Source organism: Marinoscillum luteum (assembly GCF_044005705.1).
GTDB classification, from domain to species: Bacteria; Bacteroidota; Bacteroidia; order Cytophagales; family Cyclobacteriaceae; genus Marinoscillum; species Marinoscillum luteum.
In genome coordinates, this window is the sequence record NZ_JBIPKE010000015.1 from 1 (window position 1) to 115,343 (window position 115,343).

Genomic DNA, 115,343 nt, shown 5'->3' on the forward strand with positions numbered 1-115,343 from the left:
GTCATGAGAACTACAAACACCTTCGGAGTTCAGTTCATCACAAGAACGAACAAGGCCAAAGATGGCCTACTCCCAATCTATGCCAGGGTCACCGTTGATGGCCGCAGAGTTGAAATATCATTGAAGCGCTGGATCAAACCAGGCGACTGGAATGGTAGCAAAGGCATGGCCAAGGGCAGTCGGGAAGAAATCAAATCACTTAATCATTATTTGGATGAAGTCCGGACCCGTATCATGGAATGCTACCAGGAGATGCAAGTGCAAAAGCGATTGATCACTGCAGATGCCATCAAAAGCATGTTCCTGGGTACAGATCAAAAAGACTTCACCTTATGCAAGCTGGTGGATTATCACAACCAGGCTATGAGGGATACACTGGCTTGGGGTACGATGAAAAACTACTTCACCACTCAGAAATACATCCACAGATTTTTGAAAGAGCGGTTCGGTACTACCGACATGTTTCTATCCGAGCTCTCCTATAAGTTCATCACCGATTTTGAATTCTACCTCCGCAATTATAAACCCAAAGACCACCAGAAACCACTTGGCAATAACGGAGTGATGAAGCACTTGGAACGTTTCCGGAAAATGGTGACCATGGCTGTAAAAATGGAATGGGTGAGCCGGGATCCATTTGATAAGTACCAGCTCAAATTTCACCGAGTGGATAGGGATTTCCTCAATCACGAAGAGTTGGAGGCAGTAGAAAACAAAGACTTCCAAATTGTGCGTTTGCAGTGGGTAAGGGATCTGTTTGTATTCAGCTGCTATACCGGACTGGCCTACATTGATGCCATGAACCTGACACCATCCAATATTACGATTGGCGTTGATGGGGAATACTGGCTTTCCACCTGCAGGCAAAAGACTGACCAGCCAGTAAGGGTTCCTATCCTTCCCAAAGCCTGGGACATAATAGAGAAATACAAGACCCATCCAAGGGCATTGCAGAAAGGATCGGTATTTCCAATGATTTCTAACCAAAAGCTGAACTCCTACTTGAAAGAAATTGCCGACCTGTGCGGAATTGAAAAGAACCTGACCTTTCACTTGGCCAGACACACATTTGCCACCACCGTAACTCTTTGTAATGGCGTACCTTTGGAGACGGTGAGTAAAATGCTCGGCCATTCAAAGATCACCACTACACAGGTTTATGCCAAGGTGGTAGAGAAAAAAGTAAGCGAGGATATGCAAGCTCTCCGAGAAAAGTTGGTAGCACCAAAATTGATGAGAAGGGCAAAGTAGTCCTTTTTCTATTTAAGTAAATACTTAAACATTATTTTCTTACCTTCGTTATTTAAGTAGTTGCTTAAATAAATAGAAGCATGGGTAAATCGTGTATCAGGGTTTTTGCAGATGCCGAGCAGATCAAACAGTGCAAAGAAGATATTAACAAAGTAGCACCATCCATGGCTACTATAGCTAAGACATTGAGCCTGTCGGGCAATGAAGTCCGCTTAAAAATTCTCTACCTACTCGGCAAGGAAACTTCTACGAATGTGAAAATTGCCACCAAGTGCTGAAACCCAAACAAGGGGATTGCTGTGTGTATTGTAGTTTTGGTGCTAAGAAGTGTCCACCGGTGCAAAATGGGATCTGTAACTGTTAGAACATGCTCGAACAAAAACTAGAAAATAGAGACATCAAGCCAACAGCTATGCGGTTGTTGGTGCTCAGAAAGCTCGTAGAATCAGGAGCAGCAATAAGTCTCAGTGACCTAGAAACAAAATTTGAACGGGCAGATAAAGCTACGCTTTACAGAACCCTCAAAACCTTTGAAGACAAGAAGCTCATTCACAGTATTGATGATGGAACCGGTGCGGTAAAATATGCGCTTTGTGAAGAAGGCTGTGAATGCGAACCACAAGATCAACACATTCACTTTCATTGTATGGGATGTGGCGAAACTTATTGCCTAACTCAGTCTAAAATCCCTCAAACAAACATTCCATCGGGATTCAAGGCAGCCAGTGCCAGCATGGTCTACAGAGGCACTTGCGCGAACTGCTCCTAAAACAATGCAAACAGGTTGCACTCCTTTTTCGTTATTGTTGCATAGTGAAATCTTTCGCATTCATATTATCACTATTTCTGCTAGGGCTATCGGTAGCACCTTGCGCGGATGAAACCACAGCGGATAGCATAGAGGTTTCCTACCAAGAATCAGGGTCTGATCACGACCACAATGAATCCGAAGATTTGTGTTCTCCTTTATGTGTTTGTCATTGCTGCCATTCACATCTTGTCGTTCAGCAAAATTTTATAAGTGAGTTAGGTATCCTTACATTTCCTCTCCAGAGAAGTACCTACACAGATCCTATAACATCAGGGTTTGTCGGCTCAATACTGCAGCCACCACAGGTTTAATATCAGTTTTATAAGGACAATTCCGTCCAATCGATCGGACTCCACGATCGAAACAGAATCATTTTAACTGATACTAAATCATATCATACATGATCAATAAAATCATATCGTTCTCGATAAAGAACAAATTCATTGTGGGTTTACTCACACTTGCACTCATAGGTGTGGGGATCTATTCTATGTCCACGGTCAATCTGGGTTCTGTCCCGGATATCACCAATAACCAGGTACAGGTGATGACTGTATCACCCAATCTGGCTACTGAGGATATCGAGCAGTTCGTCACCTATCCGGTGGAGCTGGCCATGGGTAACCTTCCGGGAGTAGATGAGATTCGTTCCATTTCTCGGTTTGGACTATCGGTGGTGACCATCGTTTTTGAAGATGACATGGGCACCTATCTGCCACGGCAGCTGGTGCAGGAAAAGCTCAACGTATTGCAAGAGACCATACCTAAAAAATTCGGCAGCCCGTCTATGGGACCTATTTCCACGGGCTTGGGGCAGATTTACGAATACACCATCCAACCTCAGGAGGGTTTTGAAACAAAATACTCACCAAGAGACCTGCGAACTATCCAGGACTGGATTGTAAAACGACAGCTCACACTACTAGATGGAGTAGTTGAAGTCAACTCCTTTGGAGGTTACATCAAGCAGTATGAGGTAGCCATCAATCCCGACAAGCTGAACGCCATGGATGTGAGTATTTCACAGGTTTACGAGGCATTGGCGAGAAATAATGTCAATACCGGGGGGGCTTATATTGAGAAGAATAGAATGTCCAACTTCATAAGAGGAGAAGGATTGATTCGGTCATTGGACGACATTCGAAAGATTGTGGTCAAAACCGAAAATGGCATTCCTGTAACAATTGGTGATGTAGCTTCTAATGTCCATTTTGGACACCAGGTACGCTATGGTGCATTCACGCAGGATGGTAAAGAAGCTGTTGGAGGCATCATTATGATGCTCAAAGGTTCCAACCCCAATGCAGTCATACAGAATGTAAAAGAACGTATGGAGGAAGTTGAGAAATCGCTTCCTGAAGGATTGGAAATCAATACCATCATAGACAGAAGTGATCTTATTTCCAGAACTACCAGTACTGTACAAACCAATCTGATCGAAGGAGCACTCATCGTCATATTCGCGCTCGTTATCCTGTTGGGAAGTCTGCGAGGCGGTCTTGTCACAGCCACAACGATTCCACTTTCATTGCTGTTTGCCTTCATTCTGATGAAGCAATTCAATGTGTGGGCCAATCTGATGAGCTTAGGAGCCATTGACTTTGGAATCATCATCGATGGAGCGGTGATCATCATTGAAGGCACGGTCTATGAAATCCAAAAAAGAATCAGAGCTGGCAAGGTGGGTTTCAATCAGAAAGTAATGGATGAGGTGGCTTATGAGTCCGGAAGCACCATGATGGGTTCCGCCTTTTTTGGTCAGATTATCATTCTAATCGTTTTCGCTCCTATTCTGTTTCTCACAGGTGTTGAAGGCAAGATGTTCCAACCAATGGCCTACACCTTTGGTTTTGCCATGATTGGAGCAATTGTACTTTGCCTGACTTACGTACCCATGATGTCAGCGCTCCTTATGAAGCCTGTTCAGAACAAAAAGAATTGGTTTGGTCGCTTTGAAAGATCATTGGAAAAAGTCAGTGATAAACTCATTGGAGGACTTCAACGAGTTTACCTTCCTGTTTTGAAAAGCGCTTTGCGCTTTAAGGCCATGGTGATCATGGTAGCCGTTTTACTTCTGGCAATTGCAGGTTTTACTTTTTCCCGTATGGGTGGGGAATTTGTTCCTCAGTTAGATGAAGGTGACATTGCGATGCAAGCATTGATCAGGCCGGGGAGTTCGCTCACAGAGTCTAAAGAAGTCTCCATTAAAATTGAAAAGCTCCTGCTTGAAAATTTCCCGGAGATCAAAACGGTCACAGCCAGAATCGGGGTTGCCGATATTCCGACAGATCCCATGCCAATGGACATTGCGGATATGTACCTCATTCTGGAAAAGGACAAAGACAAGTGGGTTTCTGCAGTGACAAAAGACGAACTCATTGATAAGATCAAGGACAAACTCAATGAACACCTGGTTGGTGTTAACCTCGTATTCACACAGCCTGTAGAGCTGCGCTTCAATGAGTTACTCGAGGGAGTGCGAGAAGATATTGCAGTAAAACTATACGGTGAAGATTTGGAGGTTTTGGCTACCAAGGTTCAGGAGATGGCGGATATCATATCAACCGTACCGGGTGCAGGAGATGTCAATGCAGAGCGCACCTCTGGACTTCCTCAAATGACTGTGAGGTACAACCGAAATAAGGTTGCCCAGTATGGACTGGATATTCAAAAATTGAACGAGTATGTCAGCTCTGCTTTTGCTGGTGGAGTTGCCGGGGTGGTCTTTGAAGGTGAGAAGCGATTTGATCTGGTCATTCGCTTTGACAATGCACATCGTCAAAGTATCGATGACTTGCGGACACTATATATCGATCTACCAGACGGCACAAAGGTTCCGATCAAGGAAGTAGCTGACATAAGCTATGTGCCAGGACCGATGCAGATCTCTAGGGACAACACCTACCGCAGAACGTATGTAGGCGTAAACACACGAGGCAGGGATGTGGAGTCTGTAGTGAAAGACATCCAGCAAAAATTAGATGCTGAGCTTGACTTACCGGCTGGTTATTACATCACCTACGGTGGAGAGTTTGAAAATCTGGAGCGGGCAAAGAGCCGATTGTCTATTGTCGTACCAATAGCTCTTTTCCTCATTTTCGTTTTACTCTACTTCGCTTTGGGTTCATTCACTCAATCCATCATGATTTATATCGCCATTCCGCTTGCGGCCATCGGAGGCGTGTTTGCCCTATGGGTGAGAGACATGCCATTTAGTATTTCGGCAGGTGTCGGATTCATTGTTCTGTTCGGTGTTGCCGTGCTTAATGGACTGGTACTGATCAACCGTTTCAATTCATTGAAGGAGGAAGGGGTGACGAGTGTCAGAGAAAGAATTCTAACAGGAACAAAAGAACGAATCAGACCTATTATGCTTACAGCAACTACAGACATTTTCGGATTTCTGCCGATGGCATTTTCATCATCTGCAGGAGCAGAAGTTCAACGGCCATTGGCTACCGTGGTGATTGGAGGAATGTTGACAGCTACTTTGCTGACACTTGTAGTTCTTCCGGTGCTCTACACATTTGTAGAGGGAAGAGGTGAGCGAAGATTAAAATCTCCAAACGCCAATGTGATCATCACATTGATCGTTTTCGGAGGTCTCTTTGCAATGCCTGCTTTTGCAGACGCTCAAGAGAATAGGAATGACAACCTTCCAAACATCACGCTTGAGGAAGCCAGAAAAAGGGCGATTGAAAACTACCCTAAAATACAGTCAGCACGATTGGAAATTGAAAGTCAGGAGGCGCTGAAGAAAACGGCCTGGGATTTTGGAAACACACAGGTATTCACAGGAAAAGAGGAAGTTGGCAATGGCTCAGAAGGTGTTCATACGCAGATTGGTATTCAGCAACAGCAGATTGACATTTTTGGAATTGCCCCCAAGCTGAATCTGCAAAAAGAACGGGTTGCACTGGCTGAATACGCTTTAGACCTCACAGTTATTGAACTAGAACGTGAAGTAAGCAAAGCCTGGGCGAAAGTCTATGCCACTAAAAACACCTACTTGGTCTATGAGCAGCTAGACTCCATTTTCACGGATATAGAAAGGGCTGCAAGGATCAGATTGGAAACAGAGGAAACATCCAGACTGGAATACCTGGCCACCTCCAATCAGGCCAGTCAGGTTCAGATACAGAAAGAACAAGCATATCGAGATTATCTGAGCGCACTACAACAACTCAACGTATGGTTTGTCAGTGATTCGCTTTTTACGGTTCCTGACATACCGGCAAATGATTTGGATCAGCCACTTGTCTTCACATCTGATTCACTGGGAAGGCATCCGCTATTAGATGTGTCTCAGCAGCAATTAGGAGTTGCCGATGCTTTGGTCAAAGAAAAGCGATCGCAATTTCTTCCACAGTTGCAGGGTCAGTACGGCAGACAGCAAATTGCCGGACAGTCCGGGTTCTATCAATATCAAATTGGCATTCGAATTCCGCTCCTGTTTGGACCGGAACTCGGTAGAACACAGGCGGCAAAAATTCAACGGGATATAGCGAATCAGAACTTTCTCCAAACACAATTGGAGCTCAATGCAGCATATCTGAATGCAAGAGAGCAGTATCTGAAATGGGAAAATTCCTGGAATTATTACCAGAATACGGCTCTACCTCTTGCAGAGGAACAACGCTCAGGAGCTATCACGGCTTACCGGGAAGGAGCCATTGATTATGTATCCTTTTTGCAAAACATCCGGGATGCAATAAGAATGGAAGTGGATGCGTGGAAGGCTTTTGGCAACTACCTGGATAGCCGCTATCAATTGGAGTATTTCTTAAAAAAATCAAACTAAAATATACGGATCAATGATCCTTGAAAATATAAAGACAATGAAAAATCAAATCATATACATCTTGACACTAGCGGTGCTGGTTGCAGCATTTACAGGTTGCGGTAGTAAAAGCACTAACCCGAACAGTGATGAAAAAGCAGAAGAAGGACATGCTGAAGAATCAGTAGGTGCTGTTCACTTGTCACAGCTGAAATTCAATAGCCTGGAGTTTAAAATTGACACGCTTCCATTGAGAGCTCTTTCCGGAATAGTAGAAGCCAACGGACAATTAGAAGTTCCGCCCCAACATGAGGCAACAGTCACTGCAATACTTGGAGCAAACATCACTTCCATCAAGGTCATTGAAGGTGATAAAGTGCGGAAAGGACAGGTCTTAGCATACCTCTCTCATCCAAACTTGTCACAGCTTCAAACCAACTATATCAAAGCGTTTAGTCGCTTCCAGTATTTGGAAAAGGAAATGCAACGACAAAAGCGATTGTATGAAGAAGAAGTTGGATCAGGAAAGGTTTATCAGGAAACAGTAGCTGAATATCAGGGCATGAAAGGTGAAGTGAAAGGGTATGAAGTACAGCTTAGACAGCTCAGCTTGAATGTCTCAAAAGTTCAGACTGGAGAGATATATCAGAACGTTCCCGTTGTAAGTCCGATAGATGGATACATTGAGAAGGTAAAAGTTCAGATTGGCCAGTTTGTAGATCCTCAATCAGAGATGTTCATGATTGTCAACACAGAGCATATTCATGCTGACCTTATGGTTTTTGAAAAAGATGTCTCTAAAGTGAAAGAAGGTCAGATGGTTTCCTTCACCGTAGAATCGGTTCCTGAAAAACGGCTGGAAGCAGAAATCTATTCGGTGGGTAAGAAGTTTGAGCAAAATCCAAAAGCGGTTCACGTCCATGCGGAGATAAAGAACAAAGAGGACTTTCTTATTCCCGGGATGTACATCAATGGTAAAATCCACACCACAGGCAGGAAAGTGTTTGCACTTCCCTCGGAAGCCATTATTGAAGAAGAAGGGAAGCCTTACATTTTTATAGCACAGCCACCGGAGGGGGATGAAAGCGAATGGAAATTTGCGCCCATTGAAATCCGAACAGGTATTACCGATGAAGGATGGTTAGAGATCAAGCTGCTAGAAGAGTTACCAGAAGGAGCTAAAGTCGCCTGGAATAATGCGTATTATCTTATTTCGGAAATGAAAAAGGGAGATACGGAACATGAACACTAAACTTTTAAATAGAGCATACATTCTTAGCCTGATCACCATCTTCTACAATCTTGTAGAAGGGGGTGTGGCTACCTTTTATGGAGCACAAGATGAAACTCTGGCACTCTTTGGGTTTGGTCTTGACAGTTTTGTGGAAGTGCTATCAGGTATCGGGATAGCTCACATGATCTGGAGGATGAAAAGGTTTGAGGTTTCCAAAAGGGATTCGTTTGAAAGAACTGCCCTGAAAGTGACTGGTTCAGCATTCTACCTCTTAACAGCAGGATTGATTTTAGGAGCAACCAGCAGCCTATATCATGGATCAAAGCCTGAAACCACTATGATTGGAATTGTATTATCAGTTTTATCTATTCTGACAATGTACTTCCTTTATAAAGCAAAATTGGATGTAGGCCACAAACTAAATTCGGCACCAATTATCTCTGATGCCAATTGCACCAAAACATGCTTCTACCTTTCATTCATCCTGTTAGGCTCAAGTCTAGCTTACGAGATTTTTTCTATCCCTTACATTGATGCCATCGGAAGTTTGGGTATTGCGTGGTATGCGTTTAAGGAAGGAAAAGAAGCATTTGAAAAGACAAAGGGTAATGGACTTAGTTGTAATGATAACTGTTGTTGAAAATGGGACATAATCACGATCATTCACATAATCATTCAGAAGGCAATGTAAAAGTTGCCTTCTTTCTAAACCTGAGCTTCACCATTATTGAAGTCATTGGTGGTCTCTACACCAATAGTTTAGCTATCCTTTCAGACGCATTGCATGATCTGGGAGATAGTCTCAGTTTGGGACTCTCGTGGTACTTTCAAAAGCTCTCCAAGAAAGGAAGAACAAAGAAGTTTTCTTATGGATATAAGCGGTTTTCACTGTTAGGTGCTATCATCAATTCTATCGTTTTAGTTGCCGGATCCATATTCATACTAACGAAAGCAATTCCTGAACTTTTCAACCCGGGAGAAACCAACGTTCAGGGGATGCTCTATCTCGCTATTTTGGGAATAGTGGTCAATGGAGCCGCTGTTTTGAAACTCCGAAAAGGAGAATCTCTGAATGAAAAGGTTGTTTCATTACATCTATTGGAAGATGTCTTGGGATGGGTAGCCGTGCTCATTGGTAGTATTATCATGATGTACACCGATGCACCATTTATAGATCCACTACTCTCCGTTCTAATTTCCCTTTTTGTTCTATATAATGTCTATAAGAATCTACGAAAAAGCATGTTGGTAATCCTGCAGGGTATCCCTGAGGAGGTCTCTCTAGAGGATATCAAAGTGAAACTGAAAGACATTTCTGAGATAACAGATGTGCATGACAATCACGTTTGGTCAATGGATGGAGAATACAATATCCTTACGATTCACCTACAGTTAGACCAAGACTATAAGCTATCAGAACAAGCCAAACTCAAGGAGAAAGTACGATCACAACTCAAAGATGAATCCATTGATCACATTACCATAGAGTTTGAAGGACAGGATGAGAATTGTGAGTTGGAGGATTGTTAAAGGGCTATTTTAAATTCACTAGATTTAAACTACATTCTTTCTACTTCTATATTATGCTCGAACAAAGCTGTGAAGAGTAATTCTTTTTATAGATCATGTGAAACATACACATTCTCAGCAACCTTTTGAGATATCATTTGAGGCTCTCCTTCGATTTCCACATCCAGAGAACCATCAAACTCATGTTGCGACTTAATTAGGATGTTGCTGTTGATGACAAGCCCTAATTGCGTGATGTGTTGGAGGAATGCCTGTGAATCATTCTTAACCCCGACAACTTTTAGCGGCTTGCCGACTGATTCATTTTCTAAAGTGGTTTTGGGCATTCCTCTAATCTTGCCAGTGGCATCTGGGATAGGGTCACCATGTGGATCATATTCAGGAAAACCCAGGAGCTTATCCAGTTGATCTACCAGTTTTTTTGACTTAACGTGTTCCAGTTGCTCGGCTACTTCATGGATTTCATCCCAGGTAAATTCCATTTTCTCAACTAAAAATGTTTCCCACAATCGATGTTTCCTTATAACAGAGAAGGCAATTGTTTCGCCTTCTTTCAGCAGTGATATAGCACCGTATTTTTTGTAATCAATGAATCCCTTTTCTTTCAGCTTCTTTAGCATACTACTCACAGTAGCAGGAGATATTCCAAGATGACTCGCAAGTTCATTAGTACCAAGTTCCTTCCCGTTGCGATCCAGGTTTAGGCTGTAGATGGCTTTCAGGTAATTCTCCTCGGTGATAGTGATCATGTTTCAAAAGTAAGTATCGCATGCCTTATTTAAAAGTTTGACATGTCTAACTTTAATTAATAGGTTTGTATAAAATTATTTTGAGATGAATAAAATAATGCTGTGTCTGAGCATTGTCGCTTTTGTGTTGGTTATTTCATGTGAAGAAATAATACCTGCTGCTCCTGCTGAAAATGAACTGCTGGATGGCCCTGCAGAAGGTTTATCCCATGGAGAGCAAAGGCAATTTTTAGATGGAGATATTGCGTTTAATGATGAGGTATTTTCATCAGCAAATGGACTTGGCCCACGCTTTGTTGCCACGTCCTGTGGAAGCTGTCATGCGGGAGATGGCAAAGGTCATCCTTTTACCACTCTCACCAGATTTGGCCAATCACTGCCAAACACATTGCCGGATTTATCTATTGGAGGCCCGCAACTTCAAAATAGGGCAATACCCGGGTTCGAACCTGAAAAATTACCAGATGGTATTCCTTTCATGAAGTTTACTCCACCGGCTGTTACTGGGTTGGGATTTCTGGCAGCCCTATCAGATCAACAGATTCTGCAAAATGTGGATTCTCTTGATGAAGATGGTGATGGTATTTCAGGGAAACCCAATTACATAACACCACCCGACTATTTTGAACAGAAATCGATTCATCAGCCTGTCAATGGTAAAATTATTGGGCGTTTTGGGAAGAAAGCTGCGGCTATTGATCTACTTCAGCAGACCGTAGGTGCCTACAATCAGGATATGGGAATTACTTCAACTTTTGAGCCCGTTGATCCTTACAGCCAGCTTTCAACCGATCCGGAAGTATCTGATCAAACGATTCGTGATGTGGTCTTTTATCTCAGAACATTAAAGGCTCCTATTCCTAGGTCAGAAGAAAACACAGTAGTACTTCAAGGGAAGTCAATATTTACCCAAATTCAATGCGCCTCATGTCATATCCCTGAATGGACAACCCCAGAGTCTGATATCGAAGCATTATCGAATAAGACATTCTACCCATACACCGACTTGCTGCTGCATGATATGGGTCCAGGGCTGGATGATGGTGTCACCGAAGGGTCTGCTGAAACATACGAATGGCGGACTCCAGCATTATGGGGCTTGGGGCTTTCGCCCAATTCGCAAGGTGGATCATTCTTCCTAATGCATGATGGACGAGCCAGAAGTATTGAAGAAGCTATCCTGCTTCATGGTGGAGAAGCTGACAACAGCAAAAATCAATTTGTCTCTCTTTCTGAAAATGATAAAGAGGCACTCATTAAGTTTCTTAAATCCCTTTAGATATGGAGCGTAGAGAATTTGTCAGGAAATGCGGAATGGGCTGCCTCGGGATAGCGGTGACAGGTTTACTCCTTGAAGGATGTGCTGGAACCCGCTACATTTCCGGCAACATAGATGGCTCCTTTCTGAGCCTGCCTGAAGCCGTTTTTTTAAAAAAGGAAAATAACTATTTAAAGCATGTAGTGGTGCAGAATGAAGCATTACAATATCCGGTAGTTGTTTTCCGCTTCAATGACAATGAGTACAAAGCCTTGCTCATGAAATGCACACATCAAGGCACGGAACTTCAGGTATTTGGAGACCGCCTACAGTGTCCTGCTCATGGAAGTGAGTTTACTCAAGATGGGAGTGTTCAAAATGGCCCTGCTGATACATCACTTAGAAGTTTCCCAATTATAAAAAAAAGTAAAACCCTTAAAATCGATTTATCATGAGGAAGTATGGTTGGATCCTTATAACAATATCATCTCTGCTTTCGATAGATGCAAAGGCTCAAATCGACAGTACGTTACTCAAGCGTACACCAGTTGATACGGCAAAAAACTTGCTCAATATGGATGCTGTTTACAACAGACCTTTCCTGCAGGTTGGTAAGTTACCGGTATCGGTAGGTGGATATATTGAGGCAGATTATGGATACATTGGTGAAGATGGTATGACGGATGGACATAGCTTCCGAATCCCTCGAATGACGCTTTTTGTTGCTTCCTCCATACATAGAAAAATCAAGTTTCTTTCTGAGATAGAATTTGAGGAAGGTGGAGAAGAGGTAGCCATAGAGTTTGCGGCACTGGACATCAGTATGCATCCTCTGTTAAACCTACGTGGCGGTATCGTGATGAATCCAATCGGAGCATTCAATCAAAATCACGACGGGCCAAAATGGGAGTTTGTGGATCGCCCAATAGCTGCAACGGATATGCTGCCAGCAACCTGGAGCAATGTTGGCTTTGGACTTTATGGTAAATATTATCTGAAAGAATGGGCATTTGGATATGAAGCCTACCTGACTAATGGATTCAATGATGCCATTATCAATAACGGAGAGAATCGCACGTTTTTACCCGCATCTAAAGAAAATAAAGAGCGGTTCGAAGAATCCTCTAACGGAGAGCCATTGCTGACCGGAAAAATAGCTGTAAGACATAACAAGGTTGGTGAAGTTGGCCTTTCATATATGGGAGGTATTTACAACACCTATGAAAAAGACGGTTTGATATTGGATGATAAAAGGAGACTGAACGTTTATGCGATTGATTTTAATACGACAATTCCTGTAACCAAGACCTTTATTATCGGTGAATGGGCATGGATAAATATCGATGTGCCTGGCACTTTTTCTCAGCAATTTGGAGATCAACAAAAAGGTGGCTTTGTTGATTTTGTTCAGCCAATTCTTACCGGGGATTTGTTTGGCTTTAATAATGCTTCTTTTAATGTGGCCATGCGATTGGAATATGTCGATTGGAATGACGGGACATTCCGTGAAACAGGAGGAAATATCGGAGATGAAATTTGGGCGATTGTCCCTGCGATAAGTTTTCGCCCCACCGCTCAAACGGTAATTAGATTGAACTATCGATTCATGGAGCAAACCGATATTCTGGGCAATCCACCTGCTAAGATCTCAGGCATCCAGTTTGGCGTTTCTTCGTATTTTTAATTGAATAGACAATTCAATTCGCAATATTTTAGCATTCCCTTAAATACTGAACCTTTCCTGTATATTTACGTTTTAGTAATCACTAAAATTGTAAAAGATGAGCAAGACCTGTTTAAGAGTATTGGCGGATCCCGTCCAAATCAAGGAATGCAAAGAATCACTGAATCAACTTGATAATCAGCTAGACCAGGCAACACAGATATTCAATCTGTCAGGAAACCCGATGAGATTGAAAATTCTCTTTCTACTGCACAAAGAAGGCGAAATGTGTCCTTGCGATCTGAGCGACATTCTGGATATATCTGTGGGAGGAGTTTCACAGCATTTACGTAAGCTAAAGGACGGGAAGCTTGTCAAGGACAAGAAAGTAGGCCAAACGGTCTTCTATTCTCTGGTAAAAGAGAATATACAAGTGATCAAGCCCGTCTTAAAAAGCTTATTTGATAATTATAAAGAACCAGTATCGTGAGCAATTCAAATCAAACAAATACATCCTCCAAAAGTGTTGGGGCAGGTTTGTTGGTGGCCATAACAGCGTCACTTTGTTGTATAACTCCTGTTTTTGCCACGTTGGCAGGGATTGGAGGCATTGCTTCGTCCTTTTCGTGGATGGAACCTGTTAGACCTTATTTAATAGGCCTCACCATTTTGGTATTAGGGTTTGCCTGGTATCAAAAATTACGACCCAGAACCCAGGAAGAAATTGAGTGTGCTTGCGAAGAGGATGAAAAACCTTCCTTTTGGCAGTCTAAGAAGTTTCTCGGAATAGTTACCGTCTTTGCTGTATTGATGCTTGCTTTCCCATCCTATTCCGGCATCTTTTTCTCAGGCAATAGCAATGCATCGAATGTTATTGTGGTGAAAGAAAATGATATTTTGAATGCAGAGCTAAGTATCAAAGGCATGACCTGCACCGGATGCGAGCATAGCGTGAATGCAGCGCTTAATAATAGTGAAGGAGTTCTAGAAGCTTCATCGACTTATGAAAGTGGTATTGCAACGGTCAAGTTTGATCAAACAAAAGTATCTGTAGATCAATTGGCAACCAATGTTGAGGAAGCCACAGGATATAAAGTCACTGAAAAGAAAATTATACAAAATAAAACTTCAAATCAATAAAATAATGAAACCCATCATTATAAGTCTAACATTCGTCTTCCTGCTTGCAGGAAATGGAATGGCACAAACTTCCGAATCTCAAAAAACAGCCGAAAGTACTCAAAAAAGCGAGACAGTTAAACTCAAAGTAACGGGGCTCACCTGTGCCGGCTGTGCCAATCATCTTTACAAGGTGTTGAAAGAAACAAAAGGGGTGTTTGATAACTCAGTGGAATATCCCGGGGATATAGCTGTAGTGGATTATGACCCCAAACAAACCCAACCCGAGAAGCTTATAGCAGCTATTGAAGAAAAGACCAGCTATAAAGCTAAAATATACACTGAGAAAAAGGATAAGAATTAGAACGAATACGACATGGTTAAATTAAGAAATATATTTGGTGCTAAGAGTACCAAAACCAGTGAAGGGCAAAACGATTTATCGGAAGTTGTGCTGGAAATAGAAGGCATGACCTGCGATCATTGCGCCACCGGTATTGAGAAAAAGGTTGGTCAACTTGCTGGAACAGCAAGTCAGAAGGTAAACTATCCGGAGGAAAAGGGAATATTCTCCTACGATCCTGAAAAGGTTTCTAAGAAAGAGATCGTAGACACCATTAACGGCATGGGCAATTACTCCGTTAAGAAGGAAGTGCCTGTAGTATCAAATGGTCAGGGAACTGAAGAAGAAGTAACGTTTAGTATTTCCGGGATGACCTGTGACCATTGCGCGACCTCCATCGAGAAGCGCTTTGAAGGCAATGAAGGTATAGTGTCCAAATCGGTGAGCTATGCGGAAGAAAAAGGCACATTTACCTTTAACCCCGATAAAATAAGCCGCCAGGAAATTATTGAAACGATCAACAAGGGGGGCAATTACAAAGTACAAAAGGAAATTGGAGGAAACGGAAACCTGGAACGTGCTGCACCAGGGCAATATGACCTGATCATTATTGGCGGTGGTTCTGCGGCTTTTTCCGCGTCAACAACTGCTGCAGATTTAGGACTGACAGTATTGATGGTTAATGCCGGCTTGGACATTGGAGGCACATGCGTGAATGTGGGATGTGTACCTTCCAAGCATTTGATCAGAGCTGCGGAGCAGGTTCACCGGGCGCAGCATTCGCCTTTTAATGGCGTGTCTGGGGCCAATCCTACCTTTGATTTTAAGACCACCATTCAGCAGAAAAAAGAATTGGTAGCAGCCTTACAAAAGAAGAAGTATCTCGATGTGGTGGGTGATCTGGAGAATATCACTATTCTGGAAGGCTGGGCAAAGTTCGTGGATGCAAACACCATCGAAGTGGATGGGAAGCAGTACAAAGGCATGAAGTTTTTGCTGGCTACAGGTGCTACCACCAAGATTCCTGATATACCCGGTCTGGAGGATATAGGATACCTGACGAATGAAACGCTATTTGATCTTGAAGAACAACCCAAACATCTTATTGTATTGGGTGCTGGGTACATCGCCCTTGAAATAGCACAGGCATACCATCGTTTTGGAACCAAGGTGACTATTTTACACCGTTCTGAAAGATTATTACGAACGCAGGCTGCCGATATTGCCGATGACCTTACCGCTCATTTTATTGAAGAAGGCATTGATGTCCACACCAATGTCAGTATCCAAAAATTCGAAATGAATGGGGAAGTCATTGTGGCTCATACCAATGAGGGGACTTTTGAAGCCTCTCATGTGCTGGTGGCCACAGGAACCCGTCCGAATACGAATGGTCTGACGATAGAAAACGCTGGTGTAGAACTCAATAAAACAGGACATATATTAGTCAACAACAAGCAGGAGACGAATGTAGGCCACATTTATGCGGCAGGGGATTGTACCGATACACCAGCATTCGTATATACCGCTGCAAAAGAAGGTAAAGTGGCCGTATTAAATGCCTTTAAAACTTCTGGAGATACCGTTGATTATACAGGTCTTCCATGGGTCGTATTCACAGATCCGCAGATAGCCGGGGCAGGCATGGACGAAAAGGAAGCCGAAGAGGCAGGGATACCCTATGAAACCAGTGTGATGCCTTTGACCGAGGTGCCACGCGCACAGGCAGCTCTGGACACAAGAGGGTTTATCAAACTAATTAGAAATAGTGAGACGGATAAACTTATTGGTGGCAGGATTATAGCACCAGAAGGTGGTGAATTAGCCATGCAAATAAGTCTGGCAATTAAAGCCGGAATGACTGTTCAGGAGCTGGCGGATGCTTTTCATCCTTACCTGACCCTGTCGGAAGGAGTGAAACTGGCTGCCATCACCTTTAATAAAGATGTGTCAGAATTGAGTTGTTGTGCGAGTTAATTTAAATATATAATGGGAGCCATAGGAGGGGAATACCTCAATTCTGGAAACATATTTGACACAAAATATATTGTTGACCACCCTAGTCGCAAACGTATCTTTAACAAAACGTGAAGTATTATGCTACCCAAAGACTTAACAAAAGATATAAAAACCCGACTTCTAAGCATCAAAGGCCAAATGGATGGCTTGATAAAAATGCTGGATGAAGGGAAAGACCCGGAAAAGATTCTCATACAATTCAAAGCGGCCAAAAGCGGCTTAGATAAAGCCCACTTCCTTCTATTGGACGAAACATTTAGAAAATCACTGGCCATTAAGATATCCGTAACTTCAAGCGCTTGTCCTGGTAATTGTGGTAATGAAGAGCAAATAGAAATGCTACGTCAGCAATTTCCTGCCATTGAAGTGGATGACCTCACGGAAAAAATGAAAGAAATTTCACGACTTAAAAAGCACCTGGATCGATTCAATCAATTGGATCAAAATAACTCCTAAGTTTTTTTGGAGACCACCCCACCTGCCATCTTAGGTTTGTTTCATCATTTAATTAACACTTAAAAAATAAACAGATGAAACGTTCAGTTGAAGTATTCACGGCAGGTTGTCCTGTTTGTGATCCAGTTGTTAAGATGGTAAAAGACCTGGCTTGTGAGCAATGCGAGATCACCGTTTATGATTTGATCAAGTTATGTGATGACAAGGTTTGTTTGAGCAAGCTGGAAGAATATGGGATCAAAAAAGTACCTGCTATCGCTGTGAATGGCTCTCTTTTATCCTGCTGTGAAAATCATGGGATTTCTAAAGAAGAGCTGATCAAAGCAGGCATAGGACAAGGATAAGTTTTGGCAGATCAGCGCTTCTCAATGAAATCCAGGATATTATGGTTGTTAGCTGGGTCTTCAGCTATAATCTTTTTTCAGGCATATATGATAGCTCCGCTCATTCCGAAACTATCAGACGTTTTTGGTGTGCCGGAACAGCAGATTGGACTTGTCGTACCGACTTATATGATAGCATACGGTATTTCCATACTTTTTTATGGCGTTCTTTCTGACCGGATTGGCAAATCAAGAATTATGCTGTTTTCGTTAATTGCTTTTGTCCTACTAACAGGACTTACGGCTTTTGTACAGTCTTCTTCACAGTTAATATTGCTCAGGCTTTTGACGGGGCTTGGAGCCAGCGGAGTTGTTCCCATGGCACTGGCTTTGGTTGGAGACTTATACGAACCTCATGAAAGAGGCAAGCCTCTGGGTTTTTTGTTTGCTGCAATGGAAGGTGGAATGGCTCTTGGCTCTACAGCGGGAGTTATGTTGGAGCCATATATTGGATGGCGGATGCTATTTCTTGGTATAGCCCTAATAGCAGCAATAATATTATTGTTCCAGTGGGGTAGCGTTTATAAAACAACCCCGAAACATGAGGTTATCAAATCTTCCGTTTCGCAAATGTTATCCGGATTTTACAAGCTATTATCTTCATCCAGAGGACTAAAGACATACAGTTTCGTGTTTTGGAATGGTATTTTTCATTCCGGCATCTACACCTGGCTGGGACTTTACTTTTCTCAAAAATATGAGTTGGATGAATTCGGGATTGGTTTGGCCATCCTCGGCTATGGCTTACCAGGCTTTCTTTTCGGATCATTGATCGGACGTGCAGCCGATAAGTGGGGCCGGTTTCTTATCATAGTGACGGGCCTGGGCATTGCCGCAGTAGCTACAGCTCTGCTTGTTACTGACCACTCCGTAATAATAGCAGCCCTGGCTGTTACGGCTATTTCCTTGGGGTATGATCTCACCCAGCCGCTCTTTGCAGGGATAGTCACGGAAATAGGAGGTAAAAAACAGGGCGGACAGGCTATGGGATTGAATGTATTTGCCCTCTTTACCGGGTTTGGTATTGGCAGTCTCCTTTTTGGTGAAATGCTAAGATTAGGGTTCGATGCTGCACTCATCATTTTTGCCTCCATCCAAATTTTCGCTACTCTGATAGCCATTCCGATATTTAGAAAGGAACGAAAGTGAAATGCATATAATTTTTGATAGCATAATAATTAACAGAAATACCATTCTTAGAATTTGTATTGGAATGATATTCTTATGGTTCGGAATTGTTAAATTTTTTCCGGGATCAAGTCCTGCAGAAAGTCTGGCTTCCGGCACAATTTGTACCCTTACACTTCATGTAATATCTCCACCCACCTGCACGGTGACACTTGCCATTTTTGAAAGTTTGATTGGTATTTCATTGATTTTCGGAAGGCTCTTAAAACCTGTGTTGGTTTTACTTTTTCTGCACATGCTGGGGACCTTGCTCACCTTTTTCATTTTTCCTGATTTAATGTTTGCAAAGTTTCCTTTTGTACTGACTATGCAGGGCCAATATGTAATGAAAAATATCATCATAATGGCAGCCATACTGATCATTTGGCCCTCAGAGGGATGTAATAAAAAAATATTTCAAAAAGGATTAGGTGACCACCCCTAACCCCATCATACATTTGAAACAACATTTATAAAAAGAGAAGTTATGAGACAAATGATTATTGCAGCAATCCTGGTTAGTGGATTTACACTGATGAACGTGACAGCTAAAGCACAGTCAAAAAATGATGTAGATACTGTTAACGTCACTAATCGAATTGAGCTTGAAGTAAAAGGTATGAGCTGCCAGGCAGGTTGTGCCAATGGCATAGACAATATGCTCAAACAACAGAAAGGGGTCGTAAAAAGCAAGACAACCTATGATACCGAAAGCTCAGTGATCTGGTATAACAAAGAACTAATATCACAAAAGGAGATCGAAAATTTGATCAAAGACCGAGGCTTCAAAGTGAAAGTAAAAACAGAAGATCAAGAAGAAGACTTATAATCAGTTATGCAAAAATTAATAAAATTAAAAGACGATTTCGTCAGCATAGCATCCTTGTTTACCTCAGTATCCACCTTGCTATGCTGTGCCCTCCCGTCATTACTCGTGGCAGTAGGTATGGGCGCAGTAGTGGCCGGAATGGTTTCGGACTTTCCGGCATTGATCTGGTTGAGCAAGTATAAGGAATGGACGTTTCTTGGAGCAGGTATTTTGATCGGATTTAACTTTTGGCTGTTTTATGGCCGCAAAAGAGATCAGGCATGTGAAATAGACGAATTTGGGAATGAAACACCTTGTGATACAGCCGCCCGCTGGAGTAAAATTATCCTATGGATATCCTTTGGACTGTACACACTCGGATTGTTCTCAGCTTACCTGCTACTACCAATTCAACAATTTTTAGGACTTTAAAATACATACGATGAAAAGAACAGCCTTTTTAATACTACTAACTATTACAGCCATTTCTCAGGTGAAAGCCCAGGGGCACGGTCCACTTTATGGTTTACAAACCCCCACATTGGCAAAAGGAGGATTTGACTTTAATGCAGCAGCTATGAGCCTGGCTACCGAAGATGATCAATCGTTTATGCTTAGGTACATCTGGTCGTATGGGGTGACAGAAGATCTGCAAATTAATATCACTACACCCACCATGATCAACAGATTGTCTGAAGCACCCAGAACAAGAGGTAACAACAACATGCCAGCAAATGGCGACATAGAAGCATCGGTCTGGTATCGCTTCTTTTCCAATGCATTTGGGGTTGGCAAACGCTTTGAATCCACGGCTATTTTAAGTGTTTCGACACCTACTGAAGAAACCAGGAGTGGCATCAATGTAAGCAATTCCATTCATGGAGCAATCTCTACAGGCTATGCTTCACGTACCTGGTATGCCTGGGTAGGCGGTGGTTATCAATATTATTTTGAGGAAGGCGATGATCAATTAGGCGACCTTCCTTACGCAAGTCTGGTGGTTGGTTATCGGCCGAATATATTTATGGGAGACTATCCAAAGCCGGACTGGAGGATATTTTTGGAATCGCTGGCGGAGTTTCCCGGAGCTAATACCAGTGAAGGTCAGCTTACCCCCGTTGATCAAAGAGGGAAAAAAGTTATGCTCGGCCCTTCATTCCTGGGGCTTTATGGAGCCTGGGGTATATCCTTTGGAGCATTATTTCCGGTCTATCAGGATGTAACGCAGGGTCCCAAAGAGGAATACAGGCTTTCAATGAACATTAGTTATTGGTTATAAACTTTAAAAAACAGAAGAAAATGAAAAGATTAGGAATAATAGCATTGTTGACAATTTTTAGTTTGAGCGGTGCAATGGCTCAGTTGATCAAAGTAGATCAGGAAGTATTTGGAATGGACTGCGCACCGTGTGCCTATGGTCTGGAGCGTGGACTCAAGAAAATGGATGGGCTGGAAAAGGTACAGGTGAGTTTGAATGATGGCAAAGCTTATCTCAAGCTTGCTGCTGACAATGAATTGACCTTGCAAAAAATCCAGCAAGAAGTGAAGAATAATGGATTTTCAGCCAGAAATGCTAAAGTCACTTTAAAAGGAGAACTGCTTAAAGAGGGCAATGAGTGGAGAATTAAGGTCAATGGAGAAACATTCAAAGTCAGCGATGATACTTCTGGTGACATTCTAACAAAGTTCAAACCCGGGAAGATTCGGGTAAAAGGATGGGTACGGGACGAAGAGGATGGTAGTCTTGACAATTTCTGGAAAATAAAAATAAACGAAATCCTATAATCAAATCGAAGAATGAAGTTGACAAGTAAGCACCTGTCTAATATAATTTTGTAAATTTTTAAGAAAATTATATAAAAGTCAATCGAATTATAATTCATATTTTTGTCATCAGGAAATAACGAATCAAAGAAGTATAAACCATTTGAGTTTTTCTGCGTTATTGGATTAAGAATGAAAAAGCTAAAGCAAATAGTATGTTTAACGCTCGCAATGGTCATAGTAGCCGTTTCGAGCGGTTTTTCTTTTCATTCTATTGAGTGTCAGATGACAGGAGAAGAATTTCACTCAGTAATTACCAAATCTTGCTGCTGTGGATCTCCTATGCAAAAGGAAAGTAAGAAATGCTGTGATGAAGAAAGTGTAGTGCTAGAGTTGGATGAAGATTACACTTTAGAACATGTAACGACTCAGATAAGCCCTGTATTTCTAGCAGCCTTTATTTCCTCCTTTGTCTTTGACGGTATTCCCTCAGTTTCTCAAAAATTTGATTCTGTAAATCTCAAATCCCCCCCTCTGCCTAAGCGGGAAATTATTATTCTCGTTCAGTCCTTTCTTCTTTAAGATCATTCGATTTGTAAGTAATGCATACTTCATTCACTCATAAAGAGTGAATCAGACGTCATGCTCAATTTCAATTGTATTTACTCAATAAATATCGAATGATCAATGTTAAACAATATCATAAAATTCTTTCTCGAGAATAAGCTCGTTACCGGACTTATTCTGCTTACACTTATAGCATGGGGCGTAGCTACTGCGCCATTTAGTTGGGAAGCCTCCATGCTTCCAAGAGACCCAGTGCCCGTTGATGCCATACCTGATCTGGGTGAAAATCAACAAATTGTCTACACTGAGTGGCCAGGACGTTCACCTCAAGACATTGAGGATCAGATCACCTATCCTTTGACAACATCCCTTTTGGGTATTCCCGGGGTTAAAACCATTCGGAGTAATTCCATTTTCGGGTTCTCCAGCATCTATATCATTTTTGAAGAGGATGTAGAATTCTACTGGACACGTACCAGAATTCTGGAGAAACTAAACTCACTTCCGGCAGGAACTATTCCTGATGAAGTTACCCCCGCTTTAGGCCCTGATGCAACGGCTCTAGGCCAAATTTACTGGTACACCCTGGAAGGAAGGAACCCTGAGACTGGTGAGCCAACAGGCGGCTGGGATCCGCATGAATTAAGAACCTTGCAGGACTTCTATATCAAGTATTCCCTTACCTCTGCCAGTGGCGTTTCTGAAGTTGCGTCAGTTGGTGGATTTGTCAAAGAATATCAGGTGGATATAGATCCTGAGGCAATGAAGGCTCACAATGTTACAGTTGCCCAAATCATGCGGGCTGTAACTGAAAGCAACCTGGATATTGGTGCCAGAACGATAGAATATAACAAAGCCGAATACCTGGTCCGGGGATTGGGGTACATCAAAAATCTTGATGACCTTAAAGAAAGCGTGGTGACAGTTCGCGACAATGTTCCCATCAAGCTTAAAGATGTAGCCTTTATTACGTTCGGTCCTGCCCCCCGGAGAGGCGGCCTGGATAAAGGTGGAGCAGAAGCAGTTGGTGGTGTAGTTGTGGCACGCTATGGCGCCAATCCCTTGGAAGTCATTAACAATGTGAAGGATAAGATTCGCGAGATAGAACCAGGATTACCACAAAAAACGCTTAAAGATGGCACGGTATCGAAAGTAACCATAGTGCCTTTTTACGACCGAACCGGGCTGATTAAAGAAACCCTTGGTACGTTGGAAGCAGCGCTTTCACACGAAGTGCTGATCAGCATTATAGTAGTTATAGTACTCGTACTAAACCTAAGGGCCTCTATATTAATTTCAAGCTTGCTGCCTGTTGGTGTACTAATGACTTTCATTGTTATGCGGTACTTTGGAGTAGCAGCCAATGTTGTTGCACTGTCCGGTATTGCTATCGCCATTGGGGTCATGGTGGATGTCGGTATCGTTTTCGTAGAAAATATCGTCCGGCATTTAGAGATGCCTGAAAACAAAGGAGCTAAAGGACGCAGGTTGCTTGAGGTAGTATATGAAGGCACCAAAGAAGTAGCCTCTGCGATTATTACCGCCCTGGCGACTACCATCGTCAGCTTTGTTCCGGTATTTACAATGGAGGCGGCCGAAGGTAAGCTTTTCAGACCACTGGCATTCACAAAGACATTTGCTATTCTGGCCTCACTTGTCATCGGAATTATTGTGATTCCAGCGATGGCTCACGTATTATTTTCCATAAAATTTGACCGCAAAAGAGTCCGAAGAATTTGGGGTGTATCTTTAATTGCATTAGGTGTAGGTTTGGCTATTGTATTTCACTCCTGGTTGGCACTTACTTTAGCTGGCTTTGGAGTAGTCAACTTATTTTATGATAAGATTACACAATGGAAGGCATCTCTCCCCAACCTGCTCAACATTGGCCTGGCATTAGCAATTGTTACATTCTTTCTTACCGAAGAATGGATGCCACTTGGTCCGCAAAATAGTCTTTTTGTTAATGCATTGTTCGTTGCAGCCATAATTGGCGCTATTCTCGGTACGCTTATGGCCATCGTTCATTTCTACCCCAGGATCCTACCCTGGTGTCTTGATAATAAAGGTAAATTCTTACTAATACCGGTGTTCAGCATACTTTTTGGAATCATGATTTGGCAGGGTTTTGATAAACTCTTCGGGTTTGTCGCCTCTGGCACAGAAAAATTGGGGCTGGAAATCAGGCAGACCTCAGGCTGGCAAGCCGCTACAAATGTTTTTCCCGGAGTGGGTAAGGAGTTTATGCCTGCATTGGACGAAGGATCTTTCTTACTGATGCCAAGTACTATGCCCCATACCGGTGTTGAAGAAAACATCAAGGTGATTAAGCAGCTCGACATTCGGGTAAACAATATACCTGAAGTAGAGTCTGTGGTTGGGAAATGGGGACGAGTAAACTCAGCACTCGATCCTGCACCGGTATCAATGTTTGAAAACATAGTGAACTACAGGCCTGAATATATTGTAGGTGAGGAAGGCCATCGTCAGCGGTTCAAAGTCAACAAAAAGAATCAGTTCATTCTTAAAAACGGAGACGTATTTGATCCTGACAACAGTGACTTAAGTACCCTTGACAGAGATCTGCTCGTCCCTGATAATAAGGGTGAATATTTCAGGCAATGGAGGTCGCATATTCAATCTCCGGATGATATATGGCAGGAAGTAGTAGCACAATCTAACTATCCCGGCCTTACGTCTGCGCCCAAACTACAACCCATACAGACCCGGTTGATCATGCTTCAAACGGGTATGAGGGCTCCTATGGGGATTAAAGTTTATGGACCTGATTTAAAAACCATTGAAAAAGTAGGCTATGACCTGGAAAATATTTTGAAGCAGGTGCCGAGCATAGATGCCCCTACCGTATTTGCTGACAGAGTTGTAGGAAAGCCATATTTAAATATTGATCTGGACAGACAGGCCATTGCACGGTATGGATTAACCATTAAAGACCTGCAAGGTTATATCAGCGGTACTGTAGGAGGCATGAAACAAACCTCGACAGTAGAAGGCCGAGAACGCTTTCCTGTACGGGTTCGCTACGCCAGAGAATACAGGGACAATCCTGAAAAACTGAAGGATATATTGATCCCCACGCCTGCCGGCCCTCAAATTCCTCTAGGCCAGTTGGCCAATATCAGTTATACACAGGGTCCTCAGAATATCAAAAGTGAAAACACCTTCCTGGTGAGCTATGTGATTTTTGACATGAAGGAAGGCTATGCCGAAGTTGAGGTAGTGGAACAGGCGCAGCGATTAATTCAGGATAAGATTGATAGTGGTGAACTGAAAATACCTGCAGGTGTAAGCTATCAGTTTACAGGTAACTATGAAAACCAGGTGAGGGCAACCAAGCGGTTAATGCTCGTGGTACCCCTATCATTACTGATCATTTTCCTGATCCTGTATTTTCAATTCAAATCGGTAGTGACTTCCTCCATGATTTTCACCGGTATTTTTGTGGCATTTTCAGGTGGCTTCATTATGCTCTGGCTTTATGGTCAGGAATGGTTTCTCAATTTTTCTGTTTCCGGCATGAATATGAGAGACCTCTTTCAAATGGGCACTGTTAATCTTAGTGTCGCTGTTTGGGTCGGGTTTATTGCGCTTTTCGGTATCGCCACGGATGATGGTGTAATTATGGGTACTTACCTCACACAAACCTTTGACAAGGAAAAACCGCGTACAAAAGAAGAAGTCAGAAAAGCCGTCCTTCATGCCGGAATGATGAGAGTGCGACCGGCTATGATGACAGCTGCTGTGGCAGTTATCGCTCTTTTACCTGTTCTTTCCTCCACGGGTAAAGGAGCAGATATTATGGTACCTATGGCCATACCTACATTCGGAGGCATGCTTTTACAAGTCATGACCATGTTTGTAGTGCCGGTACTCTACAGCATGTGGCAGGAAAGAAAGGTTGGAAAAACAGAAAAAATTGAACTACAATGAAGCATTTAATTAAATACATGAGCTTAGTGGGGATACTCCTGGTATCCTCGCATTTACAAGCTCAGGACAGTGATATATTGAGCACTTATCTGACAGAGGCAGCAGAAAACAATCCTGATGTAAAGGCCAGTTTTCAACGGTATTACGCTGCTCTGGAGAGGGTACCGCAGGTGGGAGCGCTTCCTGATCCCAAAGCAATGATAGGATATTTCATACTGCCCGTTGAGACTCGTGTAGGTCCCAGAAGATTTGATGTTCAACTGAGTCAGGCGTTTCCCTGGTTCGGAACACTGGCAGCAAAAGAGGATCAGGCTTCCAAAGAGGCAGAGGCGCAGTACCAGGTTTTCTTAAAAACTAAGAACGACCTTTTCTACCAGGTAAAAGAAGCCTACTATCAACTTTATATCATTGATAAAAGTATCTCTATTACAAGAGGGTATCTGGATATACTGGCCAGGGATGAGCGTGTTTCTTTAAACCGGGTGGAGGCTGGCAAAGCCACTACAGCTGATGTATTGAGGATTCAAATGGAAATAAAGGAGCGTACTGCCGAGCTGGAATCATTTGTTGACAAAAGACAATCGGTGGCAGCCAGGCTTAATGCTTTGCTCAATAGAGAAGTGAATGAGGAACTAAGTGTCAGTCAGGAAATCATGGCTGATAGCGTTCAATCACAATACACTGCTTTGATTGACAGTGTTTTGCTTCACAACCCGGAGATCAACAGATTCCGAAAACAGCAGGAGGCGCTGGACAGCAAGATCAAGGTTGCCCAGAAATCGGGGCGGCCCTCATTCAGTCTTGGGTTAAGCTATGCAAATGTAACCCCAAGGACAGACACTGAGATGAACATTCCCGGTGACGGTCAGGATATGCTCATGCCAATGGCAACTGTGAGTATCCCACTATTCCGAAAAAAGTACAGGGCTATGGTTGATGAAGCTACTTTTCAAAAAAACAGTTTGCAACAGGACATCCTCAATGTAGAGAATCAGTTGCAATCCAATCTTGTAGCAGCGATCAACCAGTACCGGGATGCACAGAGGAATCTGAACCTATACGGGGAACTGACTCAGCAGGCAAATCAGACCCTTAATATCCTCACCGAAGCTTATGTGGGAGGTGAAGAGGACTATGAAGAGGTTCTCAGGATAGAACAGCAACTCTTACGCTATCAGCTTGGCCTGGAAAAGGCAAAAGCTGAAGTCAACATAGCCGTTGCATTGATTGACAAACTATTGGCAAAAAATATTCAATAATCGAAAATGACATCTAAGATGAAAAATATAAAAATAAACAAATCAAAGATCATCACCATAGCCGTGACTTTGGCTGTCGGGCTTGGACTCGGCTGGATCCTTTTTGGCGGCTCATCAGGTAGTGAAATGTCTCATCAAGGGCATAGTCACGAAGCAGAGTCTGGTCAGGAGACCATTTGGACTTGTGCCATGCACCCGCAGATCAGACAAAACAAGCCAGGTCAGTGTCCAATATGTGGTATGGACCTGACTCCCCTGAATGAATCTGGATCTGAGGTGGATAATAATTATACCTATCAAATGACCGAATCAGCCATGGCTCTGGCCAATGTACAGACTACCACTGTAGTGAAGGCAAATGAGGCAGTAAAAGAGATAATCCTCACTGGGAAAATCGAAGCTGATGAGCGAAGGATATATGAAATTCCGGCACACTTTCATGGACGGCTGGAGAAACTCTATGTGAATTTTACAGGGGAATACGTATCAAAAGGTGAGATATTGGCTTCAGTTTATTCCCCGGACCTGGTAACCGCTCAGCAGGAATTGCTGGAAGCCCTTCCGTACAAGGAGACTAATCCTGCACTGTTCAGAGCCGCACGGAGTAAACTCAAAAACTGGAAAATAGCCGATACTGAGATCGATAATATCGAACAATCAGGTGTGGTAAAAACCGAGCTACCCATACGGGCACATCATGCCGGAGTAGTGAGAAAACGAAATGTTGCTGTGGGAGATCACGTCTCTATGGGCGACATCCTCTTTGAAGTCGTTGACCTGAGCCACTTATGGGTAATGTTAGATGCCTATGAGCAGCACCTTCAATGGATAAACCTGGGCGACAAGGTAACCTTTACAGTTGCATCTATTCCTGGTGAAACTTTTGAAGCAAAAGTAACATTCATAGATCCGTTTATCAATCCTCATACACGGGTGGCCAAGGTGAGAGCAGAAGTAGGTAATCGAAACAGAAAGCTCAAGCCCGAAATGTTTGTCAAAGGAATAATTAAAGCACGCCCTTCCAGTGATAAATCTGATGCGTTACTCATACCACAATCTGCCATACTGTGGACAGGAGCGAGATCACTTGTTTATGTAAAGAAAACAGAATATGAAAAACCAACTTTTGAATATCGGCAAGTAAAACTGGGAGCTCTAAGCGGAGATTATTTTGTAGTGAAAGAAGGCCTGTTTGAAGGAGAAGAAGTGGTTACCAATGGTACATTCAGTATTGATGCAGCAGCACAACTAAGCGGAAAGGCAAGCATGATGAATCCTGAAGGTGGAAGTTCTGGAGGTACAATGCCAGGAATGCCCGGCATGAAGATGGGCGAAGGTGCTAAAACGAAAAATAAACAGGTAAGTACCCAAAAAATGGTAGAGGGACAGGCTTACAGTTTTCGTGATCAGGCTCCAGCTGCTTTCAGAGGGCAGTTGGACGATGTTATTGATGCTTACCTCAGCCTAAAAAATGGTTTGATTGAAGGGGATGAAAATACAACTGCTAAATACAGTACCGCCTTATATAATGCCTTGCAAAAAGTAAACGGTGGTCTTTTGCAAGGAGATGCCGCGGCATTTTGGGAAGAAAAGAAAAGTTTTTTGATGCAGCATGCAAAACTCTGTAAGGAAGCACCCGCCATAGCCGGAAAACGTGAGAATTTCATCTACCTCTCGCAACCCCTCATCAAACTGGTGGAGGCCTTTGGTCCTCGCGATGAAAAGCTCTACGTGGATTATTGCCCAATGGCCAATGATAATAAGGGAGCATTCTGGCTCAGTGAAACCAAAGAAATACGAAATCCTTTTATGTCAGAAGCCATGCGCTCCTGCGGGGAAGTAAAACAGGAAATACTGTCAAATTAATCAATAAATAAAAATAAGAAAAAATGAAAACGATAATGATTTTGGTTGTGTCAGCCATGCTGGCCACCACAGGGTTTAGTAAGCCAACCGACAAACAATTTGAAACAATCTCAAACATTCAGCAGACTGATAGCGCCACATTCAAAGTGTTCGGACAATGTGGAATGTGCAAAAAACGAATTGAAAAAGCTGCCAAACAATTGGATGGCGTGAGTGAGGCCAAATGGGATGTGGATTCAAAGGAGTTCACAGCTAGATATGATGCAGCTAAAGTTTCTGAGAAAGAAATACAGGAGAAAATAGCCAGCGTAGGTCATGATACTGAAAAGGTCAAGGCCACAGATGAAGCTTACGGTACCCTTCCCGGTTGCTGTAAATATGATAGACCTGATACTAAATAAACAAAAACAGATACGAAGTGAAAAAATTAACAACCGGGATAATGATGATAGTAGCTATCGCATTATCCGTTCTGACAACTGCTTGTGGCAGCAATAATGGTGAAAACCAGAAGGGCATGATGGAAAATATGAGTGAGGAAGATATGGGAGATATGATGGAAGGCGATAATGCAGAAAACATGCAAAGTGATATGTCTCCAATGACGGCTTCCTATATGGACATTACAAATGCCCTCGTATCCGATAATCCTGAAAAAGCTGGCATGGCTTCCAGCGAAATGATGGATATGGTGGAAATGGAGGACATGAAAAATGCGCTGAAAGCAATATCAGGATCAAATGATCTGAAAAAGCAAAGAATGGCTTTTAGCGAACTATCTAAACAAATGTATAACATGGCTCAATCTGGTGACATAAGTGAGACCATGTACTGGAACCATTGCCCGATGGCTATGAATGGAGATGGAGCCAACTGGCTTAGCATGAATGAAAAGATCAGCAATCCATACATGGGGCAAAAGATGCCCGGATGCGGGTCAGTCCAGGAGACATTGAACAGTGGAAATTAATTCAATTGCTTTTAAGTAATAAAAACAGTAAAAAGATGAAAAAGAATATTTTCCTCAGCATTGCATTCCTGATAGGGATGCTGCTGGCAGCACAAGTACTGGTGGCTCAGCCAGCCAGTGACAAAACAGCGCAGCGCCTTCTCCACATCAATGGTAAAGGCGAGGTACTTCGAGGTGGAACCAAACTCGGGTACATCAGTAAAGAAGATATAGTCTTCAATAACCAGAACCAGAAATTGGGCTTTATCAAAGGTGGCAGGGTCTACGATGCGGAAGGCAATTCCTTAGGTAAAGCCAAAAAGGGTGGCCAGTATTACAATAATAACGGGGTGTTTGTCCTGGAAGTCAGTGGTAATAACGAAAAATGCAGGATACTAGACGCCAGAGGGCATACGATTGGTTACGTGCATAGAAATTACAAGCTTCACGCCTGTGCAGTGCATTGCTTCTTCAAAGAGCAGAAAATTGAAGAAGATCTTGCGGCCATCCTGGCAGGCTACATGAATATTGAAAATGCCCTTGTCAACGATGATTATAAGGCTGCTCAGCAAAATGCTCAAGAGTTGAGCTCAACGGCCTTGAATGAAACTTCTGTAAAAAATACCCTGGAACAGTTGTCAGGCTCTGCTGACATAAGTGATCAGCGAAAGCATTTTGCCGCATTGTCCAAAGAGCTTTACACGGTTTTTAAGGATATCGATCTGCAAGGCAACACCCTTTACTGGAACAATTGTCATATGGCCATGAATGGCGAAGGAGCCAACTGGCTTAGCATGAATGAAAAGATCAGTAATCCATACATGGGGCAAAAGATGCCTGGCTGTGGATCCGTGCAGGAGACATTAAATAAATAATCAAGTCCTGCTGAAGAGTGGGTTGTTCAATCAGAACTCTTTCCACTCTTCTGACAGGCACAATAAAGTCATAATATGGTGGAAAACCGGGCATATAGAAGAAACCAAAAAAAGAAAGATCAGAGAAAACCTGTTAGTTCCTCTCTGAAAGAGAGGTTGTTCGCATACATTTTCCTTGGATCACTTGTCCTGATAGCCACTTTTCTTGGTTTCTACATTTTTATGCCTGGCATTTTCAATGCTCAATCGTATCAGCCAATGCCTAACAAAAATGAAGTCTTGGATCATTCCTTTGTCTGCATGGTGAACAACAGCTATAAAGGTAGAGAAATGATACCTGTATTCATTGGCGATAAAACATATTATGGATGTTGTCCGAGTTGTGAACAGAAACTAAAAAACCGTCCGCACCTATACCATGTGAATGATCCCCTTACAGGTGAAACCGTAGACAAAGCAAACGCTTTCATAACTTTTGACCCCAAAAGATACCCGCGAGTACTCTATTTCAAATCACTACAAAATGCAGAAACGTATCTTGATGTGGATTTGGAAATACCAGAAGACACAACACAAACAAAACCTAATGAACAAAATCAATTTAAGTAATATGAGAAGAATCAATCTGTTCGTATTCACAGCGCTGCTTGCTCTGCTATTAGCTTCCTGCAGCAGTGTAAACGAAGTAGAAAAATTAAAAGCAGAGGTAATGGAAGTACACGATGAGGTAATGCCGGAAATGGGCAATCTGATGAACCTAAAAAAACAGTTGAAAGATAAGATCGCCTATCCAGACAGCATTGGAGGCAGTGCAGAAGAGTTGGATCGGTTGATTCATAATCTTGAAGCAGCAGATGAGTCCATGATGGAGTGGATGCGAAACTACAAAGACCCTTCACCGGAAATGAGCGAAGAGGAGGCCTTGAAGTATTTGCAGAATAAAATGGAAAGCATCAGGGAAGTAAAACAAAAAATCAATTCCAGCAAGGCAGCAGCCGAAGCAGTTCTTAACCAATAAAATTCATCCCATGATATCAAAATTATCCTTACTATTTGTCCTGTCAATGATCATATTGACGATAGCCTGTCAACAAAAGGAAAAACAACTGCCCATTCTTGGTAAAAAAGAGGTGGTTGAAAACGGAGCTTCCGCTGATACTGTATACCATACCATTCCGGATTTCAAATTCATTGATCAGGACAGCAATACAGTTACGCAAAAGACTTTTGATAACAAGATATACATTGCCGACTTCTTTTTTACCACCTGTCCTACCATTTGCCCAGTGATGAAAACTCAGATGCTTCGGGTTTACGAAAAGTACAATGATAATCCTGAGATTGCATTCTTATCACATACCATCGATCCTAAGCATGATACTGTTGGGGTATTGAAAGAATATGCTGATCGCCTGGGAATTAGTAGTGATCAATGGCACATGGTCACTGGCGCCCGAGATAAGATTTTTGAAATAGCCCAAAGTCATTACATGGTCAGTGCTCATGAAGACCCTTCCGCTCCTGGTGGGGCTGTCCACAGTGGGGCTTTTATACTAATCGACAAGCAAAAACGGATCAGAGGATATTATGATGGCACCAAAGAAGAGGAGGTAAATCAACTGATTGAAGATATCCCACTTCTAATTCAAACAAAAAGCAATTAACATGGAACATAATCACAAGCATACAACAGAACAAAGTGTATCGAACAAATCACTTTCATCCAACGGACAATATTATTGCCCCATGCTCTGCGAGGGGGATAAAAAGTACGATCAGCCCGGTGATTGCCCCGTTTGCGGTATGGATCTGGTAAGAGAAGAAAAGACTGCCCAATCAGACAAAACGCAATATACCTGTCCGATGCACCCTGAAGTAGAGCAGGATCATCCTGGCTCATGTCCTAAATGTGGCATGGATCTGGAACCCAAGGAGGTATCAGATGATGCTGATGATGGCGAGCAAAAGGCTTATAGACGCCAGCTAAATAAGTTTTGGGTAGCTATGATATTCACCATACCCGTTGTTTTCATAGCAATGAGTGATTATATCGGCATTTCTCTTGCAATGATTGCTAGTGAAACCACCTGGGGTTGGGTAGAATTTGCACTATCCACCCCGGTAGTTTTTTATTCATGCCGTGAGTTTTTTGTGCGTGGCTACCGCTCAGTGATCAATAAGTCACCCAACATGTGGACGCTGATTTCTTTGGGGGCCGGAGCGGCCTACCTATTCAGCATTATCGCATTGGTTTTTCCTGATATATTCCCCGATCAGTTTAAATCGGAAGGTGGGGCTGTGCACTTGTACTTTGAGGCGGCTACAGTGATCCTGACACTCATCCTTTTAGGACAGGTACTGGAAGCTCGAGCGCGAGGAAAAACCAATTCGGCCATCCGTGAACTGCTCAACCTGGTGCCACCGGAGGCTACTGTTATCCGTGATGGGGAAGAAAAAGTAATCCCACTGGAGCATGTTACACTTAATGACATCATCAAAATAAAGCCTGGTGAAAAAATACCAGTTGATGGAGAAATTACGTCAGGAAAAAGCACCCTAGATGAAAGCATGATTACTGGAGAGCCAGTGCCGGTAAAGAAAACTGAAGGAGATGAAGTAATTGGCGGTACGATCAATGGTACCGGCACATTCCAAATGAAAGCCCTGAAAGTGGGAAGCGACACTTTGCTCTCCCAGATCATCGATATGGTCAACAAGGCCAGCCGCACCAAAGCCCCCATTCAAAATCTGGCCGACAAGGTGTCCGGCTATTTTGTGCCAGTAGTAGTGGTTATAGCCATTATTTCATTTATAGTCTGGACTGTTTGGGGGCCAGACCCTGCCCTGGTTTATGCCTTTACCAGTGCGGTTACCGTGTTGATTATCGCCTGTCCGTGTGCTTTGGGATTGGCTACACCAATGTCTATCATGGTGGGCACAGGAAAAGGTGCCAAGCAAGGAGTGTTGGTTAAAGATGCCCGTGCCATAGAAGAAATGCATAAGGTCACTACCTTGGTGATTGACAAGACCGGCACCATCACTCAGGGTAAGCCTGCCCTGCAGCAAGTCCAGTCTTACGGTGACCAGTATTCTGATGAAGAACTGCTCAAGCTGGTTGCTTCATTAGAAAACAACAGTGAGCACCCACTGGCGCATGCCATCATATCAGGAGCCGAAGCGCAAGGTATCAAAACCTTGGACGTGAGTAATTTCGATTCCATCACCGGTAAAGGAATAACCGGTACAATTGATGGAAGGCAGGTAGCGATTGGCAACCGCAGGTTGCTGGAGCAGTTGGAAGTAAAAACTGATGAGCAATTTTTAGATGAAGTAACCAAAAGGCAATCAGAAGGCGAAACCGTGATGTTTGTCATCATCGATCAATTGCTGGCCGGTTATATCAGTGTGGCAGATCCCATCAAGGAAGCCTCTGCTTCTGCCATTAAAACTTTACAGGATCAGGGGCTGGAGGTGATCATGCTTACCGGGGACAATAAAAACACCGCTAAGGCCGTAGCTGACAAGCTGGGCTTGGATGGTTATGAAGCTGACCTTTTGCCCGAAAACAAATATGAAAAAGTGAAAGCCCTGCAACAACAAGGCAAAAAAGTAGCCATGGCCGGAGATGGCATCAATGATGCCCCGGCCCTGGCACAAGCCGATGTGGGAATCGCCATGGGAACCGGTACCGATGTAGCCATAGAAAGCGCCAGCCTTACGCTGGTGAAAGGTGAACTTGACGGAATTGTTCGGGCCAGAAAGCTCAGTACGGATGTGATGCGTAATATTAAGCAAAACCTATTCTTTGCTTTCATATACAATGCGCTATGTGTCCCAATTGCAGCTGGAATATTATTTCCCTTTTTTGGATTGCTTTTAAGTCCGATGCTTGCCGCAGCGGCGATGAGCCTGAGCTCGATAAGTGTGATAGGTAATAGTTTGAGATTGAGGTAAGCTCATGAGAGAAATGAAGAATTAACAGATTATCTCCTCCCTTTGTAAAAGTGATTTTGAAAACATACACGAGCCTGAAGCATCCAGGCTAATCAACCAGTGAAAAACCGTATAGCGTGCTACTCACAATCTTAAACATTAAATGTTAGAGGATTATAACGAAACATACGAAGATTTAGAGGACAAACTTAGAATGATCGATCTAGAGGAAGATAACCTCCTCAAAAAATCAGAGCTGAGCTTTCAAATAGCCCTAATTGCCATTAATAGGTTACGAGATGACTTAACTAAAAACCCTGTAGATTCTCAAGCCAGTGAAATTCTCTTTTTCAAGGAAATCAAACCGAAATTCGTCAGTAAGCTAATCTACCATCTTAGTGTGTTCAATATTGAAACCAACAAGCCGAATGGAGGTATCAAAGTAAGACGTAAATACTATCACAATGAACTTGACAAACTGAAACGATATTTTGATGATAATCTGGAATTTTACCGCTACTACCGTACTCACAGTAATTACTTGGATCACAAATACTTTGTCAGGGGCAAACAGGACATAAGGTTAACGCTTGACTCTTTCTTCTTTGAAACTGACCCGAACTTCTCAACTAGCCATGATTTTAAGGTTTCCAACATCCTGGCCAACGACCTGCTTAACGTCTATTTGGAAGATGAATTGAATAAACTGGATATGAGGGACTTAAGTAATGGAAGGTCACAAGGTGAACAGAAGGGGAAACTAACATGGACAGATTCCAAAGTAGCGCTAATCGAGTTGATGTATGCCTTGCAAGCCCGTGGAGTATTTAACAACGGAATAGCCGATCTAAAAGAAATCGTAGCATTTTTTGAAGATACCTTCGGTATCGAGGTGGGCCAATATCACCGCACATTTCTCGAAATCCGCATACGTAAGACCGGGCGCACTAAATTTCTAGATTCTCTAAGGGATAGTTTGACCCGAAGGATGGATGAAGTTGATGATAAATAACAAAAAATCTTTCCCAACTTCGGTTTGACTTGTGAATAAAACCCACCAAACGGTAGCACCTTCGCTGTTCAATCAACATTTGTTAAGAAATGGCAACAGAAGTTATTACCACAGATGACCTTCGTGAGTTCAAGATAGAACTCCTGGAAGACCTCAAAAGGCTACTCAAAGAACACTCCGGCCAGCCTACGAAGAAATGGCTGAAGTCCTATGAAGTCCGTAAGCTATTGGGTATTTCACCGGGTACATTACAGAACCTGCGTGTGAACGGCACATTACCATTTACCAAGATTGGGGGTGTGATATATTATGACTATGCAGACATTCAAGGGATGCTACAGTCCAACAAGTTCCACAACCGGGTGAAGTAAAGCGTATGGCTGGGCATGAACTACATCAGGCACCTTTCAGCAGCATTCGGACAGATGGATATAGATACCAGGCTCACGCCCTACCATATTAGTTTGTATATGGCCTTGTTCAGACGGTGGAATCTCAACTTTTTCAAGAACCCGATATCCGTGTCCAGAGACGAACTGATGAGGTTGTCAAAAATTGGTTCGGTAAATACCTATACCAAGTGCCTGAAGGAGTTGGACAGTTTTGGCTTTATCAGGTACGAACCTTCCTACAATCCGCACCGGGGCAGCCTCATTTACCTGTACAGTTTTGATAAAAGTAGTGATGCAGGTGTTGATAATGGTAGTGAAATAGCAGTGAGACCTTATACAAACAATACAAACTGTTTAAACAATGAAAACGAAACAAACTTGGCTAAGCCAGCCAAGAAATTTAATACAGGTTCAAATAACTTAGAAATGAAGGAAAAAGAAAAGTTGCGGCAAAAGAAAAAGGAAGCTACTGGCTATGGACCGGACATTCCTCCACTAGAAGCCCATGTGAAAATCTACTTTGAAGAAAAAGGCTATCCGCCCGTGGAGGCCGAGAAGTTTTACAACTACTTTCAGAGCAATGGCTGGCTGGTAGGTGGCCGTTCCAAGATGAAAGACTGGAAAGCAGCCGCCCGCAACTGGATGTTGAACGCCCAAAAATTCAATGCTTATGCAAAAGATCAGCGAAACCATCAGCCAGGTCCTAAACCCGGAAACCTCCACACAGGAACCGGCAAAGACTATGGCGAACCGCTCTAAATCCTCCCTTGAGGGAGAGTCTGTCCTACATGAATATCGGGATGCCCAAAGGGCGGAGGGTGTTCAAAAGCCGGAGGATGTTCAAAGCAACATCATCCAATTCGACAAATGCCTTGAATTCCTGGAGAAAGCAGGCAAAGAATACATCAGTCCAAAATTCCAGATATGGAAGGAAGATCACTTGATCATATTCAAGCTTCTGGTCTACTTCTACCAGGACAAACCCAATGCTGAAAAGCACGGCATTGACTTACACAAAGGCATTTTGCTTTCCGGCCCGGTCGGTTGTGGGAAAACCTCCTTGATGACCCTACTTCGCTTTATGCTTGCTCCCAAAGAACAGTACATTATCAAATCCGCTCGTGACATCACCCTAGAATTCATCCAGGACGGCTATCCAGTTATCAACAAATACTCCAAAGCAGCCTTCCAGCAAACAAGCGGTGAGTTGACACCTAAAGCTTATTGTTTTGATGACCTGGGAGTGGAGTCCAACATCAAATATTATGGAAACCCAACCAATGTGATGGCGGAGATTCTGCTGAGTCGACACGATATGTTCATCAGTCGGCACATGCTCACCCACACCACTACCAACCTTTCCGCCAGTGAGATTGAAAGCTGCTATGGCAATCGGGTTAGAAGCAGGTTAAGGGAGATTATGAATGTAATCGCTTTTGACAAGGGGTCGAAGGATAAGAGGGTGTGAGCAGATTATTTGACATTCACTTGGCGGTCTCACGAAACTCAATATATTTGCATGAGATGCTAATCAATATGAGTAAAATAGCAATTAATCGTCTCAAAGTGGTTTTAGCTGAGCTAAACCGGACAAACAAATGGCTTTCAGTAGAATTGGGTAAAAGTGAATCCACTGTATCCCGTTGGTGTACTAATGAGATTCAGCCTTCCCTTGAAACACTTTACAAGGTTGCTAAGGTACTAAATGTTGATATCCGCGAATTATTAAATCCAACGAAGCGAAAATGAACACGGTTCTAAATAACCCCATTACCGATATCAGGATGAAATTTCAGGAAATTCCTGTAAGTCCTGAATGGTGCTTTAAAAATGTCCGTTCTACAGAACAATGGACACATGGGTATCACCGATACCCTGCAAAATTTTTACCTAACTTAGTTAAGAAACTTATTGAAGATTACACCGATGAGAATGATCTTGTCGCTGATCTCTTTGCAGGATGTGGCACTACCTTAGTAGAGGCCAAAGTTCATGGAAGAGCATCTATTGGTGTGGATATTAACCCAGTGGCGATTCTCATTACCCAAGCAAAGACTACCCCTATCCACCCTGAGGCGTTACAATTGGCAACCAAAAAAGTCTTTAATAAAATTGAGAAATTCAGTGGGTTTGAATCAAAACCTCTTAAGCTCCATGAAAGAATTGATTATTGGTTTTTTCCTGAACACAAGCAAAAGGTAGCATTCTTATATCAGCAAGTATTAAAAGAGCAAAATACATCAATCAGAGACTTCTTTTTAGTAGCTCTTTCAAATATCCTGAAAAATTGCTCAAAATGGTTACAGTCCAGCACTAAGCCTCAAGTTGACCCTAAAAAGAATCCTGTTGATCCGTTCAAAGCTTTTCGTATCCAGGTCAATCAAATGACCAGGAAGAACAAAGAGTTCTATGAGCAGCTCGAGACCAGTCATTTTATCACTACAAAATGTGAAATAAAACTTGAAGATGCTAGAAATACGAGCATATCTTCTAACAGTGTTGGAGCAATCATCACATCCCCTCCGTATGTCACTTCGTACGAATATGCTGATATCCATCAGCTCACGGGATATTGGTATGAATATATAACTGATCTATACGGGTTTAGAAAGGGATTCATTGGCACTTTTTATTCTCTGAATCAAGAGACCAGCACACCATCATTTATAGGACAAGAAATTGTTAATAATCTGCTTGAAAAGGACAAACGCACTGCAAAAGAGGTCGCAAATTATTTCAATGATATGCTTTCAGTAGGAAAGGAAATGTTCCGTGTTCTACGGACTGGAGGTCACGCTTGTATTGTGATCGGCAATACAACATTGATGGATGTGAAAATTAAATCATCAGAAGTCTTCGCAGAAATCCTCACCATGCAAGGTTTTGAGATTGTAGATATAATTAAGCGCTCTATCCCAAATAAATTGATTCCAACAATTAGAGATAAAAAATCAGGTAGATTTTCAAAGCTAGACAATAAGAATAGCAAGTTGGTTTATCCTGAGGAATACATTTTAATTGCAAGAAAATAATATGGCAATAACAAAGTCAGGCGAAACTCCCTTTCAGGCATACGCACGTCTTATCAGCGTACTAGGTGACCAGCTTATTAGTGATAAATGGGTGGGTGTAATTGAATTGGTGAAAAACAGTTACGATGCTGACGCAGAGAAAGTGATTGTAAGATTTTTGAATTTTGACAATCCTAGTGCTTCAGCAAAGCCGACAATAGAAATTGAGGATGACGGACATGGTATGAATATCGATACCATATTGGATGTCTGGATGAAACCTGCTACACCAAATAAACTCAATAGAAAAAAGGCCGGTGATAAAAGATTCACGGAAAAAGGCCGGGTAATGCAAGGAGACAAAGGAGTTGGCCGATTCGCTGTGTATAAGCTTGGCGATGTAGTTGAAGTTTATAGCAAAACAAAATCAACAGACGAAGTGAAATTGAGTCTTAATTTTCATGAGTATGCTGATGATGAGTTTAGAGAGAGTGATCATAAAGACAAATTTCTACATGAAATTCTCAACAAATGGGAGGTAAATGATTCCCCTCAAAGAATAAGAAATAACAAAGATCAAGGTACCATTATTCGTATTTCTGATGTACGCAATGATTGGAAGTATGATGACCTTGACAAATTGGCCAAGGCATTTTTCAGAATGATGCCGCCAACCCTGCCTGGTGTCCAGATTTCCAGAGATTTTTCAGTAGATCTATTTTGGGAATCAAAACAATATCAAGGCAACTTTCTGACTTTTGAAAAAATGTCTGAACTGGCACCGTTTTATTTTGAAGGTACGATTGATTCAAATTACAATTTGGAAGCGACCTATAAGCGCAACAAGAATGAGGTACCTATCAGTTTTAATCTCTTGGAGGATGAGGAATCTGCACTGGAATTTGATATCCGAAAACTTAAACTATTCAAAGAAAGATTCCTTCAATTTGACGAGTCAGGAAAGGAGTTGACTGGAGTTCGTCAACCGGAAACCGGTGGGTTTATGTTCTTTTTCTACGGCTTTGATTTAAAAAATCCCGCGGAAGGTCTCAAGAAGGTCGAAAAAGATTTTCTTAAGGAAACCTCTGTCTATTTATATCGAGATAACGTGAGAGTTTATCCATACGGTGAGATTGGTGATGATTGGCTTATGTTGAGCAAATATAGAGCTGAGGATAAAGCCGGTAGTTATTTTAGCTATAATGACCTTATTGGTTTTGTATTTATCACACAAGGGGAAAACCCCAAGCTAAGAGATGCAGCGGACAGAGAAGGGCTAATGAATATCAATGGGGCAAAAGATGATTTCGTTGCTCTAATTCAAGCCGCACTCAAGGTAATGAAAGACAGGGTTGATATTGACAAGAAGAAAGAAGAGCTTAAGAAGCAAAAGGCAATTAAATCCCTAAGCAAGTCTTATGAAGAAACTTATGATATACTTCAAAAAAAACTACTAGAATATGATGATGCGGACTTAATTGATCGCTCCAAAAAGTTCTTTAGTGCCACCAACAATCTTATTCAAAAAGTTCGTGAAGACTTAAAAATTACTCAGGAATTAGCGGGGACGGGTATGGCAGTTGAAAAGGCAACACATGATACCATGTCACTCCTAAAACGGCTCAAAGTCAACACTGAAGATTTTGTAAATCGTTTTGATAAGGGTAAAATACAGTCAAAGGAACTCAGAGATTTCTTAGTTGAGCTTCAGGAAAATTTGGAATTCCTGTACCAGGAGTTACAAGTACTGCAACCACTATTCAGAGTAGCCAGAAAGGTAACCAAAGATGTGAGCGTCCGGAATGTATCCGATCGGGTCATTAAGTACTTTAGGAAAGAGCTCGAAGGAAAAATCAAGGTGAATATAGACTCGCATGAGGACATCATTGTAAAAACAAACACTGGACTAATTCTTCAAGTAGTTCTAAATCTGATGGACAACTCCATTTACTGGCTGGAGCAACTATCCGACAAGGACAAGCAGATTAGCATACAGTTTGACAAAACTGACAATTCTGTAATTTTTGCTGATTCAGGCCCTGGAATGCCTGATGATATTGAAGACCTAATATTCACAGAATTTTATACCAAGAAATCCGAAGGAAGAGGCCTGGGTTTATATATTGTCAAAGAACTCCTTGACAGAATCGATGCAGAAATATCGCTAATAACTAACCCTAAGTTAAAAATTCTTAAGGGTGCCAATTTCATCATTAAGTTCAAAAAAGAAGAAAAGTAGCATGGAAGGAGTTATACTTTTTGCTGACGATAAACTTATGGACTACACATCTGTAGATGGTAGTTCATCACATGAAAACCAACTTTTCAGAGCTCTATCTGCATCAAATCCAGTTTTGGGTGTCAATGAACGTAAGCAGATCGAGAGGTCAATTAACTCTATTGGTTCATTCTCAGCCGTTATTCTTGACTGGCAGTTTGATAATGAAGATAATATCGCAGATGAGCCTGAAGATGATGAAACAGTCGGAATGGTTCAAAAACCCTCACAGATCGAGCACAAAACTTTTGAATTGCTCATGAAGAATGAATTTTATTCATTAGTTTATGTGTACTCAACAGCAAAGGAGGAGATAGAGGCAAAATATGGTGATAAGCTTAGAGAAAGATACAAAGACCGAATTGAGTTTCGAGATAAATCTAATTTGTCCAATACCGAGCAAGAGGCTAAAGAACTATTGGAAGCTATTGAGAAATGGAAAGAGGACAACAAGCGAATCTCTATTCCGATAAGTTGGAGCCAATCCATCAATCGTTCTGTGCAATCAATTTTTGCATCACTGAATTCCGTTGATCCAAATTGGATAAAAGAGTTATATGATACAGCAAAGATTGATGGTGTAACTCCTAGTGTTGAAGTGCTTAATTTATTTCAAAACATACTTTCCGAAAAAATAATACAGGACAAATTTCTTCGTGAAAAAATCGATGAGGTTGCTTCCAAGAATGAAGAATTAACTGACTCTGAAAAGTACGCTGAGTTGATTCGCATCTTATATTATGGCCATACATTGTCTGATGATCCAATAATGACAGGTGATATTTTCCGTTTTGATGAAGATAGATATGGTTTGATAATAACTCCTGAGTGTGATATCAGACATATTTCGGGAGATAGAAAATACGAGATGCTGACTTTCTCGAAAAATGATTACAAAAAAGGAAATTACAAATTAAAGGCTCAAATAAAATCTTCTCCTATCATAGCCAAGGCAGAGGAGTTAAAAGGCTCGGAATTTACAAAAAATCAAAAAGTCCAGCTTTCAAAAGAATTAAATGCTCAAATCAAGAAAGCAGAGCTTGACCTTCAAATAGAGGCGTTTACGCAAACCAATCATCCTCGACTACATATACTTCCATGCTTTGAATTCGAACTTTCTAATTATAGTAGTATTGCTTTAATTGATTTTAGATCGGGACTGGAATTGGTAGAGTGTCAAAAGGTAAGCGTAGAAAACAGAATTGGAAAGCTCAACACACCCTACATCCAAGAATTGAGACAAAGATATTTGGCTTATAAAGGACGTGTTGGCGTTCCAGGCTATTCTAAGAAACTTAGGGAGTGGTTATTGTCAAAAAATTGATTTAGATGACGAAGCATAGAAAGTCAATACCTCAAAAAACCAAATCTCTCCTTCAGCAAGAGATTAACTCGATATGTCCAATATGCGATGATTCTACAGTAGATCATTTTGAGATTCACCATATCGATGAAAATCCGGAAAATAATTCTCAAGAAAACCTCCTAATGCTTTGCCCGATATGTCACTCCAAAATCACTAAAGGTGATATTAGTGAGGAGGAGGTCAAACAAATCAAGACCTATCTTATGATTAAAGCTAAAGGAAAATCCAGTGCAAAAACATCAAATACCGTCAACATCAAAGGCAATGTATCCAACTCCACGGTAGCCAATTCGATCAGTGCACAGACCATTGTTTATAAATCTCGGAGTAAACCAAAGATGGAATTCGCTGATGGTGCCATTGGTAAAAAAGCGGAATTGAAAAACTATGTCAAGCATCTGATTGATCGATATAACGAATACAAGGAAGGAGATGTTGGTAAATCCAAAATGAACTATGCTGCCATTTGGGGCATCATCAAAAAGGAATTCAAGGCAAGTGCTTATCAGATTCCCGAAACAAAATTTGAGTCGTTATGCCTATTCCTTCAAAAACGTATTGACAACACAAAACAGGGTAGAATCAATAAGGGAAAAGGATATAAAAATTACTCAGGGTTCGATGATATTTATGGGTAAACCTCCCCACACCCATGTGCTTCCAGCCTGCTCATTCCGCTGCGCTGCACTCACAAGCTTCCAGCACCGCACAGCAAGAGTAGCCCGGTATTGCATTCCGCTTCGCTTCATTCCACACCGTGCCACACTTGCTTTTCCCAACGCTCAAACCCCACGCAGGAAAAGCGGTGTTCGTCTTTCGCCCTCGGCATAGCATCATGCCAGGCCAACAAAGCCTATTTTTTGAAAGGATCTATTTTCTAAGGTCAAAAAATAAGCTGTGTTGCCTTACAGGTCTCCGCTAAAGCTCCGAGCCTGTCATGCTGCTTGCATCTCGGTTGTCATCCTCACGGCAGCCTACTCTGTCTTTTTAGCCCTGCCAGTCGTCCCTTTGTGGCATAGCTAAATATCCACCGGCTGCCAGTGTTTTTGCTCGCCTGCGGGTCGCTGCGGGCTGCGGGCTGTCATGCTTTTTGCAACAACCCATCGGTATCCTTGCACACAGGCAATCGCTTATACCTTTCCCAATGCTCAAAGCAAAAAATCACGCCAGCCCTTGTGTAGTTCCGTTTCATTCCGGGCTTTTGTGAAGAATCAAATTACAAAAGCCCTGCATTCCACTTCACACATAGCAAGCCCCCGCAGTTCGTACCTCACTGCTTTCCGGTCTAGCCCCCTTGCTCCACTCGCAGGTGGCTCGCAAGCCTCCGTTCGTTCCTCTCTTCCGGCTGACTTGGCCGTTCGTCCATTACGCTGCGCTCCACAGCCTCCGTCCAGCCGTTTTTGGTTTTCCTGCGTTCCCGCACTAAATTCAATTCCCACAGCTAACAATATTGATAATTTATGAATTGCAGAACCAGAAAAAGAAAGGAAGAGCTCAACCGAAAATTTTATATTCAACCCGTTAACTACTTAAAACTTCTTAATGGTCAACACAAACAAGGCTGTTGTGGGGCATTGGATGACAAATACTACATCTTTTCGTATAGACCCAGGAGTGATTATGACGCTCAATCGAAATACTTTTTTGTCGGTACTCATTGTGCCAATGAATTTCTTGATATTATCAAACACGACCCACTTCCTCTTTTTAATCCTTTAATACATGAGCAGGGGAATCACTCTCCAGGCAACAGTAATTCTTCCGGATCCAAAGACAAAGCATCAATACATCCCTTCAATCGGGAGCTACTTACTGCTACTAATATGCTCTGTATTTCATGGAATATTATTCCTGAGACTCGCTTGGAAAGCGTTATCAGTTTTACACGAAGAAGACCAGATAACCCTAATTACAACGGCATAGAGATGTTTAATAGGATTGTGGCAAAAGATGCCAGAAAAAGAACCCTTAGAAAAATGATCGATGAGTTAAGAGAAACCAATGACCTGAAGAAAATGAGATTTGACTTACTAAACCAACATCTTGACATGAATGGGATCGAAAATCATATTGGTTGACGAAACCGAACAAAAACAAAGAGTGCAGCTAAGTTAGGCGGGCCCCACAAGGCCACCCCTGATCAGGTCCGTCAAGGTCAAGCCCTTCGGGTTTTTGAAAAAATCTCCACCCTCTGGGTAGTATTTTCCCAAAAAACCTTGACTGCCCTGTCCGTGCCCACCTGACCAAAGGCTTTCTCTTTTCTTTTTTTTCCTTTTTTCTTTTCTCTTTTGAAATGTGTGCGAAGCGCAGCGAGCAAAACTTTAAATGCTCGTACTATGCACACTTTTCAGATCAAAACTTATCGGGAAGGCTTCACCAGCTCTAAACCTCATTTCTTCATTCTTTCCAAAGGACTGAATGCGGGAAAGCCGCTCGAAACCCCTTGTCCCAATTGCTTCGCCATCACCACAGAATCGGAGGAGCCACGGAACTTTTATTTCTGGCTCTCTTACGGTCTTTGGCAGGCACAGGCGTTCACGCCACACCTGACCGGTTCTGTTGTCCCATTCATCAGGATAGGTGACGCCAGAGCGGTGCTACTGACAGGACAGGAAAAGGCCTTGAAAGACCGTAGGAAGTACCTAAAGTCAATGGTACTCCTTCAGGACTTTGAGAAGAAATCGAAAATCCTGCAAAAGCAGGTGGAGCTCGTGAAACAGGTCAAGAGGGCTATCATGTTTCAGATACTCCTGGAATGAAAAAAAGCCTCACGAGGAGGCCTTTTCATTGAGAGGAACACAAACTTTCCCGACTTGCGGGAATCACATCCCCTTCGGAGGTGGATGTTTTCTTTTGAACCGTTGGAATAATACCTTTAGCAGAATGGACACGGTAAAGCTCACTACCGCTCCAACAGCAGCTAATACACAGGTGTGGAGGATATCCCCGGAGCTGATATTCACCAGGACACTCAGCAACGTGCCTCCGGCAGTTCCTGCCTTCGTGCCTCCTCCGCTTACCATGTTAGCCATCTTTCCTGTCCACTTTTGCGATATCCTCTACGGTCACCTGACTGACTGTAGTCAGTACCGTTCCACCTACGGTGAGATAGCCGCCCAGGGCAACTATTCCGGCCGGCAGACTGATAGGAGCAGCCAACAGAGCGCCACCAGCTGCCGCTAGTGCCAAACCTACGTTTCGGAGCACTTTGAAAAACTTGGGTGTTGGGGCTTTCGCCCTTTCTATGATCGTCATACGCTTTTTGCTTTTTGAATATTGAGAAATACATTTTCGCCTCTTTCCATGGCCTCAAACACAAGTGTTTTCAGCATGGAATCGGCAACTTTGGATTGCGTCCCTTTGCCTGGACCGATAACCTTTGAAACCGGGGCTATACAGCCCTTCAGTTCCTTCAGGGCTTCATTGGCAGGGTGAAAAAGAATACCACTCCTGTTCGGAACCCCTGTTACCAGCAGGTGCCACCCCCGTTTGTCGGTATATCGCTTTACAAGCTCATACCTCCCTTCCTGGATGCAGGATACCATTCGCTGGTTTTCCCTCCAGGGAAGCTCGATGGTGGAGCTGATCAGCAGCTCCCCATCATAGAGCTCTCCGTTGGTACCGTCCTGATGATAAACTCTGAATAGGGTTAATTCCATTTCAGGGCATCATTAGTTTTCCGGTAGCTGGATAAACTTGTCTACCTCAACCAAAGCCAGACAGTTAAACCCACCATTCTTCATGGCATACATTTGGCCGTTCACTGATTGATAGAAATCAATGCCAAAGGCGACCAACAGTACCTCCTCGCTGTTGGCATTAAAAGCCAAATCCAGCTTCAGGGGACCGGTTGCCACATTGTTGATTTCCACATCTGCGGACTCTGCCAGGTTGAAAGTGAATTCATCATTCTCGAAGTTTACCTCGGATAAAGCCGCCACCATCTTTAGGTGCGTGGCACCTTGAGGATACGCTAGGCTATTGGCTGGAATGAACTCGGGAATATCAATGGAAGCTGTACCGGCTGCCCGGTCAAAGCTCACTTCATAGGGAGCGTATAGTGTGGCCTCCAGACGGCCATCCGCATTGAAATCAAACCCCTGGATCAAGTCCAGGTTTCCATTGGAAACCGTCCGCTCTCCTCTTGGATTGTCTCCATCCGATTGAAGGACGGTCATCAATTGCTTGGTCAGCCTGGAGGCAACCTTGCTGTCTGAGGTTTTCAGTAAGAGCGGCCTGAAGGCCGTGCGGACCAGCTTACCAGCTTTCCCTGCCCGTCCAAACTCAGATCCATTTTCCCGGGTCCTTTGGAAGGCCGGATCATTCTTGATCCGATCCCCATCAACTCCACCTTTTTCCCTGGCTAAATAGCCGTCTTTGCTCTTGTAGAAGGACACATCCCCGATGGTTCCTTGCAGTTTAATGATGCCTTTTTGTCGCGCCATATCGTCTTGATTTAGTTCGTTGCTTCGTTGCAACTCACCGAAAATCAACTATCTCCTTCAGGCAGACAAAAGGCAGGTTCCGTATAAGACGATAGGATACCGTTTATTCCGATTGGTTCAAAAAGAACTGCGAAGGTCATTTAGTATATTTACAGTATAGCAAAAGCATAGATAAAGTATAGATAGAGTATGATCGAAACCAAACGAGCCTGTATTTATCCAAAAGACGTGCAGCGCATCACCGGCAAGAGTGAGAGATATGGAAGGAAGCTCCTAAACAGGATCAGGGAGGAGTTTTCCAAAGAACCGCACCAGTTCATTAGTGTAGATGAATTCTGTGAGTTCACCGGCCTTGCACCGGCAATTGTTGAGCGTTACATCACCGATTGACCTTGCCAAATGAAGGCAGTCAAACGGCACTAAATTCTATGCCTCCTTACCAATAAAATTTAGCACTTTTTGCCACGATTTGAACCCAAAAAGCGGGCTTTTTTGTATATTTACAAAGGTTTCGGAGTTCACCAAATGCACTCAAACCAGTTCGAATAAATTGAGAACTGAACGGTGAACCTGCTGAAATTACGTTTTGTAACTTACTGATACATAAAGATTTGCGTGGGGTGGTTGTAATCCTACTGCCATTAATCCTGAATACGTAGCTCCGATCAGATCAAAAAACAGTCCTGCATATGCCCACTCTTTGAGGCGGTTAAACTTCGGAAGCACTAAGGCTATGCATCCCGACAACTTGGCCACTCCCAGAAAAGGAAGTAAGTACTCAGGGTAGCCCAATTGTGTAAATACCTCCACCCAATCGGGGCTTTTCATAATGTTCATAATAGAGCCGGGAACCAGAAAAAAAAGGATCAACCCTATAGAAATCCAGTAATAGATGTTAAGATTTTTCATACGTGTAGTGCTGGGATTAAATATGTCCGGTAAAATTAAATTCAACTCATCAAATAGTAAGACTCACAACGCTCTTATGCCTTTGTTGTGTTTAAAATAGCAAGATATTACCGATTTTCAGACTCTTGAGTAAAAACTTTATTGCCACATTCCCGATTTACAAATGCACGATCTTCGCTACCACCATTCCGGTATTCGCACTACATTACTCTTCGACCAATACCGGAATGAGGATGGAGCATTCTTCGCTGACTTGACTAAAACCGGAATAACGTTTTGTGGTATTCTAAACCAAATGGCTACCTTTAGCATTAAAATTGATTTAATCAAATGAGTGAGCAATCTAACGAAAGCGGTAAGACCGTTGGAATTATTATCATCGTGGTTTTTGCACTAGCCGGACTGGTGGGCTTGTGGTACTGGGTCATGTACAAGCCACAGCAAGAGGCCAAAGAACAGGTGAAGCTGGAGCAGATTGCTAAAGAACAAGCTGCTAAAAAAGCGGCAGAAATCAAGGCTCAGAATAAAATCAAATATGATCAACTGATCAAAGATGCTGACACAGAAATGGGGCAGGAAAACTGGCAAAGGGCAAAATCGCTGTATACCGAGGCATCATCTCTTTTCCCCAATGAACAGTATCCCAAAGATCAATTGGCCATCGTCAATCAAAAACTGGGCGAATTAGCAGCACTGGAAGCCATAAGAGCTGCTGGAGTAGTGGAGTCAGTGGCGACACGGACTGGTCGTTTCTACATTATCGTATCCAGCAGTATAGACGATGACCTGGCCATGGACTATGCCAACAAACTGGCTCAGGAGGGGAATGCCGTCAAAATTATAGAGCATGATACTGGCAAGCTGGTCTATTACAGGGTATCCGTGGGTGATTATGCCTCGCGGGAGAAAGCAGAATCTGCCGCGGTAGCCTTCAGCAATCTCTCAGACGAAGTTTGGGTGTTGGGTTATTGATATTTGGACCCATCCTAAAATCTGATCAATTGATATAGGATCTCATCAACCTATTTCGCCACTGCTGGTTTCTTTACTTATCTATTCTCTTTGACTGCTAAAATCTGAACATGTGCCATTCAATCAGTTATCACCTTAAAGGAGGAAGGTTTGTGCGCATTCCAGTGGGGAAATCAATCATCGAAATGATGATTTCCTCCTATATTTAAAAAATGTATCGATCCGAAATGAAAAGATTCCTCATCCCAATCATCATGTTCACCATGCTTTCTCTGGCCGCTCAGGGCCAAATCGATCATTGGGAGAGCGTGATCCTTCCCGGCGATACCTGGAGCTACCAGGTGCCTACTTCCCAGCCATCCATTGATTGGAATCAAATCGATTTCGATGATGCTCAGTGGAGCCAGGGTGCCTCAGGGATAGGATATGGCGATGATGACGACCAAACGATCATCGATGCCACATTGACGGTCTATATGCGACTGGAGTTTACGATTGTCTCGTTGGCAGAAGTAGAGCAGCTGCTTCTGGACATGGACTATGATGATGGATTTGTGGCATACCTCAACGGTACGGAGATAGCCCGTTCATTGGTCTCGGGAGAGTCTCCGGCCTTTGATCAACCATCTGACGGCCTCCATGAGGCCTTGCTATATACCGGGGCAGACCCGGAGCGGCATGAGATCGACTTAAGCCTTTTGGTTGAAGGCACCAACGTTTTGGGCGTTGAAGTACATAATGAAAGTCTGACCTCATCAGACCTCACGGCCATCCCGACCCTGTCCGTAGGCGTCAACGCAACTACCAATCACTATCGCAGTGTACCTGACTGGTTTGATGAACCCGTGGAGATGGAGGAGATAGTGCTGGAGACCTCAAACCTTCCCATTGTCATCATCAACACTGTGGGTGGGCAAAGCATCCCCAATGAACCAAAAATCAGGGCCTCCATGACGATCATTGACAATGGACCGGGAGAGGAAAATGCCGTCACCGACAGTTCCAACCCTGCAAGTCTTGATTTTGATGGCAATATTGAAATAGAAATCAGAGGCTCTTCTTCCAATTGCTGCTCAGACAAGAAACAATATGCCCTGACCACTTACGATGAAGTCAATGAAAAGGACAATGTAAGCTTACTGGGTATGCCGAAAGAAAATGACTGGATTTTGAATGGTTTCGCCTTTGATCCTTCACTGATGAGAGACTATATCGCCTACCAGTTGTCCCTCAAAATAGGTCAATATGCATCCAGAGGGAGGTACTGCGAGGTGATCTTGAATGGAGACTATGTGGGTGTGTATGTGCTGCAGGAAAAGCTAAAGGCAGATGACAATCGAATTGACATCAACAAGATAGAACCAGAAGACAATACCGGAAAAGCACTCACTGGTGGTTATATCACCAAATCGGACAAAACCGAAGGGAGCGATGTGGCTGCCTGGTACATGGATAATTACTCCGGCTGGCAAACGGCTTTTGTACATGAGCATCCAAAACCCACCACGGTCACTTCTCTACAGGACAATTACATTCGGGAAATTTTCTTTAACCTGGAGGCTCAGGCATTGAGCAATAACGATGCCCTGAATGGCGGGTATCCATCCATTATTGATATGCCGTCTTTCATCGACTTCATGATCATGAACGAGCTGGCTTCCAACGCTGATGCCTATCAATTTAGCACCTATTTTCACAAAGACAGAAACGGGAAGCTTAGAGCCGGTCCGGTGTGGGATTTTAATCTAACCTTCGGCAATGACCTCTTTTTCTGGGGCTATGACAGGAGCCATACGGATGGCTGGCAATTTGATGATGGAGACAATGTAGGGGCCAAATTCTGGAGAGACCTGTTCCTGAACCCTACATTCAATTGCTACCTGAGCAAACGCTGGTTGGAACTGACCGCACAAGGGCAGCCTCTTCATCCTGACCAAATCAACTCGTTCATCGATGAGGTGTTCGCTAACACTGAACCCGCCGCTGAGAGAAATCACGCAAGATGGGGGATAGGAGAAGATCGAGCTGAACACGTCTCTACTATGAAACAATGGGTCATTAATCGGGTCAGCTGGATCACGTCACAGCTAGGAAATGGGCAGGCCTGTGTAGGAGAGTCAGTACCCGATCTGGTCATTACCAGCATCAACTATCACCCAATGACGGAAGATGGGAAGGACGAGAAAGACCTGGAGTTCATTGAAATCACCAACACTGGTAGCTCTACGGTTGATCTCACAGGCGTCTACTTTGGTGGTACAGGCCTGGTGTATCAGTTTCCTCCCAACATCGCATTGGCGGCAGGACATAGTGTCTTCCTGGCCAATGAAGCCGATGCTTTTAAGGAAGCCTACGGATTCAATCCATATGACGAGTTTAGCAGGAGCCTGAACAATGGGGGGCAGACTATTACCTTACTCAATGGCTATGGGATGGTCATCGACGAAGTGACCTACAGCGATGAAGCTCCATGGCCCACCGAAGCAGATGGCGATGGGTATTTTCTGAGTATCATTGACCCAAATGCTGATAACAATGACCCATCCAACTGGAAGGCTGAAAATGTGATCTCAGGTACCCTATTGGCGAGTCCACCACCGGAGCCGGTTATTTCATTGTTCCCAAACCCAACTTCCGGTCATATTCAGATTACTTCCGCTCGGCAACTGGTTACAGTGCGAATGTATGATGTGCATGGAAGGCTACTTCAAACCATTCATCCCGCCGAGGCATCAGTGGTAATGGATATTTCACACCTCGAAAAAGGAATCTATCTCCTGCAAATTCAAACCAATACTCAAGTGTATCGACGAAAAGTAGTGGTGGAGTAGGGTCAAAGCGTCATCCCGGTTTGTGAGCACGAGTTTGCTTCGTCATTCCGGTTTGCGAGGCACGAAGCAATACCGGAATCTTCTTCATTTATTCCTCAAATCCCTGAAGATTCCGGTATTCGTCCTACGCTGCGCTCCGTCCAAAACCGGAATGACGTTAGGGAAAATGCGGTAAACGAACTTCTTTCGTCATTCCGGTTTGCGAAGCATGAGCAATACCGGAATCCCATCCACCATTGGCAATCTCCAGATCAAGCAATATTTGCATGAAAGAGTCGATTTTTTAAATCCCCAATCAGCTTTTCTGTTGAATATCAGTGATTTAATCGAAGATAATGTGGGGTTCATATAAATTATCCATTTCGTCAAGTCTTTTCATCTATCTTATTACTTCTTTCATGGTAAATCAGGGCGGATATGAAAATTCAGGAATTAATCTACGATGGCGAAGCATGGCAGAAACAGGACGTAAAGACCGGTTTTTCTCCACAACTGGTGTTATTATTCGCCTCCAAAGGCACCCTTTTGCAAGCCAATTGTTACGAAAGTTTGAAGCGCTTATACCCGGAAACTCCGGTATTAGGCTGCAGTACAGCTGGAGAGATCCTGGGTGAGAGAGTTTATGATGATTCTGCGGTGGCTACAGCCGTACAGTTTGACAGTTCAACCATTTCTTATGCATCAGTAAACATTGACAGTGCCAAGGAGTCTTTTGACAAGGGGGTCGAACTTTCAAATATGCTGCCCAAAAACGACCTGAAAAACGTATTGATCATAAGTGATGGACAAAAAGTAAATGGGACCACTTTGATCGAAGGACTCAAAAAACATATTGATCAGGACGTTGTTGTAACTGGCGGGTTGGCTGGTGATGGTCCAAACTTCGAGGAGACATTGGTTGTTGCCAACGACCATCCGAAATCTGGGGTGATTGTCGCGATAGGCTTTTATGGAAGTAAACTTCAGGTTGGATATGGTTCAGCAGGAGGGTGGGATAGTTTCGGTCCCAACAGGAAAATAACGAAATCTAAAGCCAATATTTTGTATGAACTTGATGGTAAGCCTGCTTTAGAGCTATATAAGACATACTTAGGTGAAGAGGCGGATAATTTACCTTCTAGCGCATTGCTATTTCCATTAACGATCCGTGACTACAATTCCGCGGATACAGGAAAAGTAAGAACTATTTTGGCTGTAAATGAAGTAGACAACAGTATGACATTTGCCGGAGATATGCCCGAGGGCAATATTGCACAGTTGATGATGGCCAACTTTGAAAACCTGGTGGAGGGAGCTGAAGATTCTGCCAAACATGCCATTACAGATATCATTGCCAAAAATAGAGGTGAAAAACTGGCGATTTTGATCAGCTGTGTTGGCAGGAAACTTGTTTTAGGACCGAAAATAGACGAGGAAGTGGAGGCAACAAAACAGATGTTTGATGGCCAAACGACTCAAATCGGTTTTTATTCTTACGGAGAGATTTCACCCCAATTTGGTACTGGCTCATGTGAACTCCACAACCAAACGATGACCATAACCCTAATATCTGAAGGATAATGAGCAGAAGGCTACTAGAGAAACAAATAGCCAGGATAAAGGAAAAGTATCCTGAAGAGGAGTTTTTTGATAGGCTATTCGAAAAAGTAGCCAGTAGCTATGTGGATTTTGACCGGGTACAAAAACTGAAAGACCGGTCAATTCGCCTGATGTCTCAGGAACTGCATGACCTTTATAGGGCCCAGGAGGAGAAACAACGAGCCTTTATTTCCACCATCCTTGGTAAGATTGTGGACGGTATTATCACCTGCAACATGACCGGCCAAATCATTTCTGTCAACAGCTCTGCCGAGCACATCATCGGCAAAAATGAAAGCGAAATAAAGCAGTTAGAGCTATCCGAGATACTTGCCGACTTTAAGACCTATGATGAATTTCTCAGCCACTACTATTTGAACCTTGCAAAGAATGAAAATCAAATTGAGGTATCAATACTAGGGAAGGGCAAAAAGAGGATACCCTGTGAAGTATCTGTAAGTCAGTTTGAGATAGACGATGTTTCATCAATCGTCCTACTAAGGGACATCACAGAGCGAAAGAAAGTAGAGGCCATCATTATAGAGGAAAAGGAGAAAGCAGAAAAGGCATCCCGTGCTAAAGCTGAATTCTTGTCTACCATGAGTCATGAAATAAGGACCCCAATGAATTCTATTATTGGGATGACCAATATTCTCATTCAGGATGACTTTGATCAGGAGACCATGAACCTACTCAACACGCTTAAGTTCTCAAGTGAACACTTGTTGATTTTAATCAATGACATACTCGACTTCAATAAGATTGAAGCGGGAAAGATTGACTTTGAGCACATTGATTTTAACCTTAAAGAATTAGTTGAAAATATTAACGAATCTCACAAATACCGAGCAAATGAAAAAGGGGTTAAACTTGAATTGGCCATAGACCCATCGAGTCCAAACTGGGTGGTAGGTGACCCTGGCAGATTGTCACAAATCCTGACTAATCTGATTGGCAATGCAGTGAAATTCACGAAGGAGGGCTCTGTCACGACCAGGCTGACACCACAGCAACAAAAAGGTAACAGCGTTGATATTTTGTTTGAAGTGATTGATACGGGAATAGGGATAGCTCCGGGAAAACAAAAACTAATCTTTGAGTCATTTTCCCAATCAGAAACCTATACCACGCGGCAATATGGCGGAACAGGGTTGGGACTTGCCATCACTAAAAAACTCATAGAACTTCAAAATGGCTGTTTAGAGGTCTCTTCATCGCCTCAAATGGGTTCAAACTTCCATTTTTCTTTGCAGTTTATCCTGTCAGATACACCAGACGATGTGGTAACGAAACCTGTGGATGGAATGTATGCAAGCCAGGACGAATTGGTGGGGCTGAAAATACTCCTGGTAGAGGATAATCCAATGAACCAATTTGTAGCAGGAAAATTCCTGAACAAATGGGCATGTAATGTGACCATCGCAGAAAATGGCAATGAGGCCTGGGAGAAAATACAGGAACAGGAATTTGACATCATCTTGATGGACCTACAAATGCCAGATAAAAATGGGTTTGAAACTACACAACAGATTAGAAACTCTGACAAAGCCTATAAGGATATCCCAATCATAGCACTCACAGCTACGGCTTTCCTGGAAGAAAAAAACCGTGCGCTTAAGGCAGGCATGAACGATTTCGTAACCAAGCCCTTCAATCCAAAGGAATTGTATGAGAAAATCCTCAAAAACATGACCCATTCCACCTGAGGGTGGTTTGGAGTTAAGCTCTCACCTGGTGCCATTTGATATTGGGATATGCTGCGTCATTCCGGTTTGCAAGGTACGAGTTTGCCCGTCATTCCGATTTGCGAGGTACGAGTTTGCTCCGTCATTCCGGTTTGCGAGGCACGAGCAATACCGGAATCTCATACACTATAACCACCTGATCGTCAAAGATTCCGGTATTCGTCCTGCGCTGTGCTCCGTCCAAAACCGGAATGACGTTATGGAAAATGCCAGGCACGAGCTTACTACCTTCATGCCGGTTTGTGAGACACGCAATACCTACTTCTGATACGCTATGTCAAGAATTTCCCACACAAAGTCACCCAATTTGGTTTGAACTATCGCTACATCTCCAACCGTTTTATCAAGAAGTGCTTTAGCCATTGGGGAGTCCATAGATATATAATCTTTATTGTCGGTCAGTTCCTCGTAACCCACAATTCGAAATCGCTTTTGAAGCCCTTTCGCTTCGTTTTTAACATCTACCCATGCTCCAAACATCACTTTTCCTTCCTGGTTAGGGTGGTAATGAATCACTTTAAAGTTGTCAATACAGTTACACAGATAGCGAATGCGCTTATCAATTTCCCGAAGGCGTTTTTTGTTGTAATGGTAATCGGCATTTTCCGAGCGATCCCCCAAACTTGCGGCCCATGAGACCTTGGCGGTAGTTTCCGGACGTTCCAAACGCCACAAGTGATCATGTTCATCCCTCAATTTTTGTAAGCCTTCGGCTGTAATCATTTGCGAGCGTATGATTTTTGGCAGCGTTGATTCTGGGATTTTTCGCCTCATAAAGTAGATCTTATTTTGAAACTCTTGCAAGATAAAAAATGATGGATTGTTTATCTGTGTAGAACAATGAATAGATGTTTCAGGGTGGGCATTAGTTTAGGGCCGCAATTGGAATTGTCGGACGGCCAGTCTACGCGACCTGGTCCGAGGAATCATCATGCCGCAGTGAGGAAGGTTAGTCGGGGACGCCTAGTCCACTCTTTTGGCATCCCGATAAGTTACCGGGATTGGCAGGAGGGGAGAGCGGTGAATGTGTGCAGAATTCGGAGTACAACACATACCCGTAAAAACCTGACAAATATTCCCTTTCACACAGAACGTGTCAGTCTATCAAACACTACATGTCAGTATGACAGTGTATTTTAGAATTATCCAAAGATTAAATTAGAAGATGCCAATATTTTTAGCTAGAAGAATTTTTGGCATTGAGCTTGTAAAACCAAATCAGGTTAAGCACGAACTAAACCTAATAAAATAATTTTTGGTAATATCCTGATAGGATAGGTTTTTAAAAGGACTGCAAAGATAGTACTTCAATAGTATTTATCCAAACCCACTGCTTAATTCCTCCTTTCTGTTATTGCCTTTCACAATCAAAAGCTAATTACAATGGCTAGAAACAAACCTTATGGCGATAACGCTAGAAAAGGGGCTGTAAAAGGACGGTCCCAAACTCACAACCCTAAGACAGATCAATGGGTTAAACGTGATTCCTCAACTGGAAAATTTATGGACGTTAAACAAGATGGGAAACCATTTAAAGGGGTTAGGAGGGAAAAATAATGGCCAGTTGTCATAACTTATTTCAAGACTTTCATCAGAACATTAGACTTCTGAAAAGTAAGAGAGACAAAATGAAGAGCTCCAAAGAGGCTCTAAGGAAAAAAATTGTCAATCATTTTAAAGAGAAACACCCAGAATACAAGCCTAAATTTTACATCCAAGGTTCATACAAGACTAAAAACGGTATCCGATACAAGGATGATACAGCTGATTTAGATGACGGGGTTTACTTTGAAAGAGATCCTGATGTGACCGCAACGACTCTACAGAAATGGGTTTATGAAGCTGTCGAGGGCCATACATCTGGCGGACAGCAGCATAAAAAAAAGTGTATTAGAGTGATCTACGCTGGTGATTTCCATATTGATTTACCAGTTCTATATAAAACTGATGACATGGATCACCCTAGGCTTGCGGTGAAAAATGAAGGTTGGGTTGATGATGATCCAAAAGAGTTTGTAGAATGGTTCAATAGATCCAAAGATCAAGATGGACAATTAATAAGGGACACAATGTATTTGAAAGCTTGGGGAGATCATAAGCGCAATTCAATGCCTTCAGGGTTATGTATGACTATACTTGGTGAGAAGAACGCGAAGTATGATGACAGGGATGACATATCATTACACGAAACATTGAAGAATATTAAGAATAGCCTTTCAGCATTCTGGACATGTACCATGCCTACTTGGCCGTATGAAAATCTATTTGAAAAGTATGACCAAACTTTTAAAGATAATTTCTTCAAAAATCTTGATGCATTTATTGAAGATGCGGATGAGGCAATACAAACAGATGATAAAGGAAAAGCTAGCAAACTTTGGAGAAAGCATCTCGGAGATAGATTTCCAAAATATGAAAATACCGAGGAGAACTCATCTAGCAACAACAGCAGCAAGGCTGCATTGGCTGGAGTGGCTTATGTAAGCAAACCTTGGGGACATTGAAAAATAAGAAATTGAAAGCTCTTGAATTGGATGTAGAAGCAGTCGTACGCACACATCCAGAATTAGAGCCTTTGATGTATAAAAACATTCCAGTTGGACTAGAAGGTATTATTGACATTTTTGACTTGGATGATGTAAAGAGGGGATCCTTTCAGATACAGGTTGATTTTTCAGCAAGGTATCCAAATGGATTTCCTTCCTTGCGTGAGCTTAGCAAACTGATCCCAAGAGAAATTGACAGACATATTTACGATAATGGAAACTGTTGTGTTACGGTCCTCCAAAAACAGATAATTGAATCTAAGAGAGGGATAACTATAGAAAGATATTTTAAAGATTATGTTGTACCATTTCTTGCCAATCAGATTCATTTTGAAGAATACGGAAAGTGGGCAAATGAGGAATACAAACATGGTTATGCTGGTCAGGTTCAATTTTATCAAGAGACAACAAAGTCAACCGACCTGTCAATTATTCTAAAGGCAATAAAGATCATAATTGATAGCACTAAGTTTTCTCGAAATGAAAAATGCTTTTGCAATAGTGAGATCAAGTACAAGAAATGTCATGAACAAAGTATATCTGATCTGAGGGTTATTGGAAAGGAACAACTAAAAAGCGATTGGGATCAGATTAATGAAATATTAGAAGAAGAGAAAATATGAAACTCAAGCAATATCTGGTAGGTATTTATAATCGAAATAGTAGAGTCGTAAAAATTGGCCATTACGCTGTAATTGCAATTACAATAGTTGCTTTCTTACTGTGGTTTCTTCCAATCGAGGTAAAATATTTTGATCCTGAAGCTGCCTTCACTATTCTATTTGCGCTATCAGCATCATATGGAGTACTGTTTAAGATTCTACTTGATGAGGCAGAATTCTCACCATCTTTAGCTTTGGCTTTTGGATATGTTGAGAATTTTTTGGAACCTGCTATCACACAGTTAATCCAAGATGAAGAGAATCCTATCTTTCATATATATAAACCAGACTCAATTCAAGAATTGTTTGAGAAAAACATCGAAAGAACCCGAAAGGCTATAGAAGCGAAAGGATTTAAGTTATCAGATATTGTTTTGGAACCCAGATACTCTCGAGCAAGAGATGTGATACTAATAGAGAAGGAAGAAGGAAATCAAACATACTTTGATTTCCCTGGTACCCTAAAATCCTTATTACCATATATTGACTACAAAATTGCATCAAGAAGCAATGAATCGGACATAGAGGAAAAAGAGAGATTAGGCAAAAAGCTAATTGAAAAATTTTTCAAAAAAACTGAAGAGCTTATAGCGAAAAAAGAATTAAGTGCTCATATAAAAATATGTGATAAACAACTGTATTTTGATATGTAATGCTATTTCTACTTAGACTTTTACTGTTAGGAATTATTAGCTATGCTGCTTACGATAAGCTGAGAAGAAAAAGATTGATATCTCAGATGATTCCAATGCTCATGATGAATTCTTAGTGTTCAACGAAAATCTATCCATCACTAAAACAAAAAGTAACAGACTCAAGCAAGCAAGAAGAGGTATCAAACGCAAGCTCAAGATTCGTCTTAAAAAATGGCATAATTATCCAGAACCTAGGTTTGCCACCCAAGGATCATTCACCACTGGAACTATGATAAGAAATGAAAGAGACTGGTGCGATCTCGATATGGGTATTTATTTTTTTCAAGATCTAGACCTGACTTATGGATCAATTCAAAAACACATCAAGGAGGCACTTTTTGACCATACTAATGGTGAAGTTAAGTTGTTGTCAAAATGCATAAGGGTCGTATACAGCAATGATTTTCATATAGATATGCCTATATATTTAGTCAAAGAACAAGGCGTATTTCTGCTAGGCTCAAAGAGTAATAATTGGACAAGATGCGATTCAAAGAAATTTAAAGATTGGGTAAAAAAGGAAGCTGCTGACAATGATCAATTAATCAGGATAATAAGATATTTTAAGGCGTGGGCAGACAGGTATAGAACTAGTAAAAGTATAAAAATGCCAAGTGGTCTTGTTTTCACAATATGGACAGTTCAACATTATGAGAGTAACATTAGAGACGATATATCTTTTATAAAGACCGCAACTCATATACTTAAAGAGTTGAAGTCATCATGGATTTGCGAAATGCCAGTTGAGACAAAGGATAATGTTTTGGAAAAGCTTAATGACGATCAACAAGATAATTTTAAAGAAGCCTTGAAGGAACTAATAAAGAAGGGGTATGAAGCTCTAACTCAAGATGATAAGGCAAAGTCACTTAAGATATGGAAATCTATGTTAGGACGTAGGTTCACAGATATTATTTAAATTAAAAGCTATGCATAACTGGTCTCAACTTCGTCCACTTTCCAAGCCAGATCAGCCAGCAGAACCTAGCCGGTCTGCGCGACCCTGACGCAACAATTATGAAAACTGCTTTCATCCAGTATCCAAACCACAAAGGAGCTCACTTTAGGGTCGTAAATCGAGTAGGAAAGAGAGGGAAGTAGATAGGTCCAAGCCAATAGGATAAACCGAAATGCCCAGAATTGAATTAGAAACAGTAATAAATGCTCCAATTGAAAGGTGTTTTGACTTATCTCGGAGTATTGATCTGCATAAGATTTCTACCGAACACACCAATGAGGAAGCAATCGCTGGTGTTACCTTAGGCCTCATTAAGCTCAATGAGTCTGTAACCTGGAGAGCTAAACATTTTGGAGTTTATCAAATTCTGACCACAAAGATCACTGAATTTGACAGTCCGAGATTCTTTGTTGATGAAATGGTTAGGGGAGCTTTCAAAGGATTTAGACACGAGCATCACTTTGAATCTATCGAGAATGGCACGTTAATGACAGATATTTTTGAATATCAGTCACCATTCGGAATTCTTGGCAAATTGGTAGACATAATCGTTTTGAAAAGATACATGACCAAGCTATTGATAAAAAGGAACGATACAATCAAGGAATTTGCTGAATCGGATCAATGGGAGGCCGTTTTATCACAATGATCAATATTATGTTAAGTAGAATCAATTCTACGCCTTGGCGGGTCGGCCTGACAGAATAGTGGGGTGTGCGTTGGTCCCGATAGTTATCGGGAGTGCGGATGACAGGTGATTATTTTGTCCCGGCGGGGAACCGCTAGATTTTTTGAATACTTTTTTCCCGAATCGTCGGCCCGGCAATGAAGAAAGTATTTGCCTGCCGGATCGGCGGACCGCCGGCATGAGAGCATACAGCGAACGTAAATGATATCTACAAAACTGTGAGCCTTAGAAGCCGTCTGCTAGACTCTATGAGATTGCCACGTCACATTCATCTTCCTGTCGTCTGATGAATGTTCCTCACAATGACGTGCTAATTGATGGCTTGTACTGTGAGCCACCTAGCCGGTCGCAAACAAAGCGTTGGCCTGCAAGGCTACCGAAACGTCGGCCTGGTTAGACTAGCCGTCCGCATATAACGTCTAATTATATAACACGGGCGGTGAGCCATAGACCGGAATCCAAGGAATTAAACTTAGGAGCAGTGCATGAACAAACTCGTTGGCTACTGCCAGCTTAGACTAGCCGTCCGCAAATAATATAGAATTATATATAAGCATGGGCTGTAGCATTGGCCTTGATTTGCTTTAACATTCAAGAGCAGGATAAGGATTACCGTGATTTGCTTTAAGCCTGGCCGGCCGGCATAAAATCATTACCGATATAGAACTTTACAACCCAATGGCCAGCACACAGATTCTATATCTGATCTTATGCGGTCCACGCCGGATTAATTACTCGCTGTGCTCGTAAGCAGTAAATCACTAGTATTGTTACCCGGTGGAATAATTTCAAATCTTATATTCGTATAATGTATTACACTTATGTTCTATACAGTGAAAAAGACGGAAAACTGTATGTAGGGTACACTGAAGATTTGAAATTAAGAATTAGTCAGCACGATAAAGGATTGGTACAATCAACAAAATCCAGACGGCCATTGATTTTGATTTATTATGAAGTTTGTTGTGAGAAGTGGGATGCCATTAAAAGAGAGAAATATTTCAAGACTCACTATGGCCGTATGTTTATTAAAAATCGGCTTAAAACGTGGTTTGAGAATCGTGCGGGCTAATTCTTATTCCACACGGGTGTTATATAATGGCCTGTGTTATGTTAATATAGCTTTGGCTTGAGTGGGTAGGGGATAAAGTTTTTTTAAAGGGAAGGAAAAAATTAAACAAAGAAGCAAAGTCATGATGTTTTACAGAAACTAACACGCTTTTGGCATCTTAGCCAGAGAGGGGGATTGAGCGGATGCCAAATGGGTGGGTATTTTAAAACTAATCTTGGCATGTAAACCAATAGTCAGCTTCCTCCCAAAGATCGGAATTTTTAGTATTGTTTGACATTATGTAAACATGATAATCAGTTTGGGTTTTATTTTTATCTTGTGTTATGGCCGAAGTGAATTTATAACTACTTGAAATTACATATGAAATTGAGTAGTTATTACCCTTATAGATTTGAAATGTTCGATTAAGATTGTGTTCTTGACTAATTAGCTTATCGAATGAGCAAATCTTATCAACCTTCAATGAAGTAATGTCCTTGAAAAGGGAACTAAAACCTTGGCTGTTCCTTAGAATTAAGTGCAAAAAAAATCCATCATCATCATCTCTGTAAATGTGTAGAAAATCTATATCTTCTAAATAAATCGATTCTTCTGTGCTTTTGTCGTTTTTCCATGTATAGTGTTTCCAATTTTTTGAATCTCGATTAAATTCCGTAACACCCTTATAATCAAAGCCATAATTAAGGACATCTAAACTAATTTCCATAGTTTCCTTGTTGTTCATTCTTATTAAATCAATTAGTTTAATTTGATCTAGATTTTGAGGAAATGTGAATGCAAGAAGTAATGAAAAGTAAATCATAAGTATGTATTTTATATGAATTAAATGTATATCGGATATTGTAGTAATGCAAAAGAATATGGAGCTAAACCAAAAAGAATATGATTTAATAGCAGACTCAATACCAAACAACGCAATGCCTATATTGAATAAAGAGGAAAGATTAAGATTTTATTATCTACATCGAACTTTACAAAAAAACATTGAACACTCAATGAATGATCATTTATGCGCAATAAGAAAGAAAAAGTTGTCAAATCCAGGATTCATTTTAAGCAATGAAGAAAGACTTTTCATTTACGATTATTTAAATCAAAAGAGGAAGTCTGTTAGATTAAATCGATATGAATACAATCAATTAGCTTTTCTAGGAACCAATCTTAACGTGGTAAACGATTTTGATATTCCGAAATGGCCTAATATTAAGACTACAACATTGGAAGATATAAAGGTTCAATTGTCCATGAGCAGTGATCAAAGGAAAATGCTTTTTCAAGTATTAAAAGAAGGAATAGATCTCTGTATAAAAAAATTCAAATCGGACAAACTGGGCTTCATTATTGGTGGAAGTTATGTCGATGAACAAAATATTTACCCAAATGATATTGATCTTATTGTAATTCTTCCAATTGATGCCTTTCAAAATAACCTATATGATAATGTAAGGTTAAAAATCACTGATCAATTTATGGTTGATGACAATAAAAGAGGCTTATTTGATTTAATAATAATACCTGATAATTACTCAATACTTCAGTATATGTCTTTTAGTAGAATAATATTATTGAGTAATACTCCAATGATGAGGAGTGAATACAATATTAAGAATCAAGAATATACCTTTCGAGATCTTTTGAAAATAAATATGTAATGTTGATTTGAGCGTTGGCTAGCCAAAATACCGGGCGTGCCTAAGCCTTGCGGGTGGATAGTGATTATTTTGGCTTGATTTTTTGAATACTTTTTTATCAAGAAAAAAGTATTTGCCTGCCCGGCACAAGGGCTTGCAGAAGCTGAAAAAAGAAATCAACTGGGATTATTTAGCAGAAACATCATTTGTATCGCTAACCAAAAGAAATTCAGAAACCAATTGCTCAAGGAATTCAAAACTTGATACTTAGTAAGTCGGTGGCTATCGAAATAAAGCGTTGGTTCGCAAAGTGTATCACAGGCAAATTCCTGATCGCTGAGAATGCTGTATTTGAAATTAAATTGACCATTGGTACGGAATAATGAAAAATAGAACGACAGCCTTTGCCTGGGATTCTCTTTGCTTTGGGCTGCAACTTGCGCCTTAGCGCAAAAGAGCGTTGGCAAAAAAACTTTATCAGTCGTAGTTGGTAAGGGCACGGCGTGGGTCGGCAGACCTGGCCTTAGATAATTGAGCTTACCAGCAGCGAACAAGATTTAATAAGTAACATAGTCGCTGCGGTACCGAATGAAGTTGAGCCAGGGCTACAGCGGTGGCGCAGCGGCTATTTACACATAACATCTAATTATATAACATGGGAAACCGCCAATCGAAAAGTCAAACAACAGATGCACTACACGAACATACTCGCCGGCCACTGCCGGATTAACATAATATCATTATATAATAAAGGGTTTAGCGAGGGCATGGATTGCACGGCGCAGGCACTGCGGGCCAGGAATGCAAATCCATAGGTTGTTATATAATGGATGAGTGTTATGTTAATATAGCTTTGGTGCACCCGGCTAGGGTGAGTGGGTCGGGGATAAAGTTTTTTAAGGGAAGGGAAAATATACGAGCAGGAGGGAGGCGGCTTATACACTCTTTTGGCATCCCTGCCGGCGGCAGGCAGGCTTGGTTTTGGGAGGGATTGAACGGATGGCAAATGTGTGTGGAAGTAGGGGGGGTAAAAGATTCCCAGAACAAGCCGGGGAATGATGGTGTAAAGAATGATTATGAAGGAACCACTACTCCCAGCTTCTCCAACAACTGAGGCTTTTCCTCAAGGGCTATTTCTGCTACGGCTTTTAGCTCGGTGCAATAGTCGTCCAACTCATCCAGTTTTTCATTTCTGAGACGGGTTGCTTCCTGTGCCTTGCCTTTCTCCACTACGGCCTGATTACGAAGGTCTTTTAAGGCATCAATGGCTGTTTTCTCTGTATTCAGTTGTTCTGGGGTAACCTTGAATTTGGCAAGATTGGTAAGGAAATCAGCTTCATTTAACAGGCGGTTATAGAAGTCAACTGCTCCTTCGATCCATTGCTCGATAGCATAGACTTTTCCGTTTTGTAAACCCAATCGGTTTTGAAGATCCTTGTCTGAGCGGGACAGCACTTTGACCAGTTTCAGGGTACGTTTGTAAATGGCTTCTGCCACATCTTTTTCGACATAAAATTTGTCGTAAGCGAGGCTCTGTTCCTGGTATTCTTTCTTCTGTTGATCTACCAGTGTCATGGTTTCATTGTAAAGGGATTCTCCCTCATCAATGTAGGCTGTATCAATTCCCATTGTATCGAGTAGGGCAGCCACTTCTGCATCCCGACTGTTGAAAATCAGGACACGTGAAGATTCAAGTTTGTCTGTGAGCGTTTTTGTCGCCATTGCAGTAAAAATTTAAAATGTGAAACATGTTATAAACTCATATAGTAACGAGCTTTTTTAATATTAGTGTATAACGGAAAGTGGTAAGTGTGGTTTTGGGCATTGCAATCATTGGTTCGGGTAGAAGAAGTACTAACCGGAAATTGAGATCTGCTCTCGGACGAATTAAGTATCAGTTAGGGAAAGTTGATTATCCGTTCGGAATTGTGAAGTGTGCACTCGGGAATTGAAAGTATCCCTTCGGATTTTTAAAATATGGTCTCGGGAGATTAAAGTGTGCTTAGGGAAGTTAAAGTATGATCTGGGGCAACAGAAGTGCGCTCTAGGGAAACATAAGTGAGCTTTCGGGCAGACTGACTATGCTTGATGATTTTGAAGTATTGATTAAGTAAGTGTGCATTTTGACCACAAAAGTGTGTTCTGGGGCGATAGCCCGACCCGAAGGGGTACGCTTATCAATATTATGTGTTTAAACATATAATGTTTAAACTTATTGTAGTAAGTTTACTGACAGATCAGTATAAATGATCAAGAATTTATTTCTGAACACAAAGTGATAACCTATGAATATCAAAGAAAAAATCGAAGACATGAATCAAATGATTCTAAGTGGCCAAATGATGGATGCTTTTGAAAAGTATTATCATAATGATGTGACAATGCAGGAGAACAACGAGTCTCCAACTGTTGGAAAGGATGCTAACCGAGAGCGTGAAATCAAATCAATGGGCATGATTGAAGAGTTCCACGGTGCAGAAGTAAAAGCGACAGCTGTGGGTGAAAATGTAACTATGGTCGAGTGGGAGATGGATGTTACCTATAAAGGTGCTCCAAGAAATACCTCGAATCAAGTCGCCGTTCAGAAGTGGCAGGATGGGCAGATTATTCACGAACGATTCTATTATTCATCTCTATGATATTGAGAGTCTAATGTTGGCAATGTGACTTCTGATTTTGAACTAATCAATAATCAATATTGCTGGGAGAATTGGAAGAGAGAACATTCTGAAATCAATTATAAAAATGAAAATCAATGAATAAATTATTATGAAAATAAAAACGATGATTTTGTCAAGTGTTATTGCCCTAGGGGTATTCGCTTGTAACAATTCAACCAAAAAGGAAACTGATTCTGGAAATGAAATAGCATCAAATGAAGAAGAAGCTAAAGCCACTTCTTATGCACTTGATACCACAAGCCTGGTAGCCTGGAAAGGAAGCATGATTGGTGTGTATGCACACGAAGGAACTTTAGCTGTTTCTGGATCTATCACTGTCAAAGGAGGTTCAGTTACAGGCGGAAGTTTCACGGTAGACATGGCATCTATGGTGACCACCGATGACGATGCTCTGTATGAAATGGCACCAAGAGAGAAGCTCATTGGCCATTTACAATCAGACGATTTTTTCGGTTCGGCCACTTTTCCTACGGCAGAGTTTAGGGTTACAAGTGCTGAAGGAAATACGTTGACGGGTGATTTGACCATAAAAGGTGTGACAATTGAAGAATCAGTTACTGATGTGGTGCTAACAGAAGGCAATGGTTCTGTAACAGCAACTGGTAAGATGGTATTTGATAGACAGAAGTATGGAATTGCCTATGAAAACACAATGAATGATATGGTTATTTCGGATGACATAGAATTGACTATTTCCATCTCTGGAAGAAAAAGTAAATAGCCGTCTTTGAATTACTAAGGTAAGGAGCCTATCGATAATTTTAATAACATGGAAACACAAGAAATTTCAAAAGGAAGAAAAATCACAGGATGGGTAATGGTTGGACTACTAACAGCTCTTCTACTCATGAGTTCTTCAGCAAAATTAATGGGAAGTGAAGAACTGGTTACAAACTTCACCAAGTGGAACTTGCTCGATTGGATTGTAATTATTGCTATTGGTGAATTGGTGTCGGGAATACTCTTCCTGATCCCAAGAACATCCTCATTAGGCTTATTACTGCTAAGTGCCCACTTTGGTGGGGCAATCGCAACGCATATGGGAAACAATGAGCAATTCTTTCCGATAGCAGGAATACTGGTTTTCATTTGGGTCACAGCATGGGTCAGAAATCCGGATACCTTGAGTAGCTTCAGAAGATAATAATGAGAAAAATTGCAGTTTTTGGAGCTAGCGGTCGAACGGGTCGTTATCTGGTTGAAGAAGTTATCGCACAAGGCTATATTCCAGTCTGCTTAGTAAGGGAGGAATCAACCAACAAACCCATACAAACCGAAGTAGTTACTCATCTTGGATCTCCGATGAATTATGGCGCTGTACTTGAAACTATTGAGGGGTGCGATGCGGTACTTTGTGCGCTCAATATTGCACGTAAATCCGATTTCCCCTGGTCAACAGTCACATCCCCACCCAACTTACTTGAGGAAAGTATGAAGAACATTGTCAATGCAATGAAGGAAAAAGGTATTAAGCGAGTGATCACTGTTTCCGCTTGGGGAGTTGGAGATAGCTACAAAGAAGTGAATTGGATGTTTCGGTTTCTCATTAACAAAACGAACGTCGGAGTGGCCTATAAAGGGCATGAGGATCAGGAAAGGATTTTACGAAATAGCTCACTTAATTGGACTGCTGTTAGACCTGTTGGGCTCAACAACGATACCAAGCATCACCCGACTAGGATTAGTCAAAATGGCTCAAAGAAGCTTCGAATGATGATCAGTCGGCAAAACGTTGCTAAATTTATGTTGGAGATACTTGATGATGAGAAATATTATCAGACAAACCCCAGCATTTCAAATGAGTAATCAATGAGCATCGAAGATGAAATAAAAAGCAAATTCCGAAATGATTATCATAAGGCTTTAGTCAATTTGTACTATACAAATAACGTGATTGGTGAACAGTTCTTTAAAATGCTCAAAAATTACGGATTAGCAGCTCCACAATTTAATGTGTTGCGGATATTAAAAGGACAGCATCCACAAGCGGCATCAATTGGTCTTATTAAGGAAAGGATGCTGGATAAAAACTCTGATGCCAGCCGCATTGTTGACCGATTGTATAAAAAGAAACTCGTTGAGCGGAAAGAAAGCAAAGCAGACCGTAGGCAGAAAGACATATTAATCACTAAGAAGGGTCTTGAATTACTAAACAAAATGGTGGTATGTGAGAAACAGGAAGATGACATCCTGTCAAATCTCAATATAGATGAAGTGAAGCTACTAAATGGTTTGCTGGATAAAATTAGAGATAAGTGAATCGGTCAACTTTTGTAAAACTATTAAGTATGGCGACTCTTAGCACCAGCACAATTGGTTTATCGGGCATGGCCAAAACACTGGAAGGAACAAAACGGACAGGACAAAAATTGCCCGTTTTATTTACTTCACATGGAAATCCGATGGACATTCCCGTGCCTCCATATGGAAGCCCTTTTAACTCATACCTAGGTGATTTGGGGAAACAGATTCGGAGGAAATATGAAGTTAAAGCTATTTTGGTTGTGTCAGCTCATTGGTGTACTCGCGGTACTTATGTGAACATATCTCCCTGGCCTGAAACGCTCTATGACTATTATGGATTCCCTGCTGAATATTATACAAAGAAATATCCTGCTCCTGGGGCTCCTGTGATCGCAAAAGATCTTGCGGAAAACATCTCCGAAATTAGTGCAACCACGGATTGGGGATTTGACCATGGAAACTGGCCTATGCTTATGCATTTATTTCCAGAAGCCAATGTACCCGTATTTCAAATGAGCATAGATTACTACCAACCTGCTCAATACCATTACGAATTAGCAGTGCAACTCAAGGAATATAGAGAAAAGGGTATTCTCATTATTGGAAGTGGGGCATTGGTACATAACCTCCAACTTGCTATGGCCAAAATGCAGAGAGGTGATATGTCATTATACGGTTGGGAATTGGAGTTTGACGATTGGATTAAAGCTAGAATAGACAATCGAGATTTGGAAGCCCTAATAAATTATAAAAAAAGCAAACTGAGCGATCTAGTGGCCCCTACGCCAGATCATTATATTCCGGTGATTTATTCTATGGCTCTAGCGGACGGAAAGGATGAAATAAAGCATACATATTCAGATATGCTTCCAGGGTTTAGTAACCGCAGCTTTATTATCGAAACAAATGTATAATCAGAATTACTTAAATGAACAATTTACCCAATAGACGTGGGAATAAGCCAACGACTACACCATCCAACCCGCACATGCAGTTGGATCAGCAACCCAATGACCCATTAATTATTGAAGAGTTGATGGAATGGGCCTTTTCACTCCCACATATTAACCGAGAATATAGCAAAATTTCTGTACCAGGCGCACAGGCTATGTGTTTACCAACCGACAAGGTGTGTGATGCGTGTAATGCGTTTATGACCGGAACAGAATTTGCTCATTTTCATCCACATCCTGATTACAGTATGCATATTGGTTTACCCTTGGCGGATGCCAACCTCGTCATAGATAAGGGATGGGGGGAACTACATCCAGTCGTCAGAAAAGGTTGGTTGCCACCAAACTTCATTATGCTTTTTGCGCCAAGGGATACGGATGAAATGGAAATAGCTAAAAAAATTCTCCTCAGGTCTTATGAGTTTGCGACTGGTAATTAGCTTGATCAATAATGGACATTGATTACGGGAATAAAATATTAAATGTGTCAGCGGAATTGTTTCGCCAATATGGAATAGTAAGTGTAAGCATGGATGATGTTGCTCACGAACTTCATATGTCTAAGAAATCGATATACGTGGAGTACTGTTCTAAAAGCGAAATTATAGTTACCCTGGCGAGGGTATATTTTAAGCTACACAAAAGACAGCTTGTAAAGAAAAGTGGATTTACTAACTCGGCTGAGGAATTCGTTTATATATCCAAGTATTGTTTGGATATGTTCAATGAATTTAGCCCGAAGATTGTTTTTGATTTGAAGAAAAAATACCCTGAAGTATTGTCAATGTTTCTTGAGTATAAGAATACTATAATCCACGAGAAGGTGAAGAATAATTTCACAAATGGAATTAAAGAAAGCCTTTATAGAGAGGAAGTTAATGTAGAAATCTCCTCAAAAGTATTTGTCGAACAATTGCAACTTGCCTTTGATAGCCTGACTTTCCCAAAGCGTGAGTATGATTCATGGCGCTTGTTACAGGAGATGATGAAAAATCAATTTTTTGGTATTGCTAAACCAGAAGTCGCTCAAAAGTATGAAAGCCGATTCTGAGCTACTGATTTTTTCGCCACCGCGCCTTGATATTAAAAACTAATCTGGTATTTTAGTCGGTTTCTTGATTTTCTTTCTTAGCATTGCAGTCTGAAATTTTCAACCTTCTATACAAAAACAAACGTAAAATCAGATTTGGAATCGGAAAAAGACAAAAATGTAAGAGATGAAATCGTGTTAAGCGCTCAAAAACTATTTCAGCAGTTTGGGTTAAAGAAGACCACTATGGATGAAATAGCAGCAGATTGCGAAAAAGCTAAAAGTACTTTATATCATTATTTTAAAAGCAAGGAAGAGGTTTATGAAGCCGTTGTGGATGTTGAATTAGTAAATCTAAGAAGGCATGTTAAAGTGCTAGTCGATGGCCATAAATCACTTAATGATAAGATAGAGACCTACTTTAATGAATTTCATAGAGAATTGTTAAATAAGGTAAATATTTATCGCATCGTAAAACAGGAATTAGCGAGCAATTCAATGAAGGATTTTTACTTTGAAAAAATAATGAAATATGAAATATCCTATGTAACCAGGTTGTTGGAAGATGGCTATGATTCGGATGAATTCAAAAGTGTTTCACGAGAGGATATTCCTTGGTTTTCTGAAACGTTACTCGCGGCATTTCTAGGTATTGTTAAGTATTCGATTGCTAGGGGATCCAACTTCGATTTCCAGAAACTAGAAAAGGTGACACACGTTTTAGTGCCGAAAGTATTCTCCTAATTTTTTTTGTTAAAAGCTGACTAAAAAACTTATCAAGTAGTATCGAGCAACAAATGGAGAATAGTAAAAAGGTTAAAATGTTTATTAAAAACATCAAATGAACTTCATGAAATTCGCTAATCAATTAATACAGATTACCACATTGTTTATCAGGTTACCAATCTATTTACTGTGTTTCTTCATCTTGAGCCCGTTTACAATAGTATTGGCTCAGGACGCTGAAAATTCAATATCACTTTCAGTTGATGAAGCTATCCAATATGCTCATCAAAATCACGGCACAGTTTTAAACGCCTCATTAGACGAAAAGATTGCCACGAAAAAAATTCACGAAATAACAGGGCAGGGACTGCCACAGATTACGGCAAGCTTTGATTTAAAAGATTTTATTGAATTACCAACACAACTAGTTCCCGGGGAATTTTTCGGAGGTGAACCGGGCACTTTTACTCCCGTTCAATTTGGTACTCAATACAATGCGACGGCAGGTATCGAAGCATCGCAACTACTATTCAATAGCTCATATCTGTTAGGATTGAAAGCAGCCAAATCATTTCAAGAATTATCCATTAAGAATATTGAAAGAACCAAAGTAGAAACGTCGGTGAACGTAAGTAAAGCTTACTACATGGTATTGATAAACGAAAACCGGTTGGAATTATTGGAGGCAAATATCGTTCGAATAGAAGGTTTATTGCGTGATACCAAGGTCTTAGAAAAGAATGGGTTTGTTGAAAAAATTGATTTGAATAGGCTAGAAGTTAAATATAATGGTTTAGTGACCGAGAGAGAAAAAGTCAAAAAGCTCATGGTACTAAGCATGAATTTATTGAAGTTCCAAATGGGGATGAGCATTGAGACTAACTTGACGTTGACTGATAGCATAGAGAGTTGGGATACTTCAACAACGTCTCCAGTTGATCAGTTTATGTATGAGGATCGGATTGAGTTTTCTCTATTAGAATCTCAGAGGGAATTACTGAATATTGATTTAAAAAGGAATAATCTCGCCTATTTACCAAGTTTGGTTGCCTACGGAAATTTTAGCTACCAAGCACAAAGAAATGAATTCGACATTTTTGATTTTAGTGCTGGTAACAAATGGTTTAAAACGTCACTTATAGGTGTGACATTAGGTATTCCCATATTTGATGGGTTGCAAAAAAGTGCAATTATCCAGCAATCAAAACTTGAACTATTGAAGGTGGACAATAATGAAGAAATGCTTAAGCAAAGTATTGATCTGGAATTGTCAAATGCGCTGACTAATCTGACAAATGCGAAATCCTCTCTGGAGAGCCAGCGTAGAAACATGGAACTTGCCGAAAGTATTGTTGAAGTTGCAAGAAAAAAATACGAAAAAGGCGTAGGCTCCAATCTTGAAATTCTAAATTCTGAAACCGATCTGAAACAGGCTCAAACGGATTATCTCAACGCACTATTTGATTTAATAATGGCAAATATTGATTTTAAGAAAGCAATGGGGCTCTATTAATTGAAAAATGAAACGAACATCAAATAACAAACTAATGATGAAATACGCATCTATACTATTATTGGCCGTTCTACTCTTTGCTTGCGGGAGCAGTGATCTCGATAAGAAGAAAGCTGAACTTTCCAAGCTCAAAGAAGATGTGAAGGAGAAGGTTAAGGAAATAGAAATCCTTGAAAAGGAGATTGCCAAATTAGATACTACAGCCACTATACGAAAGACAAAATACGTGAAGGCGGAATCATTTCAACCACGAACTTTCAGGCATTTTATAGACGTACAAGGATCAGTCGAGTCAGATCGCACTATTAAGGTAAGTCCGAAGATGAGCGGCATTGTTGTTAAAAATTATGTGAAAGTGGGCCAGAAAGTCACTAAAAATCAACTGCTAGCTCAGTTGGATCCAAGCATCATTTTGTTAGCGATAGATGAACTCAAGACTGGTCTTGAAACAGCTACAATAATGTACAACAAACAAAAATCCCTTTGGGATGAAAACATTGGCACTGAGGTTCAATTAATTCAAGCAAAAGCTAATAAAGAGTCCCTTGAGAAAAAATTAGCTAGCCTGCAAGAGCAACTAGACATGACCAAGATAAAAGCGACAATCTCTGGTACTGTGGATATGGTAAACCTAAAGGAGGGGGAGGCTGTTTCTGCTGGATTTCCTGTATTTCAAATCGCCAATTTAGAAGACCTTAAAATAGTAGCTAATATATCAGAAGCACACATATCGAAGGTAGCAAAGGGTGACAGTGTAACTGTGTTTTTCTCCGATATCAATTATGAATTGAAGACGACCATTGACGTAGTAAGTAAGGTTATTGATACCAATAATCGATCATTTAGTATTGAGTTAAAACTCCCGCCTACTCAGAGTAAAGTAAGCCCCAACATGATATGTTCACTTTCAATCAATGACCAAATTGTGGAGAATACAATTGTTCTGCCTGTTGGAATGATTCAGAAATCGGGTGATAAAGAGTTTGTTTTTGTTGCCCATAATGACGGAAATAAATGGGTAGCGAAACAGCAAACAATAAAAACCGGATTAAAATACAATGGCTTAAGTCAGGTGGTTTCGGGAATAAACGAAGGTCATAAAGTTATAACTGTGGGCTATCAGGATTTGACAAATGATGAGCTAATTACAATCAATAATTAATTATGGCATTCAAAGATTTCAAATTAGCCAACCTGTCCATAGATAATAAAACCAGTGTTTACCTACTCACTGTTTTAATCTCCCTGTTGGGCATCTCTTCCTATTTGTCCTTACCAAAAGAGAAATTTCCGGAGGTAGTTATTCCTACGATTTATGTTGGCACAATCTATCCAGGTACATCTCCGTCCGATATTGAAAATTTGGTCACTCGGCCTATTGAGAAACAATTAAAGTCGATCAATGGAGTAAAGGACATCAAAAGCAATTCAGTGCAGGATTACTCTACGATTATGATAGAGTTTGATACCGATGAAGATGTAATGGAGGCTAAGCAACTGGTAAAAGATGCTGTAGATAAGGCCAGAAGTGATTTACCAAACGACTTGCCAACTGAACCCACCGTATTGGAGGTGGATTTTTCTGAAATGCCAATCCTCTATGTCAATCTCTCGGGCGACATTGATTTAGTTCGATTGAAAGACTATGCTGATGAATTACAGGATCAAATCGAATCATTGACCGAAATCACCCGAGCAGACATTATTGGCGCATTAGAAAGAGAAGTTCAGGTAAATGTTGATCTCTATAAAATGCAAGCAGCAAAGATCACGTTTAATGATATTGAAAGAGCTGTTTCCTTCGAAAACATGACCATATCGGGTGGACAAATTGAAATGGATGGATTTCAACGGACTGTTCAAATAAGGGGGGAGTTTAATGATGTCACCGAATTAGAAAATGTTATCGTAAAATCAGGACAAGGTAATTTGGCTTACTTGAAAGATTTTGCTCAAATCGTCGATGGGTACAAGGAACGTGAGAGTTACGCACGACTGGATAACAATCCTGTTATCACATTAAATATTATCAAAAAAAGTGGCGAGAACCTGATAGAAGCATCGGATAAGATACGAGATCTCATTGCAGAACTTCAAGAATCAAAATTCCCTGAAACGCTGGATATTACATTGACAGGAGACCAGTCTACAATGACACGGAACAATGTTTCCAACCTATTCAATACCATAATAGTTGGGTTCATTTTCGTGGTACTTGTTCTAATGTTTTTCATAGGAATCACTGACGCAATATTTGTGGGTTTGGCTATTCCATTGTCAGCTTTAATTACGTTTTCAATACTTCCAACAATGGATTTCACAATGAATATGGTGGTATTGTTTTCCATAATTCTGTCATTGGGAATTGTCGTAGACAATGCGATTGTGGTAGTTGAAAATATTCACCGATACATCAACACAACCTCGCTGGATATCAAGACCGCTGCAAAGAAAGCCGTTGGTGAAATTGCACTCCCTGTTATTACAGGAACCTTAACCACGATGGCTCCTTTTGTTCCGTTGCTTTTCTGGGGTGGAATTATTGGTAAGTTTATGTTCTTCCTGCCCGCAACACTTATAACCGTCCTTACAGCATCCATGATAGTGGCGTTCACTATAAACCCCGTCCTAGCGGTTTCATTTATGAAAAGGGGAGAGGATAAACAAGCAAACAAGAAAAACAACAGAATCCTATACATCACACTCATAGGATTACTTGTTCTTGGAATAATTTTTCATCTAATGGGAAATACGCTGTTAGGAAATTTGTCATTTTCAGCAATTGTCATCCAATTGATTGGAAAATTTGCAATTGTCCCGCTGGTTGACGCTTTTCAAAAGCACATACTTCCAAAGCTTATGGAGGGTTATAATAAGACGTTAACTTGGGTGCTTACAGGACGAAGGCCTTATTTGGTCTTGGCTAGCACTGTTTTCTTATTATGTGCAACTATTGGTTTGTTAGTCGTCAAATCCCCAAAGGTTGTGTTTTTCCCAGATTCAGATCCTAATTTCATTTATGTCTATACAACTATGCCTGTTGGGACAGATTTGGAGGTGACAGATTCTGTGACTCAGGTAGTTGAACGAAAAGTGTTTGATATCCTTGGAGAAAACAATCCAATTGTTGAATCAGTCATATCAAATATTGCCGTTGGAGCTAGTGATCCTCAAGATCAGGATAGGAGTGTGAGTCCGCACAAAGGCAAGATTTCGGTCGCATTTGTTGAATTCAAATACAGAAATGGTCTCTCAACCAGGGAGTATATGAATCAGATAAGAGAAGGAGTCAAAGGTATTGCTGGTGTCGAAATTGTTGTGGACAAAGAAGCCTCAGGTCCACCGACGGGCAAAGCCATAAATATTGAAGTCAGTGGTGAGGATTTTGATAAACTCATAGCACTTGCGGCGAAAGTGAAACTGCATATTAATAATCTACAAATTCCTGGAATAGAAGAACTGAAATCCGATATACAAGTTAATAAACCAGAATTGACAGTAGTAATTGATAGGGCAAAAGCCAATTCGCTTGGGCTGAGCCATGCGCAAATTGGCATGACCATCAGAACTGCTCTTTATGGAAAAGAAATATCAAAATATAAAGAAGACGAAGATGAATACCCGATCCAGCTGCGTTTGACTGAAGGCTACAGAGACAATATCAATAAACTTCTGGACATGAAAATCACTTACCAAGATATGGCCGCTGGAGGAAAATTTAGACAAATACCCATTTCGTCAGTTGCAAATATCGAGTACTCTTATACGTATGGAGGAATAAAACGAAAAAATCTAAAAAGAGTCATAACAATTTATTCTAACGTGCTTACTGGGTACAACCCCAATGAAATAAACAAGGAAATTGCTGGCGCAGTGACCAATATCCCACTGGAAGAAGGGTTTGAAATATCCTTGACCGGAGAAGAGGAAGAACAAAAAGAGGCAGCTGACTTCTTGTCGAAAGCATTCTTAATGTCCATCGGGCTGATATTCATAATTCTAGTTAGCCAATTCAATTCTCTTTCCAAGCCGATAATTATCTTAACACAGGTTGTTTTTAGTTTGATTGGTGTACTCTTAGGGTTCATTATTTTCAACATGGAAATATCAGTTGTCCTAACTGGTATGGGTATCATAACTGTTGCAGGGGTAGTGGTTAAAAACGGCATTATTCTGATTGATTACACGGACATTCTGCAAAAAGATGGGTTGGAGATTAAAGAAGCTACAGTAAAAGCTGGAGCGACTCGTTTGAGTCCAGTAATATTGACCGCAGCGTCAACTATTCTGGGACTTATACCTCTTGCCCTGGCAATGAACATTAACTTTTATACACTATTCACAGAGTTCAATCCTCAAATATATTTTGGGGGTGATACTGCATCATTTTGGGGTCCTCTCGCATGGACAATCATATTTGGGCTTTCTTTCGCAACCTTTCTTACACTAGTGCTGGTGCCGGCCATGTATTACATTTCTTATAACACCAAACAAAAATCAGTGCGAGTAATGGAAAAATTGAAGAAAAATTGATTCGTTTTTTTACTAAAGAATAAAAACCCAATAAAGTAGAATTGAAACAAAGGATAAAGCCAATGAATAAACTAAAAAGAGCAACATTTATTCTTATGATTATTCTGAGTAGTTGCGTCCAAGACTCAATAAACTCATGGGGAACAAATTAAAACATCAAAATGGTACCGAAATGCTAAAAATGGTGTTGCTCAAGTTACAGATGTCAAAAGCGTATAAAGATTAGAAGCTAGAGAAATCGCCCAGCAATCTAAGCATGCTGTGATTAACATGAAAGTGATTACAAAATCAAATTACCTAGATATCTCCTAGCTATTGGGAAAACCAGTAAATATGAACATAAATATATCATCAAATGGAAAATCAATTTAATACAATACCAGAACACTTAAGGCCGAAGGATCAAGGGACAAATACCTTATTTAGAAGTCGGTTCATAGAGAAATTCACCAGGGCGCATGTATCTGTACCAGTTACGATGCATCTGATAATTATTTGTTCTGTGTCATATTTGGCATTGCAACAGTTCGATATTATAACATTTTCATTATTATTTGTAGCAGGTGTTCTTTTTTGGACATTTTCTGAATATTGGGTGCATAGATATTTGTATCACGTAAAAACAAAAATGAAATGGCTTCTTAAAATTCAACATATAGGACATGGAATTCATCATCAATATCCAAAAGACTCTACAAGGCTAGCCATGCCACCATTACCTGCTTTGATTTTAATATCAGTTTTTTACGCATTAATTTGGCTTGTAATGAGAGATTATGCAGTTGCGTTTTTTCCAGGCTTCTTGCTTGGCTATGTTTTATATGTATCACTACATTATTTAATGCATACAACCAAACCGCCCAAATTTGCCCCATTGGCGAAATTATGGAAAAGTCATGCTTTGCATCATTATAAATATCCCGAAACTAAATCATTTGGAGTATCTACAAAATTATGGGATATCATATTTGGCACTCTACCAGATTGATAAATTATACCCTCTATCAGTTAGTAACTGAATTCTTCGTTTGTCTTAATAACGTTGAATTAAAATCTTTTGGCATAAGTAGTTGGGAGCGGCGGAACTAACTAGTAAGGCTTCACATACACCGTATGGAATGAGCCAAACAAACTATTTACTGATACTGCAATCAAGCATCCGGAATACGGAATCAGTCTAATTGGAGAAACTATTTATACGTTGAAGAGGAAATTTGCATTTGAAACGCAAATCGGGGAAATATAGGATATGACCAAAAAAAGTCCCTACTCATAGGGGGCTATGGAACACCAAACTCATATCGGCCGATGCGAATATAGTATGAGAATAGCCACTGCTGCCGCCAAAACCTGAAGGCAAAAGCCCACCTATGCCAGCACTGGAACAGTGAAAGCGAAACGAACACTGCTGATAACGAACGCCAAAGAACCACCAGCCGAAAAGCCGGAAACGAAACAAATAAGTATACATAATGAATAATGATAAAGTGACACCCCGGCAACCACACCAGGGAAAGCTATGATCCCCGGAAGGTCTGAAGCAAATGCAAGCGGCCAAGCCGGTTTACGGCGGGCTGGGTTGAGCGGTAGATAAATAGGCTTGGATTCATTTTAGGCTTGTCATTTCCCGAAGAGCAACCGGAACTTTGCTTTTTCCTGTGTGGGGAATACCGAATCGAAATCCAGATGTTATCAATATTATGTTAAGTAGACTCTGTTGAGCGTTGGCCAGTCAAAATACCGGGCGTGGGTCGGCTTGTGGGCGGATAGTGATTATTTTGACTAGGGTTTTTGAATACTTTTGGGCCTATGCCAAAAGTATTTGCCTGCCCGGCATGAGGGCATATAGCGAACACCTATGAAAGCGAGATTGACTTGTGAGCAATTGTAGTTCTGCTAGATGAGATTCACTAGCCGTGCGCCCAGATCTCCGTTGCATTACGTCAGGAATGACGTTCAAGAGAATGACGCTGCGGACAGAGAGCGTTGGATAAAGCAAGTGTATCACAGGCAATTTTCTAACGTCTGAGAATTGCGTAGATGAATTAATCCTGTACAATTATCGAATATCGGAAAATAGAACATCGCAATTGCCTGGGATTCTCTTGCTGTTGAATGGCCAATATTCCCGCCCAAGCGGGAAAGCGCGATGGCAAAAAAACTTTATCAGTCGTGGTTGGTAAGGGCACGGCGTGGGTCGGCAGACCTGGCTATAGATAATTGATCTTACCAGCAGTGAACAAAATTTATTACGTAACATAGTCGCTGCGGTATCGAACGAGATGTGGCCAGGGCTACAGCGCGATGGCGCAGCGGCTATTTACACATAACACAAATTATATAACATGGGAACCGCCAATCAAAAAGTCAAACAACAGATGCACTACACGAACATACTCGCCAGCTTTGCTGGTTAACATAATATCATTATATAAGCAAGGGTTTAGCGTGGGGATGGATTGCACGGCGCAGGCACTGCGGGCCAGGAATGCAAATCCATAGCTTTGTTATATAATTTATATTATGTTAAGTCAATGTCTGAAAACCCTACTTCTGGCCAATTCATTACCTCTACATAACTTCTTGATATCCATATGCTTAAAACTAGTTACTCCAATCAACACATCTCTACGTACCGTTCAAATCTTGCGTGGAGCCATGCAGCGATTGGCTCAAGTCCTACGTCTCTACAGGAAACATCCCAATCATCCATGAATCCATACACCCATGGCGAACTCACTCTGGAAGTTCTGCAAGCACTGGAGACGCTCAAAGGAAAAGCTCAGATCCACTCGCACCATGAGATCCACCAAATCCTACAACAATCCATTGACCACATCCAACATACCCATCACACTCCGGTGGCACCTAAAATCAATTTTGCAGAGCGCATCCTCGGACGGCTTCTGCACCAATGGCTACGTCTGGAGTAGTCTGATCTCTGTATGTATATTATTGATGGAATAAGCGAAACTCCTCATCGCTCAGCAGTCTGGAACGAATGATGAACCGCACACCTAATGGAATTTCTAATGAGAAATTTGAGCCTCGTCCGGGAGTCACATCTACAGTCAGGTGCGTATGCTTCCAGTAGTCGTATTGGTCGCGCGACATGTAGAACGGGCAGTCGGCTATGATTCCCAGCTGGATATCGCTTTCTCCCACCTTAAAATCTCCATTCTCAAAACACATAGGTGACGAACCGTCACAACATCCGCCACTCTGATGAAACATCAGTGGCCCATAGCGCTCCTTCAATTGATCTATAATCTTGATGGCATCATCCGTTACACTTATTCTTTGGGTCATATTATCTCCTCTATTGATGAGTGAAATCAGGTGGCTCATTCACTCCTTACTTAACATAATAATGGAACCAGAAACGATTACATGCCCGGGATACTTTCCGGGCATGTCACTCATCACACTTCTGGTGACTTAGAAAAAGCCAAGCTTTTCTTTATCGTAACTGATTAGCATATTCTTGGTATTGCGATAGTGATTTAGCATCATCTTATGGGTTTCACGTCCAAACCCTGACTTCTTATACCCTCCAAATGGTGCGTGTGCCGGGTACGCATGGTAGCAGTTGACCCAAACCCGACCAGCTTTGATGGCACGTGGCATTTGATAGATCTCATGAGCGTCTCTGGTCCAAAGTCCGGCTCCCAGTCCATACAAGGTGTCATTGGCAATCTCCAGGGCTTCTTCCATCGTTTTGAAAGTGGTCACTGAGGTCACCGGCCCGAAAATTTCTTCCTGAAATACCCGCATTTTGTTGTGTCCCTTGAAGATGGTGGGTTTTATATAATAACCATTTTCCAAACCTGAATTGAGCTGAGCTGCCTCGCCCCCGCAGAGTACTTCAGCCCCCTCCTGTTTACCTATGTCAAGGTAAGAAAGGATCTTTTCAAACTGGTCATTAGAAGCTTGTGCTCCCATCATGGTTTCTCCATCCAATGGGTGTCCCATTTTGATGGCATTGGTGCGTGCGATCACCCGCTCCATAAACTTGTCATAAATAGACTCATGTACCAATATCCGTGAAGGACATGTGCAAACTTCGCCCTGATTGAGGGCAAACATAACGGCACCTTCTACGCACTTGTCAAAGAAAGCATCATCCGCGTCGGCAATGCTGGGCATAAAAATATTGGGTGACTTCCCTCCCAGCTCCATGGTTACCGGAATCAGGTTTTCAGAAGCATATTGCATGATCAGGCGTCCGGTAGTGGTCTCCCCTGTAAAAGCCACTTTTGCCACTCTGGGTGAGGTAGCCAGTGGCTTACCTGCCTCCGTACCAAAGCCGGTCACCACATTCAGCACACCCGGAGGCACCACTTCTGCAATCAGCTCCATCAGTACCATGATACTTGTAGGCGTCTGCTCAGCAGGCTTCACCACAGTACAGCAGCCGGCAGCCAGTGCCGGGGCTATTTTCCAGGTGGCCATTAGCAATGGGAAGTTCCACGGAATGATCTGTCCCACCACACCCAATGGCTCCTGCAGGTTGAGACTTACCGTATGTTCGTCATGCTCAGACATGGTGCTTTCATCGCCACGAATCACCCCTGCAAAGTATCTGAAATGATCCACGCAAAGGGGCAAATCAGCAGCCCTGGTTTCACGGAGGGCCTTTCCATTGTCGATGGTCTCCACACGGGCCAGCATCTCCAGGTTTTCCTCTATGATATCTGCAATCTTCAGCAGCACATTGGCCCTGGCAGCAGCTGATGTAGTGGACCAGCTGGAGAAGGCAGTATGCGCGGCATCCAGCGCTTTATTGATGTCTTCCTGATTGCCTCGGGCGGCTCTGGTAAATACCTTTCCATCGATGGGGCTAATGTTGTCAAAGTATTCTCCCGAAGATGGGGCCACCCATTTTCCACCAATGAAGTGATCATATGCGGGCTTAAACGGAGGGCGCTCTACCGCCTTGTGTTCCTTAGTTAATGTTTCCATTTTTTGTAGTCTTTTAGTTTTACCTAAAAGTGCTCCCATTTTACTGATCCCTTTTTGGTGAGCGTCTAAATCCATTTGGTCAGCGTCTCTACTTTGTAATTCTTGTAATTTGAAGGCTTATCTATTCCGCATCCGAGTGATATTATCAATAAAATAGTTTTAAATTTAGAAACTTCACAAACCGGAAAAGCCTTGAGAAAGTACCTGATCGAACGATTTCCGACCCATGACGAAAGGTCGTTATTTACCCTGGTGGAAAACAGGACAGCTTATTCTTATGAAACCTGCGAGCTCAACCTCTTCGAAACCCATGAGCAGGCAGAGAATGTGCACCTGACTTTCGACCATTTTGTGTTGACCAGTATGCTCTCGGGCAAGAAAGTGATGAAGCTGCCACAACGTGCCTCTTTCGAGTATTTACCGGGGGAGTCGGTGATTCTCCCACCGGGCGAAATGATGAATATAGACTTTCCTGAAGCCCGGAAGCTCAACCCCACACAATGCATCGCGCTGACCATTTCCGATGAGGTGATCAAAAAAACCATCGATATGTTGAATGAATACCACCCTAAAGCTTCATCCTGGGGTGATTGGCAGATTGATCCTACCATCTTTCACCTGACTAATAATCTGGAATTGGCAGACACTGTCAACCGCATCGTTCGGATCACTAAAAGTGAGCAGGGAAAAGCCAAGGATATGATGGTGGAGCTGACACTTCGTGAAATGGTCATCAGGCTCATGCAGACACAAGCCAGGGTGATTTTTGAATCTTCTTATTCGGTATTATCCGCCAGCCACCCGCTGGCGGCGGCCATTCGCTTTATTAAATCTAACCTGCGAAATAAAATAGATCTGAGCCGCCTTGCTAACCAGGCTTGCATGAGCCGGGCAAGTTTCTTCAAGAAGTTCAAAGAGACTATGGGGGTCTCTCCCGCTCAGTACATATTAAAAGAGCGCATCAAGCTGGCCTGCCACCATCTAAGTACTTCTGATATGTCCATTACTGAAGTTTGTTTTGCCTGTGGGTTTGAGAATCTCTCTCATTTTGTTACCACCTTCAAGTCGGAAGAAGGTATGACTCCCGGAAGCTGGAGGCTTCACGAAACCAAGTGATTTCATGCAGTTGTGATCAACTAGTCAGTTAATTCTCCACATTGATTCGTTAAAAATGTTTTTATAGCCCTTAAACAAACAAAGCCCGAACATTCGGGCTTTTGATCGTATTTTGCTGGGAATGAATCTCAGGAGGCCAATACTTCGTCACCTTCTCCCTCTACTGGCGTCAGTTCTTTCTCTTCACAGAGATAATCAAAGCAAGCACGCTTCTTTTCATCACTCAGGTCATTCCAGATGGTTTTCAAACTCCTCAGCGGAATGGACACACGCTCTACGGCCAGGGCGGCACTGAATTTTTTCCATCCAAAATCTTTGAACACGCTCTCTTCCTCCAGTAGTTCATCATTATCAATCACCTTATCGCAAATGGACTTGAGGTAGCCATCCAGCTCGTTTTTAGCCAGAATCAATTCATAATCCATTGTATCCTGATTGAGTCTGATGGTATCCACTGCCTTGTACTCTTTCTTGATTTTTTTATAAACCGAATTGATCTCGTCAATGCCGCGGGCTGAAATTTTGATGGTGCTCATTTTTAGGGGTTTTGCAGTAGGTTCATAAAGGTCAACAACTATACATTCGTAAAACAACAGATTTACGCCAACAGGAATAATTCCCTGATGAACAGAAAATATTGGCGGTGGTTTATAAAAAATAAGGTCTGACTTAACAACCTTAATAACGGTGGAGATTAAATGTATAAAAAAAAGCCGTCAAAAGTATTTTTTTGACGGCTTTTTCGTGATTTCGTTGTGAAATTTACATCGAATCAAGTTTTTTATTCATCGCATTGGCCTTTTCTTTCATCTTCAGCTGCGTGTAGATGTAAGCGAGGGTTTCCATTGCTGTTCGGTCAGAAGAATTGATCTCATGTACTTTCTCCCATTGTGGCAGAGCATCTTTCAATTTTTGATTGATGACTGGCTCCAACTCTCTCGCCTTTTTCTGATCTGCCTTGGACATGCCCAGGCTATTGCTTTCTTTGATCGTTTCGTTCGCCTGGTTAATCAGGATTACCCCGTAGTTGAAGTTAGCTTCAAAGTGGTTTGGATCGATCTCAATGGCTTTCAGGTATGCTTTGATCGCACGCTCTTGTTCCTTCAACTCATCATTAATCACCGCCAGGGTAAAGTATAGATTGGCATTGTCAGGTTCACTTTCAATGGCCTCCTCAAGGTTACTTCTGGCCTCATCTATTTTACCCATGTTGATGAGTAGATTGATTCGGTTCTTTTGTAAAGTGCCATCCGAAGGATATTTTCCAAGGGCTTCATCTACCACCGCCAAGGCTGCTTCCTTATCGTCCAAAGCTGAGGTAAGGATGCTCACGTAGTTGTAATACAAATCCTTGCTGGTCGCGCCATTATCGATCGCTAAGCGGTAGTTTTTGGTAGCTGCATCGTACAGCTGGCCATTGTGAGCTGCATAAGCCGCGTTGATATAGGCATTGGTATCATCCGGAACAATGTAGTACGACTTCTCAAAAGCGTCCACAGCCGTCTGATATTCGCTATCCTGAAAGGCCATTACCGCCTTATTGTAGTAATAGGAGTAGTAGTTGCTGATCTGCTGCTCTTTCAAAACTGGAATACCCATCATGCCAGTCACATAATAACCCTTGCCTTCAGGGTCTATTTCATCCGCTTTATTGAATGCTGCTACAGCTTCCTCCAGCGCATTGTCTGAAAGGCTCGCGTATTGCTCATTGGAAGTGGTATCGATGGTAGCGTAAATGAGTCCGCGGTAATACCAGGTTTTCCCGTCATCCTTTACTTTTTCGTATTCGATGGCAGCATCGATGATTGCTTTGGCCTCAGCCAGGTCTCCATTTTCCCGGGCCTGATTGGCCTTGGTGATCTTAGGCTTCTTTTGGGCATAACCTGCAAGGCTTACAACCAATGCCATCATGATTATGTAAGTACGTTTCATTGTCAATTTTATTAAGGTTATCTATTAAAGTTTAGTCTACATTCTCTTCATTAGGGCTCTGAGTCGCTCCTTCTTCTCCTCCCTCCGGCTCATCATCTCCCTCAATATTGGAAATTTTTTCTACCGCTGAGATGGAATCATCATCATTTAGCCTGATCAGTCTCACTCCCTGAGTGGCTCGACCCATCACCCTGAGGCTGGATACTTCGGTACGTATAGCGATGCCCGAACGGTTGATAATCATCAAGTGATCCGTTTCTTCCACATCTTTAATAGCGACCAAAGCACCTGTTTTCTCAGTGATATTCATGGTTTTCACACCTTTACCACCTCGTTTGGTGATGCGGTAGTCAGAAAGATCGGAGCGCTTGCCATATCCGTTTTCTGATACTACCAGGAGGTCTGCCGGCTCCTTATGGTCAACACAGACCATGCCAACCACAAATTCACCCTCTTTCATTTTGATACCGCGCACCCCGGCTGCCATTCTTCCCATTGGCCTTACATCCGATTCGTGGAAGTTGATCGCACGACCAGTGTTCGAAGCAATCACGATGTGATTGTCCCCGTTGGTCAGACGCACATTCAGCAATTTATCGCCTTCATTGATGGTAATCGCATTGATTCCGTTTTGTCTCGGACGACTGTAAGCTTCCAGGGTGGTCTTCTTGATGGTACCGTTTTCGGTACACATGATCAGGAAGTTGTTGTTGATGTAATCTGGATCATCCAGGTTCAATACATTGATCACTGCACGAACTTTATCCGCGGGATCTATATTGATCAGGTTCTGGATAGCCCGTCCCTTAGCAGTTTTGCTGCCTTCAGGAATGGCCCACACTTTGTGCCAGTACACTTTACCAAATTCTGTGAAGATGAGCAGGTAGTTGTGGTTAGTCGCCACAAAGAGGTGCTCCGTAAAGTCGTCACTTTTGAAAGTGGCCGCTTTTGAGCCTACACCACCTCTGTTTTGCGTACGGTATTCGATCAGCGGAGTACGCTTGATGTAGCCCTCACGAGAAATGGTCAAGACCATCTCATCATCAGGAATCATATCCTCAGCGGTAAACTCATCCGCAGCATGCTCTATGTACGTGCGGCGCTCATCACCATAGCGGTCTTTCACTTCCAACAGCTCTGTCTTGATGATTTCCATTCGCTTACCTTCATCGGCAAGAATAGCCTTCAACTCTTCGATCAAAGCCTTCACTTCTTCGTATTCCTTGATGATCTTCTCACGCTCAAGACCGGTCAGTCGCTGCAACCTCATGTCGAGAATGGCGCGTGCCTGAATCTCGCTGAGTTTGAAGTTCTCCATCAGTCCCAGTTTTGCAATCTCCGGATCACGTGAGCTTCTGATCAATTTGATGACTTCATCCAGGTTATCCAGAGCGATCAGATAACCTTCCAGAATGTGTGCCCGCTTCTCTGCTTCCTCCAGCTCGTACTGGGTTCTGCGGATGACCACCTCATGTCGGTGCTCCACATAGTACTTCAATAAGTCCTTGACATTTAATGTCTTAGGCCTACCTCCTACAAGTGCTACGTTATTCACACTAAAGGAAGACTGAAGCTGTGTTTGTTTATAGAGGTTGTTGAGAACGATGTTCGGAATGGTATCCTTTTTCAGTTCATAAACAATCCTCATACCATCTCTGTCCGACTCGTCTCGGATATCAGAGATGCCATCAATTTTCTTTTCATTGATCAGCATGGCAGTCTTCTCGATCATCGATGCCTTGTTGACCATATAGGGGATCTCAGTCACTACGATTTGCTCTCGCCCTGACTTCATGGTTTCTACTTCCGCCTTGGCCCTCATGACCACTCTGCCGCGGCCAGTTTCGAAGGCCGTGCGCACACCCTGATACCCGTAGATGATACCACCTGTCGGGAAATCCGGTGCTTTGATATGCTGAGTGAGTTCTTCGATGGTAATGTCATTGTTGTCAATGTAGGCAACAGCGCCATCCACCACTTCTGACAGGTTATGAGGGGCCATGTTGGTGGCCATCCCCACCGCGATTCCACTGGCTCCATTGAGCAGCAGGTTGGGCAGCTTGGCGGGAAGTACCGAGGGCTCCTTCAGACTATCGTCAAAGTTGGGTGAGAAATCAACAGTATTCTTATTGATATCCGCCAGCATTTCTTCTGCAATACGCTTCAGTCTGGCCTCAGTATATCGCATCGCTGCCGGTGAGTCACCGTCTACCGATCCAAAGTTACCCTGACCATCGACCAACTGATACCTGAGTGACCAGGGTTGCGCCATACGCACCATGGTATCATATACTGCTGTATCGCCGTGTGGGTGGTACTTACCCAGTACCTCTCCTACGATCCTGGCTGATTTCTTATAGGGCTTGTTATAGTTCACTCCCAATTCCAGCATTCCATAGAGAATACGCCTGTGAACCGGCTTAAGACCATCTCTTACATCGGGCAAGGCACGTGAGATGATTACCGACATTGAATAATCAATGTAGGCTCCTCTCATTTCATCTTCTATGTTGATTGGGATAATGTTCTGCCCCGGGTAGGTTCCTGACTCTCCTTCAGGTAGGTTTTCACTATCGTCTGACATGAAAAAGCTTTAAAAGTTTACCTTAAAAACAAGTCGCAATTTAAGCAATTTTTTTCGGTCTGAACTGCTTTAATAGGGGTCTATTTTTCTCCTGTTCTTCAACTTGTAACGCCATAGTCTGCGGTGGTTTTCGCCCACTTTTGGATTCTGCTTTTTCCACATGGGTTGACCCCTCACTTCCATGAGTCTTCCGCTGGCAGGATCAGTGATTACATGCTTCAATTGTACGTGATCACTGGCCATAGGAGACCTTGGTATTTCCGGGATATTAATGCTGATTCCCACCTGGACCATGAAGGCAGAATTGGTATGGCGGATGCTGGATGCATCGGGCAGATTGATGACATAGCTTTTGATGTCATAGCTGGGGCGTATCACCACCCTGAAATACTCAGAAAGGTTATGCTCAATGTTTACCCCTATGTTGGTATAAAAATTCTGACCAATCCCAATGGCGTTGGTATTTATCTCTTTCCCCGGTTTAGCCCGGCCCAGTTGCACCTCCAGCACAAAGGTGTAATCCCAAAACTCATAAAATTCATAGCCCATCATTCCAAAATACTTGATGTAATGGGTTTGTTTAAAATCTGGCTCGTACGGGCGAATCACTTCCTGATACACGGATGGTTTGAGGGGAGTCATGTAGTGTCTCTCATACTGAAAGCCCAACCCGATTCGAAATTTCTGAAAATCGTAGTGTGCTGAGGCCATGACGGGAACCGTAGAAGCAATAGATGAGAAGCTCAGTCCCATGGTATCGGCATCCCCGATGAACTGTCTGTTCCTTAGGTCTGGATTGTTGACCGGGTTTTCCAGGTAATCATATGGCACATCAAAGACATCATCCAGATTCACTTCTTCTCCGGCTGTGGGATTGCTCATCCAGTGCTGATAACCAGAAAATACCGGTCCCAACTCATTCTGTTTGCTGAGAATCAGCTGATTTTCACCATCCTGATAAAAGTAAAATCCGGCCAGATCATGTTTGTAATTGGTGGCCGCGTATCCTGTGGAGACCGTCCACCCTATTTTGTTGGCCAGTACACGAAAGGGAGACCTGTAGATATCATATTTCTGATAGATATCCTGTGCCTGCGCAGCAGACCACTGATAAGCCATGAGAAATGTGCATACAAATATGAAGAGCCTACGCAATACGATCCTGTTTGAATTCTAAAATTAGGGATAATATGAATCAATTGATACCAATCACCTCAATTTCGAAGACCAAAGGTGTATAGGGCGGTACTTTTGACGCATAGGATGGTATTATTTCAAGATCAGCCACCTCTGAAGTGATGTTGTGCGGGATCACCACGGCACTTTCTCGATAGGCAAGGTAAGAAGGGATTACAATCAGCGCTCGCTCCTGAAGCTGCATGCGCTGCACGCCAGTCTCAAAACCTGGAATCACCGAACCAGCGCCTAAGTAAAATTCAAATACGCTGGCGTTGGGCGCCCGGTCGAAGACAGTTCCATCCAAAAAACGCCCTTCATAAGTGACCGAAATAAACTGCCCGCTCTGGGGAGTCGCTCCGGTACCGGCCTTCAGCCGCTTGTAGACCATTCCGTTGGCAAGCATCTCAGGTTGATTGAGCGGATAAGTCACCGTATCCCTCAGGTTATTGTCTGTGACATAATCCGCGATGGCTGAGACCTCAGCATCCAGTATGTCATTTTCTGATCGGACATCCAGCAGTTCAAGCTCCACCGCCATGGTGGCTCCCGCTGGGATCAATACATTGGGGAAGGCATGATCACCATAAGCCAAATAAGAAGGCAGCACAAAACCCCACTTCTCCCCTTCTTTCATATAACTCAGGGCTTCATCGATCCCGATTGGGTAAATAGCATTGGCATTCTTCTTCACCACCACCGTATCTAAACTGCGAATGCTGGTAGAAGCAGAATCCGCACCCAGGACCCATATCTTGTAGGAAATAGAAAGCACAAAACCCGCTGATGGCACCCCTCCTGCTCTGATAGGGTACGCATATAAGCCGGATTCACTTATGCTCACATCCACGTCCAGTGAATCAAAATGCGCCTGAATCCGGGCTTCTTCCTCCGCTACAGTATCTACCTCATCCTCCTTGCAGGAGATGAATGATAAGATGAGCAGAACCATGATAAAGGGTGGAAAATTCTTCATTAAAAGCCAAAACGAACGAATGCACAAAAGATTATGCTTCGAAATTACGCTTTTTGATCAAAGGTTTTGCAAAACATCTGGAAGACTGGCAACTTATTCAATCCCATCTGCTCACCAATTTTGAGCATTTGCAAATATTCGTTGCGCCCGATGTGGCGATTGGTACTGATGATTTCTTCATCGTTCTCCAAAAAGAAACTGGCGATAAACCGGATCAGAATGTATGGGGTATTAAGCACAGCCTTTTTATACTCAGGGTACGTTACCTCAGCTTCCTCATCAAACTTTTTCTTTTCCAGCCGCTCCATATCGAAAGATACGTGCATGGCCACCTTCAGTACATTGAAGAACTTATCAGACCAGATATCATATTTCTTCAACAAGAACTTCATGGCATATACCACAGGATCCTTTTTCATGAAATACCCGCCTTTCGAAAGTTTTCGGGCTTTCTTATTCAGCGCTAACTCCTCGAATAGACTCACCGTGCCATCCGCCAGCGCAATACCCACCGTTGGAGCCATCATGATCAGGGAAAAGAAGTCATGGTCGCTGATCTCCAGATAAGGCGCTTCATTTTTGCAAAAATCTTTCTTTAAGGCCTGGGTAGCTTCCAGTACCTCAGGAAGCTCAACCATGGTTTCTATTTCATATTCCGTGAACATATTCTGGTCTCTGTTTGGATTCGTTTGCCTGAAAATAACAAAATTCTTGTCGTAATTAAAACCTTCGGGTAAATAGGGCTCCTTCTTTCAATCTCACCACCATGAAGGTTAAACTTAATAATTTAGATTTCTGCCCGTTCAGGGGTCTTTTTGACTATAAGGGGTGCATTATTACCAAACCCGGAAAACATCAACATCATCTGATATAAATAAAAAAAGGACTGAATCTCAGTCCTTTTTCTCATCTCTATTCTGTATCGCCGGTGCTCTCTTCCTGCTCCGAAGATTCGGTCTGCAGTTGGGCATATATCTCATCATACCTGGCCTTCACTGTTTCATCCTTCTTAAGGGCAGTTTTCACTTTGTTGTAAAGCCCTGCTCCAATGTCATCTTTAATTCGTGACACATATCTTTCTTTGAATTTCGCGGCTTTGTCATCGATTCTGTTTCTAATGGCGGTATATACTGCCACCTGAGCCTCTGTAGCTTCGACACTCTCCAATTCACCCTTTTTGTCAGCTTTGCTCAACTCGTTGTACTGGGCATTGGTGAGGTCTGTGTTCTCCAACCAAATGGCTACTGAATCACTCACCACACTGCTCAGCGCTGCCTTTTCGTTTTCTGCCCATACCATCACAGAGGCATAAGTCGTTAGTTCTTCATCTGTAAAAGTGTCTTCCTGAGCCCAACCAACTACACCTACCAATAGGAACAACATCATTGTTACTGCTTTCTTCATCATATCATTTTTTAAGTTTTCACATTCAAACAGCTGGCAAGTTTATGAAAGCCTGGCCAAAAATGACAGTAAAAAAGCACTAACGTTTGTATTCCAGGGATTGAAATGAATGAAAAAGGGTTTCTCCCTTGGCTGCCGTAAAGGAAAAATCCTGGGTGGACGTGGCGCCGGAGCTACTGATGGTCTTGAGTGTCACCGTATTTTCACCGGTATTGAGCGGCACGCGACTATAGTAAATGTCGTGTGGTATGGTTTGCCAGTTTCGGGTGTCAGCCTTTTCAGTACTGGCATTGAAGATGCCCACCATCAGCGACAAGCCCTCTCGGATAGCTTCTTCACGTCGTTCCTCTTCGGTCTTCTTCTCTCCACTGTCTCCCTGAGGGCCCCTGATGGCCATCTCCACAGCCTTCTTAGTGGCCGCTCTCAATAGTCCCTTAGCCAGCTCCTGCATCATCCGCTCCTCCAGAGTTTTGAACGCAATGGCATTAACATCCTCGGCCAGCTCCAGTGGATAGCGTGTCTGATTCGTTTCCAGTACTGCTCGTTGAAAATAAGGTTTACGCTCCTCATACTTTGGAAAAGCCACTCTGAACAATCGCAGATCAGTCAGTTGAGACTTTTGATCCGGCCCGCTAATGGCATAAGGGAAACTGAAATTGTGTTCATCATTCACAAAGGTGACAAAACCATCGCCCCCATCTACAGCGGTAAAATTGATAGACCATTCTGATTTGACAGGACCTAGCCCATTGTGCCAGAAAAACACCAATTCCTGAGATGCGGCCGGGCTATATTTCATATTGAACTTACGCTCGTAAAAATCCAGCTCAGTATAAAAACCATTCAGATGAGCAGCGCGGAGCAAATCCTGCTTAAGTTGGTTTGGGGCATCCAACCCAAACAATCGCTTATAGTCGCCTTCATAGATGTTGTAGGCATTTCGGTAGGCAATGAACGCATTGTTGATCTCGCCACTGGCCTCATAGATGATGCCCATAAGGTTGTGCACAAAGGCATCCTCCTTGTATTTATTATCCGATTTATACTTGTCGCTGAGCTCGTTCTGTCGGTTGACTAAGCGTCGGCACTCTACGAGTGCCGACTCATAATCTTTCATTTTCAGAAAATTCAACGCTTTGTAGTACAGCAGTAACAAATGCTCATGATCTTCTCCCGGATACACGATGGTATTGGGGTTGACCAGGAATGAGGCAGCAATGCTGGCGTAGTTTTTTTGATAATCCTCACCAAACAAGTAAGCCTTCTCCAGCCATTCATTGCTTTCTTCCAGGTTTCCAAGCATGCTATTCACTACACCCTGATTGGCAAAGTAGAGGAATTGGGCCTTTTTCTTAGCCGCCTGCTTGTTGCTGTTCAGCACCCGCTCAGCCGCTTCCAGATTACCCTGCTCAAAACTCTGATTGAACTCAGAATTGATCTGATAATAAGTAGCACATGAGAAGGTAGAACAGGCCAGAAAAATGATACTGGCTGCCTTAATCCATTTGACGTTCACGCGGTGTTGTGGATTTAATTTTTGATGAATTTTTTGATCTCCTTGTCTCCTATCCAGACTTTTTCGTTGGTTTCGAGGTTGGCCAATTCGAGGTTTACTTTGTAATTGACCACCTTCTCATTCTTATAGGAGTCAGTCACAGCGGTGATTACACCAAACATCATAAAGTCAGCTCCGAGTTCTCTGCCCCATTTCGATTGAGTTTCCGGTGAAGCAAATTCACCCTGGTCTGCACGTTCTTCACGCAGTTTTTCTCTGAAGACCGCATTCTGGACAATTCTCACCATTCCTGAATTGATAAACTCCCGCTCTACGTCCTTGATGAAAGTTTCCGGCTCAATGTATTCAGACGTTTTGTTTTGGATCATGCCTACGATCACCACAGGCTTACGTCCATTCGCACGACTGAAATCTTCTCTCCAGGGTCTGTTCAGTACGTCATTGATCATTTCGTCCGCCACCAGCTTAGAATCGGTATCGTTCCATCGACCACTCAGGTCTATTTGCTGATCTGGGCTCACTCTCGTGACCGTACGATTGGTACATGCTACGGCGATGCTTACCAGTACCAACATTAAAAAGGTGTGTTGAATTTTCATGATTTTGTTAAGTTTTTGAATTTGAATAAACCGCAGTATTAGACGTAAAACTAATGCTAAAGTTCTGCTGTGAGCTTAATATTCAAAAACCTTGCCGATAATGAGTTGGGGATGGCAAATTGGGCACCATTTACATCTTCTATCCAGGTATAGGACAGCGTATTATCAGCTGCAAACGCATTGAGCACTTCCAGACGCACCCAGAGCTTATTGAAGAAATTATTGATGGAAAGATTAAATTGTTTGGAGAGGCCGAGATCGGCCCGATAGTACTCGTCTCCACTGAAGGCATTTCTGAGGTCTTCTCTATTGGGTGGCCCAAAAGGGTAACCCGAGCCAAAGACCAGATTCAGGTAGACCCTGAGCGTGGGATCTCCGGGCATATGGTCCTCGAAATAGGCGGCGAGGTTGATCCGCTGATCACTCGGGCGTCTGATAAAACCCTGTCCATCGTCTTCGATGTTTTCCTGAGTTTGCAAAAAGCCAAGGCTGAACCAAGACTGAGTCCCTTTCACAAACTCACCATTGATCCTGAAATCCAGGCCACGAGCGAAGGCAGTGCCTGTCTTATCCGAATAGTACCTCAGCCGCACATTGTCTATATCGTAGGGAATGATGTCAAATAGCTGCTTGTGGTAGACATCTGTGGTGAACAAAAATGGACGGCCCCACATGTAGAACAGCCTGGTAAAGCCTGCAATCAGGTGAATGGACTTCTGCGCATAGACGTTGGATCTGAGCTCACCATCGAACCCTCGGAGTTCACGGTAAAAAGGAGGCTGCTGATACAGGCCGGTAGCGACCTTGAATGTCGTGAAATTAGCCCACTTGGGTGCCCACCGGTAGGATACTCTGGGACTGATCAGGATTTGACCATTGTAATCCCAATAGGTCGCCCGAACTCCCGAACTAATGGCATGCACCGAGTCATTCCACAAAAAAGTGTTTTGAACGTAGGCAAAATACTGTCGCGTGCTCAGATTGATGTCATTAAAAACTGAATTGGTCAGATGCACATAATCGGAAGAGTCTATAAAGGAATATTCATTGATGTGATCATTGATTTGCTGAAACGTAACCCCTGCTCCACCCTCCAACACATGATTCACATTGAGTAAATATTCCCACCTGCTTTCTAAGGTTTGAATGCTAGCTTCCAGGTCGTTTCGTCCGTAATCATAGTTGGTACCAATGCCGCGAACCACCACACACTCATCAAATGACGAGGAGTTGGGGTTGTTGTTGACATCACAGAGGCGGTAAGCCCCTTCCACATCAAATTGCTCCTTCTCTGAAGTAAACATGGAGGAACCTATGAAGTGCGTTCGCAAGCGTTCGTTGAAGCGATGTGTCAATCTGAATCCGCTCTGATAGGTATCATAGCGCATGATTTCCCTTCCGATGAAAGCCGTTTGCAGCCTGAAATTTTGCTGTACGGATCCAAAATCGGTGGTTTGAGAGACCGGTTCGGTGAGGTACCTGTTGCGCCCATAACTCAGGAGGATATTCAGCTTGGTTTTGTTGATGTATTGTGATTTATTCCCTGACAAGTCAAAGGTGAAAAGGGACTGAATATCGGTATAGGTAGGAAAATATTGTCCCTTGGTTTCCAGGGTGTTTAGCAGGTACCTGGAATCCCGGTGTCTGGCCCCGATCAGGTAAGACATCTGATTGGTTTTGCCTCCGGCATAGGCTGTACCGCCCAATAAACCTATGGTCACAGCGCTCTCAATACTATCCGGCTCTTTGTACTCGATATTGAGGCTACTGGAAAGCTTATCTCCATATTTGGGCTCCCACCCCCCTGCATAAAACTCTATATCCTGCACCATGTCAGGATTGACAAAACTCAACCCTTCCTGACGCCCAGCATTGGACAGAAATGGTCGGTAAACCGGCATATCGTTCACATAGACAAGATTTTCATCAAAATTGCCACCACGAACGGAGTATGCCGAACTGAGCTCATTGTTACCAGACACCCCAGGAAGCGTCACAAGTACTTTATTGAAGTCTCCAAAAGTGGAGGGCAAACTTTTGGCGGATTTGGCATCTACTTTCTGAACATTCACAACTTCACTTTCCCGTAGCCCCTTGTCTTCAATCTGGACATCCTGGAGCCGGGTGGTGCCCTCCTTCATTTGTATCTCAACTGTTTTGTCTTGCTCCAGGGTATAGGCCACTTCCACCGGCTCATACTGAACGTGTGTAAACTGCAGGGTAACATTCCCCGTAGGCACCCTCAGTTCAAAGGCTCCTTCAATATCTGAAATAGCCCCCTGACTGGTACCTTTTAGTAGTATCGATACGCCGGGAACTTCCTCGCCATTGTCATCCAGGATTTTGCCTGAGATCAGTACCGACTGAGCCATCAGCTGGACACCCAGTAGCATTAAAAGAAAAGTGAGAACCGGCTTTATATGCATTCCGGTTACTAAACGTTTTTGAGAGAGATAATTGTCTGCTTAGGATCCGCAGATTGAAAAACAAAGCTTCCGGCCACCAACATATTGGCTCCTTTTTGAATCAGCGCAGCGGCATTTTCAGAAGTGACCCCTCCATCCACTTCGATCAGTAAGTCCGGGTTGATGTTAGCCGCCATAGAAGCCAGCTGCTCTACCTTGGCAAAGGTGTGAGGAATAAACTTCTGGCCTCCAAATCCGGGATTTACGGACATTATTAGTACCAGGTCCAGGTCTGCCAGCAGATCTCCCAATACTGATACGGGAGTATGTGGATTGAGCGCGACACCTGCTTTAATGCCCATAGACTTTATCGTAGCAATAGTCCGGTGAAGATGCACAGCCCCTTCATAATGCACGGTGATGATCTTGGCGCCACTGTTTTTGCACGCTTCCAGATAAGGGTCCACGTGGCTAATCATCAGGTGAAAATCCAAAGGTTTTTTAGCATGACGGGCGATGGCCTCCGTCACCGGAAACCCAAAGGAAATGTTGGGGACAAACACCCCATCCATGATGTCAATATGAATATAATCTGCTTCACTCTCATTGAGCATTTCTACATCCCGCTGGATATTGGCAAAATCTGCAGCCAGCATAGAGGGAGAAATCAGACATTGTTTCATATTCTAAATCTTTTTCAATTGAACTGTTTTCTTGAATTTCCTGGACCTGAGTGACAAAAAATAGGTTCCACTTCGGAGGTTATTTACTTCGATCTCCAATTTACGAGGCAGCGCCTTTGTAGAAATCTCCCGAACATATAGCTCTCTGCCCTGTATGTCGTAAAGTGATATTTCCACCTTGTTGTCAAACTCAAGGTTTCCAAAGTTAATAGTAATGATGTTATCGCGAAATGGATTGGGATATACCTTGAAAGTAGTATCAGTGACTGCAATGGGATAATGCGGAATACCGTAACCATAGAGGCTATCGGGAGCAAAGGCTTTATTGGCTGATTTTTTAATGGCCTCTATCACTTCTTGGTTGCTCCATCCGGGATTGGCCTGCCAGATTCCTGCGGCATAGCCTGCTATCTGAGGCGAAGCAAAACTGGTTCCGTTTCCTGTGGAAATCACCCCATCGTCTCCAGATACATAGAAAATGGTGGTGAATGCTCCCATGGCCATCACGTCAGGCTTCACCCGACCATCCGAGGTGGGACCTACCGAACTAAAACTGGACCGTGACCCATCCGGGTTCACACTACCGACTGCTAACACACCCGGAGCATCAGCAGGGCTGGTCACATACTTCCAGGAGCCATTCCCCTCATTGCCTGCACTCACTACCACTATGATTCCTCTTTCCACGGCCATCTCGGCAGCCTGGGAGACCACGGTAACCTTACCGTTCATATCCTGGTAGTTATAATTCATGGTTTTATCCGAAAAGGTGGAGTAACCGAGCGAACCGTTGATCACATCTGCTCCGGCACTGTCGGCATACTCAGCGGCCAGAAGCCAGTTATATTCCTCTATCCGATACTCACTCTTGATGTCTTCAGTCACACATAATAGGAACGAGGCATTTGGTGCTGTACCCGAAACATCCTCTCCATATGAACTGGCGATGCAGGATAATACAGCACTTCCATGATCATCAAACTGGAAAACATTGCCCGAATTGGAAATAAAATCCTTCGTACCCAACAATCGATCTTCAGTGAAGATGTGTTCAAAAGGTTCGTATTCATTGACACCCATAAAGCCATCATCAAACACCGCGATGATCATCCCCTCGCCTTTGTAACCCTCGGCATGCATTTCGTCAGCTCCTATAAGCCCGAGCTGTGCTCTGGTAGTCGATGTTACCCGGGAAGGCGCCTTAAACTCAGCCACGTTGGCCGTGGCTACCCGGGCATCAGAAAGTCTTTCCCCTTTAGCGATGTATTCCACACTGTCCACATATGCCAGTTGTGTGACCTGTATCAACTCATCATTTGTCATCTGCACCAATGCCGCATTGAACCACCTGCTGGTATAATAGACCTGTGCTCCAGTACTGCGCACGCCTGCTACATAGGTGGCATTCACAGGGAGATCTTTTTCTGTAATTGCAATCCCCATGCGGGAGCGTCGAGAGATGGCCCTTTCGCTCAGAAAGGCCTCCGGCTGGTCGATTGAGAAAGAAACTCCCTCCTTATCAGAAAAGAATACCATGTATCGATCCTTCTGGGAAAACACCAGGTGCCCGCACAACACAATCGCCAATACCAGCAGATGCTTAATTTGGGCCATATCCTACTAAATTCTGTTTCAAAATTCTACCGCTTTGTATTTCTCCCAACTCTCCACAATTGGCGCTGCAAAATTGAAAAGTAACATAATCCTTTTCTACCAATCCTATTCCTTTGGCGTACGTCTCCCTGCGCTCATCCTGATTCACTATATTTTCCTCAATGTCCTCAATAATCACCTCAATGAATTCTGATGCACCGGTAGATTGAAGATGAGCTGTCTCAGACAAAGCCTGATAATAATACATCTTTTCCGGTTGAGAATTGAATGCATTTCCATCCCATCTTTTTCCTACGATCACCGGAAAGGCCAATTTAGCATACGGGATGTTATTTTCAGTAACAATCATGATCTCCTTAAAACGCTGCAGCGTCCAGACCGAATCAAGTTTCCAATCAATAGAATCAGTGCTTTTGAACCTCTCTACCAGATACTTAACCGTACCATCCCCGCTGATGAGGGAGTCGGAGATGACTTCATTCAGGAAATATCTGGAAGTGTCACCACCAAATGCTCCAAAATTGATCTCCTCAACCCAATAAGTTCTGTACTGCCCCATTTCTACCGGAAAAAAATCATAACCCGGCGCTATACTGATCGCACTCGGCTCCTCTTCACAAGAGAAGAGAAGCAATAGAAATATCAGTATCAGAGAATTGCGCATCATACAAAAATAATATGCTACCTGTTAGAAATAGCAGGCATGCCCATTGGATTTTCCTGTCTGAAGCTGGATTTGATCCAACCACCACCGATCACGTCATTACCTTCATAGAAAACCGCAGCCTGGCCGGGTGCGATGGCTTTCACGCCATTCCCAAAATAGACCTTCATGGTATCTCCAATCTGCTCAATCACGGCAGGTGTACCGTTATCATTGTACCGCACTTTGGTGACCGTATCTTTCCGCTCCCCTTCAATACTCGCGTATTTCTGCATTGTCAGGTTCTTTACATACATGCCATCCCGCGATAGTTCATCGAAAGTTCCGAGTACCACACGATTGGTATCCTTCTGTATTTCAGTGACATACACAGGGTATCCTAATGCAATCCCTAATCCTTTTCTCTGACCTACGGTGTAGAACGGAAACCCTTCGTGAGTACCCACTACGGTACCATCTTCCAGGACAAACTCACCGCCTTTCACCTGCTCTTCCAAACCATCCACTCGCCTTTTCAAGAAGCCCCGGTAGTCATTGTCTGGCACAAAGCAGATTTCGTATGATTCCGATTTAGATACGAGCTCATGGAAACCACGCTCTGTGGCCATTTCCCTGATTTGAGATTTGTGCAGATGCCCTAAAGGATATTTGGTTCTGCTCAGGCTCTCCTGAGAGATTCCCCACAGGGCATATGATTGATCCTTGTGCTCATCTTTCCCTTTGGAGATCACATAGCGATCATTTTCGTGCCTCACATTGGCGTAATGCCCGGTAGCGATAAATTCACAATCCAGCTTATCCGCCCTGCGAAGCAGAGAGTCCCATTTGATGTGGGTATTGCAAAGCACACATGGGTTAGGCGTTCTGCCTTCCAGATACTCGCTGGTGAAATGATTGATCACATAATCACCAAATTCTTCTCTGATGTCAACAATGTAATGTGGGAAACCAAGACTGACGGCAATGTTTCTTGCGTCGTTGATGGAGTCGAGGCTGCAACAGCCTGTTTCTTTTTTGGATCCTCCTGAAGTCTGATAATCCCATGTCTTCATGGTCATCCCGATGACTTCATATCCTTCTTCGTGTAGCATCACTGCGGCCAGTGAGCTGTCTATGCCGCCACTCATGGCAACAAGTATTCTTCCGTGTTTACTCATAATGCGCTTCGCGAGGTTGAAAGCCTCGTTTACGGTTCGACAAAAAATCCCTTCAAAACTGAACGAGACCTATAAAAAAAGAACGGATACTTCCGTTCTGTTGCAAAGATAGCAGCTCAGGGACACCTATCCCCTATAACCATCCAATAACTTTATATTCAGGGTGATAAACGGTATTAATTGAGTTTGGAAATCAACTCCACCACGGCATCTTCCTTACTTCCTGCAAACCCTTCCAACAGCTCCCCATTTTTGAAAACAGCAAAGTAGGGCAAATTGGTCACGCCACCGGCACGTCGGGCTTCGGGACTCTTTTCAGCATTGACATCCAGAAAGGTCACTCCTTCGAATCGCTCATCATTGGAAAGTCTTTTAAATTTTGGTGAAAAAAGACGGCAGTTGCCACACCAATCCGCAAAGTATTTCACCACTACTTTCTCATTGGAAGTAATTACATTTTCAAAATCATTATCTGTGATCAGATCAACTGCCATATTCCTGTTTTTTTTGGTTTTGTAAAGCTTAGAAACTCAAGATTTGGTTTCTTTGTTCCGCAAAAATAGAAAAGGATGAGTTTAAAAACTTTTGTGAAGATTGGTAAAATAGAAAATCTCAGTGATGCCCGATACTGCGCCGGAATGATGGTGGACATTTTGGGTTTCAACCTGGAAGAAGGCACTGAGGGTTATCTTTCCCCCGAGCGATTCAAAGAAATTACAGATTGGGTAGCCGGAGTGTCGTTCTGTGGTGAATTTGCCCATGCTCAGGTGGCTGAAATAAAGCTGGCTGCTACTCAATATCCTGTAGAATATATCGAAACACAGAATATCGATCAACTGGAGGAACTAGCCGAACTGAGTCAAGAGCTCATTTTCAAGTTGGTTCTGACAGATGCCAAAGACCTCTCCAAACTTGAATCCAGTATCAACTATGCATCGGAGTTCGCAAAATTCATTAGCATTCACCTGACCGACGATTCCCAGAAGAATGAAGCGGAAGCGATCCTTTCTCAAATGAACTCCCGTCCGAAACTGCTCAGAGGGTATGAACTAACACACGAAAATGCCTTTGAAGTGGTTGATGATCCGATTTATTTTGGAATAGAACTAGAGGGCAGCCCGGAAGACCGCCCCGGATTCAAGGATTATGGCAATGTCATGGACATTTTGGAGGTTTTGGAAGAAGATTGACCCACATGCTCCAGGGCCTGAACCAAATCAGACCATATATCATCCACATGTTCCACACCTACTGATAATCGCACCATTTTTTCGGTGAGACCCAGTGCGTTCTTCAAGTCACGATCCACATCGGCATGTGTCATGCTGTACGGATGCTGTGCCAGGCTTTCTGTGCTCCCGAGGCTCACTGCCAGCTTGATTAACTTGAGGTGATTGAGTACCGTGAAGGCATCCTCTTCCACTCCTTTGATATCAAATGAGAGCATTGCGCCAGGAGAACTGTATTGCCGCTTATAAATGGCGTACTCCGGATGGTCTTCCTTGAGAAGTCCCAGGTAGTAGACTTTTTCCACCTTGGGGTGATCAGCAAGACGCTGAGCCAGAATAGCGGCATTGGAAGCTTGCTGATCCATTCTCACCTTCAACGTTTCCAGGCTTCGCATCAGGAGCCAGCTGGTCCACGGACCTGCCATATTGCCCACAAATGTCCTAAACCCCTTGACCCTGGCCATCAGCTGCTTGCTTCCCAGGCAGGCTCCCGCCACCACATCGCTATGCCCGCCGATATACTTGGTGGCCGAGTAGAGCACCAAATCTGCGCCGTGCTTGAGTGGGTGCGACCAAAGTGGCCCCATGTAGGTATTGTCTACCGCCAAAATGACCTGGTGATCTTCCCCGGAAAAATGGTCTCCCACTCGTCTGCACATTTCTATATCAATGAGCGCATTCGTTGGGTTCGCAGGAGTTTCTATATAAACCATCTTCAAACGGCCCTCAGCGGATCCTATTCGATCAATGATCTGCTGCTGACTTTCGCCAGGCCTGAACTCAAGCGTGTGAATGCCATACTGACAAAGGATTTTTCGAATGAAATGATCTGTACCTCCATAAATAGGTGCACTGTGCAAAAGGAGGTCTCCAGGCTTGAGGAACTCAAAAAGTGTGGAGGTGATGGCTGACATACCACTTTCAAAAACGGCACAGTCTTCTGCACCATCCCAAAGTGAAAGCCTGTTTTCGAGGATCTCCAAATCCGGATTGTTCAGTCGGCTATAGATGAGGCCGAGCTCCTCTCCTTCGTGCTTTTCCCGAAGGCCATAGGCCACTTCGAAAAACGCTTTGCCTTCTTCTGCAGATTTGAAAACAAAGGTACTGGTTTGAAAAATCGGGGGTTTTACGGCTCCTTCAGACAACTCTGGTCGGTAGCCGTATGACATCATTAAACTTTCGGGTCTCATGTGGGGTGCTTTTTTATCAAAGATAGCTGGTTGCCACATTACTTCTGGATATCCGAATAATATCAGTTAATAAATCTAAATCCTCACATTTTATAGAAATAATTTCTTAGAATAGTGCTTTCAAGGATGCAAAGCAGAAAAAATATCTGGCAAATGGACACCACGGATTTCAAAATATTGGACTTACTCCAGCAGGATGGTCGACTCACGCATAAACAAATTGCTGCGGAGCTGAATCTCACCATTACACCGGTGTATGAGCGTGTGAAACGCCTCGAAAGAGATGGGTATATCAAACACTATGTGGCGATTCTTGATCCCGACAAGCTCAATAAGTCACTGGTGGCATTTACCAGCATTTCCCTTAAAGAGCATAGCAAAACTTACATCAAGAAGTTTGAGCTGGAGATCACCAAAATAGCTGCTGTGGTGGAGTGCTACCACATTGCAGGGCAGTTTGACTACCTATTGAAGATTGTCATAGAAGACATGAAGGCCTACCAGGCGGTGGTTATCGACCAGTTGGCCTCCATGGAAAATATCGCCAATGTAAATAGTTCTTTTGTGATGACCGAGGTACAAAAATCCACCGCCATACCATTGGTTCTCTCATGATTTAATCCACGATTCTATTCAGTGTCACCTCGAATATAAGTGTTGAGTTGGGAGGAATCTTAACAACACCATTTCTTACAACGCTATTCGTTCCATAAGCATATTTTGAAGGTATGAACATGGTGATTGAGCCCCCTTCTTTGACATATGGCATCAATATTTCCCAACCTTCAATCAAAGATGAAAGCGTGTATTCAATGTTTTCATTCTTTTCAAATTCCTCATCATTGGCCAATAGTCTTCCTGAATAGTCCACCTTGATTTTGTCAGAAGGTACCGGATGGTCGCCAGTGCCTTCCTTGGTGATAATATATTTCAGTCCTTTGACAGTATCGGTCATGGCAGTAAGGTCATTGTTTTCCAGGTAGCGCTCTATCTGATATTGTTCAAATTCAAACTGCGTAAATATTCCGTGCAATTCTATATTGAAGATCAATATCGCATCAGCTGGAATGGAGCCATCTCCACTTCCATAATGACCATATCCATAAAAGGACGGCAGATACATGGTCATTTCCCCCCCTTCTTTCAGGTAAGGCACCAACACCTGCCAGCCTCCAATAAGGTTTGGACTCAGCTGCAAGAAGGCACTGTCCTGCTCGTCAAATACCTTTCCATTTGACAGGAGCGTTCCTTTATAATTCAAAAACAAAATATCATTAAGTTTAGGAGAATCTCCAGTTCCCTCTTTGACCATGGTATACTTGAGTCCATGACCACTGGTGTCCGTTTGAACGGTAAGCCCATTGTCAGCAATGTACTGGCTGATGATTTCCTGATCCTTTGTGTATTGAGCAGCACTGTCAAACACATCGTCGGATTTCAAACAAGAAGTAGTAAAGGCCAGTAGAATGATACTGAGTCCTAAAAGAACAGATTTTAATTTTGATTGAGTCATTTACTTTTGAATCGAAATTTTAAATACTTTATATCTTCACCCCTTTCCGTCCAGATGCGCTCATACTTGGTTTTTATGCCATGATGATCTGCCATCAGATCGGACTTATACAAATCCCGGGTGTATTCCAGGTTTTCAACTTTAAATTCCTGCTCCAGCACCTCAAGGGTATATTCAAAAAGTGAAGTGCTGTCGGTTTTAAACTTAAACCATCCATTTGGCTTACAGATCTGCTGGTACATCTGTAGGAATCGCGGGTTGGTCAGTCTCCTCTTCGCGTCCCCTTTTTTCGGCCTGGGATCGGGAAATGTAAGCCAAAACTCATCCACCTCTCCTTCACCAAAAAACTTGTCCAACATATGGATCTGACTTCTCAGAAAGCCGACCTGGTTTAGGCCCTTTTCAATGGCTATGGTGCTGCCCTGATGCAATCTATCCCCTTTGATGTCCACCCCAATGAAATTTCTTTCAGGTTGCACACCAGCCAACCCCACCGTGTATTCACCATCTCCACAGCCAAGTTCAACGGTGATAGGACAATCGTTTTTGAAATATAGTTGGTGCCAGTTTCCTTTTATTTCATCAAAAAGTGGCTTCCCTGGTTCGATGATGTTATCTCGCAGGGCATTTTCTGCAAATCGTACTAGTTTCTTTCTCACAAATGGTCAATTTCCGCGACCACAAAAGTACTACCACAGATGAGAATGAAGTCATCGGAATGGGCATTCTTTTCTGCTTCTTTCAAAGCTTCATTGACATTATCGAAACTTTTGCCAGGGAGTCCCATCGCTTCTGCCTGCATACGAAGGTCAGAGGCAGGAAGCGAACGGGGTACCGACGACTGTGTGAAATAGTAGGTGGCCTCTTTTGGCAACAGATTCAAAACACCCGAAATATCCTTATCCCTTACCATCCCTATGATCATGTGCAATCGCTTACGGGGCACCAATGAGACCTGGTCCAGGAGTTGGGCCATACCCGGTTCATTGTGACTCACATCTGCCACAACTAATGGTTTTTGCCTGATCATTTGCCATCGACCTTTGAGGCCGGTTTGAGTTTTGATGTTCGCAAATCCTGATCGAATGGCCTCTACATCTATGTCGAACCCCTGGCCTTTCAACTCACTGATCACACCCCATATTCCAGGGATATTTTTTAAAAAATAGTTGGCCGTAATGTCTGTCCTCAAGGTCATAGCAGGCTTATTGGTTTCCAATACCTCAAAATCCTGATGAAAAACGCCCTGTTCACCCGTAACAACCCTCATTTGCCGCATGATTTTCAATGGAGCCCCTACTTCCCGAGCTTTTGCTTCGAAGACCGATAACAGGTCAGGTTGGTCTGCTCCTATCACAACGGGCCGACCGGGTTTGATGATTCCGGCCTTTTCTCCAGCGATGGCCGGAAGGGTATTGCCCAGCAGGTCGGCATGATCATAGCCTATCATGGTGATGAGGCTCACCAACGGATCAATAACGTTGGTACTGTCAAGCCTGCCGCCCAAGCCCGTTTCGATAATCGCGATATCCACCGCTTCACTTGCAAAATATTGGAAGGCCATCGCTACAGTCACTTCGAAGAAAGAAGGATTAATAGCTTCAATCAAGCCCTGATGTTGTGTGACAAATTGCCCGACAAATTCCGGACTCACTTCGGTGCCACTTATCCGAATGCGCTCAGTGAATTCCTTAAGGTGTGGAGAGGTATAGAGTCCTGTTTTGTAGCCAGCGCTCTGAAGAATACTGGCCAACGCATGTGCCGAAGATCCTTTGCCGTTGGTGCCCGCAATGTGAACAGATTTGAAACTATTCTGAGGATCGCCTAAGGCCTCCAGGAGACGCCTGGTGTTTCCAAGGTCCTTCTTAAAAGCAACCGCCCCTACGCGCTGGAACATAGGAAGCCGCTCGTATAAATACGTCAAAGCCTGCTGATAATTCATTATTTTGAACGGATAATGAAAGTAATGGTACCTGATGAAATGGGTGCCGGGGAGTAATCATTGGTCTTGGTAAAAGACAGGCGCTCAACGGACTGTCGATAATAGCGCTCCACGACATGTGAAACCGTACTGGACACCAGCTCAATACCTGTCAGGTAACCATCGCTGTCCACTTTGATTCGGTAGACGATCTTTCCTGATTCGGAAGAGGCATCCTTGGGGTTGGGTTTGACATCCCAAACCCATCCTGCCATCTGCAGACTGGCACCATTTGAAGATCCCTGCTCGCCCATCAAGGCACGCCCGTCAATGCTACCTTCCTCTTTACCCTCAGCTCCTTTCTCTTTCTGTTCCCCTTTTGTGCTATTGGGATCACCCTCCGTTTTAGGCATGGTAGCCGCCGGATTCAAGGTCTCTTTAGTGACCTTTTCAGCTTCCTTGGGTTGAGTTTTAGCTGGTTTCACCTCTTTCACCCCTTCTTTTGGCTTTTCTACCTTGGGGGTTTCGGTCTTCTTCTCTACCACATCCGGTGATGGGGTTTCTACCAAAGGAGCTTCAGTGGGTTCGGTGATTTCTTCAAGTACTTCATCCTGAAATTCTGCTGTTTCCTCCAAAGGCTCATTTACAGACTCGTCAGCACTGACCTCTTCCACCTCTTCTTCAGGCTCTTCTGTGGGTGTCGGATTACTCAGCGGCTTCTCTCCGGAGCCAGCATCCTCAATACCAAAGCTCAATTCAATGCCGTAAGATGGAATCGGGGGAAAGGGCTCCTTCCAGGCTATGAGAAAGTAAAAAAGTATCAACATGATCACCTGAACCAATATGGAGGTGAACCACCCGATTTTCCTGTATTTCTTCTCTTTCTCCTCGCCCATCACTATTCCGGTTTGGTAGCTATCGACACTCTGGCCTCCAGAGCGGTGGCAATCCCGGCGACCTGCACCACATACTCCACGGGAACTGACCTATCGCAGTGGAGCACCACCACACCCTCTTTTCCTGCAAAGGCATCACGCAATACCGCTTCCAGCTGATTGATGCTGACTTTACGATCATTCACATAGTACTGCAGATCTTCGGTAATGGTCACTCCTACCTTTTGCATCACGATCTCTGAACTCCGGCTGGAGGGCACGTTCACCGGGAGCCCCGACGGAGTAATGAAGGAAGCCGTAAGCATAAAGAAGATCAACAACAGAAAAATAATATCTGTCATTGACGACATACTGAAGGCTGCTTCTACTTTATGTTTTGAATTGAGGTTCATTTCTGCGGTTCCTGAAGTAGGTCAACAAAATCAATGGCCGAATATTCCATCTTATGAACAAGTTTCTGTACCCGGGTGACGAGGTAGTTGTATCCGAGATAAGCCAGGATCCCCACAAAAAGGCCAGCGGCTGTGGTAATCATGGCTTCATAGATTCCACTTGACAGTAGCTTTGGACTCACAGCGCCCTCTTCCTGAGCTATGGCGATAAAAGCCTGTATCATCCCGGTAACAGTACCCAGAAACCCTATCATAGGTGCTACACCCGAGATGGTCGCCAGCATACTAAGGTTTTTTTCCAGTTGGTAAATTTCTATTTTACCAGTGTTCTCAATACTCACTTCAATGTTTTTGAGGGGGCTTCCTATCCGACTGATACCCTTTTCGATCATTCGGGCCACGGGTGTATCCGTCTGCGCACAGAGCAGCTTTGCTCCATCCACTTCTCCGGAAAGCACCATACTTCGGATTCTGTCTTTAAAATCAGCGGGAGTCCTGGAAGAATTCTTAATCAGTAACAGGCGTTCGACAAAAATATAAATGGCCCCAATCCAGAGCAACAGGATAGGAATCATCATAAAGCCACCATTGAGCAGTAGCTCTAATACAGAAATGGTCTCAAGGCCATCAACAGGTTCTATTTGAAGAAGCATATTTTTATCAAAGGTCTATAAAACAAAAAAATCGTTTAATCCCGCGAAGGTAACGCGGGATTAAACGATAGATTGTCAACTAAGTTTGTTTAATATCTAAGTGTCCAGACGTCCGACCCATACTCCGATTTGTAACCATCAAGACTCTGCTGAGCATCCTTGAAAGTATCAAATCCGGCAATGGCCACCCTGTAGAATCGGGAGTCATTAAATGGAGGAATTACCATAGGGCTTTTTCCTTCTGACGCAAGCTTACTGGCATAGTCAGTCGCCAGATCATCATCGAAGAAGCTACCTACAATCACGTAAGTTTTGCCTGTGGGCTGATCAAACTTAGTGATCTCACCTGCAGGTGTAGTATTAGGAGTTGGTTTTGGCTTCTGCGCTTTTGGCTTGGCCACCGGCTTCTTCTCTTCTACCTTAGCTGGGGTTTCCTCTTTAGGTACTTCTTTCACTTCAGGCTCTGGCTTTTTGGCGGGAGCCTTCTGCTCTACTTTGGCTACTTTTTTCTCTTCAGGGGCATCGTCACTACCACTATATAAGTAAAGTACTACCGCAACCACAGCAAAAAGCAACGTGCCTATCACTACGGTTCTGACAAACTTACCTCTACTTTCTGCCTGATCCTCGTCCGACACTCCTGATGAAGTGGTGTAAGTTGGTGTATCGTAAGTCTCTTCGGTATACTCAGAGGTCGCTCCAAACCCAGTATCGTTGCTATCATCATCGAAAACAGAGGAAGCTACCTGTGATTCTCCTTGTGATTCAAATTCTTCGTAGGACTCTTCCTCATAAAACCCTCCGGTTTCATCATCAGACTTCAATTCATCCTCGAGTTCCTTCTCCAGCTCCTTTTCCCAATCTTCCGGCTCATCAGAATCTTCAAGGTCAGCATCTGTGAGTTCCACGTCATCCAGATTGTCTCCACTCAGATCAATCTCATCGTCCTTGGGTACTATCTCCTCTTCCTCCAATGCATCCTCCTGCTCTTCGTCCGAGAGGTCCTCATCATCATCGTCATCCAATTCATCATATTCCAGATCCGGTAACCCGAAATCCTCATCATCATCGAATTGATCGTCTCTTTCTTCCTCCGGATCTTCGTTTTTATTTTTGTCGTCAGCCATTAGATTAGATTTAGTAAAACCAAGATAGTAAAAACTTCATTATTCCAAAACAATGCGTTTTTCTTTTGCTTGGCGAATATGTCACTTAAAAACGATAAATAAAACCCAATTTACCCGTTAAACCACGTGACGGGTAATTGAGGTATCGCTCATACTCCACTCCCAGAAGATTTTTAAAGTCTATAAAACCCGAAAATGCCTCCGAAAAAGCGTACGTTCCACCCATGCTTATATCCACAATCGCCGGGAGAAGATTTACTCCAGAGGCACTCGTTTCTTGCCCTTTGATGCCATCTAAAATGATCACACCTGCATGGAGCCTTATGGCTTCACCCACCTGTTGATCTACCTTCAAATTCACCTGGGTAGCAGGCAGATACCATGCTTCCAAAGCCTGATCTGGTTGATACCCGGACAAGATCATTTCAGCCGTCACAGTGGTGCGATTGGTTATATACTTCACTTTAACCCCCAGATCCACCTGCCCGAAATTTCCCTGATCGTAAGTCAAAAGGAAACGTGAACTATCATCCTCAGATGGTGCCATCAGCATCTTATTCTTAGTCAGGGAATACCCTATGAAAGGTTGAAGCATGAGGTTCTCAGCAAACAAGAACTGCAATCCGGCATTCAATGCGATTTTTTGGTTTTGATTAAGCAATGTCAGGGAATCTTCCAGGTATCGATTGGTCAACCTTGTATTGTTCAGGGTCTGTGGGTTCAGACCACCAGAGAGCTCCGCATATACTCCCAACTGATCATTGAGCTGATATTTGGCATAAACGTCGGGGTATACAAATACTCCTGTACTATTCACACTATCACTCCCCACTGCCAGTTTGGCTCCTGCTTTAAGCTCCACCTTCTCCTGATGAAAGCGGACAAACGGGGTAATATCAAGGACGTTTCTTTTCTGAGAAAACGCTCCACTCTGATAGGCCAGGTAATTGTATCCTACCAGAGCACCTGACTGAATGGTAGCACTCATTTCATAATCAACACTGCCCTGCAAATCGAAATGGGACTCTTTATTGAAAGCCTCATTGCCCCCGGTAGCCATGTTGGTAAAACTGACTCCCGGCTTCACCGCCCACTGAAGTTCAGATTCTTTCGCCGACCTCATAACACTGGACAATGTGAAATGATTAGCTGATACTTTCTCAGTAATTGGCCCTAAAGCTCCTGGAGAAAGGAAAATAGGTTCCTTGTATCCATAGTAATAGTAAGCTTCCCGTTCATAGAAAAAGGTAGGCTCGAAGACTATTGATCCTCCTTCCAGCACAGCGTTCAATAGAATGTCAGATCGTCCGTAGGCACTTTTTTCATCGTTGACCGGCCCCCTTGCAAAGGACTCATGATTCACCCAGGCACCCACACTTCCCTGAGCGATCGGCTGTCCAACATAGCCCTCCAACAACGGTGAAAGGTAGTTGCCAAATCCAGCCTTTACATAATTGTGATTACGCATGGCTTCTGCGCCGACCTGATAGGGTTTGGTTTGAAGTTGATAGATGAACGGTGAAAATTTAAATGAAGGCTGTGAGAGGTTGAACCGAAGCGTTACCGTATCACTGGAAATGGGCAACACCTCCGTTTTCTGATAATTTCTCCCGGCCTTGGGTAAGGTCAAGGGCTTGTCCTTCTCTATAATGATCTGGGCATCCTCTATCTCCCCAGTGGGGATATCCTGTGCACTGAGTGGACTCAAACCAACCGCAAAAAGAGTGATAAAAAGAAAGTAGGGTACGTTTCTCATTTGATTGAATCGGTTTTTAGCGTATCCGAAACGAGCAATTTGGATTCCTCATTTTTAATCTTGATCAATTTCTGACTGGCTTCCTTCTTGATTTCGGGGATGGTTGCATTGGCAATGATGGATTCCACCGTGGCCCTCGCCTGGAGGATCTCTCCCATCGCCAGGTAGTTATCTGCTATCAGCAAAAACGACTTTCCAATCCAGTACGGGTAAGACCCAAAGTTTCTGTTGAGGTCAAAGAGGACTTCCAGTGATCGTTTGGACTTACCCTGTTCAAAATACACCCTCCCCAGCAGGTAGGTGGCTTCTACACCACTTTCATTTTTAGAGTCATTCATCACCTTCAGTAGTTCATCCACCGCAAGATTATAATTCTTCTTCTGCAGGTAAATTTTACCTTTCACCAGCCAGGCGGATGCCTCTGCATTCGCAGGTTTATAGTCACTTTCTAAAATTTTGTCGGCAAAGAAAAGCGCACTATCAGACTTATTTAGCTTCACGTAAGTATTCATGAGTCCCTCGTGCGCCTGAAAAGTTTCCTTCTGGTTAACTGCTCGCTTGCTTAACATGTGATAATTCTGAATTGCCTGAGCAAACTGACCCAGATTTACCAGTGCTTTCCCGCGCTTGTCGAGAGAACGACTGACGTAAGCTGAGCCCGGTATCTTTATGATTTCACCAAATCCATCAGCTGCCTGCTGCCAGTTTTCATTTCGATAGTACGAGTCGGCCAGAAAGTAAAGGGCATCTTCCTCAAATGGACTATTTGGATACTTGGACATAAAAGCTTTGAGCTTTTCAATGGACTCCCGGTACTTCTGATTGTAATAAGCTCCCTTGGCCGCTTCGAAAGCCACTACTTCCAGGCTATTATCATCTGGATGGGCCTTTTGATAAGCCTCCATGTATCCATCAAAATTGGGTATGTCCACTCCCTTTTTCACCAGCTCCTGCAAACCCAGCAAAGCTGAGTTGGCTACCTGATGACCCATGTAGTTTTCCAAAACAAACTCATATGCCTTGCGCGATTCCTGATACTGTCCGAGGTTGAAATGGCTCAGCGCCTGCTGGCTTTTGGCATATGGGATAAGGTTACTTTCCGGGTAATCATTCAAAAGCCTGTTGACAGTGGTAATTGAGCCCTGAAAGTCACCGGACTCGCTTTTCATGTCAGCCATCTGAAAAAGGGCTTTATCACCATATCCTGACAGAGGATTCCGAAGTACTTTTCCAAATTCACTTTGAGCTTTGGCTTCCTCCCCCTTCAACCGGTACACCAGCCCCATCTGATAGGTGACATACGGCACGTACTGAGGATCAGTAATCTCCGTGTAAGCCCGAATGGCCTGCTCATACTTCTTTTGTACATAATAGCAATCCGCAACACGAACCAACGCATCCTGATAAAAGTCGTCGGTTGGATTGGCCTTTCTGATATAATTCAGGAAATAACCCTCTGCTTGATCAAATGCCTTGTCATTATAGTATACATAGCCCAAACCATAGTTGGCATAAACGGACCATTGTGGATCCCTGGTTTCGATGCTTTTGCGGTAAGCAGTACCCGCCTGGGCGGATTGATTGAGAATCGTATGACACTCCCCTTTCAGGTAATAGGCCTGGGCCGCTATACGCGTGTCGATGGGAAAGTCCGTGGACTTATCGAAATAGAGTAGTGCCTGCTGAAACCGGCTGTCGTTAAACAGCAATTGACCTTTCTGAAAGGTCACCTTCTGATAAGCCTTTTTCAGAGGTAAAGATTTGTTTTTGATAGACTCCAGGTGAGCAATGGCCTGGTCATAGTTGGAGGTCTTCAGATAGGACTGGGCCAGCAGCTCATTGGCTTCTACCTTCCATCGGCTATTAGGAAACTGATCGATAAATGCCGCGAAATCAACAATGGCCTCTGCATACTGGGCCCTTTGAAAGTTGATTTTTCCGATGGTAAAAGATGATTCCTCCCTCATTTCACCATTTTCAGCACTATTAGCCACGGTTTTAAACGCACTGTAGGCATAGTTGAGGTTTCGTTCCTTCAGGTAGAGCTGACCGAGGTAGAAACTACTAATATGGCCCATGGCCCCTTTCTCCAGGCCGACCTTCTTAAAGTTTTCGATGGCCTTCTGGTTTTCATTGGTCTGGAAGTAAGCAAACCCCAGCTTGTAGAAGGTTTCCGCATCTGCCCTGTTTCCCGACATGTCCAGGTATTTCTGGAGGTGACTGGCTGCCGACGTGTACTTTTGATCACCAAAATAAGCCTCGCCCAACAGCTTATTGAGTTGCTTATTCTTCATCGAAACCTTATTGGAAACCTGAGCGCCTGCGTATTTATACAGCTGTGCGTATCTGTTGGTATGGAAGTAGATCCCAGCGATCATCATCGTCACCTCATCCGCATAAGGTGTGGAGAGTCCGTCCAGCGCCTCCAGCACCGTCAGGGCCTGATTGTAATCCCCACGATCAAAATAGATCCCTCCCAAATAGTAGGAGGACTCATTGAAATAACTGCCGCGATAGTTTTGTACTGCCTCTAAATTACTTTCTGCTTCGGTCACATTGCCGGTTTCCAAATAGGAATAGCCCTGCTTGAATCGCCATGCTTCCTCGTCCTTTGCATTGAGCTGGCTACCCGATACCTGAATGAAATATTTGAGCGCTTCTTCAAATTCATTTTGAGCGAAAAAATGACTACCCAACACATAATAACCACTGCCGGCCAATGGATGCAATGGCTCCTGATAAATGAACGTCAGTAGTTTGGAAACCCCTTCCGAATCACCTGACCTGAGCGCCGATATGGCCAGATAGTAATCAGCTTCCTTCACAGGGTTGCTACTGAGTGCCAGATACTGTGCAAACAAGTTTCTGGCGGCTCCATAGGCTTCCCGATGAAATGCATCCAGTCCCTGATCATAGAATTTATCTGGCGGGGTGTTGGAGAGCGTTTCCTGAGCCTGAACCCTCCAGGACAGAGCAACAACTAATAATAGGGTGAAAATGCCGGTGCGCATAGATGATTTATCCTGATTCTTATGCCTTGAACGTAAACTTGCCGCTAAGTGTATCAATGCATCAATTTAAAAATGAGTTCTTTCAAAATATCGCCATCTTTCATGCTCGCAGACCCGATGCCCTTTGACTGTAAGTCCGCCTGATGAATCAATTCGATATTCCGGATGACCACATGGGCCGGGTAATTTCGAGCTGCCTGAATGTATTCACTGGCAAAGAATGGGTTAACGCCAATGGCCCTTGCGACTGAGTTTTGATCAAAGGCATTCTGATGGTGAATCAAAAGCAGCTTAGAGAAATATGCATATAAGTTAGCAATGACCAGTATCAGGGGGTTACTCGAAGGATTAGCAGAAAAATAAGTGATGATCTTGAAAACCTTAATTTCATCCCGAAGGGACAGTGCTTTTTGCAGTTCGAAAGTATTGTAATCCTTGCTGATCCCCACGTACTTCTGCACGGCCACCTCATCTATCTGCTGGTCCGCAGGGATGTTCAATCTCAATTTATCCAGCTCATTGGCCAGTCTTTGCAGGTTGTTGCCAATATTCTCTGTTAGGATCATGATTGCCTTCTCCGAAATATTGGCTCCGGATGCCTGGGCATATGACCTCACCCACCCAGGTACCTTATCATCATAGATCTTCTTGGAGTTAAGAAAAACACAATGCTTTTCCAGTGTCTTGGCGATTTTAGTACGGCGATCCAACGTCTTGTACTTATGACCAAAAACAAGAATGGTAGTAGCCAGTGGATTCTCAAGGTATGCCGTCAAAAACTTCTGCGCCTCTTCCTTCTTCCAGTCTCTGATTTCCTGCGCTTCCTTTATAATCACCACCTGACGCTCACCCATCATGGGATATTTCCTGGCTACATTCAGAATGTCTGTAAAAGAAATTTCTTTTCCGTAAAGCACGTACTGATTGAAACTCTTCTGAGTATCATCCAGCGCATTGAGCTCTATGTGCTCTATGATGTTGTCGATAAAGAAAGGCTCCTCACCCTGCAAAAAATACAATGGTGAATATTTACCCTTTTGTAAGTCTTTGATTATCTCAACGTATTCGGCCATAGCGGTAAAGTTAATATGACTGAACATTTAGGCCTTTGGATATCTGGAATAAAAAGTAAGTTTCGTTTCACCGGCACATCTTCGTACAAAAAAGCGGTTTTCATTTATGGAAAACTGTGATTGAAGAAACACTATTCTTTATGAAAAATGCAAAATATCGATGAATTATATAAATATTTAATAATAGTCTTTTATTTTCATTTGAATATTCGTATATTCCTAATCATTTACTTTAAAATATATCAATTTGATATTTGATAAATACAACCCCTTTGAGCACTTTGATGAGATGTTTGATGATGAGAGTTGTCGACCCCCTTATCAGCAGTTCAAACAATCTTTAGAGCAATATTCAGGTAAGAAGCTTTTGCAGCTTCAGGACTCCTCAGACAAAGCTCAGATGTCCATGGGCATGACTTTCAATGTCTACCATGATAATCAGGGTGTAGAGAAAATACTACATCTGGATTTGATCCCAAGGATCATTTCAGCAGAAGAGTGGTCCATCATAGAAGAGGGCTTAAAGCAAAGAATCTCGGCTATCAACCTCTTTATCAACGACATCTACCATGAGCAGAAAATCCTGAA

The 115,343-nt window shown here is 42.8% G+C and carries 114 protein-coding genes and 2 pseudogenes (1 of these 116 running past the window's edge); 78 read left to right on the forward strand and 38 right to left on the reverse strand.

Features of this window, described 5'->3' with window-relative positions; translation table 11 throughout:
• From ACHKAR_RS07685 to ACHKAR_RS07725, 9 genes and pseudogenes are all read left to right on the forward strand, one after another.
• A partial coding sequence (locus ACHKAR_RS07685) for a site-specific integrase (RefSeq protein ID WP_395416890.1) occupies positions 1-1,251 on the forward strand: 1,251 nt, incomplete at its 5' end.
• Between the two features lie 80 nt (positions 1,252-1,331).
• Entirely contained in the window at positions 1,332-1,529 is a 198-nt protein-coding gene (locus ACHKAR_RS07690) for a hypothetical protein (RefSeq protein WP_395416891.1), read from the forward strand.
• Positions 1,496-1,615, forward strand: a pseudogene (locus ACHKAR_RS07695) (GDCCVxC domain-containing (seleno)protein); the annotation flags it as partial. The gene ACHKAR_RS07690 and the pseudogene ACHKAR_RS07695, both read left to right, overlap by 34 nt.
• A gap of 3 nt (positions 1,616-1,618) precedes the next feature.
• Complete coding sequence (locus tag ACHKAR_RS07700; RefSeq protein ID WP_395416892.1) at positions 1,619-2,020, forward strand: Fur family transcriptional regulator; 402 nt, start codon at positions 1,619-1,621, stop codon at positions 2,018-2,020.
• 44 nt (positions 2,021-2,064) lie between these two features.
• Positions 2,065-2,373: a DUF6660 family protein gene (locus tag ACHKAR_RS07705; protein WP_395416893.1), complete on the forward strand. Its 309-nt coding sequence runs from the start codon at positions 2,065-2,067 to the stop codon at positions 2,371-2,373.
• Between the two features lie 89 nt (positions 2,374-2,462).
• Entirely contained in the window at positions 2,463-6,863 is a 4,401-nt protein-coding gene (locus ACHKAR_RS07710) for a CusA/CzcA family heavy metal efflux RND transporter (RefSeq protein WP_395416894.1), read from the forward strand.
• A 37-nt stretch (positions 6,864-6,900) separates the two neighbouring features.
• Positions 6,901-8,094: an efflux RND transporter periplasmic adaptor subunit gene (locus tag ACHKAR_RS07715; protein WP_395416895.1), complete on the forward strand. Its 1,194-nt coding sequence runs from the start codon at positions 6,901-6,903 to the stop codon at positions 8,092-8,094.
• Complete coding sequence (locus tag ACHKAR_RS07720) at positions 8,084-8,716, forward strand: cation transporter (RefSeq protein WP_395416896.1); 633 nt, start codon at positions 8,084-8,086, stop codon at positions 8,714-8,716. The genes ACHKAR_RS07715 and ACHKAR_RS07720 overlap by 11 nt, the downstream gene beginning before the upstream one ends.
• A 2-nt stretch (positions 8,717-8,718) precedes the next feature.
• Positions 8,719-9,606, forward strand: a complete 888-nt coding sequence (locus tag ACHKAR_RS07725; protein WP_395416897.1) for a cation diffusion facilitator family transporter — start codon at positions 8,719-8,721, stop codon at positions 9,604-9,606.
• An 86-nt stretch (positions 9,607-9,692) separates the two neighbouring features.
• Here ACHKAR_RS07725 and ACHKAR_RS07730 read toward each other — a convergent pair whose 3' ends face one another.
• Positions 9,693-10,355 (reverse strand): metal-dependent transcriptional regulator, encoded by a 663-nt coding sequence (locus ACHKAR_RS07730; RefSeq protein ID WP_395416898.1) that lies wholly within the window; start codon positions 10,353-10,355, stop codon positions 9,693-9,695.
• A gap of 85 nt (positions 10,356-10,440) precedes the next feature.
• Here ACHKAR_RS07730 and ACHKAR_RS07735 point away from each other — a divergent pair, with 85 nt between their 5' ends.
• The 36 genes and pseudogenes from ACHKAR_RS07735 to ACHKAR_RS07910 all read left to right on the forward strand — a co-directional run bounded on the left by ACHKAR_RS07735 (position 10,441) and on the right by ACHKAR_RS07910 (position 43,432).
• Complete coding sequence (locus ACHKAR_RS07735) at positions 10,441-11,634, forward strand: di-heme oxidoredictase family protein (protein ID WP_395416899.1); 1,194 nt, start codon at positions 10,441-10,443, stop codon at positions 11,632-11,634.
• A gap of 2 nt (positions 11,635-11,636) precedes the next feature.
• The gene (locus tag ACHKAR_RS07740) at positions 11,637-12,068 is read left to right on the forward strand and encodes a Rieske (2Fe-2S) protein (RefSeq protein ID WP_395416900.1); all 432 of its coding nucleotides are present in this window, start codon (positions 11,637-11,639) and stop codon (positions 12,066-12,068) included.
• The gene (locus ACHKAR_RS07745; protein ID WP_395416901.1) at positions 12,065-13,297 is read left to right on the forward strand and encodes a hypothetical protein; all 1,233 of its coding nucleotides are present in this window, start codon (positions 12,065-12,067) and stop codon (positions 13,295-13,297) included. The genes ACHKAR_RS07740 and ACHKAR_RS07745 overlap by 4 nt, the downstream gene beginning before the upstream one ends.
• A 97-nt stretch (positions 13,298-13,394) precedes the next feature.
• Positions 13,395-13,766: an ArsR/SmtB family transcription factor gene (locus tag ACHKAR_RS07750; RefSeq protein ID WP_395416902.1), complete on the forward strand. Its 372-nt coding sequence runs from the start codon at positions 13,395-13,397 to the stop codon at positions 13,764-13,766.
• Entirely contained in the window at positions 13,763-14,416 is a 654-nt protein-coding gene (gene merTP / locus ACHKAR_RS07755; protein WP_395416903.1) for a mercuric transport protein MerTP, read from the forward strand. Before ACHKAR_RS07750 ends, merTP begins: the two co-directional genes overlap by 4 nt.
• A gap of 4 nt (positions 14,417-14,420) precedes the next feature.
• Positions 14,421-14,759 carry a heavy-metal-associated domain-containing protein gene (locus tag ACHKAR_RS07760; RefSeq protein WP_395416904.1) on the forward strand — a complete coding sequence of 113 codons (339 nt, stop codon included), beginning with the start codon at positions 14,421-14,423 and terminating at the stop codon, positions 14,757-14,759.
• 12 nt (positions 14,760-14,771) lie between these two features.
• Positions 14,772-16,715: a mercury(II) reductase gene (gene merA, locus ACHKAR_RS07765; protein ID WP_395416905.1), complete on the forward strand. Its 1,944-nt coding sequence runs from the start codon at positions 14,772-14,774 to the stop codon at positions 16,713-16,715.
• A gap of 120 nt (positions 16,716-16,835) precedes the next feature.
• A complete protein-coding gene (locus tag ACHKAR_RS07770) occupies positions 16,836-17,213 on the forward strand; it encodes a metal-sensitive transcriptional regulator (protein WP_395416906.1) in 378 nt (125 codons plus the stop codon).
• Positions 17,214-17,287: 74 nt separating this feature from the next.
• Entirely contained in the window at positions 17,288-17,557 is a 270-nt protein-coding gene (locus tag ACHKAR_RS07775) for a thioredoxin family protein (protein WP_395416907.1), read from the forward strand.
• Between the two features lie 24 nt (positions 17,558-17,581).
• On the forward strand, positions 17,582-18,745 hold the full coding sequence (locus ACHKAR_RS07780) for an MFS transporter (protein WP_395416908.1): 1,164 nt from the start codon (positions 17,582-17,584) through the stop codon (positions 18,743-18,745).
• Between the two features lie 64 nt (positions 18,746-18,809).
• Positions 18,810-19,208 carry a doxx family protein gene (locus ACHKAR_RS07785; protein WP_395417298.1) on the forward strand — a complete coding sequence of 133 codons (399 nt, stop codon included), beginning with the start codon at positions 18,810-18,812 and terminating at the stop codon, positions 19,206-19,208.
• A 42-nt stretch (positions 19,209-19,250) separates the two neighbouring features.
• The gene (locus ACHKAR_RS07790) at positions 19,251-19,592 is read left to right on the forward strand and encodes a heavy-metal-associated domain-containing protein (protein ID WP_395416909.1); all 342 of its coding nucleotides are present in this window, start codon (positions 19,251-19,253) and stop codon (positions 19,590-19,592) included.
• A gap of 6 nt (positions 19,593-19,598) precedes the next feature.
• Complete coding sequence (locus ACHKAR_RS07795; protein ID WP_395416910.1) at positions 19,599-20,003, forward strand: hypothetical protein; 405 nt, start codon at positions 19,599-19,601, stop codon at positions 20,001-20,003.
• 10 nt (positions 20,004-20,013) lie between these two features.
• The gene (locus ACHKAR_RS07800) at positions 20,014-20,850 is read left to right on the forward strand and encodes a hypothetical protein (RefSeq protein ID WP_395416911.1); all 837 of its coding nucleotides are present in this window, start codon (positions 20,014-20,016) and stop codon (positions 20,848-20,850) included.
• A gap of 20 nt (positions 20,851-20,870) precedes the next feature.
• Entirely contained in the window at positions 20,871-21,356 is a 486-nt protein-coding gene (locus tag ACHKAR_RS07805) for a heavy-metal-associated domain-containing protein (protein ID WP_395416912.1), read from the forward strand.
• A gap of 171 nt (positions 21,357-21,527) precedes the next feature.
• Positions 21,528-21,917 (forward strand): hypothetical protein, encoded by a 390-nt coding sequence (locus tag ACHKAR_RS07810; RefSeq protein ID WP_395416913.1) that lies wholly within the window; start codon positions 21,528-21,530, stop codon positions 21,915-21,917.
• A 105-nt stretch (positions 21,918-22,022) separates the two neighbouring features.
• The gene (locus ACHKAR_RS07815; protein ID WP_395416914.1) at positions 22,023-25,853 is read left to right on the forward strand and encodes an efflux RND transporter permease subunit; all 3,831 of its coding nucleotides are present in this window, start codon (positions 22,023-22,025) and stop codon (positions 25,851-25,853) included.
• Entirely contained in the window at positions 25,850-27,112 is a 1,263-nt protein-coding gene (locus ACHKAR_RS07820; RefSeq protein WP_395416915.1) for a TolC family protein, read from the forward strand. Before ACHKAR_RS07815 ends, ACHKAR_RS07820 begins: the two co-directional genes overlap by 4 nt.
• A gap of 18 nt (positions 27,113-27,130) precedes the next feature.
• A complete protein-coding gene (locus tag ACHKAR_RS07825; protein WP_395416916.1) occupies positions 27,131-28,978 on the forward strand; it encodes an efflux RND transporter periplasmic adaptor subunit in 1,848 nt (615 codons plus the stop codon).
• Between the two features lie 23 nt (positions 28,979-29,001).
• On the forward strand, positions 29,002-29,379 hold the full coding sequence (locus tag ACHKAR_RS07830; protein WP_395416917.1) for a heavy-metal-associated domain-containing protein: 378 nt from the start codon (positions 29,002-29,004) through the stop codon (positions 29,377-29,379).
• Between the two features lie 41 nt (positions 29,380-29,420).
• Entirely contained in the window at positions 29,421-29,948 is a 528-nt protein-coding gene (locus ACHKAR_RS07835; RefSeq protein ID WP_395416918.1) for a DUF3347 domain-containing protein, read from the forward strand.
• A gap of 35 nt (positions 29,949-29,983) precedes the next feature.
• Positions 29,984-30,802, forward strand: coding sequence for a DUF3347 domain-containing protein (locus tag ACHKAR_RS07840; RefSeq protein WP_395416919.1), 819 nt, complete (start codon positions 29,984-29,986; stop codon positions 30,800-30,802).
• 75 nt (positions 30,803-30,877) lie between these two features.
• Positions 30,878-31,411 (forward strand): eL24 family ribosomal protein, encoded by a 534-nt coding sequence (locus ACHKAR_RS07845; protein WP_395416920.1) that lies wholly within the window; start codon positions 30,878-30,880, stop codon positions 31,409-31,411.
• 1 nt (position 31,412) lies between these two features.
• Positions 31,413-31,820, forward strand: coding sequence for a viral A-type inclusion protein (locus ACHKAR_RS07850; RefSeq protein WP_395416921.1), 408 nt, complete (start codon positions 31,413-31,415; stop codon positions 31,818-31,820).
• A gap of 46 nt (positions 31,821-31,866) precedes the next feature.
• A complete protein-coding gene (locus ACHKAR_RS07855; RefSeq protein WP_395416922.1) occupies positions 31,867-32,466 on the forward strand; it encodes an SCO family protein in 600 nt (199 codons plus the stop codon).
• A 1-nt stretch (position 32,467) separates the two neighbouring features.
• Complete coding sequence (locus ACHKAR_RS07860) at positions 32,468-34,756, forward strand: copper-transporting P-type ATPase (RefSeq protein ID WP_395416923.1); 2,289 nt, start codon at positions 32,468-32,470, stop codon at positions 34,754-34,756.
• 142 nt (positions 34,757-34,898) lie between these two features.
• Positions 34,899-35,747, forward strand: a complete 849-nt coding sequence (locus ACHKAR_RS07865; RefSeq protein WP_395416924.1) for an RteC domain-containing protein — start codon at positions 34,899-34,901, stop codon at positions 35,745-35,747.
• Between the two features lie 89 nt (positions 35,748-35,836).
• Positions 35,837-36,118 carry a helix-turn-helix domain-containing protein gene (locus ACHKAR_RS07870; RefSeq protein ID WP_395416925.1) on the forward strand — a complete coding sequence of 94 codons (282 nt, stop codon included), beginning with the start codon at positions 35,837-35,839 and terminating at the stop codon, positions 36,116-36,118.
• A 15-nt stretch (positions 36,119-36,133) separates the two neighbouring features.
• The gene (locus ACHKAR_RS07875; protein WP_395416926.1) at positions 36,134-36,898 is read left to right on the forward strand and encodes a hypothetical protein; all 765 of its coding nucleotides are present in this window, start codon (positions 36,134-36,136) and stop codon (positions 36,896-36,898) included.
• Positions 36,810-37,607, forward strand: coding sequence for an ATPase (locus ACHKAR_RS07880; protein ID WP_395416927.1), 798 nt, complete (start codon positions 36,810-36,812; stop codon positions 37,605-37,607). Before ACHKAR_RS07875 ends, ACHKAR_RS07880 begins: the two co-directional genes overlap by 89 nt.
• Before the next feature lie 68 nt (positions 37,608-37,675).
• On the forward strand, positions 37,676-37,888 hold the full coding sequence (locus ACHKAR_RS07885) for a helix-turn-helix transcriptional regulator (protein WP_395416928.1): 213 nt from the start codon (positions 37,676-37,678) through the stop codon (positions 37,886-37,888).
• Complete coding sequence (locus tag ACHKAR_RS07890; RefSeq protein WP_395416929.1) at positions 37,885-39,171, forward strand: DNA methyltransferase; 1,287 nt, start codon at positions 37,885-37,887, stop codon at positions 39,169-39,171. Before ACHKAR_RS07885 ends, ACHKAR_RS07890 begins: the two co-directional genes overlap by 4 nt.
• A 1-nt stretch (position 39,172) precedes the next feature.
• Positions 39,173-41,389 (forward strand): ATP-binding protein, encoded by a 2,217-nt coding sequence (locus ACHKAR_RS07895; protein WP_395416930.1) that lies wholly within the window; start codon positions 39,173-39,175, stop codon positions 41,387-41,389.
• Position 41,390: 1 nt separating this feature from the next.
• Positions 41,391-42,752 carry a hypothetical protein gene (locus ACHKAR_RS07900; RefSeq protein WP_395416931.1) on the forward strand — a complete coding sequence of 454 codons (1,362 nt, stop codon included), beginning with the start codon at positions 41,391-41,393 and terminating at the stop codon, positions 42,750-42,752.
• 5 nt (positions 42,753-42,757) lie between these two features.
• Positions 42,758-42,940: pseudogene (locus ACHKAR_RS07905) on the forward strand (HNH endonuclease signature motif containing protein); the annotation flags it as partial.
• 57 nt (positions 42,941-42,997) lie between these two features.
• A complete protein-coding gene (locus tag ACHKAR_RS07910) occupies positions 42,998-43,432 on the forward strand; it encodes a hypothetical protein (RefSeq protein WP_395417306.1) in 435 nt (144 codons plus the stop codon).
• A 573-nt stretch (positions 43,433-44,005) separates the two neighbouring features.
• On the opposite strand, the gene ACHKAR_RS07915 is transcribed toward ACHKAR_RS07910, so the two are convergent.
• Complete coding sequence (locus ACHKAR_RS07915) at positions 44,006-44,233, reverse strand: hypothetical protein (protein ID WP_395416932.1); 228 nt, start codon at positions 44,231-44,233, stop codon at positions 44,006-44,008.
• Positions 44,234-44,254: 21 nt separating this feature from the next.
• On the opposite strand from ACHKAR_RS07915, the gene ACHKAR_RS07920 reads away from it, so the two are divergent.
• On the forward strand, positions 44,255-44,872 hold the full coding sequence (locus ACHKAR_RS07920) for a hypothetical protein (protein ID WP_395416933.1): 618 nt from the start codon (positions 44,255-44,257) through the stop codon (positions 44,870-44,872).
• Positions 44,873-45,130: 258 nt separating this feature from the next.
• A complete protein-coding gene (locus ACHKAR_RS07925; protein ID WP_395416934.1) occupies positions 45,131-45,553 on the forward strand; it encodes a DUF6943 family protein in 423 nt (140 codons plus the stop codon).
• Between the two features lie 63 nt (positions 45,554-45,616).
• Here the strand turns inward: ACHKAR_RS07925 and ACHKAR_RS07930 are convergent, their stop codons facing one another.
• Genes ACHKAR_RS07930 through ACHKAR_RS07945 form a run of 4 tightly spaced genes read right to left on the reverse strand, consistent with a single transcriptional unit; the run spans position 45,617 to position 47,239 of the window.
• Entirely contained in the window at positions 45,617-45,826 is a 210-nt protein-coding gene (locus ACHKAR_RS07930; protein ID WP_395416935.1) for a hypothetical protein, read from the reverse strand.
• On the reverse strand, positions 45,819-46,049 hold the full coding sequence (locus ACHKAR_RS07935) for a hypothetical protein (protein WP_395416936.1): 231 nt from the start codon (positions 46,047-46,049) through the stop codon (positions 45,819-45,821). The genes ACHKAR_RS07930 and ACHKAR_RS07935 overlap by 8 nt, the downstream gene beginning before the upstream one ends.
• The gene (locus tag ACHKAR_RS07940; protein WP_395416937.1) at positions 46,046-46,453 is read right to left on the reverse strand and encodes a DUF5675 family protein; all 408 of its coding nucleotides are present in this window, start codon (positions 46,451-46,453) and stop codon (positions 46,046-46,048) included. Before ACHKAR_RS07940 ends, ACHKAR_RS07935 begins: the two co-directional genes overlap by 4 nt.
• Positions 46,454-46,465: 12 nt before the next feature.
• The gene (locus ACHKAR_RS07945) at positions 46,466-47,239 is read right to left on the reverse strand and encodes a hypothetical protein (RefSeq protein WP_395416938.1); all 774 of its coding nucleotides are present in this window, start codon (positions 47,237-47,239) and stop codon (positions 46,466-46,468) included.
• A gap of 189 nt (positions 47,240-47,428) precedes the next feature.
• Between ACHKAR_RS07945 and ACHKAR_RS07950 the strand changes: the two genes are divergently transcribed.
• Positions 47,429-47,629: a hypothetical protein gene (locus tag ACHKAR_RS07950; RefSeq protein WP_350126915.1), complete on the forward strand. Its 201-nt coding sequence runs from the start codon at positions 47,429-47,431 to the stop codon at positions 47,627-47,629.
• 189 nt (positions 47,630-47,818) lie between these two features.
• Here ACHKAR_RS07950 and ACHKAR_RS07955 read toward each other — a convergent pair whose 3' ends face one another.
• Positions 47,819-48,148 carry a DoxX family protein gene (locus ACHKAR_RS07955; protein WP_395416939.1) on the reverse strand — a complete coding sequence of 110 codons (330 nt, stop codon included), beginning with the start codon at positions 48,146-48,148 and terminating at the stop codon, positions 47,819-47,821.
• A gap of 330 nt (positions 48,149-48,478) precedes the next feature.
• On the opposite strand from ACHKAR_RS07955, the gene ACHKAR_RS07960 reads away from it, so the two are divergent.
• The 4 genes from ACHKAR_RS07960 to ACHKAR_RS07975 all read left to right on the forward strand — a co-directional run bounded on the left by ACHKAR_RS07960 (position 48,479) and on the right by ACHKAR_RS07975 (position 55,235).
• A complete protein-coding gene (locus ACHKAR_RS07960) occupies positions 48,479-49,120 on the forward strand; it encodes an SPOR domain-containing protein (protein ID WP_395416940.1) in 642 nt (213 codons plus the stop codon).
• A 227-nt stretch (positions 49,121-49,347) separates the two neighbouring features.
• Positions 49,348-51,951, forward strand: a complete 2,604-nt coding sequence (locus ACHKAR_RS07965) for a CotH kinase family protein (protein ID WP_395416941.1) — start codon at positions 49,348-49,350, stop codon at positions 51,949-51,951.
• A 417-nt stretch (positions 51,952-52,368) separates the two neighbouring features.
• Positions 52,369-53,511, forward strand: coding sequence for an FIST signal transduction protein (locus ACHKAR_RS07970; RefSeq protein ID WP_395416942.1), 1,143 nt, complete (start codon positions 52,369-52,371; stop codon positions 53,509-53,511).
• Positions 53,511-55,235 (forward strand): response regulator, encoded by a 1,725-nt coding sequence (locus ACHKAR_RS07975; protein ID WP_395416943.1) that lies wholly within the window; start codon positions 53,511-53,513, stop codon positions 55,233-55,235. The genes ACHKAR_RS07970 and ACHKAR_RS07975 overlap by 1 nt, the downstream gene beginning before the upstream one ends.
• 297 nt (positions 55,236-55,532) lie before the next feature.
• Here ACHKAR_RS07975 and greB read toward each other — a convergent pair whose 3' ends face one another.
• The gene (greB, locus tag ACHKAR_RS07980) at positions 55,533-56,048 is read right to left on the reverse strand and encodes a transcription elongation factor GreB (RefSeq protein ID WP_395416944.1); all 516 of its coding nucleotides are present in this window, start codon (positions 56,046-56,048) and stop codon (positions 55,533-55,535) included.
• A gap of 609 nt (positions 56,049-56,657) precedes the next feature.
• Here greB and ACHKAR_RS07985 point away from each other — a divergent pair.
• The 7 genes from ACHKAR_RS07985 (at position 56,658) to ACHKAR_RS08015 (ending at position 61,895) form a co-directional block, all read left to right on the forward strand.
• Complete coding sequence (locus tag ACHKAR_RS07985; RefSeq protein WP_395416945.1) at positions 56,658-56,831, forward strand: hypothetical protein; 174 nt, start codon at positions 56,658-56,660, stop codon at positions 56,829-56,831.
• Positions 56,831-57,778, forward strand: coding sequence for a CBASS cGAMP synthase (locus tag ACHKAR_RS07990; RefSeq protein WP_395416946.1), 948 nt, complete (start codon positions 56,831-56,833; stop codon positions 57,776-57,778). The genes ACHKAR_RS07985 and ACHKAR_RS07990 overlap by 1 nt, the downstream gene beginning before the upstream one ends.
• Positions 57,775-58,443, forward strand: a complete 669-nt coding sequence (locus ACHKAR_RS07995; RefSeq protein ID WP_395416947.1) for an SEC-C metal-binding domain-containing protein — start codon at positions 57,775-57,777, stop codon at positions 58,441-58,443. The genes ACHKAR_RS07990 and ACHKAR_RS07995 overlap by 4 nt, the downstream gene beginning before the upstream one ends.
• Complete coding sequence (locus ACHKAR_RS08000; RefSeq protein WP_395416948.1) at positions 58,440-59,135, forward strand: STING domain-containing protein; 696 nt, start codon at positions 58,440-58,442, stop codon at positions 59,133-59,135. The genes ACHKAR_RS07995 and ACHKAR_RS08000 overlap by 4 nt, the downstream gene beginning before the upstream one ends.
• 115 nt (positions 59,136-59,250) lie before the next feature.
• A complete protein-coding gene (locus ACHKAR_RS08005; RefSeq protein WP_395416949.1) occupies positions 59,251-60,096 on the forward strand; it encodes a CBASS cGAMP synthase in 846 nt (281 codons plus the stop codon).
• Between the two features lie 211 nt (positions 60,097-60,307).
• The gene (locus tag ACHKAR_RS08010; RefSeq protein ID WP_395416950.1) at positions 60,308-60,784 is read left to right on the forward strand and encodes an SRPBCC family protein; all 477 of its coding nucleotides are present in this window, start codon (positions 60,308-60,310) and stop codon (positions 60,782-60,784) included.
• An 847-nt stretch (positions 60,785-61,631) separates the two neighbouring features.
• On the forward strand, positions 61,632-61,895 hold the full coding sequence (locus ACHKAR_RS08015) for a GIY-YIG nuclease family protein (RefSeq protein WP_395416951.1): 264 nt from the start codon (positions 61,632-61,634) through the stop codon (positions 61,893-61,895).
• Between the two features lie 208 nt (positions 61,896-62,103).
• Here ACHKAR_RS08015 and ACHKAR_RS08020 read toward each other — a convergent pair whose 3' ends face one another.
• Entirely contained in the window at positions 62,104-62,619 is a 516-nt protein-coding gene (locus ACHKAR_RS08020; RefSeq protein ID WP_395416952.1) for a hypothetical protein, read from the reverse strand.
• A gap of 136 nt (positions 62,620-62,755) precedes the next feature.
• Between ACHKAR_RS08020 and ACHKAR_RS08025 the strand changes: the two genes are divergently transcribed.
• The gene (locus ACHKAR_RS08025; RefSeq protein ID WP_395416953.1) at positions 62,756-63,547 is read left to right on the forward strand and encodes a DUF6932 family protein; all 792 of its coding nucleotides are present in this window, start codon (positions 62,756-62,758) and stop codon (positions 63,545-63,547) included.
• 1,053 nt (positions 63,548-64,600) lie between these two features.
• On the opposite strand, the gene ACHKAR_RS08030 is transcribed toward ACHKAR_RS08025, so the two are convergent.
• On the reverse strand, positions 64,601-65,248 hold the full coding sequence (locus ACHKAR_RS08030; RefSeq protein WP_395416954.1) for a hypothetical protein: 648 nt from the start codon (positions 65,246-65,248) through the stop codon (positions 64,601-64,603).
• 563 nt (positions 65,249-65,811) lie between these two features.
• Here ACHKAR_RS08030 and ACHKAR_RS08035 point away from each other — a divergent pair.
• From ACHKAR_RS08035 to ACHKAR_RS08100, 14 genes are all read left to right on the forward strand, one after another.
• Positions 65,812-66,165 carry a SnoaL-like domain-containing protein gene (locus ACHKAR_RS08035; protein WP_395416955.1) on the forward strand — a complete coding sequence of 118 codons (354 nt, stop codon included), beginning with the start codon at positions 65,812-65,814 and terminating at the stop codon, positions 66,163-66,165.
• Positions 66,166-66,295: 130 nt separating this feature from the next.
• The gene (locus ACHKAR_RS08040) at positions 66,296-66,928 is read left to right on the forward strand and encodes a YceI family protein (RefSeq protein ID WP_395416956.1); all 633 of its coding nucleotides are present in this window, start codon (positions 66,296-66,298) and stop codon (positions 66,926-66,928) included.
• Positions 66,929-66,976: 48 nt separating this feature from the next.
• The gene (locus tag ACHKAR_RS08045; RefSeq protein WP_395416957.1) at positions 66,977-67,351 is read left to right on the forward strand and encodes a DoxX family protein; all 375 of its coding nucleotides are present in this window, start codon (positions 66,977-66,979) and stop codon (positions 67,349-67,351) included.
• A gap of 2 nt (positions 67,352-67,353) precedes the next feature.
• Entirely contained in the window at positions 67,354-68,013 is a 660-nt protein-coding gene (locus ACHKAR_RS08050) for an NAD(P)-dependent oxidoreductase (RefSeq protein ID WP_395416958.1), read from the forward strand.
• Positions 68,014-68,016: 3 nt separating this feature from the next.
• Positions 68,017-68,466 carry a MarR family winged helix-turn-helix transcriptional regulator gene (locus tag ACHKAR_RS08055; RefSeq protein WP_395416959.1) on the forward strand — a complete coding sequence of 150 codons (450 nt, stop codon included), beginning with the start codon at positions 68,017-68,019 and terminating at the stop codon, positions 68,464-68,466.
• A 29-nt stretch (positions 68,467-68,495) separates the two neighbouring features.
• The gene (locus ACHKAR_RS08060; RefSeq protein WP_395416960.1) at positions 68,496-69,365 is read left to right on the forward strand and encodes a dioxygenase family protein; all 870 of its coding nucleotides are present in this window, start codon (positions 68,496-68,498) and stop codon (positions 69,363-69,365) included.
• Positions 69,366-69,379: 14 nt separating this feature from the next.
• Positions 69,380-69,844 carry a luciferase domain-containing protein gene (locus tag ACHKAR_RS08065; RefSeq protein ID WP_395416961.1) on the forward strand — a complete coding sequence of 155 codons (465 nt, stop codon included), beginning with the start codon at positions 69,380-69,382 and terminating at the stop codon, positions 69,842-69,844.
• An 11-nt stretch (positions 69,845-69,855) separates the two neighbouring features.
• Positions 69,856-70,455, forward strand: coding sequence for a TetR/AcrR family transcriptional regulator (locus tag ACHKAR_RS08070; RefSeq protein WP_395416962.1), 600 nt, complete (start codon positions 69,856-69,858; stop codon positions 70,453-70,455).
• Between the two features lie 135 nt (positions 70,456-70,590).
• Entirely contained in the window at positions 70,591-71,178 is a 588-nt protein-coding gene (locus tag ACHKAR_RS08075) for a TetR/AcrR family transcriptional regulator (protein WP_395416963.1), read from the forward strand.
• A 184-nt stretch (positions 71,179-71,362) separates the two neighbouring features.
• Positions 71,363-72,673 (forward strand): TolC family protein, encoded by a 1,311-nt coding sequence (locus ACHKAR_RS08080; protein ID WP_395416964.1) that lies wholly within the window; start codon positions 71,363-71,365, stop codon positions 72,671-72,673.
• Positions 72,674-72,707: 34 nt separating this feature from the next.
• Entirely contained in the window at positions 72,708-73,835 is a 1,128-nt protein-coding gene (locus tag ACHKAR_RS08085; protein ID WP_395416965.1) for an efflux RND transporter periplasmic adaptor subunit, read from the forward strand.
• Between the two features lie 2 nt (positions 73,836-73,837).
• A complete protein-coding gene (locus ACHKAR_RS08090; RefSeq protein WP_395416966.1) occupies positions 73,838-77,206 on the forward strand; it encodes an efflux RND transporter permease subunit in 3,369 nt (1,122 codons plus the stop codon).
• 355 nt (positions 77,207-77,561) lie between these two features.
• A complete protein-coding gene (locus tag ACHKAR_RS08095) occupies positions 77,562-78,194 on the forward strand; it encodes a sterol desaturase family protein (protein ID WP_395416967.1) in 633 nt (210 codons plus the stop codon).
• 1,723 nt (positions 78,195-79,917) lie between these two features.
• Entirely contained in the window at positions 79,918-80,139 is a 222-nt protein-coding gene (locus ACHKAR_RS08100) for a hypothetical protein (protein WP_395416968.1), read from the forward strand.
• A 19-nt stretch (positions 80,140-80,158) separates the two neighbouring features.
• On the opposite strand, the gene ACHKAR_RS08105 is transcribed toward ACHKAR_RS08100, so the two are convergent.
• Together ACHKAR_RS08105 and ACHKAR_RS08110 are read right to left on the reverse strand one after the other, a co-directional pair.
• Positions 80,159-80,515 (reverse strand): DUF779 domain-containing protein, encoded by a 357-nt coding sequence (locus tag ACHKAR_RS08105; RefSeq protein ID WP_395417299.1) that lies wholly within the window; start codon positions 80,513-80,515, stop codon positions 80,159-80,161.
• Positions 80,516-80,644: 129 nt separating this feature from the next.
• Entirely contained in the window at positions 80,645-82,168 is a 1,524-nt protein-coding gene (locus ACHKAR_RS08110) for an aldehyde dehydrogenase family protein (protein ID WP_395416969.1), read from the reverse strand.
• Positions 82,169-82,360: 192 nt separating this feature from the next.
• Between ACHKAR_RS08110 and ACHKAR_RS08115 the strand changes: the two genes are divergently transcribed.
• A complete protein-coding gene (locus ACHKAR_RS08115) occupies positions 82,361-83,284 on the forward strand; it encodes an AraC family transcriptional regulator (protein WP_395416970.1) in 924 nt (307 codons plus the stop codon).
• Between the two features lie 128 nt (positions 83,285-83,412).
• Here ACHKAR_RS08115 and ACHKAR_RS08120 read toward each other — a convergent pair whose 3' ends face one another.
• The 15 genes from ACHKAR_RS08120 to ACHKAR_RS08190 all read right to left on the reverse strand — a co-directional run bounded on the left by ACHKAR_RS08120 (position 83,413) and on the right by ACHKAR_RS08190 (position 100,488).
• Positions 83,413-83,820 (reverse strand): hypothetical protein, encoded by a 408-nt coding sequence (locus ACHKAR_RS08120; protein ID WP_159579751.1) that lies wholly within the window; start codon positions 83,818-83,820, stop codon positions 83,413-83,415.
• Positions 83,821-84,046: 226 nt separating this feature from the next.
• Positions 84,047-85,216: a tetratricopeptide repeat protein gene (locus tag ACHKAR_RS08125; RefSeq protein ID WP_395416971.1), complete on the reverse strand. Its 1,170-nt coding sequence runs from the start codon at positions 85,214-85,216 to the stop codon at positions 84,047-84,049.
• Between the two features lie 31 nt (positions 85,217-85,247).
• Positions 85,248-87,800 (reverse strand): DNA gyrase subunit A, encoded by a 2,553-nt coding sequence (gene gyrA, locus ACHKAR_RS08130; protein ID WP_159579747.1) that lies wholly within the window; start codon positions 87,798-87,800, stop codon positions 85,248-85,250.
• 69 nt (positions 87,801-87,869) lie between these two features.
• On the reverse strand, positions 87,870-88,955 hold the full coding sequence (locus tag ACHKAR_RS08135) for a hypothetical protein (protein WP_395416972.1): 1,086 nt from the start codon (positions 88,953-88,955) through the stop codon (positions 87,870-87,872).
• Between the two features lie 40 nt (positions 88,956-88,995).
• Positions 88,996-89,952 carry an FKBP-type peptidyl-prolyl cis-trans isomerase gene (locus tag ACHKAR_RS08140; RefSeq protein WP_395416973.1) on the reverse strand — a complete coding sequence of 319 codons (957 nt, stop codon included), beginning with the start codon at positions 89,950-89,952 and terminating at the stop codon, positions 88,996-88,998.
• Positions 89,953-89,996: 44 nt separating this feature from the next.
• Positions 89,997-90,617, reverse strand: a complete 621-nt coding sequence (locus ACHKAR_RS08145) for a hypothetical protein (RefSeq protein WP_159579741.1) — start codon at positions 90,615-90,617, stop codon at positions 89,997-89,999.
• A gap of 247 nt (positions 90,618-90,864) precedes the next feature.
• A complete protein-coding gene (locus ACHKAR_RS08150; protein WP_395416974.1) occupies positions 90,865-91,359 on the reverse strand; it encodes a hypothetical protein in 495 nt (164 codons plus the stop codon).
• Between the two features lie 76 nt (positions 91,360-91,435).
• Entirely contained in the window at positions 91,436-92,872 is a 1,437-nt protein-coding gene (locus ACHKAR_RS08155) for a COG3014 family protein (RefSeq protein WP_395416975.1), read from the reverse strand.
• 14 nt (positions 92,873-92,886) lie between these two features.
• Positions 92,887-93,471: a penicillin-binding protein activator LpoB gene (locus tag ACHKAR_RS08160; protein WP_159579737.1), complete on the reverse strand. Its 585-nt coding sequence runs from the start codon at positions 93,469-93,471 to the stop codon at positions 92,887-92,889.
• 56 nt (positions 93,472-93,527) lie between these two features.
• Positions 93,528-95,864: a TonB-dependent receptor gene (locus tag ACHKAR_RS08165; protein ID WP_395416976.1), complete on the reverse strand. Its 2,337-nt coding sequence runs from the start codon at positions 95,862-95,864 to the stop codon at positions 93,528-93,530.
• Positions 95,865-95,905: 41 nt separating this feature from the next.
• On the reverse strand, positions 95,906-96,559 hold the full coding sequence (gene rpe / locus ACHKAR_RS08170) for a ribulose-phosphate 3-epimerase (protein WP_395416977.1): 654 nt from the start codon (positions 96,557-96,559) through the stop codon (positions 95,906-95,908).
• 3 nt (positions 96,560-96,562) lie between these two features.
• Positions 96,563-98,173 carry a S8 family serine peptidase gene (locus ACHKAR_RS08175; RefSeq protein ID WP_395416978.1) on the reverse strand — a complete coding sequence of 537 codons (1,611 nt, stop codon included), beginning with the start codon at positions 98,171-98,173 and terminating at the stop codon, positions 96,563-96,565.
• Positions 98,160-98,840: a hypothetical protein gene (locus tag ACHKAR_RS08180; RefSeq protein ID WP_395416979.1), complete on the reverse strand. Its 681-nt coding sequence runs from the start codon at positions 98,838-98,840 to the stop codon at positions 98,160-98,162. The genes ACHKAR_RS08175 and ACHKAR_RS08180 overlap by 14 nt, the downstream gene beginning before the upstream one ends.
• Positions 98,841-98,854: 14 nt before the next feature.
• Positions 98,855-99,994, reverse strand: a complete 1,140-nt coding sequence (mnmA, locus tag ACHKAR_RS08185; protein ID WP_395416980.1) for a tRNA 2-thiouridine(34) synthase MnmA — start codon at positions 99,992-99,994, stop codon at positions 98,855-98,857.
• Positions 99,995-100,170: 176 nt separating this feature from the next.
• Positions 100,171-100,488 carry a thioredoxin family protein gene (locus ACHKAR_RS08190; protein WP_159579725.1) on the reverse strand — a complete coding sequence of 106 codons (318 nt, stop codon included), beginning with the start codon at positions 100,486-100,488 and terminating at the stop codon, positions 100,171-100,173.
• A gap of 75 nt (positions 100,489-100,563) precedes the next feature.
• Between ACHKAR_RS08190 and ACHKAR_RS08195 the strand changes: the two genes are divergently transcribed.
• Positions 100,564-101,184: a phosphoribosylanthranilate isomerase gene (locus ACHKAR_RS08195; protein ID WP_159579723.1), complete on the forward strand. Its 621-nt coding sequence runs from the start codon at positions 100,564-100,566 to the stop codon at positions 101,182-101,184.
• On the opposite strand, the gene ACHKAR_RS08200 is transcribed toward ACHKAR_RS08195, so the two are convergent.
• The gene (locus ACHKAR_RS08200; protein WP_395416981.1) at positions 101,139-102,413 is read right to left on the reverse strand and encodes a cystathionine gamma-synthase family protein; all 1,275 of its coding nucleotides are present in this window, start codon (positions 102,411-102,413) and stop codon (positions 101,139-101,141) included. The genes ACHKAR_RS08195 and ACHKAR_RS08200 overlap by 46 nt on opposite strands.
• Before the next feature lie 153 nt (positions 102,414-102,566).
• On the opposite strand from ACHKAR_RS08200, the gene ACHKAR_RS08205 reads away from it, so the two are divergent.
• On the forward strand, positions 102,567-103,028 hold the full coding sequence (locus tag ACHKAR_RS08205) for an Lrp/AsnC family transcriptional regulator (RefSeq protein ID WP_395416982.1): 462 nt from the start codon (positions 102,567-102,569) through the stop codon (positions 103,026-103,028).
• A gap of 1 nt (position 103,029) precedes the next feature.
• Here the strand turns inward: ACHKAR_RS08205 and ACHKAR_RS08210 are convergent, their stop codons facing one another.
• From ACHKAR_RS08210 to holA, 10 genes are all read right to left on the reverse strand, one after another.
• Complete coding sequence (locus tag ACHKAR_RS08210; RefSeq protein WP_395416983.1) at positions 103,030-103,926, reverse strand: FKBP-type peptidyl-prolyl cis-trans isomerase; 897 nt, start codon at positions 103,924-103,926, stop codon at positions 103,030-103,032.
• Positions 103,923-104,585 (reverse strand): tRNA (guanosine(46)-N7)-methyltransferase TrmB, encoded by a 663-nt coding sequence (gene trmB / locus ACHKAR_RS08215; protein WP_159579715.1) that lies wholly within the window; start codon positions 104,583-104,585, stop codon positions 103,923-103,925. The genes ACHKAR_RS08210 and trmB overlap by 4 nt, the downstream gene beginning before the upstream one ends.
• Positions 104,582-105,868 carry a bifunctional folylpolyglutamate synthase/dihydrofolate synthase gene (locus tag ACHKAR_RS08220; RefSeq protein ID WP_395416984.1) on the reverse strand — a complete coding sequence of 429 codons (1,287 nt, stop codon included), beginning with the start codon at positions 105,866-105,868 and terminating at the stop codon, positions 104,582-104,584. The genes trmB and ACHKAR_RS08220 overlap by 4 nt, the downstream gene beginning before the upstream one ends.
• Positions 105,868-106,743 carry a hypothetical protein gene (locus ACHKAR_RS08225; RefSeq protein WP_395416985.1) on the reverse strand — a complete coding sequence of 292 codons (876 nt, stop codon included), beginning with the start codon at positions 106,741-106,743 and terminating at the stop codon, positions 105,868-105,870. The genes ACHKAR_RS08220 and ACHKAR_RS08225 overlap by 1 nt, the downstream gene beginning before the upstream one ends.
• A 2-nt stretch (positions 106,744-106,745) precedes the next feature.
• Positions 106,746-107,135 (reverse strand): ExbD/TolR family protein, encoded by a 390-nt coding sequence (locus tag ACHKAR_RS08230; RefSeq protein WP_395416986.1) that lies wholly within the window; start codon positions 107,133-107,135, stop codon positions 106,746-106,748.
• Entirely contained in the window at positions 107,132-107,788 is a 657-nt protein-coding gene (locus ACHKAR_RS08235) for a MotA/TolQ/ExbB proton channel family protein (protein WP_159579707.1), read from the reverse strand. The genes ACHKAR_RS08230 and ACHKAR_RS08235 overlap by 4 nt, the downstream gene beginning before the upstream one ends.
• 89 nt (positions 107,789-107,877) lie before the next feature.
• Positions 107,878-108,915 (reverse strand): SPOR domain-containing protein, encoded by a 1,038-nt coding sequence (locus ACHKAR_RS08240; protein WP_395416987.1) that lies wholly within the window; start codon positions 108,913-108,915, stop codon positions 107,878-107,880.
• 85 nt (positions 108,916-109,000) lie between these two features.
• Complete coding sequence (locus ACHKAR_RS08245; protein ID WP_395416988.1) at positions 109,001-110,671, reverse strand: autotransporter outer membrane beta-barrel domain-containing protein; 1,671 nt, start codon at positions 110,669-110,671, stop codon at positions 109,001-109,003.
• Positions 110,668-113,682: a tetratricopeptide repeat protein gene (locus tag ACHKAR_RS08250; protein WP_395416989.1), complete on the reverse strand. Its 3,015-nt coding sequence runs from the start codon at positions 113,680-113,682 to the stop codon at positions 110,668-110,670. Before ACHKAR_RS08250 ends, ACHKAR_RS08245 begins: the two co-directional genes overlap by 4 nt.
• A gap of 53 nt (positions 113,683-113,735) precedes the next feature.
• The gene (gene holA, locus ACHKAR_RS08255; RefSeq protein ID WP_395416990.1) at positions 113,736-114,755 is read right to left on the reverse strand and encodes a DNA polymerase III subunit delta; all 1,020 of its coding nucleotides are present in this window, start codon (positions 114,753-114,755) and stop codon (positions 113,736-113,738) included.
• Between the two features lie 289 nt (positions 114,756-115,044).
• Between holA and ACHKAR_RS08260 the strand changes: the two genes are divergently transcribed.
• Positions 115,045-115,343, forward strand: partial view of a circularly permuted type 2 ATP-grasp protein gene (locus ACHKAR_RS08260; protein WP_395417300.1) — the 5' end (the start) only. Its footprint extends 1,084 nt past the window's final position; 299 of the gene's 1,383 nt are visible here — the first part of the coding sequence; its start codon is at positions 115,045-115,047; its stop codon lies off the right edge, out of view.

Coding starts and splice junctions, on each gene's coding strand:
- ACHKAR_RS07690 (WP_395416891.1), top strand. CDS start 1,332: ATGGGTAAATCGTGTATCAGGGTTTTTGCAGATGCCGAGCAGATCAAA.
- ACHKAR_RS07700 (WP_395416892.1), top strand. CDS start 1,619: ATGCTCGAACAAAAACTAGAAAATAGAGACATCAAGCCAACAGCTATG.
- ACHKAR_RS07710 (WP_395416894.1), top strand. CDS start 2,463: ATGATCAATAAAATCATATCGTTCTCGATAAAGAACAAATTCATTGTG.
- ACHKAR_RS07715 (WP_395416895.1), top strand. CDS start 6,901: ATGAAAAATCAAATCATATACATCTTGACACTAGCGGTGCTGGTTGCA.
- ACHKAR_RS07720 (WP_395416896.1), top strand. CDS start 8,084: ATGAACACTAAACTTTTAAATAGAGCATACATTCTTAGCCTGATCACC.
- ACHKAR_RS07725 (WP_395416897.1), top strand. CDS start 8,719: ATGGGACATAATCACGATCATTCACATAATCATTCAGAAGGCAATGTA.
- ACHKAR_RS07730 (WP_395416898.1), bottom strand. CDS start 10,355: ATGATCACTATCACCGAGGAGAATTACCTGAAAGCCATCTACAGCCTA.
- ACHKAR_RS07735 (WP_395416899.1), top strand. CDS start 10,441: ATGAATAAAATAATGCTGTGTCTGAGCATTGTCGCTTTTGTGTTGGTT.
- ACHKAR_RS07740 (WP_395416900.1), top strand. CDS start 11,637: ATGGAGCGTAGAGAATTTGTCAGGAAATGCGGAATGGGCTGCCTCGGG.
- ACHKAR_RS07745 (WP_395416901.1), top strand. CDS start 12,065: ATGAGGAAGTATGGTTGGATCCTTATAACAATATCATCTCTGCTTTCG.
- ACHKAR_RS07750 (WP_395416902.1), top strand. CDS start 13,395: ATGAGCAAGACCTGTTTAAGAGTATTGGCGGATCCCGTCCAAATCAAG.
- ACHKAR_RS07760 (WP_395416904.1), top strand. CDS start 14,421: ATGAAACCCATCATTATAAGTCTAACATTCGTCTTCCTGCTTGCAGGA.
- merA (WP_395416905.1), top strand. CDS start 14,772: ATGGTTAAATTAAGAAATATATTTGGTGCTAAGAGTACCAAAACCAGT.
- ACHKAR_RS07770 (WP_395416906.1), top strand. CDS start 16,836: ATGCTACCCAAAGACTTAACAAAAGATATAAAAACCCGACTTCTAAGC.
- ACHKAR_RS07775 (WP_395416907.1), top strand. CDS start 17,288: ATGAAACGTTCAGTTGAAGTATTCACGGCAGGTTGTCCTGTTTGTGAT.
- ACHKAR_RS07780 (WP_395416908.1), top strand. CDS start 17,582: ATGAAATCCAGGATATTATGGTTGTTAGCTGGGTCTTCAGCTATAATC.
- ACHKAR_RS07785 (WP_395417298.1), top strand. CDS start 18,810: ATGATATTCTTATGGTTCGGAATTGTTAAATTTTTTCCGGGATCAAGT.
- ACHKAR_RS07790 (WP_395416909.1), top strand. CDS start 19,251: ATGAGACAAATGATTATTGCAGCAATCCTGGTTAGTGGATTTACACTG.
- ACHKAR_RS07795 (WP_395416910.1), top strand. CDS start 19,599: ATGCAAAAATTAATAAAATTAAAAGACGATTTCGTCAGCATAGCATCC.
- ACHKAR_RS07800 (WP_395416911.1), top strand. CDS start 20,014: ATGAAAAGAACAGCCTTTTTAATACTACTAACTATTACAGCCATTTCT.
- ACHKAR_RS07805 (WP_395416912.1), top strand. CDS start 20,871: ATGAAAAGATTAGGAATAATAGCATTGTTGACAATTTTTAGTTTGAGC.
- ACHKAR_RS07810 (WP_395416913.1), top strand. CDS start 21,528: ATGAAAAAGCTAAAGCAAATAGTATGTTTAACGCTCGCAATGGTCATA.
- ACHKAR_RS07815 (WP_395416914.1), top strand. CDS start 22,023: ATGTTAAACAATATCATAAAATTCTTTCTCGAGAATAAGCTCGTTACC.
- ACHKAR_RS07820 (WP_395416915.1), top strand. CDS start 25,850: ATGAAGCATTTAATTAAATACATGAGCTTAGTGGGGATACTCCTGGTA.
- ACHKAR_RS07825 (WP_395416916.1), top strand. CDS start 27,131: ATGAAAAATATAAAAATAAACAAATCAAAGATCATCACCATAGCCGTG.
- ACHKAR_RS07830 (WP_395416917.1), top strand. CDS start 29,002: ATGAAAACGATAATGATTTTGGTTGTGTCAGCCATGCTGGCCACCACA.
- ACHKAR_RS07835 (WP_395416918.1), top strand. CDS start 29,421: ATGATGATAGTAGCTATCGCATTATCCGTTCTGACAACTGCTTGTGGC.
- ACHKAR_RS07840 (WP_395416919.1), top strand. CDS start 29,984: ATGAAAAAGAATATTTTCCTCAGCATTGCATTCCTGATAGGGATGCTG.
- ACHKAR_RS07845 (WP_395416920.1), top strand. CDS start 30,878: ATGGTGGAAAACCGGGCATATAGAAGAAACCAAAAAAAGAAAGATCAG.
- ACHKAR_RS07850 (WP_395416921.1), top strand. CDS start 31,413: ATGAGAAGAATCAATCTGTTCGTATTCACAGCGCTGCTTGCTCTGCTA.
- ACHKAR_RS07855 (WP_395416922.1), top strand. CDS start 31,867: ATGATCATATTGACGATAGCCTGTCAACAAAAGGAAAAACAACTGCCC.
- ACHKAR_RS07860 (WP_395416923.1), top strand. CDS start 32,468: ATGGAACATAATCACAAGCATACAACAGAACAAAGTGTATCGAACAAA.
- ACHKAR_RS07865 (WP_395416924.1), top strand. CDS start 34,899: ATGTTAGAGGATTATAACGAAACATACGAAGATTTAGAGGACAAACTT.
- ACHKAR_RS07870 (WP_395416925.1), top strand. CDS start 35,837: ATGGCAACAGAAGTTATTACCACAGATGACCTTCGTGAGTTCAAGATA.
- ACHKAR_RS07875 (WP_395416926.1), top strand. CDS start 36,134: ATGAACTACATCAGGCACCTTTCAGCAGCATTCGGACAGATGGATATA.
- ACHKAR_RS07880 (WP_395416927.1), top strand. CDS start 36,810: ATGCAAAAGATCAGCGAAACCATCAGCCAGGTCCTAAACCCGGAAACC.
- ACHKAR_RS07885 (WP_395416928.1), top strand. CDS start 37,676: ATGAGTAAAATAGCAATTAATCGTCTCAAAGTGGTTTTAGCTGAGCTA.
- ACHKAR_RS07890 (WP_395416929.1), top strand. CDS start 37,885: ATGAACACGGTTCTAAATAACCCCATTACCGATATCAGGATGAAATTT.
- ACHKAR_RS07895 (WP_395416930.1), top strand. CDS start 39,173: ATGGCAATAACAAAGTCAGGCGAAACTCCCTTTCAGGCATACGCACGT.
- ACHKAR_RS07900 (WP_395416931.1), top strand. CDS start 41,391: ATGGAAGGAGTTATACTTTTTGCTGACGATAAACTTATGGACTACACA.
- ACHKAR_RS07910 (WP_395417306.1), top strand. CDS start 42,998: ATGATTAAAGCTAAAGGAAAATCCAGTGCAAAAACATCAAATACCGTC.
- ACHKAR_RS07920 (WP_395416933.1), top strand. CDS start 44,255: ATGAATTGCAGAACCAGAAAAAGAAAGGAAGAGCTCAACCGAAAATTT.
- ACHKAR_RS07925 (WP_395416934.1), top strand. CDS start 45,131: ATGCACACTTTTCAGATCAAAACTTATCGGGAAGGCTTCACCAGCTCT.
- ACHKAR_RS07930 (WP_395416935.1), bottom strand. CDS start 45,826: ATGGCTAACATGGTAAGCGGAGGAGGCACGAAGGCAGGAACTGCCGGA.
- ACHKAR_RS07935 (WP_395416936.1), bottom strand. CDS start 46,049: ATGACGATCATAGAAAGGGCGAAAGCCCCAACACCCAAGTTTTTCAAA.
- ACHKAR_RS07940 (WP_395416937.1), bottom strand. CDS start 46,453: ATGGAATTAACCCTATTCAGAGTTTATCATCAGGACGGTACCAACGGA.
- ACHKAR_RS07945 (WP_395416938.1), bottom strand. CDS start 47,239: ATGGCGCGACAAAAAGGCATCATTAAACTGCAAGGAACCATCGGGGAT.
- ACHKAR_RS07950 (WP_350126915.1), top strand. CDS start 47,429: ATGATCGAAACCAAACGAGCCTGTATTTATCCAAAAGACGTGCAGCGC.
- ACHKAR_RS07955 (WP_395416939.1), bottom strand. CDS start 48,148: ATGAAAAATCTTAACATCTATTACTGGATTTCTATAGGGTTGATCCTT.
- ACHKAR_RS07960 (WP_395416940.1), top strand. CDS start 48,479: ATGAGTGAGCAATCTAACGAAAGCGGTAAGACCGTTGGAATTATTATC.
- ACHKAR_RS07965 (WP_395416941.1), top strand. CDS start 49,348: ATGAAAAGATTCCTCATCCCAATCATCATGTTCACCATGCTTTCTCTG.
- ACHKAR_RS07970 (WP_395416942.1), top strand. CDS start 52,369: ATGAAAATTCAGGAATTAATCTACGATGGCGAAGCATGGCAGAAACAG.
- ACHKAR_RS07975 (WP_395416943.1), top strand. CDS start 53,511: ATGAGCAGAAGGCTACTAGAGAAACAAATAGCCAGGATAAAGGAAAAG.
- greB (WP_395416944.1), bottom strand. CDS start 56,048: ATGAGGCGAAAAATCCCAGAATCAACGCTGCCAAAAATCATACGCTCG.
- ACHKAR_RS07985 (WP_395416945.1), top strand. CDS start 56,658: ATGGCTAGAAACAAACCTTATGGCGATAACGCTAGAAAAGGGGCTGTA.
- ACHKAR_RS07990 (WP_395416946.1), top strand. CDS start 56,831: ATGGCCAGTTGTCATAACTTATTTCAAGACTTTCATCAGAACATTAGA.
- ACHKAR_RS08000 (WP_395416948.1), top strand. CDS start 58,440: ATGAAACTCAAGCAATATCTGGTAGGTATTTATAATCGAAATAGTAGA.
- ACHKAR_RS08010 (WP_395416950.1), top strand. CDS start 60,308: ATGCCCAGAATTGAATTAGAAACAGTAATAAATGCTCCAATTGAAAGG.
- ACHKAR_RS08015 (WP_395416951.1), top strand. CDS start 61,632: ATGTATTACACTTATGTTCTATACAGTGAAAAAGACGGAAAACTGTAT.
- ACHKAR_RS08020 (WP_395416952.1), bottom strand. CDS start 62,619: ATGAACAACAAGGAAACTATGGAAATTAGTTTAGATGTCCTTAATTAT.
- ACHKAR_RS08025 (WP_395416953.1), top strand. CDS start 62,756: ATGGAGCTAAACCAAAAAGAATATGATTTAATAGCAGACTCAATACCA.
- ACHKAR_RS08030 (WP_395416954.1), bottom strand. CDS start 65,248: ATGGCGACAAAAACGCTCACAGACAAACTTGAATCTTCACGTGTCCTG.
- ACHKAR_RS08035 (WP_395416955.1), top strand. CDS start 65,812: ATGAATATCAAAGAAAAAATCGAAGACATGAATCAAATGATTCTAAGT.
- ACHKAR_RS08040 (WP_395416956.1), top strand. CDS start 66,296: ATGAAAATAAAAACGATGATTTTGTCAAGTGTTATTGCCCTAGGGGTA.
- ACHKAR_RS08045 (WP_395416957.1), top strand. CDS start 66,977: ATGGAAACACAAGAAATTTCAAAAGGAAGAAAAATCACAGGATGGGTA.
- ACHKAR_RS08050 (WP_395416958.1), top strand. CDS start 67,354: ATGAGAAAAATTGCAGTTTTTGGAGCTAGCGGTCGAACGGGTCGTTAT.
- ACHKAR_RS08055 (WP_395416959.1), top strand. CDS start 68,017: ATGAGCATCGAAGATGAAATAAAAAGCAAATTCCGAAATGATTATCAT.
- ACHKAR_RS08060 (WP_395416960.1), top strand. CDS start 68,496: ATGGCGACTCTTAGCACCAGCACAATTGGTTTATCGGGCATGGCCAAA.
- ACHKAR_RS08065 (WP_395416961.1), top strand. CDS start 69,380: ATGAACAATTTACCCAATAGACGTGGGAATAAGCCAACGACTACACCA.
- ACHKAR_RS08070 (WP_395416962.1), top strand. CDS start 69,856: ATGGACATTGATTACGGGAATAAAATATTAAATGTGTCAGCGGAATTG.
- ACHKAR_RS08085 (WP_395416965.1), top strand. CDS start 72,708: ATGATGAAATACGCATCTATACTATTATTGGCCGTTCTACTCTTTGCT.
- ACHKAR_RS08090 (WP_395416966.1), top strand. CDS start 73,838: ATGGCATTCAAAGATTTCAAATTAGCCAACCTGTCCATAGATAATAAA.
- ACHKAR_RS08095 (WP_395416967.1), top strand. CDS start 77,562: ATGGAAAATCAATTTAATACAATACCAGAACACTTAAGGCCGAAGGAT.
- ACHKAR_RS08100 (WP_395416968.1), top strand. CDS start 79,918: ATGAATCCATACACCCATGGCGAACTCACTCTGGAAGTTCTGCAAGCA.
- ACHKAR_RS08105 (WP_395417299.1), bottom strand. CDS start 80,515: ATGACCCAAAGAATAAGTGTAACGGATGATGCCATCAAGATTATAGAT.
- ACHKAR_RS08110 (WP_395416969.1), bottom strand. CDS start 82,168: ATGGAAACATTAACTAAGGAACACAAGGCGGTAGAGCGCCCTCCGTTT.
- ACHKAR_RS08120 (WP_159579751.1), bottom strand. CDS start 83,820: ATGAGCACCATCAAAATTTCAGCCCGCGGCATTGACGAGATCAATTCG.
- ACHKAR_RS08125 (WP_395416971.1), bottom strand. CDS start 85,216: ATGAAACGTACTTACATAATCATGATGGCATTGGTTGTAAGCCTTGCA.
- gyrA (WP_159579747.1), bottom strand. CDS start 87,800: ATGTCAGACGATAGTGAAAACCTACCTGAAGGAGAGTCAGGAACCTAC.
- ACHKAR_RS08140 (WP_395416973.1), bottom strand. CDS start 89,952: ATGAAGAATTTTCCACCCTTTATCATGGTTCTGCTCATCTTATCATTC.
- ACHKAR_RS08145 (WP_159579741.1), bottom strand. CDS start 90,617: ATGTTCACGGAATATGAAATAGAAACCATGGTTGAGCTTCCTGAGGTA.
- ACHKAR_RS08150 (WP_395416974.1), bottom strand. CDS start 91,359: ATGATGAAGAAAGCAGTAACAATGATGTTGTTCCTATTGGTAGGTGTA.
- ACHKAR_RS08160 (WP_159579737.1), bottom strand. CDS start 93,471: ATGAAAATTCAACACACCTTTTTAATGTTGGTACTGGTAAGCATCGCC.
- ACHKAR_RS08165 (WP_395416976.1), bottom strand. CDS start 95,864: ATGCTACTGGGTGTCCAGCTGATGGCTCAGTCGGTACTGATCTCAGGC.
- rpe (WP_395416977.1), bottom strand. CDS start 96,559: ATGAAACAATGTCTGATTTCTCCCTCTATGCTGGCTGCAGATTTTGCC.
- ACHKAR_RS08175 (WP_395416978.1), bottom strand. CDS start 98,173: ATGGCCCAAATTAAGCATCTGCTGGTATTGGCGATTGTGTTGTGCGGG.
- ACHKAR_RS08180 (WP_395416979.1), bottom strand. CDS start 98,840: ATGATGCGCAATTCTCTGATACTGATATTTCTATTGCTTCTCTTCTCT.
- mnmA (WP_395416980.1), bottom strand. CDS start 99,994: ATGAGTAAACACGGAAGAATACTTGTTGCCATGAGTGGCGGCATAGAC.
- ACHKAR_RS08190 (WP_159579725.1), bottom strand. CDS start 100,488: ATGGCAGTTGATCTGATCACAGATAATGATTTTGAAAATGTAATTACT.
- ACHKAR_RS08195 (WP_159579723.1), top strand. CDS start 100,564: ATGAGTTTAAAAACTTTTGTGAAGATTGGTAAAATAGAAAATCTCAGT.
- ACHKAR_RS08200 (WP_395416981.1), bottom strand. CDS start 102,413: ATGAGACCCGAAAGTTTAATGATGTCATACGGCTACCGACCAGAGTTG.
- ACHKAR_RS08205 (WP_395416982.1), top strand. CDS start 102,567: ATGGACACCACGGATTTCAAAATATTGGACTTACTCCAGCAGGATGGT.
- ACHKAR_RS08210 (WP_395416983.1), bottom strand. CDS start 103,926: ATGACTCAATCAAAATTAAAATCTGTTCTTTTAGGACTCAGTATCATT.
- ACHKAR_RS08220 (WP_395416984.1), bottom strand. CDS start 105,868: ATGAATTATCAGCAGGCTTTGACGTATTTATACGAGCGGCTTCCTATG.
- ACHKAR_RS08225 (WP_395416985.1), bottom strand. CDS start 106,743: ATGGGCGAGGAGAAAGAGAAGAAATACAGGAAAATCGGGTGGTTCACC.
- ACHKAR_RS08230 (WP_395416986.1), bottom strand. CDS start 107,135: ATGAACCTCAATTCAAAACATAAAGTAGAAGCAGCCTTCAGTATGTCG.
- ACHKAR_RS08235 (WP_159579707.1), bottom strand. CDS start 107,788: ATGCTTCTTCAAATAGAACCTGTTGATGGCCTTGAGACCATTTCTGTA.
- ACHKAR_RS08240 (WP_395416987.1), bottom strand. CDS start 108,915: ATGGCTGACGACAAAAATAAAAACGAAGATCCGGAGGAAGAAAGAGAC.
- ACHKAR_RS08245 (WP_395416988.1), bottom strand. CDS start 110,671: ATGAGAAACGTACCCTACTTTCTTTTTATCACTCTTTTTGCGGTTGGT.
- ACHKAR_RS08250 (WP_395416989.1), bottom strand. CDS start 113,682: ATGCGCACCGGCATTTTCACCCTATTATTAGTTGTTGCTCTGTCCTGG.
- holA (WP_395416990.1), bottom strand. CDS start 114,755: ATGGCCGAATACGTTGAGATAATCAAAGACTTACAAAAGGGTAAATAT.